General features: G+C 58.8%; 73 protein-coding genes and 4 pseudogenes. 41 read left to right on the forward strand and 36 right to left on the reverse strand.

The genetic code is table 11. From position 1 onward, the window contains the following. The gene (locus tag AC1Z24_RS31600) at positions 1 to 747 is read left to right on the forward strand and encodes a replication initiation protein (RefSeq protein ID WP_259110067.1); all 747 of its coding nucleotides are present in this window, start codon (positions 1 to 3) and stop codon (positions 745 to 747) included. Between the two features lie 635 nt (positions 748 to 1,382). On the opposite strand, the gene AC1Z24_RS31605 is transcribed toward AC1Z24_RS31600, so the two are convergent. Then, positions 1,383 to 2,507 carry a glycosyltransferase family 4 protein gene (locus AC1Z24_RS31605; RefSeq protein ID WP_483746823.1) on the reverse strand — a complete coding sequence of 375 codons (1,125 nt, stop codon included), beginning with the start codon at positions 2,505 to 2,507 and terminating at the stop codon, positions 1,383 to 1,385. Between the two features lie 286 nt (positions 2,508 to 2,793). Here AC1Z24_RS31605 and AC1Z24_RS31610 point away from each other — a divergent pair, with 286 nt between their 5' ends. From AC1Z24_RS31610 to AC1Z24_RS31660, 11 genes are all read left to right on the forward strand, one after another. Then, positions 2,794 to 4,527, forward strand: coding sequence for a type I secretion system permease/ATPase (locus AC1Z24_RS31610; RefSeq protein ID WP_483746797.1), 1,734 nt, complete (start codon positions 2,794 to 2,796; stop codon positions 4,525 to 4,527). 13 nt (positions 4,528 to 4,540) lie between these two features. Next, positions 4,541 to 5,866: an HlyD family type I secretion periplasmic adaptor subunit gene (locus tag AC1Z24_RS31615; protein WP_259110072.1), complete on the forward strand. Its 1,326-nt coding sequence runs from the start codon at positions 4,541 to 4,543 to the stop codon at positions 5,864 to 5,866. After that, on the forward strand, positions 5,863 to 7,284 hold the full coding sequence (locus AC1Z24_RS31620; protein ID WP_483746798.1) for a TolC family outer membrane protein: 1,422 nt from the start codon (positions 5,863 to 5,865) through the stop codon (positions 7,282 to 7,284). Before AC1Z24_RS31615 ends, AC1Z24_RS31620 begins: the two co-directional genes overlap by 4 nt. After that, the gene (gene gmd, locus AC1Z24_RS31625) at positions 7,281 to 8,327 is read left to right on the forward strand and encodes a GDP-mannose 4,6-dehydratase (protein ID WP_483746799.1); all 1,047 of its coding nucleotides are present in this window, start codon (positions 7,281 to 7,283) and stop codon (positions 8,325 to 8,327) included. The genes AC1Z24_RS31620 and gmd overlap by 4 nt, the downstream gene beginning before the upstream one ends. Positions 8,328 to 8,538: 211 nt before the next feature. Continuing rightward, positions 8,539 to 9,669, forward strand: coding sequence for a glycosyltransferase family 4 protein (locus tag AC1Z24_RS31630; RefSeq protein WP_483746800.1), 1,131 nt, complete (start codon positions 8,539 to 8,541; stop codon positions 9,667 to 9,669). Beyond that, positions 9,666 to 10,454: an ABC transporter permease gene (locus tag AC1Z24_RS31635; RefSeq protein ID WP_483746801.1), complete on the forward strand. Its 789-nt coding sequence runs from the start codon at positions 9,666 to 9,668 to the stop codon at positions 10,452 to 10,454. Before AC1Z24_RS31630 ends, AC1Z24_RS31635 begins: the two co-directional genes overlap by 4 nt. A gap of 1 nt (position 10,455) precedes the next feature. Further along, positions 10,456 to 11,664 (forward strand): ABC transporter ATP-binding protein, encoded by a 1,209-nt coding sequence (locus tag AC1Z24_RS31640; RefSeq protein ID WP_483746802.1) that lies wholly within the window; start codon positions 10,456 to 10,458, stop codon positions 11,662 to 11,664. A 305-nt stretch (positions 11,665 to 11,969) separates the two neighbouring features. Then, positions 11,970 to 13,343 (forward strand): class I SAM-dependent methyltransferase, encoded by a 1,374-nt coding sequence (locus AC1Z24_RS31645; RefSeq protein ID WP_483746803.1) that lies wholly within the window; start codon positions 11,970 to 11,972, stop codon positions 13,341 to 13,343. Positions 13,344 to 13,362: 19 nt separating this feature from the next. Further along, a complete protein-coding gene (locus AC1Z24_RS31650; protein WP_483746804.1) occupies positions 13,363 to 16,230 on the forward strand; it encodes a glycosyltransferase family 4 protein in 2,868 nt (955 codons plus the stop codon). 1,085 nt (positions 16,231 to 17,315) lie between these two features. Then, positions 17,316 to 18,956 carry a glycosyltransferase family 4 protein gene (locus AC1Z24_RS31655; RefSeq protein WP_483746805.1) on the forward strand — a complete coding sequence of 547 codons (1,641 nt, stop codon included), beginning with the start codon at positions 17,316 to 17,318 and terminating at the stop codon, positions 18,954 to 18,956. Between the two features lie 315 nt (positions 18,957 to 19,271). Continuing rightward, positions 19,272 to 21,584, forward strand: a complete 2,313-nt coding sequence (locus tag AC1Z24_RS31660) for a DUF4214 domain-containing protein (RefSeq protein WP_483746806.1) — start codon at positions 19,272 to 19,274, stop codon at positions 21,582 to 21,584. A 96-nt stretch (positions 21,585 to 21,680) separates the two neighbouring features. On the opposite strand, the gene AC1Z24_RS31665 is transcribed toward AC1Z24_RS31660, so the two are convergent. Beyond that, positions 21,681 to 22,442, reverse strand: a complete 762-nt coding sequence (locus AC1Z24_RS31665) for a SapC family protein (protein WP_483746807.1) — start codon at positions 22,440 to 22,442, stop codon at positions 21,681 to 21,683. 429 nt (positions 22,443 to 22,871) lie between these two features. Here AC1Z24_RS31665 and AC1Z24_RS31670 point away from each other — a divergent pair, with 429 nt between their 5' ends. Next, positions 22,872 to 23,156 carry a hypothetical protein gene (locus AC1Z24_RS31670; protein WP_483746808.1) on the forward strand — a complete coding sequence of 95 codons (285 nt, stop codon included), beginning with the start codon at positions 22,872 to 22,874 and terminating at the stop codon, positions 23,154 to 23,156. A 165-nt stretch (positions 23,157 to 23,321) separates the two neighbouring features. Next, the gene (locus tag AC1Z24_RS31675; RefSeq protein WP_483746809.1) at positions 23,322 to 24,368 is read left to right on the forward strand and encodes a replication initiator protein A; all 1,047 of its coding nucleotides are present in this window, start codon (positions 23,322 to 23,324) and stop codon (positions 24,366 to 24,368) included. A gap of 558 nt (positions 24,369 to 24,926) precedes the next feature. Here the strand turns inward: AC1Z24_RS31675 and AC1Z24_RS31680 are convergent. Continuing rightward, positions 24,927 to 26,909: an O-linked N-acetylglucosamine transferase, SPINDLY family protein gene (locus AC1Z24_RS31680; protein ID WP_483746810.1), complete on the reverse strand. Its 1,983-nt coding sequence runs from the start codon at positions 26,907 to 26,909 to the stop codon at positions 24,927 to 24,929. A 267-nt stretch (positions 26,910 to 27,176) separates the two neighbouring features. Then, a protein-coding gene (locus AC1Z24_RS31685) for an IS3 family transposase (RefSeq protein WP_483742864.1) occupies positions 27,177 to 28,729 on the reverse strand; the annotation gives its coding sequence in 2 pieces (ribosomal slippage) (positions 27,177 to 28,267 and positions 28,267 to 28,729; 1,554 coding nt in all). A 381-nt stretch (positions 28,730 to 29,110) separates the two neighbouring features. On the opposite strand from AC1Z24_RS31685, the gene AC1Z24_RS31690 reads away from it, so the two are divergent. Further along, positions 29,111 to 31,195 carry a SwmB domain-containing protein gene (locus tag AC1Z24_RS31690; protein WP_483746811.1) on the forward strand — a complete coding sequence of 695 codons (2,085 nt, stop codon included), beginning with the start codon at positions 29,111 to 29,113 and terminating at the stop codon, positions 31,193 to 31,195. A gap of 21 nt (positions 31,196 to 31,216) precedes the next feature. Here AC1Z24_RS31690 and AC1Z24_RS31695 read toward each other — a convergent pair whose 3' ends face one another. Genes AC1Z24_RS31695 through AC1Z24_RS31730 form a run of 8 tightly spaced genes read right to left on the reverse strand, consistent with a single transcriptional unit; the run spans position 31,217 to position 40,528 of the window. Further along, the gene (locus AC1Z24_RS31695) at positions 31,217 to 32,326 is read right to left on the reverse strand and encodes an acyltransferase family protein (protein ID WP_483746812.1); all 1,110 of its coding nucleotides are present in this window, start codon (positions 32,324 to 32,326) and stop codon (positions 31,217 to 31,219) included. A 59-nt stretch (positions 32,327 to 32,385) separates the two neighbouring features. Then, positions 32,386 to 32,787: a GtrA family protein gene (locus tag AC1Z24_RS31700; protein WP_483746813.1), complete on the reverse strand. Its 402-nt coding sequence runs from the start codon at positions 32,785 to 32,787 to the stop codon at positions 32,386 to 32,388. Beyond that, entirely contained in the window at positions 32,784 to 34,070 is a 1,287-nt protein-coding gene (locus AC1Z24_RS31705; protein WP_483746814.1) for an NAD(P)/FAD-dependent oxidoreductase, read from the reverse strand. The genes AC1Z24_RS31700 and AC1Z24_RS31705 overlap by 4 nt, the downstream gene beginning before the upstream one ends. A 2-nt stretch (positions 34,071 to 34,072) precedes the next feature. Next, the gene (locus AC1Z24_RS31710) at positions 34,073 to 35,011 is read right to left on the reverse strand and encodes an NAD-dependent epimerase/dehydratase family protein (protein ID WP_483746815.1); all 939 of its coding nucleotides are present in this window, start codon (positions 35,009 to 35,011) and stop codon (positions 34,073 to 34,075) included. Beyond that, positions 35,008 to 36,996, reverse strand: a complete 1,989-nt coding sequence (locus AC1Z24_RS31715) for a hypothetical protein (protein ID WP_483746816.1) — start codon at positions 36,994 to 36,996, stop codon at positions 35,008 to 35,010. The genes AC1Z24_RS31710 and AC1Z24_RS31715 overlap by 4 nt, the downstream gene beginning before the upstream one ends. A gap of 45 nt (positions 36,997 to 37,041) precedes the next feature. Then, positions 37,042 to 37,782 (reverse strand): SDR family oxidoreductase, encoded by a 741-nt coding sequence (locus AC1Z24_RS31720; RefSeq protein WP_483746817.1) that lies wholly within the window; start codon positions 37,780 to 37,782, stop codon positions 37,042 to 37,044. Beyond that, entirely contained in the window at positions 37,779 to 39,095 is a 1,317-nt protein-coding gene (locus AC1Z24_RS31725) for an FAD-binding oxidoreductase (RefSeq protein WP_483746818.1), read from the reverse strand. The genes AC1Z24_RS31720 and AC1Z24_RS31725 overlap by 4 nt, the downstream gene beginning before the upstream one ends. Next, positions 39,092 to 40,528: a UbiA family prenyltransferase gene (locus AC1Z24_RS31730; RefSeq protein ID WP_483746819.1), complete on the reverse strand. Its 1,437-nt coding sequence runs from the start codon at positions 40,526 to 40,528 to the stop codon at positions 39,092 to 39,094. The genes AC1Z24_RS31725 and AC1Z24_RS31730 overlap by 4 nt, the downstream gene beginning before the upstream one ends. A 332-nt stretch (positions 40,529 to 40,860) precedes the next feature. On the opposite strand from AC1Z24_RS31730, the gene AC1Z24_RS31735 reads away from it, so the two are divergent. Continuing rightward, positions 40,861 to 42,069: a Calx-beta domain-containing protein gene (locus AC1Z24_RS31735; protein WP_483746820.1), complete on the forward strand. Its 1,209-nt coding sequence runs from the start codon at positions 40,861 to 40,863 to the stop codon at positions 42,067 to 42,069. Positions 42,070 to 42,205: 136 nt separating this feature from the next. Here the strand turns inward: AC1Z24_RS31735 and AC1Z24_RS31740 are convergent, their stop codons facing one another. From AC1Z24_RS31740 to AC1Z24_RS31750, 3 genes are all read right to left on the reverse strand, one after another. Beyond that, complete coding sequence (locus AC1Z24_RS31740; protein ID WP_483746821.1) at positions 42,206 to 43,549, reverse strand: NHL repeat-containing protein; 1,344 nt, start codon at positions 43,547 to 43,549, stop codon at positions 42,206 to 42,208. A gap of 216 nt (positions 43,550 to 43,765) precedes the next feature. Then, positions 43,766 to 44,719 carry a GDP-mannose 4,6-dehydratase gene (locus AC1Z24_RS31745; protein WP_483746822.1) on the reverse strand — a complete coding sequence of 318 codons (954 nt, stop codon included), beginning with the start codon at positions 44,717 to 44,719 and terminating at the stop codon, positions 43,766 to 43,768. Between the two features lie 48 nt (positions 44,720 to 44,767). Continuing rightward, positions 44,768 to 45,955 carry a glycosyltransferase family 4 protein gene (locus AC1Z24_RS31750; protein ID WP_483746764.1) on the reverse strand — a complete coding sequence of 396 codons (1,188 nt, stop codon included), beginning with the start codon at positions 45,953 to 45,955 and terminating at the stop codon, positions 44,768 to 44,770. A 374-nt stretch (positions 45,956 to 46,329) separates the two neighbouring features. Here AC1Z24_RS31750 and AC1Z24_RS31755 point away from each other — a divergent pair, with 374 nt between their 5' ends. Continuing rightward, positions 46,330 to 46,668, forward strand: a complete 339-nt coding sequence (locus AC1Z24_RS31755) for a hypothetical protein (RefSeq protein ID WP_259110154.1) — start codon at positions 46,330 to 46,332, stop codon at positions 46,666 to 46,668. Between the two features lie 231 nt (positions 46,669 to 46,899). On the opposite strand, the gene AC1Z24_RS31760 is transcribed toward AC1Z24_RS31755, so the two are convergent. Continuing rightward, positions 46,900 to 47,802, reverse strand: coding sequence for a DUF4214 domain-containing protein (locus AC1Z24_RS31760; RefSeq protein WP_483746765.1), 903 nt, complete (start codon positions 47,800 to 47,802; stop codon positions 46,900 to 46,902). Between the two features lie 221 nt (positions 47,803 to 48,023). Between AC1Z24_RS31760 and AC1Z24_RS31765 the strand changes: the two genes are divergently transcribed. Both AC1Z24_RS31765 and mltA read left to right on the forward strand, forming a co-directional pair. After that, positions 48,024 to 49,442, forward strand: coding sequence for a mannose-1-phosphate guanylyltransferase/mannose-6-phosphate isomerase (locus AC1Z24_RS31765; RefSeq protein WP_483746766.1), 1,419 nt, complete (start codon positions 48,024 to 48,026; stop codon positions 49,440 to 49,442). Positions 49,443 to 49,519: 77 nt separating this feature from the next. Then, positions 49,520 to 50,683, forward strand: a complete 1,164-nt coding sequence (mltA, locus tag AC1Z24_RS31770) for a murein transglycosylase A (RefSeq protein WP_483746767.1) — start codon at positions 49,520 to 49,522, stop codon at positions 50,681 to 50,683. Between the two features lie 128 nt (positions 50,684 to 50,811). On the opposite strand, the gene AC1Z24_RS31775 is transcribed toward mltA, so the two are convergent. Next, positions 50,812 to 52,287: a sensor domain-containing diguanylate cyclase gene (locus AC1Z24_RS31775; RefSeq protein ID WP_483746824.1), complete on the reverse strand. Its 1,476-nt coding sequence runs from the start codon at positions 52,285 to 52,287 to the stop codon at positions 50,812 to 50,814. A gap of 390 nt (positions 52,288 to 52,677) precedes the next feature. Here AC1Z24_RS31775 and AC1Z24_RS31780 point away from each other — a divergent pair, with 390 nt between their 5' ends. From AC1Z24_RS31780 to AC1Z24_RS31790, 3 genes are all read left to right on the forward strand, one after another. Beyond that, positions 52,678 to 54,150, forward strand: a complete 1,473-nt coding sequence (locus tag AC1Z24_RS31780) for a sensor histidine kinase (protein WP_483746768.1) — start codon at positions 52,678 to 52,680, stop codon at positions 54,148 to 54,150. A gap of 237 nt (positions 54,151 to 54,387) precedes the next feature. Beyond that, positions 54,388 to 56,643 carry a bifunctional diguanylate cyclase/phosphodiesterase gene (locus AC1Z24_RS31785; protein WP_483746769.1) on the forward strand — a complete coding sequence of 752 codons (2,256 nt, stop codon included), beginning with the start codon at positions 54,388 to 54,390 and terminating at the stop codon, positions 56,641 to 56,643. A gap of 144 nt (positions 56,644 to 56,787) precedes the next feature. Continuing rightward, a complete protein-coding gene (locus AC1Z24_RS31790; protein ID WP_483746770.1) occupies positions 56,788 to 57,153 on the forward strand; it encodes a response regulator transcription factor in 366 nt (121 codons plus the stop codon). Between the two features lie 122 nt (positions 57,154 to 57,275). Here AC1Z24_RS31790 and AC1Z24_RS31795 read toward each other — a convergent pair whose 3' ends face one another. Then, on the reverse strand, positions 57,276 to 57,932 hold the full coding sequence (locus AC1Z24_RS31795; RefSeq protein WP_483746771.1) for a response regulator transcription factor: 657 nt from the start codon (positions 57,930 to 57,932) through the stop codon (positions 57,276 to 57,278). Between the two features lie 322 nt (positions 57,933 to 58,254). Here AC1Z24_RS31795 and AC1Z24_RS31800 point away from each other — a divergent pair, with 322 nt between their 5' ends. From AC1Z24_RS31800 to AC1Z24_RS31815, 4 genes are all read left to right on the forward strand, one after another. Then, complete coding sequence (locus AC1Z24_RS31800) at positions 58,255 to 59,253, forward strand: response regulator (RefSeq protein ID WP_483746772.1); 999 nt, start codon at positions 58,255 to 58,257, stop codon at positions 59,251 to 59,253. 2 nt (positions 59,254 to 59,255) lie between these two features. After that, entirely contained in the window at positions 59,256 to 60,209 is a 954-nt protein-coding gene (locus AC1Z24_RS31805; RefSeq protein ID WP_483746773.1) for a sensor domain-containing diguanylate cyclase, read from the forward strand. A 291-nt stretch (positions 60,210 to 60,500) separates the two neighbouring features. Beyond that, on the forward strand, positions 60,501 to 61,763 hold the full coding sequence (aroA, locus tag AC1Z24_RS31810; protein ID WP_483746774.1) for a 3-phosphoshikimate 1-carboxyvinyltransferase: 1,263 nt from the start codon (positions 60,501 to 60,503) through the stop codon (positions 61,761 to 61,763). 3 nt (positions 61,764 to 61,766) lie between these two features. Beyond that, entirely contained in the window at positions 61,767 to 62,393 is a 627-nt protein-coding gene (locus tag AC1Z24_RS31815) for a nucleoside/nucleotide kinase family protein (protein WP_483746775.1), read from the forward strand. A gap of 31 nt (positions 62,394 to 62,424) precedes the next feature. Here the strand turns inward: AC1Z24_RS31815 and AC1Z24_RS31820 are convergent, their stop codons facing one another. Together AC1Z24_RS31820 and AC1Z24_RS31825 are read right to left on the reverse strand one after the other, a co-directional pair. Beyond that, entirely contained in the window at positions 62,425 to 62,691 is a 267-nt protein-coding gene (locus tag AC1Z24_RS31820; RefSeq protein ID WP_483746776.1) for a type II toxin-antitoxin system RelE family toxin, read from the reverse strand. Next, positions 62,681 to 62,920, reverse strand: coding sequence for a type II toxin-antitoxin system RelB/DinJ family antitoxin (locus AC1Z24_RS31825; protein ID WP_259110189.1), 240 nt, complete (start codon positions 62,918 to 62,920; stop codon positions 62,681 to 62,683). The genes AC1Z24_RS31820 and AC1Z24_RS31825 overlap by 11 nt, the downstream gene beginning before the upstream one ends. A gap of 432 nt (positions 62,921 to 63,352) precedes the next feature. On the opposite strand from AC1Z24_RS31825, the gene AC1Z24_RS31830 reads away from it, so the two are divergent. Further along, the gene (locus tag AC1Z24_RS31830) at positions 63,353 to 64,057 is read left to right on the forward strand and encodes a metallophosphoesterase (RefSeq protein WP_483746777.1); all 705 of its coding nucleotides are present in this window, start codon (positions 63,353 to 63,355) and stop codon (positions 64,055 to 64,057) included. A 219-nt stretch (positions 64,058 to 64,276) separates the two neighbouring features. On the opposite strand, the gene AC1Z24_RS31835 is transcribed toward AC1Z24_RS31830, so the two are convergent. Then, on the reverse strand, positions 64,277 to 64,567 hold the full coding sequence (locus AC1Z24_RS31835; RefSeq protein ID WP_259109985.1) for a type II toxin-antitoxin system Phd/YefM family antitoxin: 291 nt from the start codon (positions 64,565 to 64,567) through the stop codon (positions 64,277 to 64,279). A 176-nt stretch (positions 64,568 to 64,743) separates the two neighbouring features. Next, positions 64,744 to 65,535 carry a substrate-binding domain-containing protein gene (locus AC1Z24_RS31840; protein ID WP_483746778.1) on the reverse strand — a complete coding sequence of 264 codons (792 nt, stop codon included), beginning with the start codon at positions 65,533 to 65,535 and terminating at the stop codon, positions 64,744 to 64,746. Positions 65,536 to 65,978: 443 nt separating this feature from the next. On the opposite strand from AC1Z24_RS31840, the gene AC1Z24_RS31845 reads away from it, so the two are divergent. Then, the gene (locus AC1Z24_RS31845; RefSeq protein ID WP_483746825.1) at positions 65,979 to 66,884 is read left to right on the forward strand and encodes a glycosyltransferase family 2 protein; all 906 of its coding nucleotides are present in this window, start codon (positions 65,979 to 65,981) and stop codon (positions 66,882 to 66,884) included. Between the two features lie 182 nt (positions 66,885 to 67,066). Here the strand turns inward: AC1Z24_RS31845 and AC1Z24_RS31850 are convergent, their stop codons facing one another. Continuing rightward, entirely contained in the window at positions 67,067 to 67,606 is a 540-nt protein-coding gene (locus AC1Z24_RS31850; protein ID WP_483746779.1) for a hypothetical protein, read from the reverse strand. A 158-nt stretch (positions 67,607 to 67,764) separates the two neighbouring features. On the opposite strand from AC1Z24_RS31850, the gene AC1Z24_RS31855 reads away from it, so the two are divergent. Continuing rightward, positions 67,765 to 68,403 carry a hypothetical protein gene (locus AC1Z24_RS31855; RefSeq protein ID WP_483746780.1) on the forward strand — a complete coding sequence of 213 codons (639 nt, stop codon included), beginning with the start codon at positions 67,765 to 67,767 and terminating at the stop codon, positions 68,401 to 68,403. Between the two features lie 119 nt (positions 68,404 to 68,522). On the opposite strand, the gene AC1Z24_RS31860 is transcribed toward AC1Z24_RS31855, so the two are convergent. Beyond that, on the reverse strand, positions 68,523 to 69,347 hold the full coding sequence (locus AC1Z24_RS31860) for an RNA-guided endonuclease InsQ/TnpB family protein (RefSeq protein WP_483746781.1): 825 nt from the start codon (positions 69,345 to 69,347) through the stop codon (positions 68,523 to 68,525). A gap of 23 nt (positions 69,348 to 69,370) precedes the next feature. On the opposite strand from AC1Z24_RS31860, the gene tnpA reads away from it, so the two are divergent. The 3 genes and pseudogenes from tnpA to AC1Z24_RS31875 all read left to right on the forward strand — a co-directional run. After that, positions 69,371 to 69,787: an IS200/IS605 family transposase gene (tnpA, locus tag AC1Z24_RS31865; RefSeq protein ID WP_259099102.1), complete on the forward strand. Its 417-nt coding sequence runs from the start codon at positions 69,371 to 69,373 to the stop codon at positions 69,785 to 69,787. A 27-nt stretch (positions 69,788 to 69,814) separates the two neighbouring features. Further along, positions 69,815 to 70,513, forward strand: a pseudogene (locus AC1Z24_RS31870) (PAS domain-containing protein); the annotation flags it as partial. A 105-nt stretch (positions 70,514 to 70,618) separates the two neighbouring features. Beyond that, a pseudogene (locus AC1Z24_RS31875) lies at positions 70,619 to 71,053 on the forward strand (methyl-accepting chemotaxis protein); the annotation flags it as partial. Positions 71,054 to 71,136: 83 nt separating this feature from the next. Here the strand turns inward: AC1Z24_RS31875 and AC1Z24_RS31880 are convergent. Both AC1Z24_RS31880 and AC1Z24_RS31885 read right to left on the reverse strand, forming a co-directional pair. Beyond that, positions 71,137 to 71,454, reverse strand: coding sequence for a hypothetical protein (locus AC1Z24_RS31880; protein WP_483746782.1), 318 nt, complete (start codon positions 71,452 to 71,454; stop codon positions 71,137 to 71,139). Positions 71,455 to 71,696: 242 nt separating this feature from the next. Further along, positions 71,697 to 73,249 (reverse strand): IS3 family transposase gene (locus AC1Z24_RS31885; protein WP_483746783.1). Its coding sequence is split into 2 segments (ribosomal slippage): positions 71,697 to 72,787 and positions 72,787 to 73,249, totalling 1,554 coding nucleotides; the frame shifts between segments, so codons are not numbered across the junction. Between the two features lie 346 nt (positions 73,250 to 73,595). Here AC1Z24_RS31885 and AC1Z24_RS31890 point away from each other — a divergent pair. The 4 genes from AC1Z24_RS31890 to AC1Z24_RS31905 all read left to right on the forward strand — a co-directional run bounded on the left by AC1Z24_RS31890 (position 73,596) and on the right by AC1Z24_RS31905 (position 76,462). Next, a complete protein-coding gene (locus AC1Z24_RS31890) occupies positions 73,596 to 74,087 on the forward strand; it encodes a hypothetical protein (RefSeq protein WP_483746784.1) in 492 nt (163 codons plus the stop codon). Further along, on the forward strand, positions 74,080 to 75,333 hold the full coding sequence (locus AC1Z24_RS31895; protein ID WP_483746785.1) for a PAAR domain-containing protein: 1,254 nt from the start codon (positions 74,080 to 74,082) through the stop codon (positions 75,331 to 75,333). Before AC1Z24_RS31890 ends, AC1Z24_RS31895 begins: the two co-directional genes overlap by 8 nt. A gap of 70 nt (positions 75,334 to 75,403) precedes the next feature. Further along, a complete protein-coding gene (locus AC1Z24_RS31900) occupies positions 75,404 to 75,892 on the forward strand; it encodes a hypothetical protein (protein WP_483746786.1) in 489 nt (162 codons plus the stop codon). A 288-nt stretch (positions 75,893 to 76,180) separates the two neighbouring features. After that, entirely contained in the window at positions 76,181 to 76,462 is a 282-nt protein-coding gene (locus tag AC1Z24_RS31905; RefSeq protein WP_483746787.1) for a hypothetical protein, read from the forward strand. Between the two features lie 138 nt (positions 76,463 to 76,600). Here the strand turns inward: AC1Z24_RS31905 and AC1Z24_RS31910 are convergent, their stop codons facing one another. Next, positions 76,601 to 77,026, reverse strand: coding sequence for a hypothetical protein (locus tag AC1Z24_RS31910; protein ID WP_483746788.1), 426 nt, complete (start codon positions 77,024 to 77,026; stop codon positions 76,601 to 76,603). Positions 77,027 to 77,386: 360 nt separating this feature from the next. Here AC1Z24_RS31910 and AC1Z24_RS31915 point away from each other — a divergent pair, with 360 nt between their 5' ends. Together AC1Z24_RS31915 and AC1Z24_RS31920 are read left to right on the forward strand one after the other, a co-directional pair. Continuing rightward, positions 77,387 to 77,683: a helix-turn-helix domain-containing protein gene (locus AC1Z24_RS31915; RefSeq protein ID WP_259110045.1), complete on the forward strand. Its 297-nt coding sequence runs from the start codon at positions 77,387 to 77,389 to the stop codon at positions 77,681 to 77,683. Beyond that, complete coding sequence (locus AC1Z24_RS31920) at positions 77,680 to 78,984, forward strand: type II toxin-antitoxin system HipA family toxin (protein WP_483746789.1); 1,305 nt, start codon at positions 77,680 to 77,682, stop codon at positions 78,982 to 78,984. Before AC1Z24_RS31915 ends, AC1Z24_RS31920 begins: the two co-directional genes overlap by 4 nt. A 102-nt stretch (positions 78,985 to 79,086) precedes the next feature. On the opposite strand, the gene AC1Z24_RS31925 is transcribed toward AC1Z24_RS31920, so the two are convergent. The 5 genes and pseudogenes from AC1Z24_RS31925 to AC1Z24_RS31945 form a co-directional block, all read right to left on the reverse strand. Then, positions 79,087 to 79,434, reverse strand: coding sequence for a hypothetical protein (locus tag AC1Z24_RS31925; RefSeq protein WP_483746790.1), 348 nt, complete (start codon positions 79,432 to 79,434; stop codon positions 79,087 to 79,089). Between the two features lie 281 nt (positions 79,435 to 79,715). Further along, positions 79,716 to 80,579 (reverse strand): methyl-accepting chemotaxis protein, encoded by an 864-nt coding sequence (locus AC1Z24_RS31930; RefSeq protein WP_483746826.1) that lies wholly within the window; start codon positions 80,577 to 80,579, stop codon positions 79,716 to 79,718. A gap of 39 nt (positions 80,580 to 80,618) precedes the next feature. Further along, positions 80,619 to 81,638, reverse strand: a pseudogene (locus AC1Z24_RS31935) (methyl-accepting chemotaxis protein); the annotation flags it as partial. A gap of 277 nt (positions 81,639 to 81,915) precedes the next feature. Continuing rightward, entirely contained in the window at positions 81,916 to 82,779 is an 864-nt protein-coding gene (locus tag AC1Z24_RS31940; RefSeq protein ID WP_483746827.1) for a methyl-accepting chemotaxis protein, read from the reverse strand. Beyond that, positions 82,771 to 83,838 (reverse strand): annotated as a pseudogene (locus AC1Z24_RS31945) (methyl-accepting chemotaxis protein); the annotation flags it as partial. The pseudogene AC1Z24_RS31945 and the gene AC1Z24_RS31940, both read right to left, overlap by 9 nt. Before the next feature lie 344 nt (positions 83,839 to 84,182). On the opposite strand from AC1Z24_RS31945, the gene AC1Z24_RS31950 reads away from it, so the two are divergent. Both AC1Z24_RS31950 and AC1Z24_RS31955 read left to right on the forward strand, forming a co-directional pair. Beyond that, positions 84,183 to 84,398, forward strand: coding sequence for a DNA-binding protein (locus tag AC1Z24_RS31950; RefSeq protein ID WP_483746791.1), 216 nt, complete (start codon positions 84,183 to 84,185; stop codon positions 84,396 to 84,398). A 211-nt stretch (positions 84,399 to 84,609) separates the two neighbouring features. Further along, on the forward strand, positions 84,610 to 85,800 hold the full coding sequence (locus AC1Z24_RS31955) for a tyrosine-type recombinase/integrase (protein WP_483746792.1): 1,191 nt from the start codon (positions 84,610 to 84,612) through the stop codon (positions 85,798 to 85,800). On the opposite strand, the gene AC1Z24_RS31960 is transcribed toward AC1Z24_RS31955, so the two are convergent. The 4 genes from AC1Z24_RS31960 to AC1Z24_RS31975 all read right to left on the reverse strand — a co-directional run bounded on the left by AC1Z24_RS31960 (position 85,775) and on the right by AC1Z24_RS31975 (position 88,355). Continuing rightward, complete coding sequence (locus AC1Z24_RS31960; protein WP_483746793.1) at positions 85,775 to 86,806, reverse strand: DNA replication terminus site-binding protein; 1,032 nt, start codon at positions 86,804 to 86,806, stop codon at positions 85,775 to 85,777. The genes AC1Z24_RS31955 and AC1Z24_RS31960 overlap by 26 nt on opposite strands. Before the next feature lie 330 nt (positions 86,807 to 87,136). After that, positions 87,137 to 87,448 (reverse strand): hypothetical protein, encoded by a 312-nt coding sequence (locus AC1Z24_RS31965; protein WP_483746794.1) that lies wholly within the window; start codon positions 87,446 to 87,448, stop codon positions 87,137 to 87,139. Continuing rightward, on the reverse strand, positions 87,445 to 88,077 hold the full coding sequence (locus AC1Z24_RS31970; RefSeq protein ID WP_259110064.1) for a ParA family protein: 633 nt from the start codon (positions 88,075 to 88,077) through the stop codon (positions 87,445 to 87,447). Before AC1Z24_RS31970 ends, AC1Z24_RS31965 begins: the two co-directional genes overlap by 4 nt. A 98-nt stretch (positions 88,078 to 88,175) precedes the next feature. After that, positions 88,176 to 88,355 (reverse strand): hypothetical protein, encoded by a 180-nt coding sequence (locus AC1Z24_RS31975; protein ID WP_483746795.1) that lies wholly within the window; start codon positions 88,353 to 88,355, stop codon positions 88,176 to 88,178. 54 nt (positions 88,356 to 88,409) lie between these two features. On the opposite strand from AC1Z24_RS31975, the gene AC1Z24_RS31980 reads away from it, so the two are divergent. Then, entirely contained in the window at positions 88,410 to 88,646 is a 237-nt protein-coding gene (locus AC1Z24_RS31980; RefSeq protein WP_483746796.1) for a hypothetical protein, read from the forward strand. Positions 88,647 to 89,213 lie beyond the last annotated feature (567 nt).

Consider the following 89,213-nt stretch of genomic DNA (forward strand, 5'->3'; position numbering starts at 1 on the left):
ATGACCTCCAAAGAACCCTCGCTGTTGCTGGTAACCAAAGCCAATGACCTGATCAGCGCATCCTATCGCCTGACCCTGCAGGAGCAGCGTCTGCTGTTGGCCGCCATTGCCCAGGTCGATCCGCGCAAACCCATGCCGTCGAAGATCACCGTGACCGCCGCCAGCTTCGCCGAGATCTACGGCGTGCCAATCCGCTTCGCCTACACCAACCTCAAGGAGGCGGCCGACTCGCTTTACGAGCGGGATATCCAGACCTTCGATGGCAAGAACCGCACGCGCATTCGCTGGGTCTACAAGGCGGCCTATGCCGAGGGCGAGGGCCGCGTCACGCTGAACTTCACCGTGGACGTTATCCCCTACCTTTCGATGCTCAACAGCAAGCTGACCTCCTACGATCTGCGCCGGGTAGCGAACCTCAACTCCATGCACAGCTTCCGCCTGTTCGAGCTGATGATGCAGTTCAAAAGCACTGGCGTGCTGATCATCGAGGTGGAAAAACTGCGCATCCTTCTCGACCTGGGTGACAGCTACAAGCGCTTCAACAACCTGCGCCAGCGTGTCATCGCACCGTCCATTGCCGAGATCACGGCCAAGTCCGGCATCACCATCACCTACCAGACCATCACCGAAGGCAAGACCGTCAAGAGCCTGATGTTCCGCTTTCAGGAGGCGGCGCAGATGCGGCTTTCCCTGGAGGACGGCATGGAGGCCATTCCCCATGAGCAACTGGTAATTCTTGAAAATTGATTATAAATCATATGCTTATATTGATAGCTATCTATATAGCTAGATAGCTTTAATGATAGCTGGCTAGATATCCATAGCCGGAATTTGTAGTCGATAGCTGTAGGAAAGGACGCAGCAAGACGTTTCCTTTTATATAGAAGGAAGGACAGTGATGCTTCTGGAAATGCCTGGATGGGGCAAAAAAAGGGGCATATGCCGGGTTTTTTCCGCGCTGAGTCGGTTTATCTATAAAGATAGCTATCTATATATCTAGCTTTTTTAGGCGGATTTCGATAGCCGGAATTTGTAGTCGATAGCAGGTGTTTCCGTTCCTGCCTCTACCATCCAGACAAATCCCAAGATGTGGAATGCCAATCTGTAGGAGCTGCCGAAGGCTGCGAAAGCGGTGTATCAGATAGACCCATTCGCAGCCTTCGGCGGTTATGTTGGCAGCGATTAACAGGCATGACCGTGAATTATCTGCTTCGCATCTAACGCCAAAAAATCGCATTAACAGCTACGGTTCAGCTGTAATGACATATAAAGAAAAGTTTTAATAAATAACGACTCATTACTTTATAGAGTAAGCGTTCAGAAGTGTTTCATGGCTGATACATAACCCTGCGTCGTTAAGTCACGACGCAGGGTTTAACTCATCAATCAGCAGCCTTCTCGGCCAACACTTGTCGATAGATCTGCGCAGTGGTCGCGCACATATGCTCGGCAGTGAAAAGCTGTTGGAAGCGCAGTTCTGCGTTAGCGCCAAAAGCTGCCGCTTCGACGGGGTTATCCCACAGCCGGGTCATGGCTGCGCGCAGGGCCGGCGGTTCGTTGGGCGGCACGGCCAGGCCGGTGTGTTCGTGCAGATTGACGAAGGTCGTACCGGTGCCCATTTCGCAGGAAATCATTGGCTTGCCGTACATCGACGCCTCCACCAGGGAGATGCCAAAGGCCTCCGAGCGCATGTGCGACGGGAACACCAACGCGTAGCACATCTGCAACAGGCACACCTTGTCCTCATCATCCAGCCGGCCGAGGAACTGCACATTGCGCAGCTTCAGGGTCTCTGCCATGGCCTTGAGCTCTTGCTCCTGGGGGCCGCCACCGAGAATCAGTACCGGATAATCCACGCCTTCCAGGGCCCGCAGCAGGCTGTCCAGCCCCTTGTAATAGCGCAGCACGCCGACGAACAGGAAAAACTTCGGCGGCACGCGCTGGCGCCACTTCTCCTGGGTGGCCGGGGTGACGACCGGGTAGGCCGCCTGATCCAGGCCATAAGGCACGACCACGGTTTTATCGACGAACGGCTTGAGCGTCGTGCTGGTGCGCTGATAGTTGGGCGAGGCCACCAGAATGCGGTCCATGCGCGACAGAAACGCGTGCATCAAGGGCCGGTAAAGTTTGAGCAGATGGCGCTGCTTGATCACATCCGAGTGGTAGCTGAGCACCGTCGGCTTGCCATGGCGCGTGGCGAAATGCACCAGGTCCATCAGCGGCCAGGGGAAGTGAAAGTGCACCAGGTCGGCCTCGGCGGCCATCTCCTTGAAGGTGCCGAACACCTGCGCCGAGAACCCGGTGGACGCCAGGTTGAAGTTCTCTTTGACCCGCGTGACCGGGTGATCGGCTAGCTGGATCTGCGCAGGGGAGGGGTTGGGGCTGAGCGTCAGGACCTGATTGTCGATGCCCAGGGCGCGACCGCCCTGGCACAGCTGGAAAATCACCTGCTCGATGCCGCCGGTGGTGTCCGGGTAATAGGTTTTGAAGAAATGCAGAATGCGCATGAAATGCTCGCAGGACAGCTGGGGCAGATCGACTTCCTGAGTGTCCACAACGGGAACAACATGGGTTACGCATTTGAAACGCAGGTTGTGTAGGAAGAAGAACAAGGAATGCCAAGATGCGCGGACTTTACCTTTCGCTTTGAAGACGTTGCAACATTAAATCTAGGAAAGATCCTACGTAGGAAAATACTGTCGTCTGATTCCACTGACAGCTTTTTCATTTATCACTCGTTAGTCGAGTGTTACACTCCCGCGCTTTTCCATACCCCGTGGCAGTTAGGAAATTATGCGTAACGTCGATGAAAACAGCTTGCAGGCTGCGTTAAAAGCTTGTAAAGGCAGTTTTATATCAGTCGGTATTTTCAGTTTGTTCGTGAATGCCCTGATGCTGGTTCCTACCTTTTATATGCTCCAGGTTTACGGGCGTGTGGTCACCAGTGGCAGCATGACCACGTTGGCCGTGCTGACCCTCATCATGGTCATTCTTACCATCACCACAGGTCTGTTGGAGTGGGTGCGTTCGCGCATCATGATTCGCGTCAGTACCAAGCTTGATGTCATCCTCGCTCGCGATGTGTACCGCGCCAGTTTCAAAATGGCCCTCGCGACCGGCGGTATGAACTCCTCGGCCCAGCCCCTGAGCGATCTGACCGCCTTGCGTCAGTTCCTGACCGGCAACGGCCTGTTCGCCTTCTTCGATGCCCCATGGCTGCCGATCTACCTGGCCGTGATGTTCATGTTCCACCCTTGGTATGGCTGGACCGCCGTGGCCAGTGCCATCGTGCTGCTGATCCTGGCCTATGCCAACGAGAAGGTCACCAGCAAGCCGATCGCCAACGCCAACCGCGAAAACATGGCCGCCAGCCTGCACACCACCAAAAACCTGCGCAATGCTGAAGTCATTGAGTCCATGGGGATGCTCAATAACTTGATCAATCGCTGGTCCCTGCGTCAGAAGAAGGTCCTGCTGCTGCAATCGGAAGCCAGTGACAAGGGCGGCAACATCACCTACGCCTCGAAAAGTTTCCGGGTCATGGTGCAGTCGTTGATCCTCGGCCTGGGTGCTTACCTGGCGGTCAACCACGAAATTTCCTCGGGCCTGATCATTGCAGGTTCCGTGTTGCTGGGCCGCGCCCTGGCGCCAATCGATCTGATCATCGGCAGTTGGAAAGGCTTCATCGCCGCCCGCGGTCAGTACAACCGTCTTAATGAAATACTTTCCAAGCTGCAGTCGGAGCCTGAGCGCATGCCGCTGCCGGCGCCGCTGGGCAACGTCAGCGTGGAAAACATGATTGTCGGCGCGCCGAACTCGCGCGTGGCCATCATCAAAGGCATCAGCTTCGCGGTACCGGCCGGCACCATCGTCGGTGTGATCGGCCCGAGTGCCTCGGGTAAATCGACCCTGGCCCGTGCGCTGCTGGGCATCTGGCCACCACAGCACGGTACCGTGCGTCTGGACGGTGCCGATATCAGCAACTGGGACAAGATCGAACTGGGCCCGCACATCGGCTACCTGCCCCAGGACATCGAACTGTTCGAAGGCACCGTCGGCGACAACATTGCCCGTTTCGGTGAAGTCGATCCGGAAATGGTCGTGCAGGCCGCCAAAGTGGCCGGCGTTCACGAAATGATTCTGTTGCTGCCCGAAGGTTACGACACCGTGATCGGCAGCGACGGCGTCAGCCTCTCCGGCGGTCAGCGTCAGCGCGTCGGCCTGGCCCGTGCCCTGTACGGCACACCGAAACTGATCATCCTCGACGAGCCGAACTCCAACCTCGACGAAATCGGCGAGCGCGCCCTGTCCTACGCCCTGACTTACCTCAAGGCCGAAGGCTCGACAGTGTTTGTGATTACCCACCGCACCAATATCCTCTCTCAGCTCGATCGTCTGCTGGTGATGAAGGATGGTCTGCTCAGCATGTTCGGGCCGACCGAGCAGGTGGTGGCCGAACTCAGTGCCAAAGCCAACAGCCAGAAAAACCAGGTTGCCACCGCAGGCGCTGCGCCTACCAGCGCCTGACAGGAATACGTCGATGAACCGAAATATGATTGCCACCGCCGCCGACAACTTCCATGACCTGCCCACGTCCGACGCCAAGTCGCGGCGCATTGGCTACACGATCATCTTTGTTGTCTTCGGTATCTTTGGCACTTGGGCGGCCGTTGCGCCGCTCGACAGCGCAGTCAACGCCCCGGGCGTGGTCACCGTGCAGACCTACCGCAAGACCGTGCAGCATCTGGAAGGCGGTATCGTCAAAGAGCTGCTGGTACACGACGGCGACACCGTCAAGGCCGGCGACCCGCTGATCGTCCTCGACGACTCCCAGGTGCGCGCCGAATACGAAATCAACCGCGGTCAACTGGTGGCGGCCAAGGCCACCGAAGCGCGTCTGCGTGCTGAACGCGATGGCAAGACCAGCATCGACTTCAGCGACATGATCGAGCACGACACCCCGCGCGGCAAAGAAGCCCAGGCCACCGAGACTCAGGTGTTCAACGCCCGCCGCAACGCCCGTCTGGGCGAGATTTCGGTGCTGCAAGAGCGCGTCGGCCAGCTTAACGAGCAGATCAAGGGCCTCGGCGCCATGATCTCCACCAAGAACAATCTGGGCAAATCCTACAACGGCGAAATCAAGGAGCTGAGCGACCTGCTGGCCCAAGGCTTCGTCGACAAGCAGCGCCTGCTGGATCAGCAGCGCAAGCTGGACATGCTCAAGTCCGAAATTGCCGACCACGACTCGACCATCACCAAGACCCGCCTGCAGATCAACGAAACCCAGTTGCAGATCCTGCAACGCAACAAGGATTTCAACTCGGACGTGGTCAAGCAATTGGCCGAAACCCAGACCAAGGTCTACGACCTGCAGGAACGCGTCGCGGCCTACCAGGATCGCCTGAGCCGTGTAGTCATTCGTGCTCCCGATGACGGCATGGTCATCGGCATGACCGTACACACCGTTGGCGGTATCGTCCGCGCGGCCACGCCGTTGCTCGACATCGTCCCTTCGGTCTCCGACCTGATCGTCGAAGTGCACGTGCAGCCAGTGGACATCGACCGCATTGCCATCGGCAAGCCGGCGAAGATCCGTTTCAGCGCCTTCAACGCCACGACCACCCCGGAAATCGAAGGCGAAGTGATCCAGATCTCCGCCGACCGCCTGACCGACGAACGTACCGGCGCGCCTTACTACCTGGCCCGCCTGCGCGTGACGGCTGAAGGAGAGAAGAAGCTGGGTGATCGCAAACTGGTGCCAGGTATGCCGGGTGATGCCATGATCGTCACCGGTTCACGCACTATGTTGCAGTACATCCTGCAACCGGCCCGTAATGCCATCACTGAATCGATGATCGAGGAATGATTGTGCGCCGTCTGTTCCCCTGTCTGATGTTGAGCTTGCTGTCTGTGCAGATCCAGGCAGCCGAGGTCAAGATTGCTGAACCTGCGACCGCCAAGCCACCGGCCACCAGCGTCAGTGCCAAGACCTACACAGCCGACCTGCTGTCGCTGTATCGCGAGTCGCGTCTTGAGGACCCGCGGGTCCTGGCGTCCTATGCCCGCAATCTGGCCAGCAAAGCCCATGCGGACGAGGCCTTCGGTTCGTTACTGCCGCAGATCACCGCCCAGGCGGGGGGGAACCGCATCAAGCAGACCAACGAACTGCAGGATCAGGTCTACAACAGCGAGAACTACAGCATCAGCCTGAGCCAGGCCCTGTACAACAAGGCGGCCTGGGAGAACTACCAGAAGTACAAGAAAACCATCAGCCAGACCGAGTCCGAAAGCACCGAGGCCCAGGCCGAAGCCGCCCTGGACCTGGCCCAGCGTTACTTTGCCGCCCTGGCCGCAGACGACGAACTGGAGCTGACCGAAGCTGAACTGCGCACCAACCAGGGCAGCCTGGATCGGGTCAATGCGCTGTACGCCAAGCAACTGGCGATGATCACCGACGTGCTCGACCTGCGTGCCCGGGTCGACACCCTGGCCGCTCAGGCCGTCGACGATCGCAACCAGGTGCGTGTCAGCCGCGCGGCCCTGTCGGAAATCGTCGGCCGTCCGGTCACGGAAAAACTCAGCCGTATCCGCACCGATGCCCAGTTCAAGGTCTCCGATCAGAGCCTGGACACCTGGGTGCAGAACGCCCTGCAGGAAAACCCGACCCTCAAGGCCAACATCGCCGCTGTTGATGTGGCTGAAGCCGGTGTTCGCGGCGGCAAGGCCGGGCATTACCCGACCCTGGCCCTGCAACTCAGCGCACAGAACACCAACGAAGGCTATAACAACGCCCTGGCGCCCAAGACCGACAGCTATGTAGCCGGTCTGGTCCTTCAAGTGCCGATCTACAGTGGTGGCTCGACCTCTGCCCGCGTGCGTGGCCTGGTCCAGGACCAGATCAGCGCCGAGCAGCAGCTGGAAGCGACCCGTCGCCAAGTGGTCAAAGAGACCACCAATGCGTATCTGACCGCCGATTCCAACGTCGAAAAAATGCGTGCTAACGTCAACGCACTGAATTCGGCAACGCAGGCGAGCATCGCTTCGCAGAAATCTTTCGCTTACGGCGTGGTCAACGCCGTGGACGTCTTGAACGCCACCCAGGCCGAATTCAAGGCCCGACGCGACCTGCTCAAGACCCAATACGATTTCATTACCAATCTGTTCGTTCTCAATCGCTGGGCCGGCAAGGTGTCCACCGAGAGTGTCGAGAGCGTCAACGCTTGGTTGAGCAATAACAGCACAACGGACCCAGTCCCTGTCCCCGACCGGAAGTCAAAACAATGAGCACACCCAGCAAATCCGTCATCATCACAGGCATCACCGGTCAGGATGGCGCCTACCTGACTCAGCTGTTGCTGGAGAAAGGCTACAAGGTCTACGGCACCTACCGCCGCACCAGTTCGGTCAACTTCTGGCGTCTTGAAGAAGTCGGCGTGTTGAACCACCCGAACCTGGAACTGGTCGAGCACGACCTGACTGACCTCAGCGCCAGCATCCGCCTGATGCAGAAAGCCGAGCCGAGCGAAGTGTATAACCTCGCTGCCCAGAGCTTCGTTGGCGTGTCCTTCGACCAACCGCTGACCACCGCCGAAATCACCGGCCTGGGCGCGGTCAACCTGCTCGAAGCCATCCGTATCGTTAACCCGAAGATCCGCTTCTACCAGGCGTCGACCTCGGAAATGTTCGGCAAGGTGCAGCAGGTTCCGCAGACCGAAGCCACTGATTTCTACCCGCGCAGCCCGTACGGCGTGGCCAAGCTTTACGCGCACTGGATGACCATCAACTACCGCGAGTCCTACGGGATCTTCGGTTCCAGCGGCATCCTGTTCAACCACGAGTCGCCACTGCGCGGCAAAGAGTTCGTGACCCGCAAGATCACCGACGCCGTGGCGCGCATCTCCCTGGGTCAGCAGGACGTGCTGGAACTGGGCAACATGGACGCCAAGCGCGACTGGGGTTTTGCCAAGGAATACGTCGAAGGGATGTGGCGCATGCTGCAGGCCGACGAGCCGGACACCTTCGTACTGGCCACCAACCGTACCGAAACCGTGCGTGACTTCGTGTCGATGGCCTTCAAGGCCGTGGACATCTCGCTGGAATGGAAAGGCAGTGCCGACAACGAACACGGCATCGACACCAAGACCGGCAAGACCGTCATCCAGGTCAACCCCAAGTTCTACCGCCCGGCCGAAGTCGAGCTGCTGATCGGCGACCCGGAAAAAGCCAAGCGCGTACTGGGCTGGGAAGCCAAGACCAGCCTGGAGCAACTGTGCCAGCTGATGGTTGACGCCGACCTTGAGCGCGTCAAAAGCGGTAAATCCTTCTAAATAGTACCCACGCCGCCCGCCGTTCGAGCCCCTGGTTCGGACGGCGGGCGTGCTTGCTTGTGGTGAGTCGTATTTTTATTCATTTGTTGCCTGCCTGTGGGACCGGCTTTAGCCGGGAAGAGGCCAGTACAGCCGATACATACTTTGTGTCTGCAATGCCGCCTTCCCGGCTAAAGCCGGTCCCACAGAGTGCTATGGCGTTGGTGCGCCCATGAACCGTCTGCTATTCGACGTCACGCGTCTGCTCGAGTCCGGTCTGCACACCGGTATTCAGCGGGTCGTGCGCTGTCTGCTGGCCGCCTGCGAGCGGCAGTTTGCCGGGCAGGGTTATCAGGTGTCGGCCGTGACCTTCGCCGGTGAGCACTGGCAAGCCTATGCCGAACTGGCGCCGCACCCGTGCCAGGGCCTGGGCGAGCAGGTGCAGCAGCCCGGCCAGCTGATCGAGCCGGGCGATGGCGATGTGCTGCTGATGTTCGATGCCTCCTGGTATGGCGAACCCTGGCAGGCGGTGGACGCCGCACTGGCCCGTGGCGCCCGGCTGATGGGCATGGTCCACGACCTGTTGCCGCTGGAACACGCCGACTGGTTCCGTGAAGGTCTGGAACAGCGCTTCGGCGATCACCTGCAACACATGGCCCGGCGTGCCGAGCGTTTGTTCGTGCCGACCAGTGCCGTGCAAGGCCGGTTGCAGGAGCTGCTCGAGCGCGATGGCCACACCGTGCCCGTCGCGGTTCTGGCCCATGGCGGCGACTTCTGCAACCAGCACGCCAGCGTCGAACAGATTGCCGAGTACCAAGGCTACCTGCCGGACCCGGCCAGCACGGACGATCCGCTGTACCTGGTACTGGGCACCCTGGAGCCGCGCAAAAACCACGCGCTGATTCTCGATGCCTTCGACACCCTGTGGGCCCAGGGCCGGACCCCGCGTCTGTTGTTCGTGGGCAAGGTCGGCTGGCAGGTTGATTCCCTGGTCGAGCGTCTGCAGAATCACCCGTTGCTTGGCCAACGCCTGTTTCACGCGGCCAACCTGAGCGACCCGGCGTTGCTCTGGCTGATCCGCAACAGCACCGCGCTGGTCTACGTGCCCCGTGACGAAGGCTTCGGCCTGCCGGTACTGGAAGCGGCGATGCAAGGCTGCCCGGTGATTGCCAGCGACATTCTGGTGCTGCGCGAAGCGGGCCGTCACTGGCCGCAGTTTGTCGCCCCGGACAACCTCCCCGAACTCATTCAGGCCCTCTACACCCATGCGCAGCATCAGCCGGCCCCGGCTTTTCACCGCACCTGGGACGATGTGGCCCAAAAACTAGGAACCTTCCTGAACATGGCGAGCCGAGCACAATGACGTTTATCAAGGACATCCTGCGTTTTCGCGGGCTGATCTACGCCATCACCCTGCGCGAGATCAAAAGCCGTTATGCAGGCTCCACCTTTGGCCCGCTGTGGCTGATCGTGCCGCCGGTATTCATGGTCACTATCTACACCGTGATCTTTGCCCGACTGATGCAGGCGCGCTTGCCCGGTATCGAACACCAGTACGCCTACAGTATCTACCTGTGCGCCGGCCTGATTACCTGGAACCTGCTGCTGGAGCTGGTACAGCGCGGCAAAGGGGTGTTCCTGGAACACGCCAACCTGATCAAGAAGTCCAACTTTCCCAAGTTCATTCTGTTTATTCCGGTTATCGCCGTGGCATTGCTCAACACCGTGATGCTGCTGGTGCTGGTGCTGGGCTTCATGCTGGTGTCGGGCTATCCGCTGTCGTTCAACACCCTGTTGATCTTCCCGCTGTTGGGCATCACCGTGGTGCTGGGTATTGCCGTGGGTGCGCTGTTGGCCACGTTGAACGTGTTCTTCCGCGACATTGGCCAGCTGACTGACGTGTTCTTCCAGGCGCTGTTCTGGGCCACGCCCATCGTCTACCCGCTGAGCATTCTCTCGGAGTCGGTGGCACGCCTGCTGTCGTGGAACCCGGTGTTCTCCCTGGTGCTCAACGCGCAGAAAATCCTTTTGGGCGAGCCGATCTCGCGCATGCAGCTGGTTTACCCGCTGGTGTTCGGCGTTATTGTCTTCTTCCTGGCCGTGCTGTTGTACAAGCGCAGCTACAACGACCTACTTGATCAGATCTGACATGACTATTCTCGTTGACCAGGTAGGGAAGGCCTATCCGAAACTCAAGGGTCGCTGGCACGCACTGGGCACCTGGCTGGGCCTGTGCGAGCGCGATCAGAACTGGATCATCCGCGACGTCAGCTTCAAGGTCGGGCAGGGCGAGTCCGTGGGCATCATCGGCGTCAACGGCGCCGGTAAAAGCACCCTGCTCAAGCTGATTACCGGCACTGCGATGCCGACTGAAGGCACCATCACCACCACCGGGCGCATCGCTGCGCTGCTGGAACTGGGCATGGGCTTTCACCCGGAGTTCACCGGGCGCCAGAACGTTGCCCTGGCCGGGCGCATGCAGGGCCTTGAGCGCGAAGAAATCGTTGCGCTGATGCCCGAGATCGAAGCCTTTGCCGAGATCGGCCATTACTTCGACATGCCGGTACGTACCTACTCCTCGGGCATGTTCGTGCGTCTGGCCTTCAGCGTGGCCACCGCCGTGCGCCCGGAAGTGCTGATCGTCGACGAAGCCCTGGCCGTGGGCGATGCCTACTTCCAGCACAAATCCTTCGCGCGGATTCGTGACTTCCGCGAGCAGGGCACCACCTTGCTGTTCGTCTCCCACGACCCGGGCGCAATCAAGAGCCTGTGCGACCGCGCCATTCTGCTGGGCGATCACAAGATGCTCATGGACGGCAAACCCGATGACGTCCTGGACTTCTACAACTCGCTGATCGCGCGCAAGGAAGAAGGCAACCTACAGGCCCAGGCCGTCAACGCACCGTATGCCGGGCGTTCCGGCAACGGTAAGGCACGCATCGAAGAACTGACCATCAGCAGCAACGGCAAGGCCGCAGTCATGCTGGAAGTCGGCGCGCCGCTGACCCTGACCCTGAAAATCAAGGCCAACCAGCCGATCTACGATCTGTCCCTGGGCTTCATGTTCAAGGACCGCACCGGCTACGACATCTTCGGCACCAACACCTGGCTGCGCGGTGAAATGCGCGACTTGGGCGTCAATGCCGGTGTCGAACAGACCGTGACCGTCGAGATCCCGGCCTTCAACGTCGGCCCCGGCAGCTACAGCCTGACCCTGGCCCTGCACGGCGGCGCCGACCATATCGAAGACAACTTCGACTGGTGGGACAAGGCTGCAGTTTTCAACGTCATGGGCCACAGCGGCTACAAACACTTCGCCGGTGTGTGTGCCCTGGAAGCTAAATTTAGCCAGGCTTGAAACGCAAAGCTTCCCGGCTAAAGCCAGTCTCACAGATGATGTGATCCTTTGTGGGCCCGGCTTTAGCCGGGAAGGCCCTGTTCAAAAATGCTGAATATGCAGCGGCTGTACCGACCCATTCCCGGCTGAAGCCGGTCCCACAGTGATTCTGTGTTTGCTGTTCAGCAGCTAAACACCCCCTCCCTCGACGCTGACAAGCCCACCTGCGTAGAATGGCCGCCTTCTGACTTTTGGCATGGCGCATTCCTACACGCGTCATGGACCTATCCGCTTGCATTGGCCCTACGGTCTCGAACGCCTAATAAATGACTATCGATATCAAAAAACTCCAAAAAGCCATCGCGGCTGAAGTCAATCGTCGTGAGTACGAGCGTGTTGCTGGTAACACCGATCACTCAGCGGCAACGGCGCACCTGCCTAATGACTTGGTTCGCTCGTTTGAGGTGATTGAACTCGAGGGCTTCCTGCCGCCGCCTCTGGAAAAAGTTGCGGAGGTCGAAGCTGACTACATTTCCGCTGCTGTCGAGCAGGCCCAGGCCAACCCGGACAGCGGGCCGCCGAGCCTGTATCGCCGGCTGCGCGGGTTGCCGCTGATCGGCAAGGTGATCGGCCATCGACGGGTCATGCATTTCCTGACCCGTGTCCAGGAACAACCGGGCGGCGCGTCGCTGAAAAACATCAGCATGATGATCGCGCGCGCTGTGCTGTATCGCATTCCCAAGGTCCAGGGCACCGTGAAACTGGTGCGTGAATTGCGTGTGATGAGCGGGCACATGGCCTGGTTGCAGCACCAGCTCCACGATACCAATGCGCGCCTGCGCAATGCTGGCCTGCAAATGCAGAGTCAGGTTAACCAGAGCCTCTACACCCAGGCGCTGTCGATCGAGCAGAACGAACAATTTTTAGTCATGCGCATGGAGCGCATAGAGCAGCGCCAGCGCGAACTGGCAATACGCGAAGCCCAAGTGGGTGCGCCCGCAGCGTTCACGCTGGCCAAACCGGCCGAAGAACCGGGCATGCCGCATGAGCTGTACCTGGAATTCGAAGCCAACTTCCGTGGCTCGAAAGAAATGATCCGCGAGCGCCTCAAGGCCAACCTGCCGTACTTCCAGCAGAACGTCGAACGCTTCAGCGAGCCGGTCCTGGACCTGGGCTGTGGCCGTGGCGAATGGCTGCAACTGCTCAAGGAAGCCGGTGTACCGGCCCTGGGCGTGGACTCCAACACCGCCATGGTCCAGTGCTGCACCGATGCCGGTCTTGAAGCCTACGTCGGCGACGCCCTGCAATACCTGGCGGCCCTGCCGGCCGGTAGCCTGGGCGGCCTGACGGCGTTCCACATCATCGAGCACTTGCCGCTGGACATCTTCATCAAGCTGATCGACGAAGCCAAGCGCGTCGTGCGCAGCGGCGGGGTGGTGCTGTTTGAAACGCCGAACCCGGAAAACCTCATCGTCGGCGCCTGCAACTTCTACATCGACCCGACGCACCGCAACCCGCTGCCGCCAGCGCTGGTGGGTTTTTTGCTCAAGGCGCGGGGCTTCGAGCGTGTCGAAATCGACCGCCGTCACCCCGGCGACCCGGCGCTGCTGCTGCAAGGCGGCGACGAGGGCGTGACCGGCCCGCTCAACCGACTGCTGTTTGGCGCGCAAGACTACGCCGCCATCGGTTATGCCCCCTGATCAAGACTGAGCCGAGCCCATGCATCTGATTATCTGCAATGAACGCCTGCTGTTCCGCTTTGGCGTGGACCGGGTCTTGCTCCTGTTGGCCCAGGGCCTCAAGGCGGCAGGCTGGCACATCACCTTTGTCGCCCATCGCGCCAACCATGACGTGCTCAGCCGCATCACCGACGATATCCATACTCCGCCGGAGCACAGTGGTCCCTATACCGAGCTCGACGAAGCCACCGCCGAGTGGCTGCGCAATCACCGTCAGCTGTTCGCCGGTGCTGGCCACGACCCGGCCGGTACCGTCGCGCTGATCGGCGGTTGGCCGTTTTATGCCTCCATTGCGGTGTTCCGCCAATGGGGCATTCCGACGGTGGCGCTGGACTGCGGCGGCGTACCGTACGACGACATGACCGGCCCGGCCCGCATCGTTCAGGAACGCCTGCGCGCCCAGCGCCGTGAATACCTGCCCGAAGCCCGCGTGGTTACGCCGATCAGCCATTTCGTCGCGCGCACCCAAAGCCTGCCGGACGCAGGTTACGGCGTAGACATCGAGATGATTCACCTCGGCGCCGATCACTTGGTGGGCGGTGTTGATCAAAGCCTGTGGCAAAACGGCCATCAAGCCGACGTCGCCCAAAACGGTGAAACCCACGAAGGCCCGAGCATCATCAACCTCGGCCGCTGGGAAGTGGGCAACTACAAAAACAGTGAAGGCCTGTACCCGATTGCCCGGCAGATCCTCGCCGTGCACCCGAAAGCGCGCTTCAGCGTGCTGGCCACCGCCGAAGAACTCGACGTACCGGACGACCTCAAGGCGCACATCCTGCCCCTGGGCCACCCGAGCGATGCCGACCTCAATGCCCTGATGGCCAACGCGGACCTCGGCATCAGCGTTTCGCGCTGGGAAGGCTTCAACCTGCCATTGGCGGAAATGCAGCAGCTGCGCAGGCCCGTACTGGTGCTGAACATCGGCGCGCACCCGGAAGTCGTCGCCACGCCGCTGCAACTGTGCAGCGACGAAAGCGATATCGCCGCCAAAGCCCTGCAAGTCCTGGCCGGTGAGCTGCTCAGCGGCGCCGAGTGGGACGCGCACCTGGACACCTTCCAGCAGACCTTCACCTGGCAGCGCACCATTAAGGCCTACGCCGACCTGCTCGGCGGCCTCGGTGCCGTGCGTGATCTGCCGGTACCGGCGCTGATCATCGACACCAGCGCCTGCCTGATCGACACCGCCAACACCGGCGTTGCCCGCGTGGTGCGCAGCCTGTCGCGCAAGTTGCAGAACTTCGGCCAGCCGCTGTTTGTGACCTGGGATGAAAGCGTGCAAGCCTACGTGCTGCCCACCGAAGCGGAATATCAGCGCCTGGGCTCTTACGGCGGCCCGCTCGGCAACCCGAGCCACTACGTTTTGCCGCGCTCCACCGATACCCAGCGCCTGACGCTTAAAGGCCTGGGCCGTCGCCTGCGTAACGGCTGGCTGCTGCAAAGCGAAATCGTCTTCGAACGCCAGGGCCCGGCCCGCCGTGCCGCCGCCCGTGAATTGGGCCTGCAAGTGGCGGCGATCTTCTACGACGCCATCCCCGTGACCCACTCCGAGTGGGTGGCCGACATCAGCATCCGCAACAACCACGCCGCCTACATGAACGGCCTGGCCGAGTGCGACCGCGTGCTGCCGATCTCGCCGGACGCCGGGACCCAGCTGCAAGCCCACTGGGTGCGCGAAGGCATCAGCCCGCATGCGGAAGTCACCACCTGCTGGATTCCCGGTGAACTGACCGGCTCGCCGCGCGCCACCACCCCGGCCGCTGCGCCGCAGGCCGGTGAGCCGCTGCGCATTTTGTGCGTCTCGACCCTGGAACCGCGCAAAAACCACAAAACCCTGCTCGCCGCCGTCGCCCGTCTGGCCGCCGACCATCCCGAGCTGGACTGGCAACTGGACATGATCGGCAACCGCTATGCCGGTGCTGACGACATCGTTGAAGCCGTACGCGCTGCCAGTGCCGCCGACCCGCGCATCACCTGGCACGGCGTAGTCAACGACGAGATCCTCAACGACTACTACGCCAAAGCCCATATCAGCGTGTACGCCTCGCTGGTTGAAGGCTACGGCATGCCGATCGTCGAAAGCCTGTGGCATGCCCGCCCGTGCATTTGCCACAACGGCGGCGTCATGGCGGAACTCGCAGCCGAAGGCGGCTGCCGCACCGTCGACATGACCGACCCGGCAGCCCTGGCCGAGATGATTCGCACCCTGGCCGGTGATCGCGCCCAGTACCAACAACTGGCCGAAGAAGCCGTGGTGCGGCCGATCCTCACCTGGCGCAGCTACGCCCGCGAACTGCTGCGCCAACTGGCCAGCCACCGCCCGCGTCCGCAGCTGGCGCCGCTGCCACGGCAATGGCAACACCTGCTGATCGACGCGCAACTGGAAGTCGCCCCCGATATCGGCCAACTGGCCCTGGCCGCGCTGTTCGAGCGCCGCCCCGTGGACTGCGCGCTGATTATCGGCAAACAACCGGAATGGCGCACCGCCCTGATCGGCCACCACCTGCCCCAAGCCTGGCAACTGGTGGCGGGGGAGAGCTGCGACGTCAGCAGCATCGGCCAACTCAGCCGCATCGAAGCCCCGCTGCATGACAGCCTGCCATTGCTGCTCGATGAACTGCGCGACAACGCCATTCGTATCGACTTGATCGTACTGGCCGCCGCCCAGACCACCGACAGCGACCTGCTGCACAGCCTCAAAACACGCCTCGACGACCAAAGCGGCGACGGCCTTCTATTAATAGAAGGAAACGACAGCGCCAAGGTCGCCGAACAACTGGGCCTCGTCACCCAAATCGCCATCGAACTACCCGGCCTGACCGGCTACCGCTACCCGAATGTGACCGAGTAAAGCCGCAACACCTGTGGGAGCGAGGCTTGCCCGCGAAGGCGATGGACCCGCCACAAAAGATCCACCGGCCACACCGGCCCCTTCGCGGGCAAGCCCGGCTCCCACAAAGCTTCAGGCAACACCCAACCCTGTGGGACCGGCTTTAGCCGGGAAGGGGCAGCCCAGGCAACACCGAAACAAAGGCCACAGCACAAACCCTGTAGGAGCGAGGCTTGCCCGCGAAGGCGATGGATCAGCCGCAAAAGATCCACCAGCCAAACCGGCCCCTTCGCGGGCAAGCCCGGCTCCCACAAAGCTTCAGGCAACACCCAACCCTGTGGGACCGGCTTTAGCCGGGAAGGGGACAGCCCAGGCAACACCGAAACAAAGGCCACAGCACAAACCCTGTGGGAGCGAGGCTTGCCCGCGAAGGCGATGGACCTGCCACAAAAGATCCACCAGCCAAACCGGCCCCTTCGCGGGCAAGCCCGGCTCCCACAAAGCTTCAGGCAACACCCAACCCTGTGGGACCGGCTTTAGCCGGGAAGGGGACAGCCCAGGCAACACCGAAACAAAGGCCACAGCACAAACCCTGTGGGAGCGAGGCTTGCCCGCGAAGGCGATGGATCAGCCGCAAAAGATCCACCGGCCAAACCGGCCCCTTCGCGGGCAAGCCCGGCTCCCACAAAGCTTCAGGCAACACCCAACCCTGTGGGACCGGCTTTAGCCGGGAAGGGGACACCCAGGCAACACCGAAACAAAGGCCACACCGCCAAACCCTGTAGGAGCAAGGCTTGCCCGCGAAGTCGATGGACCCGCCACAAAAGATCCACCGGCCACACCGGCCCCTTCGCGGGCAAGCCCGGCTCCCACAAAGCTTCAGGCAACACCCAACCCTGTGGGACCGGCTTTAGCCGGGAAGGGGACAGCCCAGGCAACACCGAAACAAAGGCCACAGCACAAACCCTGTGGGAGCGAGGCTTGCCCGCGAAGGCGATGGACCCGCCACAAAAGCTCCACCGGCAACCCCGTCTCCAATAGGAAAGGGCAGTGCTGGCCAGATACCTACTCATGCAACCCAAAATTTTTCACAGGTGCGCTGTTCGATGAAAGTCCTGGTTATCTCCAACTTCTTCCCGCCCCATGTCATCGGCGGCGCGGAAATCATCGCCCATCACCAGGCCCTGGCCCTGGCCGCCCGTGGTCATGACGTCCGTGTGCTGGCCGGCGACAACCGCCATGGCCTGCCTGACTACCCCGTCACCCACGACACCCTCGACGGCCTGCCCATCACCCGCATCGCCCTCACACCCCTGGACTTCGCCGCCACCGGCAACAACGTCGCCCATAAAGAAGTCGAAGACATCTTCCTTAACCTCATCGAAGACTGGCACCCCGACGTCATCCACGCCCACCACATGACCGGCATGTCCCTGGGCATCCTGCAACTGGCGCGCAGCCGCGGGATTCGCGTGGCCCTGACCCTGCACGACCACTGGGGCTTCTGCATCAACAGCACCCGCATCACCACGGCAGGCCGCCTGTGCCATGACAGCACCCAATGCCACACCTGCCACAGCCACATCCACGTCAACGAACGCAAAGTCCCGCAGCGCCTGCGCCAGGACTACCTGCGCTGGCAGCTCGACGCCGTTGACCACTTCATCTCCCCCAGCCACTACCTGGCCGACGCCTACATCGCCAACGGCATCCCCGCCGAACGCATGAACGTCATCGCCAACGGCATTGAACTGGAACGCTTCATTAATACCGCGCCGCCCGAGCCCGGCCCGCGCCTGAACATCCTCTTCACCGGCTACATGGGCGACCACAAAGGCGTGCCGACCCTGCTCGAAGCCGTGGCCCTGCTGCCCCATGACAAGGTCCACCTGGACATGGTCGGCGACGGCCATATGCTAGCTAGCTATATAGCTAAGCTAGCTAGCATAGCCCCCAGCGTCTCCGCCAAATTCTGGGGCCGCCTGCCCAACGCCCGCATTGCAGAGCGCTTCGCCCAGGCCCACGTGTTCGTGCTGCCCTCCGTCTGCCCCGAGAACCAACCCGTCACCATCACCGAAGCCATGGCCTGCGGCCTGCCCGTGGTGGCCTCGCGCATTGGTGGCATTGCCGAACTGGTCGATGAAGGCCACACCGGCTGGCTGGCCGAACCCGGCAACGCCCAGGACCTGGCCGACCGTCTGCGCTTCTATATAGATGCCCCCGAACAGATCGCCGCCCACGGCCAGGCCAGCCGCGAACGCATTCAGGCGTACGCCTTCGGTTTGCAGATCGAACGCATTGAAAAGCTGCTCAGCACCCCCGGCACCGAGCGTACCGGCCCCGAAAACAGTCGACCGCTGCTGATCGCCTGCCACGGCAGCCCGCTGGACGCGACATTCACCAGCGTGCTCAAGGAACTGGCGCCCATTCCGGCCAACCGCCCGCAACCGGCCAGCCAACCGTGCTGGATCCCGGTGGAATGGATCACCCCTGAAACAGCCGACCTGTTGTGGCTGTCCGGCCAGACAACAGCCGACCCCGACACAGGCCTGCAACACATCGAGGCGTATCGTGCCTTGGGTAAGCCGGTGTTGTTAGATGAGCGCAACATCGCCGTGGCGCGTCGTACCGACGCCGTGCTGCGAGTTAGAGGGGCAGAGCAGGTGGCACTTGGCCTTAAGCTGCTAACCGATCATGCTAAAGCTATGCCATCGGCTTCTAAAGACGCTGCGAAAAACCCCGCGTAACCTCCTATTTTCAATAAAATTTCTCTTTACATTCTGTTGCATTTGCTGCCTATTAGACGCCGATCAATGCCAATCTGACATTATCGGTGTCGGTAGGTGGAATTTATGCTGTAGGAATTTTCCATAGCTTTTGGCTATTAGGGAAAATTTCCTACGAATTCATGCATTTTTTCCTACCGTAACGGCTGAGATACACCGCGACCTATGCTAGAGTGCCGCACAAGGCTGCACGGACGTGTTGGGCAGCTGGTGAACGAGACAAAGATTGTCCGTTTCTGTGTCAGCTTCTTTTTATAATGAAACCTGGAGTAAACAATGGCTGCTTCCACCTACCTCGCTCAAGTACAACAACTGTACATCGCATATTTCGGCCGTCCGGCTGACACCACTGGCCTGAATTTCTGGGCTGGCGTGATCGATGCTGCAAACGGCAACATCGCCGCTGTACAACAAGGCTTCTCGACTTCCGCTGAATCGGTTGCTCTGTACGGCAACAAGTCGAACATCGACAAAGTCACCGCGATCTACCAGAACACTTTCGGTCGTCAACCAGACGCCGCTGGCCTGACTTTCTGGGTCAACCAACTGGACACCGGCAAGCTGACCCAAGCTCAAGCTGCCTGGACCATCCAACAGTCCGCTGGCTCGGTCGACGCTGCAGTCGTTCAAGCTAAACTGGTTGCCGCTCAAGCGTTCACCGCTCAGATCGACACCGCTGCTGAAATCCAGGGCTACCAAGGTACTGGCGCTGCTGATTCGGGCCGTGCTTTCCTGTCGACCGTTACTTCGACCGCTACTGGCCTGACTGCAGTTGCTAACGCTGCTTCCGCTCTGGCTACTGCTGTAGCTGCTGGCGGCACTGGTTCTTCGTTCGTTCTGACCGCTGGTGTTGACAACCTGGTCGGTACTGCGAGCAACGACACCTTCACCGCTGATAACACTGGCGCTACCAAGACTATCGGCGCTGCTGACACCATCAATGGTGGTGCTGGCGTTGACACCTTGAAAGTGTTCCTGGCTGCAGCTGATACTGGCTTCACCAACCCAACTCTGAGCAACGTTGAAAACGTTCTGATCAACGGTGGTGTTGTTACTGCTTACACAGCAGTAGCCGGTACTACTGGTCTGACCATCGAAACTCCAGCTCTGACTGCTGGTGCTCTGGCAGCTGCTACTTACACTGTTGCTGGCCAAGCCGTAACTCTGAAAGGCGTAAACGTTACTGCTAACAGCACAACTATCATTGCTTCGGCAACTGACACTGTTGAAAACGTTACTCTGAACGGCTGGACTTCGACTGGCGCTGGTATCACCAACACCGTCAGCCTGACCGGCGCTAACGTTGCTACTGCAAACCTGACTGCTACTGGCGTTAACAGCTCCATTACGCTGCAAGGTACTGCTGCACTGAAAACGCTGAACATTACTGGCGACAAGAACCTGACTGTAGCAACTTCTGCTACTACCACCGTTCTGAACTCTGTTAATGCTTCGACCGCTACCGGTAACGTAAGCGTTGACGTGTCTGCATCCACCGCACCAGTCGGCTTCACTTTCACTGGCGGCGCTGGTAACGACACTCTGACTATCGCTGCTGGCAACTTGGGTACTCTGACCGCTGGCTCCCAGCTGGATGGCGGCGCTGGTACTGACACCCTGGTTATCAAAGACGCCACTCTGGCAGCTTCTGACTACGCCAAACTGAACACCGTTAAAGGCTTCGAAACTCTGGGCCTGGGCGTTGCTTCTGTAGTTGACGCTTCCCAGCTGACTTCGATCAAAGGCTTCTCGTTCGGTGGTGTTGCAACTGAAAACATCAGCAACCTGGGTACTGGTAACACCATCGCCATCACTGGCGCTGTGACTACCGCAACTCTGGGTGCAGCTACCGGCAACACCACTAGCGATATCACTCTGGGCGCAACCACTACTGCTGGCTTCACTGTTGGCACTTTGGCTGTTACCGGTCTGACCACTCTGAGCCTGACTTCTAACGGCACAAGTGGTAACACCATCAGCACCCTGAGCAACAGCGATAACACCACTATCACTGTTAAAGGTGCTGCTGACCTGACCATCAGCGCTGCTCTGGCTGGCACCACTACTGGTAGCAAGGTTGATGCTTCTGCATTCACCGGTAAGCTGACCGTAACTGGTTCGGGCCTGAACGACGTAATCATCGGTGGTTCGGGTAACGACACCATCACCGGCGGTAAAGGTGCTGACATTCTGACTGGTGGCGCTGGTAACGATACTTTCGTATTCGGCACTGCTGCTGCAGCGAACACTTCGGGTCTGGTATTCGGCCAAGCTGACGTCATCACTGACTTCTCGGTTGGCGCTGACAAAATCAACCTGGTGGGCGGTGTTGTTTCCGGTCAACAAGCCGCAGTACAGACTGCTGTTACCGCTCTGGCTGCAGGTTCTACTGCAACTCAGGTCGCAGCAGCAATGGCTACTGCTAGCACCACTAACCTGGGCGTTTCGGTTGCAACGTTCGGTGGTAACACCTACGTTCTGTACGAAACTTCGGGTGCTGGCACTGGCGTAGCAGCTGATGACGTGTTCATCCAGCTGACTGGTGTTGCTTCTGGCGTAACCTTCGCCAACTCCGTAACAACTGTGTAAATAAGAATAAGGGCATCGATTCTCGATGCCCTTTTCCGATTGAAAAAACCGCGCCTATTGCAGGCGCGGTTTTTTATTGTGCGTTATTTTAGAAAATTAAAGACCAGCGAAATTAAATGTACCGCCAGAAGAGTCTTGTTTTTTGTTGGATTCGATTAGCTGAGCCCTGTGTCTGAGTAGATTAAATAAGGCTGAAATATTATTCATAGAGAATAACTGCCCGTACACAATTGATAAGGCACCATTTTCACGCAACGTCAGAAAGTCCTTGTCGGACAATTCATTAAATGCTGTTTCATTAATCCGATACAATCCATTTACTGGGACTTCGGTATCGCCATTATTTATGGATATCTCCCAAGGCGAGATAATTCCACATTTTTCAATTACATTACATATTTCACGTGTAAGAGCGTGGGTAGAGTTATAGTGGGCGAGTAGCTTTAATATTTCACCTACAACTGTAGTAATGTTTCCGCTTTCATCAAATAGCGCTTCACCCAGCGCCCCTTCGCTTATACGCGACTCTTCAAGGCACAAAATCTGCTGGTCTGCATTATCAGGCGCGTTTAGCATTATAAATGGACGAGTTCGATAGTGGGCTGGAGTATAATGCGCCAACCATTGACCTGCTTCAGAGACTAATAAATTTTCGCCGGGCTTGAGACCCATCACGGCTACCAGTTCGAATCGATCTTGAACTTTTATAAAAGCAATTGGCAAAGCATGAATGACTTCAGGCATTTCATTGGCAAATATTTGTACCACGTTATCATGCTTAGCAAACTCTGCTGATGAATAACGCAGCCAACGTTTATCTTTATGGGCTTCGCTGCTGAGCGGTACATACGATGACATCTAAAAATACTCCTGTTGAAAACATCGCACCAAAGCGACTTGAAAAACCTGTGCCTAGTCCCACCACGCAGAACCAGTTGGCGTCTTTTCCTACACCATGCAAGCCCCTAGTCTGACGAACTCCACGCCCAAGGTCGATGTGTAAACGCTATAAAACTTGCCTGAGCCTTGCGTCCTACTCCCCATCACTCCTATAGTGCGCCGTCGCTGAAAACCCAGCGATTTGGGCTTGGCCGCTCAAGAAATTTGGAAGCTGTAAAGACCCCGGCAGGCACTCGCGTGCCTGCCGGTCGGCTTTATGGCAGCTGTGCGCGGGACACCTTCGGGTGTGCCGGGTCTCCAAATCTCCGGTCGGCCAACCCGCGTACAGTTGCCACCCATTTGCTTGGCCGCAGATGGGGGCGAAGCTTTGATTTGGAGTAATAATTCATGACGCAACACCATTCCCCCCGCTACATCCCCCTATGCCCCAACGGCAACCCCACCCCGATCCTCTACATCGACGCCAACGCGCCTCTGAACGAATTACAGGCCTTTGCCGAGCAGCGGGTACGCTCCGTCGCTCAGGTGCTGGACAGCCTGTCACTGGTCAGTGGCGAATCCCTGGAAGGCCGCGACCTGGCCTATATCGCGCATCTGGCGGCGCAGGTGTTGGAGGAAGGGTGTGAGGTGATGGCAGTGATGCAACAGCGCCTGGCGCAGCAAGACCTCTAACCCACTCGTTATTGCGTCTTCTATCGGGCAAGGATCGGGCGTGAGTTTGCCCTCGCGTTGCCGTTCCCTTGTCCGATAGGTCTTTCAGAAAAATCCTATTTTTTCTCGATGCTTTTGCACCGAGCCTTGGATTTTTGTGCCTGACGCTGCCCATAAGGGATTCATATGGAAGTAAAACACGTTAGTAGCCTGACTGACCGCATTGCCCGCATGGGGGCCGAAGCGGCAAAGCGAAAGAATGAAAGTGTCAGCCCGCCCGAAGATACATCCTCTCCCAAAGCCGAAAAGCCCGCATCCGTTACGCCATTGCGCAGAAAGCCCAAAGTCGATCAACGGGCGGATTTCTTTCTGCCAGTCCTCTACGACATAGGTGCGCGCGACAGCCGCAGGGTCATGGATGTGGCACCGTTTCGCCTGTCGAAGAAAGACCTCAGGCCAAACACCAAGATTGTGTATGACTTGCCCGATGGGCATATCACGGTGACTTCTGGCCCCCACGGCATGGCGTCGGTCTGGGACTATGACATTGTGCTGATGGCCATCTCGCACCTCACCGAAGCCATGAATCGGTACCGCGACGGTAAAGGCGAAAAGCCTGGCCCGAATTTTCGGCCGCATATCAGCGCGGTGCTGAAGTTTTGCCGACGCGAAAACGGCGGCAAGCAAAAGGATTCGATTGTGGGCGCACTGGAGCGTCTGGCCAGTACCTTGATCACCATCGAGCGCAAGAAAAAGGTCGATAACAAATTGCTCACCATCACTGAGGGTGAGAACCACATTGCGAAGTTTGCGGTGATCACCAACGAATTTACGGGGAAGGTCGAATTCATTGAAATCAAGATTGCCGACTGGATATACCGGCAAGTCACGGAAGGGAAGGGGCCGGATGTGCTTACGGTTCACCCCGACTATTTTCTGATTGAATCAGGTGTTGGCCGCTTCCTGTATCGGCTGGCTCGCCGCGCTGCGGGTCAGACAACCGCAACCTGGGGCTTTCGCACGCTGCATGAACGCAGTGGCAGCACCGCACAATTCTTTGAGTTCACAAGGATGCTCAGAGCTCTTATCAGGGCTAACGAGCTGCCGGACTACAAGCTTCTCGAAACCAAGGGGAAGGTGGGGCCGTTGCTGACCATGACCCATCGGGCAATGGCTGATGAACAGCACCAGGAGAGCGAAGAGGATAAGCAGGAAAGCGGCGACTCTGCCTAAGTGGCCAGAGGCCGTTATGTGTAATGTACGGTTTTTCAGCTATCCGGATGGGTTAGCCGAACGGGTAGCCAGATTCCGTACATTACACAGCTTGCAACACCGTCGAGGCCGTACATTACACATAGGAATCCGTACATTACACAGGCATTTGCGTACATTACACAGCTGATTCCGTACATTACACATATGGCCGATCGCTACAGCCCTTGTACTTCGAGGGCTGTAGGCGGTTAACGAGGTCTAAATCTTTTGAATCTCATTAAAACTAATAAAAACCGGTTTTTCCGCGCCTGCTCGCCCATGCGCGGGTACTGAGATCGGCAACGTCAAAGTCGCCTGGCCGGCGGCGGACTTGGGTGTGAGAGCCGGGGCGGTGTTTGTTGCATGGCAAGCGGCGATTTTCGTTGGAGCCGAGCTTGCTCGCGAATGCGGTATTTCGGCGCAGACGATGTGTTGGATGTGCCCGCCTCTTCGCGGGCAAGCCACGCTCCCACGCCAATGCGCCACTGTGTGGGCGAATTCATTCACGAAAGGGGCAGGGCGCCCCAAGTCATTTCCCTACTGCTCGTTAATGGTCCCGTCAGCACATACCGCAAAAGCTCGCGGAGGCTGGCCTGCAGCCGCGTGCATGTGAAGAAATGCCGCCTCGATGCCTCGTGCAAAGCGCGCTGTATCAAACAAGGGCCCGCTGCGTACGCCTTCTGCAATCCGCTCGTGGAGCGTGGCCAAGCTTGCCGGATCGTTGGCCAACTGACAGGCCGCTGTCTCGTAGGCCTGCAGGTCATCGGCAACCAACTCGGGAACGCCAACGGCGTGCAGCAGACTTGACGCGACCCGACCGGCAAACGTCGACCCGCGCACGGTAAGCAGAGGCAAATGGGCACGCAGCGCGTCACTGGCCGTTGTATGGGCGTTGTACGGGCTGGTGTCTAGAAACAGGTCGGCATGGCGGTAACGGGCCAAATGCTTGCTGTGTACCATCTTGGGTGCGAAAACCAATCGATTCGGGTCAATGCCATGCTGGCTCGCTGCATTTTTCAGGTTACGCACAGCCGTATCGTTGTCATGGAATAGCCAAAGTACTCCGTGAGGCACAGCCGTCAGCACACGCATCCATACGGAAAAAATCACCTGGGTAATTTTTTGGCTGCCGTTGAGGCTGCAGAAAACAAAAGCCTCTGCTGGCAAGCCGTGCTGCGCCCGTGTATCCGCCGTTGGGTCCACGTCCACCGTCGAGTCATTGACCTGGTAGCAGTCGGGAAGGTGGACGATCTTCTCGTCAAAGTGGGCTTGATCGGTGAACGGCAGGACTACAGGATCGGCAATGATGTAATCGATCATGGGGGTTCCCATCGTGCCGGGATAACCTAAGTAGTTCACCAGAATGGGAGCGGGCCGTCGTCGCAAAATACCGACACGCGCATTCTGGGTATAGCCTTTGAGGTCTACCAGTATGTCGATGTCGGCGGCTTCTATGCGCTGTGCGGCTGTTTCATCGTCGTCATCACGGATATCGAGGAACTGGTCGAGGCTCTCGATCATGCGGCGTCTTACTGGCGAGTTGTCGTCAGGGCCGAAGGAAATACCGATGATCTCGAATTTTGTTCGATTGTGGATCTGGATCAGCTCGGCGATCAGGTAAGCGGTGGCGTGTTGGTGGAAGTCGGCTGATAAATAGCCGATCCGAAGTTTTTGACCATTTTCTATTGGGCGAGGCGGTTGGACTGCTGCCGTTGGCCCCCAGAGGTCAACACTCTTCGCGTATTTGCGCGCGAAGTGCAGTTGCTCCGCGCCGGATTGAGAAAGCAATAGGGTTAAAAACGGAGGTAGTGGCTTGTCGCGCAGTTCATTCAACGCACCAGCGCGCAACACTTCATGCTCCCAGCTGCAAGTTGTTGTCATGCACGCCAGTATGGCGCCTGTCACCTGTGGGTCAGTGGTGGGCGACGCTGCTGCCAGTTGGTAATGGTGCAGCGCTTGATCGAAAGCGCCATCTTCGAAAAAGGCATTGGCGAGGTTGTAGTGGGCGTCGTTTGATCCCGGCGCAAGATCAAGCGCCTGCTGGTAGGCGGCGACTGACTCAGGTAATCGCCGCAGAGACCGCAGGACGCTTCCGAGGCGCACATACAGGTGGTAATTGTCGGGATCGAGGATGAGTGCGCGCCGATAGCTCTCCTCTGCAGCTGCCCACTTCTGCAACATACGGTAGGCGTCGCCCTTATTGAGCCAGGCGTTTTTATGCTGCGGGTCCAACCGAGTCGCCTCATCGTAGGCGGCTATTGCTTCGGCTCGCTGCTCGATCTTCGCGAGTGCATTTCCCAGGTTGTAGTGCGCTTCAGCCATTTGCGGCACCAGCTCGATAGCGCGCCGGATGTAAGGAATTCCGGTCTCGTATTGCATCTGGGCGTTGTGGAGCACGCCGAGTAGATGCAATGCATTGGGGTCATTGGGGGTGGCCTGCAGGATAGCCTCGTATATGCGCTGCGCTTGCGTGTATTGCCCAGCTTGGTGATGAGATAAGGCTAACTGCAAATCTGTCATTCGAATTGTTCTGTCTTGAGAATCGGTTTTCCGTGATCAATCAGGATGGAGTACGGACCGGTATCGATCCTGAGTGAGTCAGTGGGAGGGTATTTGCGAAGCCTATCATCACTTCATTTACCTGGCCCGGCGTATTGCGCCTCTGGCGGTGCAGAGCATGGCGGCAGGCTGCCCTGGGTGTGAGAGCCGGGGCGGTGTTTGTTGCGTGGCAAGCAGCGATTTTCGTTGGCGGCGTTTTTCAAGGTAGTTGTCGCGTCGGCGGTGTTGCTATGCCACTTTCACGATCACGCTGAGCTCCCTTTCAGGATTTAGATAGACCGTTCCGATCGGACTCCAATTGCGTGTTTCAGCGGACCATCGTTCAGGCTTTTTCTCTCGGGCGAGTCGGTAAACATCATGACGGCGGGCAAGTATTTCCTTGTCCTTGCCGTCATGCCGCTGGGTCGGTGTGACGAAGCGGATTCGGCTATGGCGATGCACTGTGTTGTACCAAGTCATGAAGTCTCTGACCCAGGTACGCGCCTCGTCCAGGCCTCCAAACCCATTCACGGGCCATTGCGGACAATATTTCAACGTCCTGAACAGCGACTCCGAATAGGGGTTGTCGTTGCTGACGCGTGGCCGTCCCCGCGAAGGTGTTATTCCCAAATCGTGCATTTTGGACAGAAGCGTCACCGACTTCATGGGCGCTCCATTATCCGAGTGCAGCACCAACGGTTGGCGCCAGCACTGCTCCTGGGTCACGCTTCGTTGCAGTAACGCTGCTGCCTTTTCCCCGCTTTCTGCTTCGTAGACCTCCCAGCCCACGGCTTTGCGGCTGTAAATATCCTCAATCAGGTAGAGGTAGTAAAACTGCCCGCGAACCGGCGAGGGTAAGTAGGTGATGTCCCATGACCACACCTGATTGGCCGATGTTGCTGCATACGTCGTGGGGGTTGCACGGTGCTGTGGACGTTTGGCGCGCGAGCGATGCTGTTGCTGACCTGCTGTGTGCAACACCCGGTAAAAAGTAGCTTCCGAGGCCAGATAGCGTCCCTCATCAGCCAGCTGCGGCACGATCTGGCTCGGTGGCAGATGCGCATAAGCCTTGCTGCTGCACAGCGTCACGATACCTTGGCGCTCCAGCTCGCTGAGTGCATTACGGGGTGTTGGCCTGAGCGTCGTGGTGCGCCCATCGGCAAGGACTTCCAGCGGCAAGCTCCAGCGCTGCAAAGTTCTCAGGGAAATGCCGACTTCCTGACAAGCAGGCGCCCTTCGGGCGCCCGCGGTAATGGCTTCATTGAGCCAACTCACGAGTAAATACCGTTCTGGCAACAAGGTCAGCTGTCCTCGTCGTCGTTCCCCCAGTAGGCATTGAGCTTTTTTCGCAGTACCAACAAGGCTGCTGTTTCAGCCAGCGCCGCGTCTTTACGTCGCAACTCACGCTCCAGAACACGGATACGATTTTTATCCTCGCGCGCTTGTCCGACCTCTGCTCTTTTAGCGGTCGGCTGATTAGAGCTGTTGGTGATAAACGCGTTACGCCAGGCCGCAATTTGCTCGGGAAAAATTCCCTTGCGACGGCAGTACTCGCCCAGCTCCAGCTCAGACAGGGGCGATGTTTCGATGATCACCGTCAGTTTGGATTCGGCTGACCAATTCTCCGACGGTTGCTTGGTTTCGGACAATTGAGTTCCTTGCGCCGCAGCTTGTTTGCGCCATTGATAGAGAGAAACATCGCTGCACCCCTCACGCCGTGAGACCTCTTTTACAGAGAGACTCAGGGGCGGGAGCATCATTCTCAGCAGTGATGCTTTTCGTTCGGGTGAGTAGAAAGACATGACCATACTCTTGCCGCCCCCGGAATGCGTTTAAGAATTCGCAGAGGCGACAACTATCCTGACACCGGGGGAAGGCTGTATTTCGGCACAGAAGGTGTGTCGGCTGTACTGGCCTTTTCGCGGACAAATCCGCTCCCCCAGAATGCTCTCCCCCCAGAATTTGCACTCGTCCCCAGGCCACGTGTTTGTTGTGCGACGCCTCTATATCGGGGCATCGGGCAAGTGTGCGCGTTGCCGATATTCATTTTGCCCCTGCAATAATGGCGATATAGCATGTCGTTTCAGTCAGCCTGCAGCGCGCTATCGGGCTGTCCCTATCGGTTGTGTTTTATCAGCGGTCCTTTGGGTGGCCGGAACGTCATTTCTACGGAAGGTTTTTTCATGACAATTGCAGTTGGGCCAAGCGTTACATCCATCGTCCTGGTAAACGATGCAACCACGAACGCCAGTAGCCTGGATTACACGGTTACTTTCGATAGCGCGGTAACGGGCGTCGATATAACCGATTTCACGTTGGCTAGTAGTGGATCAGCGAACGGCAACATTGCTTCGGTCACCGGTAGTGGCAATGTCTATACCGTCGGGCTTAACACTGTTGCCGGTGACGGTACTCTGCGGTTGGAATTGAACGGCTCAGGCACAGGGATTATCGATGGCTCCAGTAACGCGATAACCAGCGGCTATGCATCCGGTCAGACTTACACCATTGATCACACCGTCCCGGCTGTTGGCAGTGTCGGCGTCCCCGCCAATGCCACCTATGCAGCAGGCGATAATCTCGATTTCACGGTCAATTTCAACGAAGCCACGACGGTCAATACGAGCGGCGGCACGCCGCGTCTGGCCGTTACGCTGGGTACCGGCACGGTATATGCCAATTACGTGAGTGGCTCGGGCGGCACTGCCTTGGTCTTTCGTTACACCGTCGTGGCAGGCAACGCCGATGCCGATGGTGTCGCCTTGGGCGGCTCAATTGACCTCAATGGCGGGACTATCAGAGACACCGCAGGCAACAATGCGACGCTGACGCTCAATTCGGTCGCCACCACTTCTGGCGTGTTGGTGTCGGCACCTGTATCTGCGGTGGCGCCGGTGTTCAGTTCGGCGGCGGTCACGGGCAGCAGTCTGGTGGTCAGCTATAACGAGGCTACGACCCTTGATGCGGTCAATAAACCCGCTACCAGTGCGTACCAGGTCAAGGTGAACGGTGTGGTCGATACGGTCACGGCGGTGACGATCGATGCTGCGGCCAAGACCGCGACCCTGACCCTGAACACCGCCGTTGCGGCGGGCCAGACGGTGACGGTCGCGTACACCGACCCGACCGTCGGCGACGACGCCAATGCTCTGCAGAACGCGGCCGGTACCGATGCTGTCAGCCTGGCTGCGACAGCAGTGACCAACAACACGCCTGCAGTGCCACCGGTGTTCAGTTCGGCGGCGGTCACGGGCAGCAGTCTGGTGGTCAGCTATAACGAGGCTACGACCCTTGATGCGGTCAATAAACCCGCTACCAGTGCGTACCAGGTCAAGGTGAACGGTGTGGTCGATACGGTCACGGCGGTGACGATCGATGCTGCGGCCAAGACCGCGACCCTGACGCTGAACACCGCCGTTGCGGCGGGCCAGACGGTGACGGTTGCGTACACCGACCCGACCGCAGGCGACGACGCCAATGCTCTGCAGAATGCCGCCGGTACCGATGCCGTCAGCCTGGCCGCGACGGCGGTGACCAATAACACCGTCGCGCCGGTTGTGGTGCCTTCGGCGCCTGCTGCGCCGAGCGTCGGTGTGACGCTGACTGCGCCTGCCGGTGGTGGCACGCTGCAAGGCACGGCTCAGGCAGATGTTCTTATCGGCTCCGGTTCAAAAGACGTTTTTTACACAGCTGGCGGCAAAGACAGCGTCGATGGCGGCAGCGGTATCGACACCTTGATGCTGACCGGTACGCGTGCGCAATACGGCATTACTCATCAGGCGGACGGTACATTTACTGTGACGTCGCTGACCGATGCCAATACCGTGGTGACCCTCAAGAACGTCGAGCGCGTGACCTTCGACAACCAGACCATCGCCCTGGACAGCACCACCACCAGTGGCCGCGTCGCCGAGTTCTATCACCTGGCCCTGGGGCGCAATCCGGAGGAGGGCGGGCTGGATCTTTATTCGAACGCCAGCAACCAAAGCTTGAGCACCGCGCAACTGGCGCTGAACTTCGTCAACAGCCTGGAGTTCGCCAGGACCCATAACACGACCGATAACACGGCGTTTGTCACCCAGCTCTATCAAAGCGCCTTTAACCGCGCACCCGATGCAACAGGCCTGGCCTTCTTCCTCAACCTGCTGGCTGCCAATCCAGGGGCTGCGGGGCAGGCGGCGGTGATTGCCAACTTCATCGACTCGCCGGAAATGGCGGTGAAACTGGCCGGTGTGGTGGATCAGGGGGTGGCGATACTGGCTGTTTAGCTGGAGGGGCTGAGCGGCCGCTTATGAGGCAGCTGCCGACCTGGACATTCTGTATTTCCTGAAACCTTGGCGCAGCACCCGTTGCATGGGTACTTCGAACAGGCGATGGCAGCCATAGCTGAGGGGGATCAATACGGCCATGAACAGGGCCAGCATCCAGGGGCTGTAGAAGAGGCTGCGCGCGACGCCCAGGTGGTCGACGACCATGGCGAAGATGATCTGCAACGGGAAGTGCAGCAGGTAGGACGAATAGCTGATGTCGCCTACTGCCGAAAACGGGCGCAGGAAAGTGGGCAGGGCGCAGCTGATGGACGCCAGCAGCATCACCAGCGTGGGAAAGGCCACGCCCATCAGAAAGTACAGGTTCAGGGTGCTTGAGCGCAGCACGAAGGACCAGGCCGCCAGCGCGAGCAGGATGGCAACGGCCAAAAACGCTTTGCTGCCGATGCGTTTGAGCAGGCTGTCCATGAGGATGAACGCCGCGCCGCCGCAGAAGAAGGTGAAGATGCCGCTGCCCAGTTTGTAGTTGTTCGGGTAGAGGTAATAGCCCAGGGCGATCAGGCACGGGATAATCAGGTAGCGTGCCTGGCGGGTCATGCAGGTGACGAACATGATCGCGTAGAGCATGACTTCTACTGACACCGACCAGATCGGCGCATTAAACGACCAGCCCGTCTCGAACCCCCATGCCGGGATGAGCAGGGCATTAAGGAAGGCGTGGTAAAGGTCATTCTGCTGATAAACGAAATAGCTGCCATGGCTATGGGCATAGAACAGTTGCAACGCTGCCACGCCGACGAAGGTAACCAGGTGCAGGGGATAGAGCCGGCTGAATCGGTCGATGAAGAACTGCGATGCGCTCAGGGTTTGCTCGGCGATACGCTGTGAGAACAGCCAGAAAAACACAAAGCCGGAAATACAGAAAAACAGCTCGACCGCCCGTATCCCGTGCTGATAGGCCAGGGTGAACAGCTCGAACAGCGGCTGCCCGACACCATTGAAGTCCTTGGGGCTGTCGCCGACGTAAAAGAAGTGCTGCCAATGCCAGAAGACCACACAAAGCGCGGCGATCCCCCGAAGAACGTCCAGTGAGTAGATTCTTTCGGGAAAAGGATTATGCGAGACGTTCATTCAGATTCCACGGTTTCGAATATCGGTGCAGCCGCCCGGACAATGCCAGAGCGGCCGATTCAGCGAAACGACCAGCGTTTGTGACCGATATAGCTGGTCACTACAGGCACGGCAACACCCACGGCGTGAGCGATTTCCAGGGCGAACAGTTTGATCCCCAGGGCGGGCAGCACGTAGTGGGCCAGACCCAAACTGATGCCCCAGGTTTGCAGCGCGGCAACGACATTGACCAGGATGAAAAACAGCGCCGAATGGTGCACCGCCTGTTGGCTGTCCTTGAACACAAAGGTCCTGGCCAGGATAAAGGCGGTGACCATGCCGGTGAGGTAGGCCAGGATCACGGCGGGGGAGAAGTCCAGCCACAGGCTGTAGATGATCCGCGAACCAAAGTTGACGCCGGCCGCAAGACTGCCCGTGATCAGAAACACCAGAAACTGCCGCGACATGAACTGCTGGATCATTGGACCGCGTCTCGTGCCATCTGCCGGCCAAAGTCGATACTTTCGGAAATACCCCGGTCTTCCGGGTAGTAATGCGAGGTATCGGCGATCCACAGGCCTTTGGTCGATTGTTTCGCCGGTGGCAGGCGATCCAGGAAACCGGGCTCGCAGATCGGTTGGGCATAGCGATAACGGCTGGCGCGCAGTTCGATGAAGTCGTCGTCGGTCAGTGCCGGATTGATTTTCTTCAGGTAGCGCCGGACCTTGTCCAGGAAGTTCTGGTCGGGCTCGGCAAACAGCGGGTGTTCACCCGGCACGTAGAACGGCACATAGACAATATGCTGGTCCAGCGGACGCAGGTTGGTGTATTCCACCAGGCCCGGGATGTCCATTTCCGGGTCGTTGGTGTTGACCCAGAAGTTTTCCGTGAGCGGCTTGCGCAGTTTGACGATGACGCACACCACGGCCACGTTTTTCAGCGACTTGAAGTGTGCGATGACGTCGCTCGGCAGGTCGGGCATGATCTGTGGCACGTAGGGCAGCGGGATGGTGCTGATGACGGTGTCGAAGTACTCGACGGCGCCGTCCACTTCCACGCCTTTGACCTGGCCATCGGCAATGATGACGCGGGAAACCGGCGACTTGAGGCGAAACTCGCCGGATTTGGCCTCGATTTCCTGTTTCATGCCCTGCAGCAGGGTTTCCGAACCGCCCTCCAGGTAGCCGAGTTTTTCCCGGAACAGGCTGTAGCGCGAGCGGCCGATACGGCGGATGCGGCTCCAGATCCAGGCCGCAGACAGGTTGTCGCTGTAGTTATAGAACTTGTATTCGAACAGTCGGCGCCACAGGACTTCCCAGGCCTCTGCACCCACCGCGCGGCGTATCCAGGTCTTGGCGTTGAGGGTGTCCAGGGGCTTCCAGTCGTTGCGCTTGGTGCTCAGGAATGCATGCAGGCCATAGCGGAACTTGGCGACCAGGCTCAGGCCGCGAAACTTGAGCAGCGCGACAGGGTTGCCCCACGCCTGCAGGCGGTTCTGGTACCAGTAGCCCATCTTGGTTTCGACCCAATGCATTTTGCTGGCCAGGCCAAGCTCGTCCAGGACCTTGAGGAAGGCATGGTCGGAAATGCAGTGGAAGTGGTAGTAGCGCTCGATGCTCAGGCCCGAGAAATCGAATGCTGCGGTCATGCCGCCAATACGGTCGTCGGCTTCGAAAATCACCGGGTGATGGCCATCACGGACCAGCTGGTAGGCCACCGCCAGGCCCATCGGGCCAGCACCCAGTACTGCAATACGTTGCCCCATGCTTAAAACTCCAACACGATTTTGCTGTACTCGGGATCATTGAATGTTTCATTGATCGCCGTGGCAAAAGGCGTGGAGGGCACGCCAAAAATGCCGGGCCAGTCGATGACTTCGAACTCGTCCTTGGCACTCAGCGAGGCCAGTTGTTGCGTGGTGAAGGGTGGGTTCTTGTCGAACAGGCTCCAGGTCCAGATCAGCGCATAGAACAGCCCGTAAGGGATGTTCACGATGAGGGTGCTGGCGCGGGTGACGCGTTTGATTTCGCGGATAATGTCGATGTAGTCGACGTTTTCGTGCCCGGAAATGTTGAAGATGCCGTTGATGCCGGGGTTCTCGATGCAACTGATGATGACATTGGAGAAGTCACCGACGTAGAGCGGCTGGCGCAGGTAGCGGCCATTGCCCGGGATCGGGAATACCGGGACTTTTTTCATGAAGCGCGAGAGCCAGCCCAGGTGCTTGCGATCGAACCAGCCAAACATCAGGGTCGGGCGCAGGATCGGGCAGGGGATGCCGCTGTCCAGGACCATGCGCTCCTGGTCTTTCTTGGTATTGGTGTAGAAGTCATCGGCCACCGATACCACCACCGAGGAACTGATGGGAATCAGCCGGGGGATGTTGTGCAGCTTGACCTGTTCCAGGATCAGCGCCGTGGCATCAACATTGTTGCGCACGAACTCCTGGTAATCATTGCCACCGATCTGCGCCTGCAGCATGACGACCACGTCGGCCCCGGCAAAATGCCGTTGCCAGTCACCGGGCTCGGCCAGGTCGGCGTACTCGACGGTAATGTCTGGTTGGGTCTGCTTGAGGATGGCCAGGTTTTCCCGGTGCTTGTCGAGCACCACGATGTTGCTGTAGCCCTTGGCCTTGAGCCGTGCGACCAGGTTCTGCCCCACCAGGCCGGCACCGCCGGGCAGAAGGATCTTGGAAGAATTCATTGTTTTACTCCGTCGAACTCAAGGCTGAACAACGCCACGCCGAGTTGTCTTTCATCACTGGAAAATCCGGCGCTTTTAGGCGAAATGGGGTTTTCGATCAGCAGTTGCAGGGTCTGCACCTGATCACTGGCCGCTACAGGAATACTGACGGTCTGGCGTGGGTTCTTGGCGGAAAACTGCACCTGCAACACAGGTTTGCCGTCCAACACAAACGAGACTGACTGCGAAGAATCAGGCTTGGGTAAAAACGCCTCCAGGTCCAGCTTCAAGGTGCCAGCATCTGGGGATGTGGTCTTGAACAGGATGCGGGCCTGCTTTTCCTCGCTCCATACCCGGTCCGCTTCCAGGCCGGCCCAGCCGGACGCCAGGAGCTGGCGATTGAACGCTTGTCGGGTGTTGGCGACCGTCAGCAGGCTGCGGCTGGCAATGGCTGAGGTTTCATCTTCGTATAGCGAAAGCCCCAGCGCCGAGAACGCCGGAATCCGGTCCGGATAAGCGTTCTCAAAGGTCACCGCCAGACGCTTGCCTACCCGTATATCGTCGTCACTGCAGCGATAGGCCTTGGTAAACAGGATGTGCCAGTTCTGGTTCACACAGAAGAGCTTGACGTCATTGCGGGCCGAGTAGGCCTCCAGTGCCGCCGCCATGGACCAGACATGAGGCCAATTGTTGGACGTGTCCATATCCAGGACCAGATGACCCTTCGGATACTTGGCCTCAAGTGCATCGAACGCAGCGGCAACGCCAGGTATGTCGTAATGCTGCAGGTAAGGTACGGGCTTGTTGATCAGGGAGAACGTCGCCCCCAGCAGGGCTATCGAGCCGACCAGGACTAGCGGTTTGAACGTACCCAGGCGCGTCTTGGAAACCAGCACCAGTACGCTATAGGCAACGGCCAGGGCGGGTACGGCGTAATAGAACAGGCCTACGTAGTTCTCGCTGAGCATATCGATGCCGTAGCGTGCGTAGAACAGTAATGCAAAGGTCCCGGCGAAGAGCGATGCCACCAGGGCACGCAAGCGGGTGCGCAACTCTTGCGGGGCGCGGGCACAGGCCCACCACGCAAGCACCGCCAGCACTAGCGCCAGCGTGCCCCATGCGTCGCCGCCCCAGTAAGACGCGACGAAGGACGCCGAATCAGCAAGGGAGTTGGCCTGGTGCCTGCCGCTGAAGCTTGCATATTCGCGAATAGGGCCTGGAAATTCGGTGATTGTGCGAACAATGATCGGAATAAAAAAGACAAAGAGGGTCAGGCACGACAGAGCCAGGGGGATTTTGTTACGCAGCAGGAACGAGGGGCTGGCAATGATCCGGTCTGCCTGGGCCCGGCTGCGGAAAATCAGGTAGTTGCCCGCCAGTGCCGAGATCAGCATCACGCCCAGCACGCCAATAAAGGAAACATGGCCATTGATCAGGAAACCCGAACTGAGTGCCAGTGCCTGCAGGTTATCGACTTTTCCGTCGATCAGCCGTCCGATCGCCATCACGGCAATCACGAACGGGAACAGGTACATGTGCGGCATCCAGATGCCATTGAAGAACGCAAAGTCCATCAGCGCGATCATCAACGACAGCGCAGCGATGGCTGCAAAAGCGCCGCGGACCGATTGTGTCAGTCGATGAAAGCCCACAAATGCCAGGGTGATCCAGAAGGCGTTGTAAAAGGACACGGCCATGACCTGGCCAGCAAAGGGGTACTTGACCAGGTGCAACACGTCATGGAACAGCACTTCACCAGCGGCCAGTACGTACAGGATCGCCGGGCCTGGATGATTGAACCCGACCCTGGAGTAGTTACCCATCCACAGCGAAAAATGCTTGGCGCTCTGGATCAATACCGAGTTGGCGGCAAAGTCGCCCGCTTCATAGGTCACCGCGTTGATGGTGTGGAAACTGGCCAGCAGCAGGAATGCCACCGTGGCGACATAAAACGCGAAAATGCTGATCCGGCTTAACGAGCCGGACCGATTGGTAAGGTTACTCATGAATCCCTCTGATGGCTGAATACGTCCTGACCCCGCAGCGCATGATTACAGGCTCAGGCGCTTGAAGATCAGGGTAGGGATGCACTTGATGATCAGCATGATCAATGCCCAGAAGCCGGGCGTGTACAGGGTGTCGGCCTTTTTTTCGATGCCTTTGACGATGCGCTGCGCGACCTGTTCTGGCGTGGCCACCAGGGGGCCTGGCAATGGCAGGCCTTTGGTCATGGGCGTGTCGACAAAGCCGGGCTTGATGGTGGTCACCTGTACGCCGACTTTGAACAGGCGTGCGCGCAGGCCTTCGCAGAAGGTCGACACGGCGGCTTTTGCCGTACCGTACAGGTAGTTGGAAGGACGACCGCGATCGCCCGCCACCGACGAAATCACGGCCAGGCTACCGCAACGCTGGGTTTCGAACTGGTTGGCCAGCACGGTCAACAGCGCGATCACCGAGGTGCCGTTATTGGCGAACTCTTGCAGGGCAACGCCGAGGTCCTGCTCGCACGCTTGCTGATCCGGCAAGGTGCCATGGGCAATCAGCGCGATATCGATCTGGCCCAGGACGCTCATGCATTGGGCAAGCATGGGCGAGTGTGCGGCGGTATCGGTGGCATCCATTTGATGTAGGTTCACGGCCTTGGCACCGCGGCCTTGCAGGTCGGCGGCGGTCTGGGCCAGTTTGTCGCTGTTGCGTGCAACCAGGAAAAACTCGGCGCCCTGGGCGGCCCACAGTCGGGCGCAGGCGGTGGCTATGGCGGATGTGGCGCCAATGATCAGAATTCGTTTCATGAGGTGACTCGTTTCCAGAATCGGGACATCAGGGAAGGATCGCGCAATGCTTCGAGCTGTTCCCAGGCCGGGTAGGCCTGACGGAAGTCGCTGCCGCTCATGTGCGCGTCCTTGGCTGGATAGAGCCGGCCGCCGGCCGCCCGGACGATGGTGTCCAGGCGCGGGAACAGTGTGTGTGTCAGTGCGCTGCTCTGCGGGAAGTCCAGTGCCAGGGAGGTCCCCGGCATCGGGAATGACAGCAGGCCAGGTGAAGCGATATCGCCGCAGCGCTTGAGCACAGCCAGGAACGAGCCCTGGCCTGAGTCGGCAATGGCGCCCAGCAGTTCACGCATCGCAACGTCGGCGCTGGCATCGGGTATCACGCATTGATACTGCTGGAACCCTTTGCGGCCATAGATGCGGTTCCAGTGCAGGATGCGATCGAGCGGGTAGAAAAACGGCGCATAGGCACTGCGGGTCGGTCTGCGCTGGCCGGGATGAACCCGCCAGTAGGCCGAGTTGAACGCTCGCAATGACAGATTGTTGATGAGGGAAATCGGCGGCGTCAGCGGTACTGACAGGCGCGAGCGCTGATCCACCTCCAGCGATCCATAGCGGGCATGATCGCCGACCATGAACACCCCTCGGCCGGTATCTGCGCCTTTGGCCAGGCAATCGATCCAGGCCACGCTGTATTCATGCTGATGATCCAGTTCGGCAGACAAGGCGAAGAATTCGGCCAGGTTGGCGAAGCGCACCACGGTGCCGTCGATCTGGCTGGTGTTGATGGGCATCAGGCGTATCTCGGCCCAGGGAATGATCCCGGTCAGCCCCAGCCCGCCGATGGTGGCGGCGAACAACTCAGGGTTTTCGCTCGCCGAGCAGGTCATCGGCTCCTGGCCTTGGCGCAACAGGCCAAAGCAGGCCACGTGGTTGCCGAAAGTGCCGCGCAGGTGATGGTTCTTGCCGTGGACATCATTGGCAATCGCGCCGCCCACCGTCGCGAATTGCGTGCCGGGCGTCACCGGCAAGAACCAGCCCTGGGGAATCGCGGCGGCGAGGATTTCTGCCAGGGTGATGCCGGCCTCGACCCGGATGACCCCGGCCTGCCAGTCGGCATGGATGAAGCGGTCCAGGGAGCGCATGTGCACGACCTGGTCACTGGCGGCCAGACAGCTGTCGCCATAACTGCGGCCGTTGCCATACGCCAGGCAGTTTCCATGGCTGTCGCTCATCTGTTTGAACAGCGGCGACACTTCACTCTGCCAGCCAGGCTCATGGCCTGTTTGCGGGGTGTGCGGATAGCGCCCCCAGGAATACAGGCCCTGGTTCATGCGGCCACCCAGAACACCAGGCAAAACAGCACACCGACAATCAGGCTGACCCGGTCACGAATGGCGAACACCACCGGGTCGTCATGCATCAGGCCACGGTGGGTCAGCATCCACACCCGGGTGATCCAGAACAGCAGCAACGGGCAGGCTATCCAGATGACTTGCGGGTTGGCGTACAGTGTCGAGGTGGTTTTGTCATTGATGTACAGCGCCATGACCATGACGGCCAGATAGCCGGATGAAGCGCCCAGTGACGAGATCATTTCCAGATCACCGGGATAATAACCACGGCCCCGGGTTTTTGTGGTGTGGCCCTTGGTACGTGCCTCGCGCAACTCGGCGTAGCGTTTGACCAACGCCAGGCTGAGGAAGATGAACATGGAAAACGCCAGGATCCAGAAGGTCAGCGGCTGTTGAAATACAGCGGCGCCCGCAATGATGCGCACGGTGTAAAGCATGGCCAGGGCAATCACATCGACGGCCATTTGCCGTTTCAGGGACAGTGAGTAGGCCAGAGTCAGGATGTAGTAGATCAACAGTACGTATACAAAATTGAGCGGCAACAGCCAGGCGCCGCCGGCAAACGCAACCACCAATAGAATGGGGAAGATCAATAAACCAAACTTTATGGATAAGCGCCCTGATGCAAAGGGCCGGTTGCGCTTGGTTTTGTGATGACGATCATCGGCCAGGTCGAGCAGGTCGTTAAGCACATAAACGCTTGACGCACAGAGCCCGAAGAATAAAAAGCCGAGAAGGCCTTGCCATAGCAACATAGGGTTGGTGATCTGGTGTGACGCCAGAAGCGGCACGAAGATCAATATGTTTTTCATCCACTGGTGCAAGCGCAATGCTTTGAACCAGACTTTGATACCCGACCGATTGCCGTCGATAACTTGCTCTACATTACCCAGACGGCTGGCTTTTGCCTGTACGCCGGACTCCGGATTGACGACATAGGCTTTACGCGCCGCCGCCCAGACCAGCATGTCGTCATGGGAATTACCCATGTAGTCGAAACCTTTCTCACCGTAATGCTCTATCAATAAATCGCGCTTGCGATGAGCAGACAAATTACGCGTGTTATCGCTGGCCATGACTTCATCGAACAATTGCAGATGCTCTGCAATACGTTCGGCCAGGGTGTAGTGGCTCGCGGTCGCCAGGACGATACGTCGACCCTTGCTCCGTTCGATTTCGATCAGTTCGATGACCTGGGGGTCATAAGGTAGAATACGAACATCAATGTCCGTTGCCAGGGCTAACTTTTCTTTCAAGATAGCCTTGCCTTTGGTCAGCCACGACAACGGCTGAAAGAGGCGATGGGGCTGGTGCCGCAAATAGGCAATACCGGTTTCTAACAAAAGATCTGAGCGTAGCAATGTCCCGTCGAGATCGACAACGAGCGGGGGAAACGGGGCTGTCACGTACACTCTTCCCTAGTTCTGATCAGGCGTGCCTGTTCACGTGAAGTGATTTGGATTCAAATTGAAACCGCAGCCAGCCTCATGGCCATCATACGGCCTCGTTTGGCTCCGAGTCTGTGCGATAAATCAATCCCCATTCTCTCATAGCTTGTTACGATTAAACCAATCTAAATCAGTCAGCCAAACCATCGCTTGTGTGCTTGTCGTCTTTAGTTGCGGGGTTATTTACCTGGTCTGGCGCGGGTAGAGCGTGATGTTCCGACGAACAACCTCATTTGTGCTCTTGGCTGGCCGACACCCTGACAAGTCGCCCACTAGAATTTCGCAGGACTCCCTCCATGGTCTCAACCGTCACGTCTTACACCGACACCCGCAACCGCGCTTTAACCGGGCAGGGCTACGATGGCGTGGTGATGGTGTCGGTGGGGGGTTATTACGGCACCGGGGTGTTGTTGTATGACGGCCAGGCGGTGCTGACGGCGGCGCATTTGTTTTCCCATGGCAGTTCGCTGACGACGGTGCTGTTCCAGACCACGGCGGGGTCGCAGTCGATGACGACCAGCGATGTCGGGGTGTTGAGCAGTTATGACGCGGCCAATACCAATAACGATCTGGCGATTGTCTGGCTCAACGGGCATGCGCCGCTGGCTGCCAATCGCTACGACCTGTATCGCAGCAGTGACGAGATCGGCCAGGCCATGACTATCGTCGGCTACGGCGAGCCCGGCACGGGGACGTCGGGGGTGTTGACCAGTTATGCGGCGGCGCCGATCCGGCAGAAGGCGGTCAATACCTTCGATGCCGATGCCTCGGACCTCAAGGCCAAGCTCGGCTCGATCATGAGCTGGACGCCGAAGACCGGCACGCAACTGGTTGCCGACTTTGATAACGGCGCTACCGCCCAGGACGCGCTGGGGCGGCTGATCGGCAAGTCCGGTCTGGGCCTGGGCAGCAGCGAGGGGATGATCACGCCCGGCGACAGCGGCGGGCCGGCGTTTATCAATGGCAAGGTCGCGGGCATCGCCAGTTACATCACCAGCCTGAGCCAGAACGGCGTGCATCCGGATATCGATAACACCTCGACCAACAGCAGCTACGGCGAGATTGGCGCGTGGCAGCGGGTCAGTGCCTATCAGCAGACCCTGGATCAGGCGATCCGCGCGCATTACACCGACGCACCGACCACGGCCGCCCAGGTCAAGACCTCGGTGACTGAGGGCAACACGGGGATGACCAATGCGTATTTCCTGTTGCAGTTCACCGGCATGCGCACCGACCCCAACACGGTGCTGAGCGTCGATTACACCACCCGCGACGGCACGGCCACGGCCGGTCAGGACTACGTGGCGGTCAAGGGCACGCTGAAGATCTACCCCAACGAGAGCCAGGCGGTGGTGGCGGTGGAGATCATCGCTGACCGGGTGGTAGAGCCGAATGAGACCTTCTTCCTGGACCTGAGCAACCCGGTGGGTGGCAGCTTCGGTGCGGGCGTGGTGACACTGACGGGCATGCGCACCATCGTCAATGATGATGGGGTGGTGGCTTAGGGCTCAGTTGTAAGAGGCATGTGGGACCGGCTTTAGCCGGGAAGGCTTGGGTACAGACGATAATGATGCATCGGCTGTGCTGAAGCCTTCCCGGCTAAAGCCGGTCCCACAAGAGTATGTCCCCTCAAAAAGTGAGTTACGGCAGATACCGCAACAACGTCCCCTTTCTCATGCCGCCGGCATTGAGGCCAATCACCATTTTGCCATCGCGTTGCAGGGCCATTTCGAAGGGCGGTTCGTTGTTGCCGCCGGTATGGGTTTCGACGCGGCCGGTGCCGTCGGTGCCGAAGCTGTGGTCAGGGCGGCCGTCGACCAGGTAGCGCGACAGGTACAGATAGGTGTCAAAGCTGGAACTGCGCGGACGCGAGCGTCCTGCCACCAATAGCCTGCCGTCTCTCAGGGAATGGATATCGCGCCATTCCACGTTGTAGTGGTCGTTGATCGGCGTGAACAGCGGCTTGCCGCCGTTGAAGTACATGTCCATCAGGCCCTTGTCGGTCAGGCCGTAGATCACGCCCTGGCCTTCGACATTGTCGGGGTTGTCGAGGGCTTCCCGGGCGCGACCGACGACGATCAGAGAGCCATCCGGGCGCAAGTCAATGCCGTGCAGATGCAGGTGCTGGCTGAACAACGACAGTTCCTGAAAGCCCGTGCCCTGCGTGCCGAAACCGCGGTCCAACTGGCCTTGGGCGTTGAGACGGGCCACCACACCTTTGTGCCAGGGTTCACCGGGATAGCTGATGTGGCCGACGAGGAGGGTGGCGTGGTCGATGTCGATCACGAAGTCGGTGATGTGCAGCGAAGCACCGGTCACGCCCAGGTCGAGCAGGCCATTGCCGTTGAAGCTGCTGTCGAGTTGGCCGTTGGCTTTGAGGCGATACAGTGCGCCGCTGTATTTTGGCGAGGGGAAGGTGAGGTCGTTGATGCCGCTATGGCAGCCCTGAATGCGCCCGTCAGGCAGCACGCGTAACTGGCCGAGCCCGGCAGCCAGGTGGTTGTAGCGGCCCACGGGCATGTCCAGGCGCAGCAGGCCCTGGTCGCCGAAGCCCAGGTCCGGCTGGCCGTTATCGAGCAGACGCAGGACGAAGCTCAGCGGGTCCGGCTGGCCCTGCATGTTCGAGTAGCCCAGGGCCTGCATCAGCAGTTTGCCGTCGGCCTGCAGAGTCAGGCGGGTGGGCATGATGGCTTTGAAGTTGACGGGGAAGGTGCCTCGCACAATGCCCTGATCGCCGAAACTGGTGTCCAGGCGGGCGTCGCCGTGCAGGCGGGTGATGAAGTATTCCACGGTGGCGTCGGTGGTCTGGGCGAAGTAGCCGCAGGCATACAGCTTGCCGTCTTCGGTCGGGGCCACGGATGAGAAAAACAGATCCATGACCGGCGCCCAATTCAGGGCGCGCAGCAGATCCACCCAGCCGGGGGCTTCGGGCCACTGGCTGAAGTCGGGGTCGAGTTGGCCGGGGTAAAGCGTTGGACGATCCATGATCCTGATCCTTTCCTTGAACGAATGCACAATGCACTCGGTAGGAAAGGGTTAATCCGATGTATGCCGGTTTTGGCAATAAACATTGGGTTTCAGGAGCCATGTTGAAAATTGGTGTGGGACCGGCTTTAGCCGGGAAGGCTTAGGTACAGACGACGAAGATGTATCGGCTGTACTGACGCTTTCCCGGCTAAAGCCGGTCCCACCAAGGTGCTTTTACCCGCGAACCTGCTCACGCCAGTACGCCAGCAACTGCTGCAGGGTTTCGCGCAGGTCGGTCGCTGGTTGCCAGCCGGTGGTGTCGCGCATGGCCTGGGTGTTGCCGGTGGCGGTGGGGATGTCGGAGGGGCGCATGCGTTCCGGGTCCTGGGTGACCTGAATGTCGGCGCTGCTCATGGCCAGCATCTCGTCGAGGATGCTGCGGATCTGCCGTGGCTGGCCGGAGCAGATGTTGAAGCAGCGCGGGTAGTCTGCGCTGCGCTCGGACAATTGCAGCAGCTTCACGTAGGCGTCGCAGACGTCGCTGACATCAAGGAAATCGCGGCTGGCGTCGAGGTTGCCGACCTTGAGCACCGGCTCCTGCTGGCCGGCTTCAATCAGGGCGATCTGGCGGGCAAAGGAGGCGGTGACGAAGTCTGCCGACTGCTGCGCGCCGATATGGTTGAACGGCCGCACGATCACGCCCGGCTGGCCCTGGCGGAAGTACTCGTTGAACGCCGCTTCTGCCGCCAGTTTGCTCGCCGCGTAAGGGTTGAGCGGCTGGCACAGGCTGTTCTCGCCCAGGGCAATGCCTTGCTTGAAGCTGGCGCCATAGACTTCCGAGGAGCTGACGAACAGCACGAAGGCCTCCGGCGCCTGGTTGCGCAGGGCCTGCAGCAGGTTGACGCTGCCGATGACGTTGGTCTGCCAGGTCAGCACCGGCTCCTTGAAACTCAAGGGCACGTTGGTGATGGCGGCCAGGTGGACGACGTGGGTCGGCTTCACTTCGGCGATGGCCTGCTCAAGGGCGGCGGCGTCGCGGATGTCGCAGGTCACGGTCTGTTGTGCGTATTGCGGCGCCGCCGAGGTGGCGCCGGTGAGGGCGATAACGTGCTGTCCGGCCTGGTGCAGGATCTTGCACAGGATCTGCCCGACGAAGCCGTTGGCGCCTGTAATGAGGATGCGTTGCATGGTCGGTTTCCTTGTTGCCGTACGCTGGCTTGCGAGTCTATCAGTGTGTCAGCGCGGGCTGACCGTGCGGTAGATATCCAGGGTTTCCTGGGCACAACGTTTCCAGGAAAAAGCCTTGGACCGCAAAAGTCCGGCATCTGCGACGCCCAGGCGTAATTGTTCATCGCTGAGCAGGGCGTCCAGGTGCATCGTCAGCTGTTCGGCGTTGCCGCGCTCGACCAGCAGCGCGCTGCCTTCGGTGAATTCCGACATCGAGGTGTCAGCGGTGCAGACCACCGGCACGGCGCATTGCATGGCTTCCAGCACCGGCAGACCGAAACCTTCATACAGCGACGGGTAGGCAAAGACGGCGGCCCCGGCATAGAGGGTTGGCAGGTCGCTGCCGGCGACGAAGGACAGCTGACGCACGCCATGGCTGGCTTCCAGGGCCTTGATGCGCTCGCTCAGGCCGTGGTTCTGCCAGCCCGGCGCACCGGCCAGGACCAACGGATAGGCCTGGCGCAGTTCTGCCGACAGGTTGCACCAGGCATCGAGCAGGGTGTCGACGCCCTTGCGTGGCTCCAGGGTGCCAACAAACAGCACGTAGCGGCCATGCTGCAGGCCGTAGCGATCAAGGATCGGCCGGGTCTGCTCGGCGGTCTGCGGGCCGTAGGCCTCGGAGGCACCGAGGTAGACGGTGCGCACCTTGTCGGCGCTGACCTTGAAGTCGCTGATCAGCTCGTCGCGGATCAGGTCCGAGTCGGTGATCAGGAAATCGGCCCGGGCCAGGGTTTTAGGCAACTGATCACTGAGCCAGTCCACACGCTTTTGCGGGTGGAACTGCGGGTAATGAATAAACGACAGGTCATGAATCGTCGCCACGCTGGGGCCGGAGTGGGCCTTGAGCATGAAATTGGGCTCGTGATAAACGAAGTCCCGACGCTGGCTGGCGCGCAGGCGCAACTGGGCGTTGCGCAGCTTTTCGCGCATGCGGTAGGCGAAGGTCCAACTGCGCAGCAGGGCGCGCAGGCGCGATTGCGCAGGCGGCGCAGTGCCGTCGTCGCGGGTGCGGACATAGTGGCTGCTGGCAGCGGCGCAATTGGCCAGGGCCTGCTCGGCGGTGAAGTATTTGGCGCCGATGAAGCACTCGATGGTCTCGATGTCTTCATCCTGCAGCTGTTCGATCAGGTTGTAGGTGTAGTTGCCGATGCCGGTGAGCGGGGGGATGAGCGATTCGATATTGAGCAGAAGCTTCATGAAGTCGGTCTTACCTGGCTGCGCCAGTCGGCGAGCAAATCGAGAAATGAGGGGATGAACGGCGCCCTGCCGCGAGGCGGCGAGTTTACCAGTCTGTAGGCTTTACGCCTCAGCTTTGTAAGAAGCTTCGACATATGCTCGTTGCTAAATCCCGTCCCCTGTGTGAGCATCTGCGCAACTATTGGCATTTACCTGAAAAAAACCTTGTCTTCAGGGGCCATCAGGCAGCTAATAGCCTTTTTTGACGTCAAGGATTTGTGTAGGGCGATTCTGACGGTAACAACCGTAAATATATTTTCATTTGACGGTTGACGAGGGTCTGTGCGGGAATCATTGTGGCGTTTCAATATCATCTGTTGCATTGAGACGCCTAAATGAAAAAAATCTTCGCTGCTGTGGGCCTTTCGCTGTTTGCTGTGCACGCTGTAGCTGCGACCATCAAGATTGAGAATCAGTCTTCTTGGGAGATTCATGAGGTCTACTTCGCACCGTCGAGCCAGGACGACTGGGGCGATGACCATTTGGGCAAGCAGATTCTCAAACCAGGTACTACCCTGACGCTGACGGGCGTAACGCCGGGCAAATGGGATGTGCGTCTGGTCGATGAAGATGAAGACGAGTGCATCGTTACGGGTCAGAAGATCGCCGAATCGGAAAAATTCGTGATCGATGACAAAGATTTGATCAGTTGCCAGAAGGCGACTGAAGAGTAAGTTCTGATCGTTGCCATTCTCCAGGGTGGTTATGATGGAAGCTGGGCACCGTGGGGCAGCCCCCCACGGTGCTTTTTTTTGCCTGGAGAAAAGTGAACGGCCCTGAAATCCTGCTCTCAGTGGGACCGGCTTTAGCTGGGAAAGGGCTGTTACATCCGCCGCATCTGTTTGATCAGCAAAGGACGCCTTCCCGGCTAAAGCCGGTCCCACAAAAGCCGAACCCCGAGCAGCTCAGCTCAACCAGATCCCGCCATTGAGCGCCGGGGCGGTGGCGGCGATGTTTTCGTTGCTTTCGGCGAAGGCGGCCAGTACTTCATAGGCCGGTGTCCCGCTGTTCATGGCAGCAAACCAGTAGGCCTGGCCTACGGCGTCAGGCGCACGGTGCAGGACGTGCTGGTAGTAGCTGTTGAGGATGGCGGTCGTGTCGTTGCTCGGGTTCAGGGTCTTGAACTCGGTGCTGTTGACGAAGCCATTGGCCACGTCCTTGAGCGACATGCCGTTGTCCATCTGCTTGACCCAATAGTTGAGCCCGGTCAGATCCGCCTTGCGGTCGAATGCTGCCTGGTAGATACGGTAGGCCGAACCGGTGTTCTCGCCGGCCTTGACGTCCAGGGCCAGGATCGAACCATTGCCCGCTTCGATGCGCTCGATGCCATTGAGGGTGTCGGTCTTGCCCAGGGTCGTGACCTTGTAGCCGCTGCCGCTGGGCGTGACGGTAATGCCGTATTTGCCTGCGTCATACAACACTGTGTCGACGCCTGCGCCGCCGAAGAAGGTGTCATTGCCGGTATAGCCGTAAAGGGTGTCGTTGCCTGATGAGCCGTTGATGGTGTCGCTACCGCGCATGAATAGAGCCAGCATTGCGGCATCGGAGGGCGCCAGCAGGAATTGTCCGACGGTTACGGACATAGCGGAAAAGGTGAGATAGGGCGCACCGTTCAAGGAGAACGTAAGGCCCGTTATGGTCCCGCCGGTAATACCTGAAGCGTCGTATGTGAAGATACCGTACAGGTCGGTGTTGTGAGCCCCATCGCTGAGCTGCCCATGAGTCGAGGTGATCAGGGTTACTCTGCCGTTCAACCAGTCGTACAGGCTGTAGCTGCCAACGGGGCGGTTAAAGGTAATGTTGCTCATGAGCGTCCTTATCCATGGAGGGGCGAACAGGCCGTCAAGACCCGTGCTAAAGCGATAGCGGCGAAATAATGTCATGCGTGATACACAACGGTACATACCGACTATAAAAACGCCTTCTTGTTCCACCGCCGACGCCCTTCAGCGCGCTAGTTGCAACACGTGTGCCCCCCTCGGATAATGCGCGACCCGCTACGCACCCGTAGCACCAGAATGGAGTATCTATGTTCACCCCCGTAATCCTGGCCGGCGGTAACGGTTCGCGCCTGTGGCCTCTGTCGCGGCAGAGTTTTCCCAAGCAGTTCCTCGCCCTCGACGGGCAGGATCAGGGCACGATGTTCCAGCGCACGCTGGCCCGTCTGCAGGGCCTGGAGCACTCTCCAGCCATGGTGGTGAGCAACGAAAATCATCGGTTTATCGTCGCCGAGCAACTGCGCGTGGCGAAGATGACCAGCCGCCGGATCATTCTCGAGCCGCTGGCGCGCAATACCGCCCCGGCCATTGCCTTGGCCGCGCTGGAAGCTACCGCCGACGGCAGCGACCCGATCCTGCTGGTGCTGGCCGCCGACCACCATATCGATAACGAAGACAGCTTCCGTCAGGCCGTCAGCGTTGCCCAGGTGCACGCAGCGGCCGGGCGTCTGGTGACCTTCGGCATCACGCCGACCCACGCCGAGACCGGTTTCGGTTACATCCAGTGCGGTGCCGCAGTGGAGCAGGGCGGTTTCGACATTGCCGCGTTCAAGGAAAAGCCATCGCAGGTGCTGGCCGAGGAGTACCTGTCTTCGGGCGTGTACCTGTGGAACAGCGGCATGTTCATGTTCCGCGCCTCGGTGTTCCTGGCCGAGATGCAGCAGCATCGCCCGGACATCCTCGCCGCCTGCCGCGTGGCGCTGGAACACGCTCAGGCCGATAGCCACTTCCTGCATGTACAGGCCGAGCAGTTCGCCTTGTGCGCCGATGAGTCGGTGGACTATGCGGTGATGGAGCACACCAACGCTGGCCTGGTCGTGCCGCTGGATGCCGGCTGGAACGACCTGGGCAGCTGGTCGGCGATCTGGGACGTGGGCCCGCACGACGCCAACGCCAACCGTCTGGAAGGCGACGTAATCGCCATCGACACGCGCAATTGCCTGGTGCAGTCCCATCATCGCCTGGTCGCTACCGTGGGCCTGGAAGACCTGATCGTCATCGAGACCAAGGACGCCGTACTGGTTGCCAACAAGCACGACAGTCAGCAGGTCAAGGATGTGGTCAAGCGTTTGCAGGCCGAAGAGCGCGAAGAGTTCGTCAGCCATCCGCTGGTCAACCGTCCGTGGGGCCATTACGACACCGTCGACAAGGGCGAGCGTTATCAGGTCAAGCGCATCAGTGTGTTGCCGGGTGAGTGCCTGTCGCTGCAACTGCACTACCACCGCGCCGAGCACTGGATCGTGGTGTCGGGTACGGCCAAGGTCATCTGCGGCGACAAGGAACTGATCCTCTCCGAGAACCAGTCCACCTACATCCCGCTGGGGGTCAAGCACTCCCTGGCCAACCCGGGCAAGGTGCCGTTGGAGTTGATCGAAGTGCAGTCCGGGGTCTACCTGGGCGAAGACGACATTGTGCGTTTCGAAGACCGTTACGGCCGCCTGGCCAAGTAACGGCTGCCGGCGCCTGCTCTTGCGGGCGCCGTCATCGCTCGCCTTATAGCTTCAGGTAACTCCCCATGCTTTCCTCTATGCCCCCCTCTTTCAAAGCCCTGGTCTGGGCGCTGCCCATGGCCTTGCTGCTCACCGCCTGCGACAAGCCGGAGAAAACCCCGGCGCCTGCCCAGGCCCCTGCGGTCGAACCGCACACCACTTACGTGAAAGCGGGCTGGGATGCCTTGCCACCTGTGGCCGATGCCGACCTGCAGGCCGGTTTTGCGTCCTGGCGCAGCGCCTGTGCGACCCGGCTCAAGACCGACGCGGTGTGGGCCGAGACCTGCGCCGCGGCGCTGAACCTGCCGGTGGTGCCGACGGCGGCGGACATTCGCAGTTTCTTGCAGGCGCGCTTGCAGGTCTACAGCCTGCGCGCGGCGGGGGGCAGTGCCGAGGGGCTGATCACCGGGTATTACGAGCCGGTCTACCCCGGCAGCCTGACCCGCAGCGACGTAGCAACAGTGCCTGTCTACGGCGTGCCGGATGACCTGATCATCGTCAATCTGGAAAGCATCTACCCGGAACTCAAGGGCAAGCGCCTGCGCGGACGTCTCGAAGGCCGGGTGCTCAAACCGTATGACGACGCGGCGGTGATCAACGCCCAGGGCGTCAAGGCGCCGGTGATTGCCTGGCTGACCAGTCAGATGGATCTGCAATTTCTGCAGATCCAGGGCTCGGGACGGATTCGTCTGAACGACGGCAAGCAACTGCGCATCGGTTACGCCGACCAGAACGGCCACCCGTATAAAGCCATCGGCCGCTGGCTGGTGGAGCAGGGCGAGTTGAAGAAAGAAGACGTGACCATGGGCGCTATCTCCAGCTGGGCCAAGGCCCACCCGCAGCGCATCGGCGAGTTGCTGGCGAGCAACCCCAGTTATGTGTTCTTCGCCCGCAACCCGGACAGCAACGAAGGCCCGCGCGGTTCGCTCAATGTACCGCTGACCGCCGGTTACAGCGTGGCGATTGATCGCAAGGTGATTCCGTTGGGCAGCCTGCTGTGGCTGTCGACCACCCGCCCGGACGGCAACCCGCTGGTGCGCCCGGTAGCCGCTCAGGACACGGGCGGAGCCATTGCCGGTGAAGTGCGCGCCGACTTGTTCTGGGGCACCGGCGATGCCGCCGGGGATCTGGCCGGAAACATGAAACAGAAAGGCGCAATCTGGCTGCTGTGGCCGCAGAAGGCGGCGTTGCCGCAGCCGTAGGTTGTACATGTGAAATGCTTTTTCTGTGGGACCGGCTTTAGCCGGGAAGAGGCCGGTACATCCGCCGCATTTGTGTGATCGGCAAGGACGCCTTCCCGGCTAAAGCCGGTCCCACATGTGTAGGCCAACTATAGGGCCATACTCCGATTGCGCCCCGTACGCTTGGCCAGGTACAGCGCCGAGTCGGCGTTTTCGACGAAGCCTTTGACGCTGACGTCCATGCCCGGCACTTCGGTATGGCAACCCATGCTCACGGTGACCACCTGTTCCGGGTTATCGGCGTGGGGCAGGTGTTCGTTGTAGATGGCCAGGCGGATGACTTCGGCCATGTTCAACGCGCCGTCGCTGTCGGTATCCGGCAGCAGGATGGCGATTTCCTCGCCGCCATAGCGCACGCCCAGGTCGCCCGGGCGCCGCAGGCTTTGCTTGACCACGTTGGCCACCGCGACGATGCAGGCGTCGCCGGCGACATGGCCGTAGCGGTCGTTGTAGCTCTTGAAGAAATCGATATCGAGCATGAGCAGGCTCAAGGGCGCCGCGCCACGCTGACCACGCAGAAACTCCAACTCCAGGTTCTTCTCGAACAGGCGTCGGTTGGCCAGGCCCGTCAGGCTGTCCTTGAGGGCCAGCTCCTCGAGCACGCTCTGGGTGTCGCGCAGATCGGCCTCGATGCGTACGCCGTAGCGCAGCTGTATCACCAGCATGAAGCCGAACAGGGTGTTGACCACCAACAGGGCGAAGATGATGCCGTAGGTGTTGCGCGCCGAGTCCTGCCATTCGGCGAGGATGGTGCGTCGGGAAATCCCTGCAGCGACGACCACGTTGTAATTCTCTACGGTGCGATAGCCATACAGACGCATGATCCCATCCAGAATCGACGGCACCATGGCCACCCCGGAGCTGGCGTAAGGCAGGTAGTTGGAGAAGAGCTGCCCCTTGGCCAGGCTGGCGCCGATGTTTTCTTCGGCGAACGGGCGCCGCGCCAGGATCGTCCCGTCGGCCCTGGCCAGAAAGATCACGCCGTCGTCGCCAATGCCGAAACTGGCGAAGTACTTGTCGAAGTACGACATCTTGATAGTCGCCAGGGCCACGCCGAGGAACTGGCCGTTGTCATCGTTGATGCGCCGTGAAAGCGGGATGATCCATTCGCCCGTGGTGCGGCTGTGGATCGCCGTGCCGATACGCGGGACCAGCGATGTGTGAGTGGCGTGAAACTGAAAATACTCGCGGTCGGCGTTATTGGCCCCCGGCGCAATCTGGCCGAAGGAAGACAGCAACCATTCGCCGTCCTTGCCGTAGATGAACACCCCGTGCAACTGATTGACTGCGCGTACCTGCTGCTCGGTGAAGGCCTGGACGTTGGAGTTGTTGTGCTCGCTGCGGCGGTTGGCGTGGAACAGCTCGATGGTGCCGCTGAGCACGATATTGGCCTCATCGAACGCATCGGCGGCCTGTTGGGCCATGGCCTTGGCCAGGTTGGTGCTGTCCATGCGCGCATGATCGAGTTCGTGATCGCGGGCCTGGAGCAGTTGATAGATCGACAGACCGATGATCGACGCACAAACCACAATGATAAATGCGATCGAGACCTTCACCACGGGCATGCGCTTGAGCCTTCCGGTGACGCTCTTCTGGGTCGCGGCTAAAAACTCAGGCAAAGGCAAGGCATCCTGTGGAGGGGTAAAAGTCTCTTTGCGCTGCAAGGAATCATCTGGGGTTATCGACAGTGGTCAGGGAATCTGAATGCGTGGCCTGGGCAACTCGGCATAACTATAGTGGACGCCACGAAATACATTTCGTGCGAAGCGCCCTGAGTCACTTTTCGGTCACTGACGATGCCCAGGACGGTGCGCAGCTTGAATGAGCTGGGTGGATTGGTAAAACAATTCAGAATTTGAAATGCTTTAGCGCTGCCAGCTCGCTCCTACGGGAGTCGCGCAACTAGATAGATATATAGCTATCTATCTAGATATAAATCAAGGACGGTCCGCTCTATGATCTCTTCCACCACCTCCCGACTCTGCCCCCTCCTGGCCCCCTGGCTCATGCGGCTTGGCGCGTTCTTGATCACCCTGATCATCTTCCTGATCGACAGCCTCAGCTCCCTCGACGTGGCCATCGCGGTGTTGTACATCGTGGTGATTTTGATTGCCGTGGACCTGTTCTCGCGTCGGGGCGTGCTGATCGTGGCCTATGCCAGTGTGGCCCTGACCCTGAGCGCCTATGTGATCGCCCATGGCGACGAGTTCTGGGGCCCGGCGTTCGGTCGTTGCCTGGTGAGTCTGGCGGCCATTGCCATTGCCGGGTACCTGGCGCTGAAGAACAAGGCCGGCAAGGACCAGTTGCAGGAACAAGTGCGTCTGCTGCATCGCAGTGAGGCGTTTCTGGCCGGGGCCCAGCGCCTGAGCCAGACCGGCAGTCTGGGCCTCGAATTGCCCGGCACAGCCATGTATTGGTCGGATGAGGCGCGGCGGATTTTCGAGTTCGACGCCGGACAGCAACCTTCGGTGCACGCCATGCTTGAGCGGACCCACCCGCAGGATCGCACGCTGTTGCGCTCGATCATCGACCAGGCCGATGCCGGCACCGTGAACCTGGCCGCCGAGTTTCGTCTGCGGATGCCCGATGGCCGTACCAAGCATGTGCGCATGCTGGCCCGGGAGGTCGAGGACGGTGCCGGTCATCGCGAGTATGTCGGAGCGCTGATGGACGTCACCACGGCCAAGAACGCTGAAGAGGCCCTGCATCGGTCCCAGAGCGACCTGGCCCATATCACCCGGGTCACGACGCTGGGTGAGCTGGCGGCGTCCATTGCCCATGAGGTCAATCAACCCCTGGCCGCGGTCATCACCAATGCCGAGGCCGGGCTGCGCTGGCTCAACCGTGAGGTGCCGGACATCGGCGAAGTGCGCGCGGCCATCGAGCGGGCCAAGAGCCAGGCGCACCGTGCCAGCGAGGTGATCCGGCGTATCCGCGCGCTGTCACGCAAGACCGACCCGCAGAACGTCAGCCTCGATCTGCCGGAAGTGATCGAGGAGTCCATCGCTTTGGTCCAGCGCGAGATCCAGCGCCAGCGCGTGACCCTGAGCGTGCAGATTGACGAGCCGCTGCCTGCGGTGCGCGGCGATCGCATCCAGCTGCAACAGGTGATCATCAACCTGATCATGAACGCCGTGCAGGCCATGGCGGCTTCCCCGGACGGTCGCCGTGATGTGTTCGTGCATCTGCGTCATACCGAGGGCGAAGGCGTCGTGCTGCAGATTCGCGACAGCGGCCCCGGTATTGATGCGCAGAACATGGGCAGCCTGTTTGATCCATTCTTCACCACCAAGGCCAACGGCATGGGCATGGGCCTGTCGATCTGCCGCTCGATCATCGAATCCCACGGCGGCCGGATCTGGGCTGACAGCGAGCCGGGGCAGGGCGCGGTGTTGAGTTTTGCGTTGCCAGGGGAAACGAACGGCTAACTAATGTGGGACCGGCTTTAGCCGGGAAGGGGCCGGTACATCCGCCGCATTTGTTTGATCGGCAAGGTGCCTTCCCGGCTAAAGCCGGTCCCACAAAAAAGCCGGGTCACAAGAAACAGACTGCTCATATACCCAGGTATAGGTCCGCCAACCCCATAGCTGATCGGCACGTCCATGGTTGAATGCTAAGGTCGCATCCTTTGCCAGAACCGTCATTTATTCAGGGAGATACCCCGCATGCTCAGCGCAAGTCGACGCAGGATCGGCCTCTGGCTGTTGTTGGCAGCCGCTATGGCCGGTGCGCTGGGCGGTCTGTTGTACCTGGATTATCGCCAGGTGCAGCGTCAGGCCGAAGCGGATATCGGCAATCTCAACCTGATCTTCGAAGCGCGCCTGAATGCCACGCTGCAAGGCTTCCAGGCCAGCCTGCAAGGTATTGCTCTGCGTATCGATGACGGCCTGTTCAGTTTGCCGGCCGGCAGTGCGACGGGGCAGCGCAAGCTCAAGGCGCTGGGCAGCCGCTTTGGCGAGATGGGCGACTTCGACGTGTTGGCCAGCGATGGCCGCCTGTTGCTGCGCACCGATGAAAAAAGCGCCGAGCCGTCGACCGACGAGCTGCATTTCTGGGCCACGTTGACGCCGCAGCCAGATGATCAGGGCAGCCTGACGCCGATGGTCATGGGCAACGACAAGGGTCGCGACGTGCTGCACATGGCGGTCCCGGTGTTCGACAATCAACGTCGGCATATCGGTTGGGTGGCGTTCAGCCGTCCGCTCAAGACCATGCTGGAGCTGTTCGACCAGATCGATGTCGGGCGTCATGGCGTGATTACCGTGCGCCGCGCTGACCGGCCTGATCTGGTACTGCGCGTGCCCAAGGCCGACAACCCTTATCGTCAGTACACCGCCGACAAGATCGATCAGATGATTATCAAGGGCGAGCAGCAGGGCAAAGTCGTCATGCCGTCGCGCATCGATGGCATCAAGCGCCTGTATGGCTTCAAGCGCGTCGGTCAGTTTCCCCTGGTGATCGTCACGGGTCTGGCGTCCGAGGATTATCTGGCGAGCTGGAAATACACGGTGATCGCCGCTGTATTGATGTTCAGCGTGCTGTCGCTGGCGATTTTCGGTTTGAGCCAGCGTTTGCAGCGTATTCGCCTGCGTCGTCAGCAGGTGGTCGATGAGCTGCGTGACAGCGCCTTTCACGACGCCCTGACCGGGCTGCCCAACCGGCGTTTCCTGCGCGAGCGGGTCAACCATTGCATCAGCGCGTGCAGCGCCGGGCAGCAACGTCTGGCGCTGTTGTATTTCGACGTCGATAACTTCAAGACCATCAATGACTCCCTCGGCCATGTCTCCGGTGACCTGATCCTCGAAGGCCTGGCTGGGCGCCTGCTGGCCCTGCAGCCCCGGATAGACACGGTGGCCCGGCTGGGCGGCGATGAGTTTCTGATTCTGATCAATGACGACAACCGCGAGTACCTGGTCGAGGTGATCGACCATGTTCTGCAGGCGGTGCGCGAGCCGTTCCAGATCCAGGACTATCGCCTGGCCGTCAGCGCCTCCATCGGCGTGGCGTTGTATCCCGAGCACGGCAATGACTTCGGCTCCTTGCTCAAGGCCGCCGACACGGCGCTGTATCAGGCCAAGAGCAACGGTCGCAACACCTGGGCCTTCTACGAGACCGCCATGGGCGAGCGCGGGCTGTGGTTGCTGCAGATCCAGACCCAACTGCGCAACGCCCACGAGCAGGCCGAGCTGAGCATTCACTATCAGCCCCAGATCGATTTGCTGACCGGCCGGGTCATCGGCGCCGAGGCATTGATGCGCTGGTGGCACCCGGAAAAGGGCGCGATCCCACCGTCGGAGTTCATTCCGGTGGCCGAGTCCAGTGGTCTGATCCTGCCCATGAGCCACTGGCTGCTGCATGAAGTCTGCAAACAGGCGGTGGCCTGGCAGCGCGCCGGTTTCGGTGAGCTGACGGTGGCGATGAACTGCTCGGCCGTGCAGTTTCGTCAGGACGGTCTGGTCGAGCAGGTCCGCCAGGCCTTGCAGGACACCGGGCTCAAGCCGTCGCTACTGGAACTGGAGTTGACCGAGTCGATCCTGATCGAGAATTCCGAGCGGGTCATGACCATGATTCGCGATCTCAAGGCGCTGGGCGTGAAGATGTCCATCGATGACTTCGGTACCGGTTATTCGAGCATGGCCTACCTCAAGCGCTTTGAGGTCGACAAGCTCAAGATCGACCAGTCCTTCGTGCGCGGCATGCTCGACGATCCCAAGGATGCCGCCATTGTTCGTGCGGTGATCGGGCTGGGCCACAGCCTGGACATGACGGTGATCGCCGAGGGCATCGAACACGCGGGCATAGTCGCCGCCCTGATCGACCATGGCTGTGACGAGGCTCAGGGCTATCACTACGCCAAGCCTTTGGCCGTGGCGGACTTCCACCGCTACATGCTGGCGCACCAGGAAGCGCTGCCGGCCTGATCAAGTGGTCAGAAAATACGCCTCCGGTCAGTCTGGCCCGCGCGTTATACGTGGGTATGATTCCGCCGTGGGCGTGCACTGGTTAACGTGCACCTCTGCGCCGTGTCGGTGCAGGGTGGTTCATTCGAATTGAAGGTAAAGGGTTTGTCCAAGCTTGCGGTGATAGCGGTTGTCGACGATGACACGGCAGTGCGCACGGGCATTGACAGCCTGATTCGTTCACTGGGGTGGCGGGCGTGTCTGTTTGCCTCGGCCATGGCATTCCTCGACTCCGATTGCCTGCATCAGGTTGATTGTCTGATCACCGACGTGCAGATGCCCGGCATGAGCGGCCTGCAGTTGCACGAGCAACTGACGGCCCGAGGCCTGGCGATCCCGACGCTGTTTATCACCGCCTTCCCCGAAGACAGTATCCGCCGCCGGGCCATGACCGGCAGCGCGGTAGGCTTCCTGGCCAAGCCCTTTAGCGCTCAGGCGTTGATTGATTGCCTTGAGTCGGCGCTGGCCTGAGTCTGTGCTTTCCCGGTGGGACCGGCTTTAGCCGGGAAGGCGCTATTTCTGATCAAGGAAATATATCGGATGTGCCGGCCTATTCCCGGCTAAAGCCGGTCCCACATCAGCATGAGCATCGCCTATGACGTCTTGATCTCCAGTGTCTGGGCCATGCGCACCAGTTCGGCGAAGGAGCGGGCGTTCATTTTCTTCATGGCGTGGCCGCGGTGGATCTTCACCGTGATCTCGCTCAGGCCGATTTTCCCGGCAATCTGCTTGTTCATCAGACCCGAGGCCGCCAGGGCCATGATTTCCTGTTCACGCGGGGTCAGGCTGGCGTAGCGCTCGCGCATCTGGCGGTTGGCCTTGTGCGCTTGGCGACCCTGACGGTCCTTGTCCAGGGCGCTGGTCACGGCATCGAGCAGGTCCTGTTCGCGAAACGGCTTGGCCAGAAAGTCCACGGCGCCAGCCTTCATCGCCCGCACGGTCATGGCGATATCGCCGTGGCCGGTCATGAACACGATGGGCAGTTCGATCCGGGCCCTGGCCAGTTCATTCTGGAAATCCAGACCGCTGGTGCCCTGCAGGCGCACGTCCAGGACCAGGCAACTGGGCACGTCGGGGCGCGGGTATTGGGTGAACTGGGCGACCGAGGCGAAGGTGGCCACGCGCAACCCGATGGAGCGCAACAGGCTGCCCAAAGCCTCAAGCAGGGCAGTGTCGTCATCAATGATGAAGACCAAAGGATCATTGCTGGCGGCCACGGCTCTCTGGTTCAGTGGATGGTCGTCGTTCATTCGGGTTTCCACGGGGCGCTGGCGAGGGCATGAGTCTAGTCTCAAGGTGCCCTGGAACAAATGTCGGGGGATGAATTTTTGGTACGGTTGTGCCCTTGGTTATCATCGTTTTGCGCGCAATGGCAATCGGCCATTTCGTTACCGGGCGTTGAGCATAGATATTGCATAGAGATCAAGGGGTAAGCGCGAAGAGTGCATATTCGACTCAACCTGTTCTTTTACGCCATCTACATCTTTATTCCTCAAGGGCGCCCGGACAGGTATTACTGTGCAGGCTTTCCGAGACTCTGGCTGAAACTTTTTCGCAGTGAGAAACAAAGTAATGCCGATGATTCCCCTGCTGATTTGCGACGACTCCAACATGGCGCGCAAGCAGTTGCTCCGGGCTTTACCCAGCGACTGGGATGTTTCGGTCACGATGGCCACCAACGGCCAGGAAGGCGTTGATGCGATCCGTCAGGGCCTGGGGAAAGTGGTGCTGCTGGACTTGACCATGCCGGTCATGGATGGCTATCAGGCATTGGCGGCCGTGCGCGCCGAAAACCTTGAGGCACAGATCATCGTCGTCTCCGGCGACATCCAGGAAGAAGCCGTACGCCGCTGCATGGAGCTGGGCGCGCTGGCGTTCCTGAAAAAACCGGCTGATCCGGAAGAACTCAAGCAAACCTTGAGTAACCTGGGCCTGCTCGGCGTACCGGGCACTACGCCTGCGGTGATCCCCACTGCTGCGGTATCGAATATCAGCCTGCACGATGCCCTGCGCGAGATCGTCAACGTTGCCATGGGTCGCGCCGCCGCGCTGCTGGCCCGGGTGCTGGGGGTGTTCGTGCAGTTGCCGGTGCCCAACGTCAACATGCTCGAGGTGGGCGAGCTGCACATGGCCCTGGTCGACGCCCAGAGCCGTGATCGCCTGACTGCCGTGTGCCAGGGCTATATCGGCGACTGCATCGCCGGTGAAGCGCTGCTGCTGTTCCATGACTCGGAAATCTCCGACATGGCCAAGCTGATGCAGCGCGACTCGGCCGACTACACCGATATGGAAATGCTTCTGGACCTCTCAGCCGTGCTGATCGGCGCCTGCCTGAGCGGAATTGCCGAGCAGATCGACGTCGAATTCTCCCAGGGCCACCCCCAGGTGCTGGGTAAGCTCAACGGTATCGGTGAGCTGATTCGTATCAACCAACAGCGCTGGAAAAAAACCCTTGCCGTGGAGATCAGCTACAGCCTGGAGGGCCATAACGTTCATTTCGACCTGCTGATGTTGTTCACCGAAGACTCGGTCGAGCTGCTCTCGCATAAACTTGCTTATCTGATGAGCTGACCATGAACAACAACATCGATCTCAAAGAACTGCACTGGATGCTGACCATTACCCAGAACATCGACGTGGGGCTGGTGGTGCTCGATCGCGATTACCGGGTGCAGCTGTGGAACACCTTCATGGAGAACCGCACCGGCGTGTTGCCTGACAAAGCGGCCAACCAGTCGTTTTTCAAACTGTTCCCGGAGGTCAACGAGCGCTGGTTCAGCAAGAAAATCGAAAGCGTCGTCACCCTGGGTACGCCGGCCTTCACTATCTGGGAGCAACGCCCTTACCTGGTACGGTTCAAGAACTACCAGCCGATCACCGGCCAGGAAGATTTCATGTACCAGAACACCACGCTGTTCCCGCTGCGCTCGACCACCAGCGAAATCAGCCATATCTGTCTGGTGATCTACGACGTCACTGACGTGGCCACCAACCGCCATCAGTTGCAGGCGGCCAACAACGCCCTGCTGGAGCTGTCCAGCACCGACCGCCTGACCGGCCTGTTCAACCGCGGCCACTGGGAAGAGGTGCTGAAGAACGAATACGCCCGGCATTGCCGCTATGACTCCCAGGCCACCCTGGTGATGTTCGACATCGACCACTTCAAGCGGGTCAACGATACCTACGGCCACCAGATGGGCGACAAAGTCATCCAGCGCGTGGCTGAGGTGACTCGCCAACTTGCGCGCACCGCCGATATCGCCGGCCGCTACGGCGGTGAAGAATTCGTCGTGCTGTTGCCCGATACCGACAAGGCCGGCGGGAAGATTTTTGCCGAGCGTTTGCGCCAGGCCATCGAGGCTCAGGAGATGAGTCACGAGGGCCAAGTGATCCGTTGCACCATCAGTCTGGGGGTGGCGGATCTGTCGCAACCGACCGCCGAGTACAAAACCTTGATCGAATGGGCGGATCAGGCCCTGTATAGCTCGAAGAAAAACGGCCGCAATCAGGTCACAGTCCACGAATAATGGCGGGGAACGCCCGATCTTGAGCACGATTCAGCTTTTTTTCATGATGCAGTGCTCAATCGGCGATGTCCTAAATCCACAATGGCGGCAAGCAGCTAGTATGTGGTCGTTCACCCAGTGTCAGGAGCCAGGTCCTAGCATGGAGTGCGAAGAGGCACTGGGAGAACACTTGATTGGATACCTGCGAGGTCGCCCGACTTCGCAAGCCGGGCATTTCGCCTTCTGCGATGTGTCGGCACGTTGAGTCATGTCTGCTAGGATCGCGATTTTGCGCTGACCTTCAGGGACATCATGCGACCCACTTCTACCCTTACCGTTACCCCTGTCGACCAGCCTCTGGTCGGACGTGTCAGCCCGCCTGGCTCGAAATCCATCACCAACCGCGCCTTGTTGCTGGCCGGTCTGGCCAAGGGCACCAGCCGCCTGAGCGGCGCGCTCAAGAGCGATGACACCCGGGTCATGTCCGAAGCCCTGCGTCTGATGGGCGTGCAGGTCGACGAGCCGGACGACAGCACTTTCGTGGTCACCAGCAGCGGCCACTGGCAGGCCCCGCAACAGGCGCTGTTCCTTGGTAACGCCGGTACCGCCACACGTTTCCTCACCGCCGCCCTGGCCAACTTCGAAGGCGAGTTCGTCGTCGATGGCGACGAATACATGCGCAAGCGCCCGATCGGCCCGCTGGTCGATGCCCTGCAACGCATGGGCGTGGACGTCAGCGCGCCGAGCGGCTGCCCACCGGTGACCGTCAAGGGCCTGGGTGGCCTGGCTGGCGGGCGTATCGAGATCGATGGCGGCCTGTCCAGCCAGTACGTCTCGGCCCTGCTGATGGCCGCTGCCTGCGCCAAGGGCCCGATCGACGTGGCCCTGACCGGCAGCGAAATCGGCGCCCGTGGCTATGTCGACCTGACGCTGGCCGCCATGCAGGCCTTCGGTGCGCAAGTCCAGGCTCTGGACAACGGCACCTGGCGCGTTGCCCCGACCGGGTATCAGGCCACGGACTTTCATATCGAACCGGACGCTTCGGCCGCCACCTACCTGTGGGCGGCCCAGGCCCTGACCGGTGGCGCCATCGACCTTGGCGTCGCCGCCGAAGACTTCACCCAGCCCGACGCCGAAGCGCGCCTGCTGATCGAGCGTTTCCCGAACATGCCGGCCGTGATCGACGGCTCGCAGATGCAGGACGCCGTGCCGACCCTGGCCGTGCTCGCCGCCTTCAATAACCAGCCGGTACGCTTCATCGGCCTGGCCAACCTGCGGGTTAAAGAGTGTGATCGCGTCTCGGCGCTGTCCCACGGCCTGTGTGCCATCGCTGCGGGCCTGGCCGAAGAGCAGGGCGACGACCTGTTGGTCCACGCCAATCCGGCCCTGGCCGGGCAGACCGTCGATGCCCTGATCGACACCCACGCCGACCATCGCATCGCCATGTGCTTCGCCCTGGCCGGCCTGAAGATCGCCGGGATCCGCATTCAGGATCCGGACTGCGTCGGCAAGACCTACCCCGGCTACTGGGACGCCCTGGGCTCCCTGGGCGTACAGACTCAGCGTAAGGACTAAACCATGAGCCCGGCACTGCCTCCCGAACTGCTCGCTCGCGCCCAGGCCCTGATTGATCGCGGCGGGCGGCGCCTGCTGGGTATCGTCGGCACGCCCGGGTCGGGCAAATCCACCCTGGCCCAGCTGCTCGCCGATGCTCTTGGCGAGCAGGCGGTGGTGGTGCCCATGGACGGCTTCCACCTGGCCAACCGCGAACTGGCCCGCCTGGGCCGGGCTGCGCGCAAGGGCGCCCCGGACACCTTCGATGTCGGCGGCTACCGCGCGTTGTTGGCACGTCTGAAGCAACAGCAACAGGACGAAACGATCTATGCGCCGCTGTTTCAGCGCGAAATCGAAGAGTCCATTGCCGGCGCCATCACCATCCTGCCCCAGACCCGGCTGGTCATCAGCGAAGGCAATTACCTGCTGCTCTCACACGGGCCGTGGGCCTCGATCGCGCCGATTTTTGATGAGTGCTGGTTTGTGTCAGTAAGTGTCGAAGAGCGTCACTCACGCTTGATGGAGCGGCATCAGCAGTTCGGGCGCAGTGAAGAGGCGGCGAGGGCGTGGATTGACTCGACCGATGAGCCGAATGCGCGGTTGATCGAAGGGGATCGGGACAGGGCGGATTGGGTGGTTGAGTGGCGTTAGAAGATTCCGTTCTGTTTACGATGCCGGCGGATTACTTCAACCTTTCAGTCGCTTTGCGATAAGCCTCTTCGCCTTCGCGCTTGCCGACTTCATGGTCGATGACCTGATATACAAGGCGATAGCCGCTGCTGCGCAGCTTCAGCTTGTAGCAGTCTGGCAATGAATGCAGGCGATTGGCCTCAATACGCGGGTTAAGCAAAATCTCGGACAGTTTCTTCTTGAGTTGCTGCCGGACTGTATCCCCTAGTTTGTGCCACTCCTTTAGCGCTCTGGCATCGAATTCAAGGCTATAGGTCATCCAACGAAACCTTTACCCGTTGCGGATGAGCCAGGCGTTCGCGAACTGTCGCCACCAGCGCTTCGTCTTCTGGCGTCATCAGTACGGGCCGAAAGGGCAACTGACCACTATCAGCCACGTATTGCAGGGCCTGGCGCATCAGTTCGGAAGGGGTTACGCCGAGTCGATCCAGTTCGCGATAAGCGCGAGCTTTCAGGTCGTCGTCGATGCGGATGTTGATCGAGGCCATGGAAAAATACCTGTAATGACAAACGTCGTTACGATGGCAAGATTTTTGGGATTTCGCAATAGAACAGGCCATAGGAATGCGATCTTGTTGTGCCTTCAGTGCAGGTGTTTTTGGACTGGCCAGGGTGAGCCAGGAAGAAGGGCAGGATATCTCTTTAAAAAAGCGCTGAGAGGTAACTATATGTGTACAGATTCAGGGGCAGGGTCGACATAGGTACATGTCCACGGTGAGTATCCAAATTGGCTAAAGGGTAGTTGCCTATTTGATGACTATCCGACGATGCTACGTACCGGCTACTGCACCCCTTCGCGAATGAATTCCCACAATACCCAGCCAGCGCTGCCCAGCCCGACCAAGGGCCATCCCCCTGCGCAACCTATCCCCCATTCCACAGTCCATTGCGCATCCATTCAAACCGATGAACCCCCAACCATGAGCCGTTTCCAACAGATTTGCGCCAACCCGCAGGGCCGGGACTTTGCCGTGGGGGACATTCACGGGCATTTCAGCCGCTTGCAGACAGCGCTGACGGCGGTGGGGTTTGATGCGGCAGTGGACCGGCTGTTCAGCGTCGGTGATCTGGTGGATCGCGGGCCGCAGAGTGCGCAGTGCCTGGAGTGGTTGGCGCAGCCGTGGTTCTTTGCCGTACAGGGTAATCACGAGGCGCTGGCCATTCAGCATGTGCAGGGGCGGATCGCCGATTACCGCCTGTATATGGCCAGTGGCGGCGCCTGGTTTCTCGACCTGACGCCTCAGGCCCAGCGCCTGTATGCCGAGCGCTTTGCGCAGATGCCGATTGCCCTGCAGGTCGAGACCGCTGAAGGCCCTGTAGGCCTGGTTCATGCCAATTGCCCGCTGCCCAGTTGGGCGCTGTTGCGCGACACCTTGTTGGGCCATCTGCCGGGGCTGGAGCGGGCTGAAGAGGTGTGCCAGTGGTCCCGCGAGCGTCAGCGCAGTCAGGATGCCAGCGGTATTCCCGATCTGCGCGCCATGGTGGTCGGTCACACTCATCTACCCAATCCGGATGTGCTGGGCAATGTCTTTCATATCGATACGGGTGGCTGGCGTTCTGATGGGCGTGGGCGGTTCACGCTGCTGGATCTGGCGACCCTGACCTTTGCGTTGGACGCCGTCTGAAAATCATAAGATTGATCGACCCTGTAGACGATCCGGGTGCTCCAACCCTGATACGCCTGCATCCCGCCACGCTGCCCCGAAGAGGGGTTCCCAGTTTGTCCGGCTCTCCATTTTCAATCCGTTCGGCAATAACCTTCAGGATTCGTGAAGCGGTCGCGTTGCCGAGGTAGTCAAAATCGTCTTGAACGTCTGGATGGAACGTAACAACCCAAGCCATCCTTATTCCTTAGACGCGTATCGCGCTTGCATGTCACTCAGGGAGATGGCTTTGGTTTTATCAAAAGTACTGAGCCGTTCACGAGCGACAGCGTCTACGCGCAAATCATCAAGCTCATCCAATAGCTCTTGATAGGCGTCCACATTGATGATGACAGCCGCTGGCTCGTTGTCTTTGAAGATAACCAGGCGCTCTGTTGCTCGACTGGAAACTTCCTTCAGGCGAGCGCTAAAGGTTCTTACCATCGTAGTGACTGATACGGCTTGATCAGCTCGGTCCAGAAGCGCTGACATGTTTTTTCTCCAGCTCGGGATGCTATAGCACACAAATTCTACGTATTTAGATGCGCGTTAAAACACGCATTATGATGCGTGCTATAGACCGATTCCGATATATCGAAAAGTCAGCGTTCTGGCCAGCCTGTTTCTACAAGGTGGCCATCGGCTAATCAGCTAAAGCCCCTTGCGCCTTATTTTGCAATCGGATCCAACCCACTGGCCTTGATCGCCTTCGCCGCTTCTTGCGACGCCAGGAAATCCAGCAGTTGGCGGGCCTGTTCGGGGTGGGTGGTGCGGCTGACGATGCCGCCGGTGTAAAGGGTCATCTGTTGGGCTTGATCGGGGATCAGGCCGACGATGTCGATGCCTTCCACCGGCTTGAGTTCGCTTAGCTGCTGGAAGCCGATCTGTGCTTCGCCACGGGCGACGACTTCACCCACGGGCGTGGCCGGAATCATCTTGCTCTTGTCCTTGAGGCGGTCGCCGATGTGCATCTGGTTGAACAGCACTCGGGACAGGTAAACGCCGCTGGCACTGTCGGAATAGGCGATGCTCTTGGCGTCGAGCAGGGTCTGCTTGAAGGCTTCCATGGTGCTGATATCGGGTTTCGGATCACCGTGGCGGATGGCCATGGCGATATAGGACTTGCCCAGTTCGACGCGGCTTTTCGGGTCGACCAGGCCGTCCTTGATCAGCCGGTCCAGAGCGCTGCTGACCATCAGCACCACATCGGCCGGCTCCTTGCGCGCCAGGCGGTTGGGGATGGCCTGGGGCGTGGCGCCCATGGACGGCGCGGCCTGGGCCACCAGACGCACGCCGGTGCGTTGTTCGTAATCGGCACTCAGGGTCTGGAAGGCGGACATGATGCCGCCAGAGCTCAAGATGACCAGTTCGACGGGTTTCGGGGCTGTAGCGGCATTGACGAAAGCCGCAGGTACCAAGGTGATTGCAGCGCCGAGCAAAAAGGGAAGCAGTTTTTTCATGTGAACAAGAGCCTGACTGTGAAAGGAACGCGGGGGCGATTATGTGGCAAAGTCGCCTCGGGTGTACGGATATCGAAAATGCAGACAATAGCCGCGTTACAGAGCAAGGCAGCAGAGTCATTTCACTGAGCTAAGTTTCATGAAACCTGCGCCGCCCGTTCAGCGGTACGGGGTTTCACCGCTCGTCGCTTGTGGCCTCAGCCCACGGGCAGCGATGCCACACTGCCTGTAAAGGGGAATCGGACTCCCCGGCCCAGGACCTGCCAATGATCGATGATCATTTCCCAGGGGCCTCGTGCAGTATTCATGGTCGTTCGCGTGTAGATGAAAGTTCAGAGCGCCCGGTTTCACCCAGCCCGGCCAGACCCGATCCGGCGGCGGCAGCCATCCCCGCAATACCTCTTCCCGCCGACCGGACTGCCTGGCCAGGGCCGCGCATTGCCATTTTGTTATGCACCTACAATGGTGGGTCCTTCCTTGAGCAGCAGTTGCAGTCGATCCAGCGCCAGAGCTGGCCGAACTGGCAAGTGGTGGTGTCCGACGACGGCTCGAGCGACAGCACTCTGGATATTGTCAGGCGCTACCAACAGGCCTGGGGGCAGGAGCGATTGCGGCTATATGCCGGGCCTCGTCGTGGGTTTGCGCATAATTTCATGTCGGTCACCTGCCGCGCCGATATCGACGCCGATGCTTATGCCTGGTGCGATCAGGACGATATCTGGCGCGAAAACAAACTGCAGGTCGCCGTGGCCTGGCTGCGGGGTATTGCTGCCGGAACGCCGGCGCTGTATCTGGGGCGCACCGAACTGTTCAGCGAGGCCGAGCAATCATTGGGTTATTCGCCGCTGTTCCGCCGCCCGCCCTCGTTCGCCAACGCCCTGGTGCAGAGCATTGGCGGTGGCAACACCATGGTCTTCAACCGCACGGCCTGCCAGCTGCTGCGCTTGAGCGGCAGCTGCCAGGCGATCGTGTCCCATGACTGGTGGGCCTATCTGCTGGTCTCCGGCGTCGGTGGTCAGGTGCGTTACGACGCTACGCCCTACGTACTGTATCGCCAGCATGGCGGCAATCTGGTCGGCGCCAACGCCAGCTGGACGGCCCGCTGGGTGCGCCTGCGCATGCTGTTTCAGGGCCGCTTCAAGAACTGGAACAGCATCAACATCGAAGGCCTCGAGCGCCTCGAACAACAACTGACCCCCAGCAACCGCCAACGCCTGGAGACCTTCAAGCGCCTGCGTCACCAAGGGCTGGTGCTGCGGCTGTTCAACCTGCTGCGTTGCGGGGTGTATCGGCAGACGGTTCTGGGCAATATCGGCCTGGTGGTGGCGGTGGTTTTGAAGCGGCTGTGAAGGAGGCCAGATTGCTTCGTTGTTAAAATCTGAGTACGATTGGATTTCGAAGCGACTGACCGGATGAGATTGAGCGCTTCCCAGCGGCCTGGCCGTACTCGCGCAAGGCGGGTCGAAAGTGGTGTCCGGATCTGCTTTACCCAATACGAAAAAAGGTGCCCTGACCGGCACCTTTTTTCGTTTCAGCGCCGCGTTGCCGTGGGTTGATTTAAATAGATTTTGCCGCACAGTAAAACGAAGGCTATTGAGCCTTTCAGGTTTGGGCTGCGGCAGTCATCTTCGTGATACGCACTTTCGACCACCAAGTTCAAATCCTGCCATTGACGCCGTTCCTTGGACGCTCGACGTACTTCAAAAAAAACGTGGTAAGGGCCAGCCGGGTCATTGATGCTGATCGAGTAACACCAGTTGCGTTGAGCCGCTGTCTCCCAGACCCTGGCTTTGGGGTGTTCAAGGCTTTTTATCAGTTTCGGCAGACCATGAGACAGCTGGTATCGAATAGAACAGAACGAGCGTGGGCGAGGTGTATGTATATCTATGATCGGTGTCCCTGAAATATGTCCTACAGGATCATAAGCCTTGCTGAAACAATGAGTTGAAAATGTGACATGCACACGTAGCTCGCGCTTGGCCAGCGTGCTGTTTACGAGGAAAGTGAAGGGTTCTAGGTGCGTGAGGTCGTAGGTTTCTGCGCCGATGGACAGCGACGAAAAATAGGGCATGGACGCTCGCAGGTTTTCTAAGAGGCGCCATCTTATTCTGAAAAGAATATTTCGCAGATAATGCCCACTTGCCACCCCTACCGTCCGGCGTAACCATTTGTGTATCAAGAGGTTGCAGGCCTAATCTGCAAGCTGGTCAAAACCCCGTCACTGGCACAATGAACACAACCACTGAAACCGATATTTCCGGTCTCAGGTGTTACGACAAGGTTGTCGATGCTGTCACCTACACCGTTCCGCGCGGCATCACCCGGGAAGCCAGGGGCCGTGTGTGGATTGTGCGAGTCCTGAAAAACAAAGAGCCGCTGGTACACGCCCGCTTTACCGATGCGCGCTTTGGCGGTACGCGTCGGGCGCTGGACGCGGCCATCATTCACTTGCTGCACAGCGGCCTGGCCTGGCGCAGTGAGGACGTCCTGTCGCTGAACGAACGCGCCGTGGTGCACTGGCGCAAGCGCAGCGGGGTGGGTTTGTGTGCGGTGGCGTATGTCAGTCGCACGGCCGAGGATCGGGCCCATGCCGGAAGGGGAGAAACTCTGTTTCTGGCGACGTTCCGGCGCATCGCCAGCGGGCGCGGAATGGACAAGTTTCGCGGCAAGTTGATCGAGGTCCTGGAGCTGGCCTATGCGCTCAATCATGACGGCGAAAAAGCGCCTTATGCCGAGCAGAAAAAGCTGCGTCGCGAGGCGGATAAAGTGCTTGAAAGTGAAGCCTTTGAGCGCTTTCTGGAGGCCGGTCAGCGCAAGGTCGATCAAATCGTCGTGACCGAGTATCTGGATGCTGTCGAACCGCCATAAACGCCTCAAGTAACGGGCTGCGCAGCCGATGTTTCAAGCTTGACATCCTCCCCTCCCTCTCGGCCTGCTACGCAGGGCCTCGCCAGACAAGCTGGAAAGGAAGCGGATTCCTACCGTGTTTAGCCCGTTAGGGCTAACTCACCTCGCTGGGTTCCTGCTGCTGACGGCCTTACAGCACCATTCACTTCACAGGCGAACCGGGCATGTCCTGCCCTTAAAACATTGATCGCACCAACAACGTCGGCGTTATCCTCGAAACCACATTCGACACACCGGAACTGGGCCTGTGTCTGCCGGTTATCCTTGCAGACATGCCCACAGCATGGGCAGGTCTGGCTCGTATAGTGCGGTGCAACTGCAACGAGGTATCCGCCCTTCCACGCCAATTTGTAGTCCAGTTGCCGACGAAACTCGAACCAACCCTGATCGAGAATCGCTTTGTTCAGACCTGACTTGGCCCGAACATTCCTGCCTGGTTGCTCACTGCCCCCTGCCGATGACTTGGACATATTGCGAACCTGCAAGTCCTCGACACAGACCATCGCGTGGTTTTTGCTGATGCTGGACGTGGTTTTGTGCAGGTAGTCGCGGCGAGCGTTACCGATATGGCTGTGAATGCGCTGAACACGGGCTTTTGCTCGTTTCCAATTACGGCTGAATTTGGTTTTTCGGCTCATCGCCAGCTCCATATCTTTGAGCGCATGTTGCAGCGGGTGTACAGGGGCCTCTTTCAACCAGGGTGTTTCTGAGCCGTTGCGCCAAGCGGTGAGTCTTTTTGCCATCGCTACATAGCCGATGAATGTGTTCCCCGCTTCATGATTTTCCTTCTGCAATGCCAATGCCTTATTGAACACAAAGCGGCATGCCCCGCAGAAGCGGCGCATATCACGCTGCTGGTCGCCGGTTGGCATGAGTTCGAATTTAAAGGCTTGGAGTCGTTGCATAACCTCCATGATAGTCTTGGCCTATGACGAAAAAAAATGATATTCGGCACGGCAGACACTGCGTATTCCTGATGCATGTGCATTTGGTCTTCGTAACCAAATACAGGCGCGAGGTATTCACCAAGGTGATACTGGATGACCTGCGACACATCTTCACGGGTGTCTGCATAGACTTTGGGGCTGAACTGGTGGAGTTCGATGGAGAGGACGACCACGTTCACCTGTTGGTTAACTACCCACCAAAGGTTGCGGTATCGACACTGGTTAACAGCTTGAAAGGCGTTTCCAGCAGAATGATCCGTAAGGAGCATTACCCAAGCATCCGTCAGAAGCTATGGGGCGGCGCACTCTGGTCGCCCAGCTATTTTGCGGGTAGCTGCGGTGGAGCCCCCATCGAAATTATTCGCCAGTATATTGAGCAGCAGAAGACACCGCATTAACCCACCAAGGCAAGGGACGGCTATGCCGTGCGCGCTATCCTTCCCCGCCCTGAAGGGCGAGGTTTGCCGCGCACTGGATCAGTAAATGCCAATTTCGAAAAAGAAATGAGCTATCGGGCAGCCGATCTTGTGGGGCGCTCCCTGGAAGATCTGGTGCCGGCCCACGTCAAGCAACTGGATTTTTTCCAGCGCCTGAAAATGGCCCTCAGCCGCGGCGAACACCTCAATGGTGCCGTACGTCTGCTGCGCGGCAACGGCGACGAAGCCTGGCTGCGTTCGATCCTGCAACCGGTGCGCGACAGCAATGGGCGGGTGAAGTCCTTCACCCTGCACTCCAGCGATCTGACCCGCACCATCGAAAGCTCCCGCGAACACGAAAACCTGATCGCTGCACTGCAACGCTCCACCGCCGTCATCGAATTCAACTTGGACGGCATCGTGCTGGACGCCAACTCGCGCTTCCTCGGCGCCGTGGGTTACTCGCTGGAACAGGTCAAGGGCAAGCATCACCAGATGTTCTGCGAAGCGCAGGAATACAACTCGGCGGCCTACCAGACTTTCTGGGAAAAACTGCGCCGTGGCGAGTTCGTCACCGGCCGCTTCAAACGCGTCGACAGCCGTGGCCATACCGTCTGGCTGGAGGCGTCCTACAACCCGATTTCCGATGCCCATGACCGCCTGTACAAAGTGGTCAAGTTCGCCACCGTCATCACCGACCAGGTCAACCGCGAAAACGCTGTGGCCGATGCCGCGAATATTGCCTTCAGCACCTCGCAGCAGACTGATGGCACCGCGCAGAAGGGCGCCGGTGTGATTCAGGAAACCGTCGACGTCATGCGCGAACTGACCCAGCACATGGAACAGGCCGCCGAGAGTATCGCCGCCCTCGACAAGCAGTCGCAGATCATTGGCTCGATCATCAGCAGCATCAGTAGCATCGCCGACCAGACCAATCTGCTGGCTCTCAACGCCGCCATCGAAGCAGCCCGTGCCGGTGAGCAGGGCCGCGGTTTTGCCGTGGTTGCCGACGAAGTCCGGCAACTGGCCTCGCGTACCAGCAAGGCCACCGAAGAAATCGTCGGTGTCGTGGCACAGAACCAGAAACTGGCCGAACAGGCAGTAGCGATCATCGTCAATGGCAAGCAACAGGCGCAGCAAGGCCTGGACCTGGCCAGCCAGGCGGGCTCGGTGATCGTCGATATTCAGGACGGCGCGCAGCGTGTGGTCAGTGCCGTAGGGCAGTTCGCCAATCAGCTGTCGAGTTAAGGGCGGGATTTTGAAGCGAGGGGTTTTGCGCAGGCAAAATTAAGCCCGGCAAAAGCCGGGCTGGAGGGACAAGCGCCTGGGGATCAGCTCAGGCGGTTAGCACCAACGCGATCAGCACCATCAGCAGCGACGCGGTTTGCACCGACACGGTCAGCACCATCAGCACCATCAGCAGCAACACGGTTAGCGCCAACACGGTCAGCACCGTCAGCGGCTACGCGGTTAGCACCAACGCGATCAGCACCATCAGCGGCGACGCGGTTTGCACCTACATGGTCAGCGCCGTTTTCGGCAACGACCTGGGCGTTCAGTTGATCGTGGCCAGTGATGGCTGGAAGAGCGAAGGCGCTGGAAGCCAGAACAGAGAAGGCCAGGCCGAAGATCAGTTTGGAAGTTTTCATGGTGGTTGCTCCAGATCGGTTAGAAGTTGTTGTTAACTCGGTATGGAGGTAATGCTACGCCGCTGGGATTTATTAAGAAGTCAATGCGATTGGTACCGATCATTGCTGAAATTGATAGTTGTTTAGGGAACGAATTGTGGGGTGAATTCTGTGAGCGAATTCATTCGCGAAGGCATTCCAGGCGATGAATATCTCTCGAATGTACGGCGTTTTTCAAGGTAGTTGTCGCGTCGGCGGTGTTGCTATGCCACTTTCACGATCACGCTGAGCTCCCTTTCAGGATTTAGATAGACCGTTCCGATCGGACTCCAATTGCGTGTTTCAGCGGACCATCGTTCAGGCTTTTTCTCTCGGGCGAGTCGGTAAACATCATGACGGCGGGCAAGTATTTCCTTGTCCTTGCCGTCATGCCGCTGGGTCGGTGTGACGAAGCGGATTCGGCTATGGCGATGCACTGTGTTGTACCAAGTCATGAAGTCTCTGACCCAGGTACGCGCCTCGTCCAGGCCTCCAAACCCATTCACGGGCCATTGCGGACAATATTTCAACGTCCTGAACAGCGACTCCGAATAGGGGTTGTCGTTGCTGACGCGTGGCCGTCCCCGCGAAGGTGTTATTCCCAAATCGTGCATTTTGGACAGAAGCGTCACCGACTTCATGGGCGCTCCATTATCCGAGTGCAGCACCAACGGTTGGCGCCAGCACTGCTCCTGGGTCACGCTTCGTTGCAGTAACGCTGCTGCCTTTTCCCCGCTTTCTGCTTCGTAGACCTCCCAGCCCACGGCTTTGCGGCTGTAAATATCCTCAATCAGGTAGAGGTAGTAAAACTGCCCGCGAACCGGCGAGGGTAAGTAGGTGATGTCCCATGACCACACCTGATTGGCCGATGTTGCTGCATACGTCGTGGGGGTTGCACGGTGCTGTGGACGTTTGGCGCGCGAGCGATGCTGTTGCTGACCTGCCGTGTGCAACACCCGGTAAAAAGTAGCTTCCGAGGCCAGATAGCGTCCCTCATCAGCCAGCTGCGGCACGATCTGGCTCGGTGGCAGATGCGCATAAGCCTTGCTGCTGCACAGCGTCACGATACCTTGGCGCTCCAGCTCGCTGAGTGCATTACGGGGTGTTGGCCTGAGCGTCGTGGTGCGCCCATCGGCAAGGACTTCCAGCGGCAAGCTCCAGCGCTGCAAAGTTCTCAGGGAAATGCCGACTTCCTGACAAGCAGGCGCCCTTCGGGCGCCCGCGGTAATGGCTTCATTGAGCCAACTCACGAGTAAATACCGTTCTGGCAACAAGGTCAGCTGTCCTCGTCGTCGTTCCCCCAGTAGGCATTGAGCTTTTTTCGCAGTACCAACAAGGCTGCTGTTTCAGCCAGCGCCGCGTCTTTACGTCGCAACTCACGCTCCAGAACACGGATACGATTTTTATCCTCGCGCGCTTGTCCAACCTCTGCTTTTTTAGCGGTCGGCTGATTAGAGCTGTTGATGATAAACGCGTTACGCCAGGCCGCAATTTGCTCGGGAAAAATTCCCTTGCGACGGCAGTACTCGCCCAGCTCCAGCTCAGACAGGGGCGATGTTTCGATGATCACCGTCAGTTTGGATTCGGCTGACCAATTCTCCGACGGTTGCTTAGTTTCGGACAATTGAGTTCCTTGCGCCGCAGCTTGTTTGCGCCATTGATAGAGAGAAACATCGCTGCACCCCTCACGCCGTGAGACCTCTTTTACAGAGAGACTCAGGGGCGGGAGCATCATTCTCAGCAGTGATGCTTTTCGTTCGGGTGAGTAGAAAGACATGACCATACTCTTGCCGCCCCCGGAATGCGTTTAAGAATTCGCAGAGGCGACAACTATCCTGACACCGGGGGTGTACCCGCCCCTTCGCGGATAAATCCGCTCCACAGGCCTGTACGCGCCGGTTCTCTGCGCTTGCCGATATCAAAATGGGTGCTGGAAGCTTGTCCAGATCCAGGTAGCCCGGCAGCACCCCGTCATCGAGACATTTCCCAAGCTCTTTTGAGAATCCCCCTACAGAGCCATCCGTTGCTTTCGTTTAGCGTCCTTCACCTTGCCGTGGCCGGTGCCGTTTTTCGGTCTCCAGGTTACGGAGACGCCGCTAAACCAAAGAATCAGGATGATGGAAATGACTGCACCTTTGCACCCCGTGTACACCAACGAAGTCACCCCGGACTACCTGCGCACGCTGGACCAATTGCCGTTCACAGAGCAAGAACTGGCAGGGTTCAGCGAAGAAGCCCTGATCCGGGTTCGTCAACGGCAGGCTTACTGTAAGGCCCACCCTCCTACAGGTATTTGTCGATTTGCGACCGCAGGCAGCCAGACGCGTGACGGCGGTGTGATCCAGCAGGCAACAACGCGACTGACGATCACCTTGAATGACAAGCAGAAAGCAGGCGTCGCGCAGGTAGGTGATTGTGTGGTGTATAGCGATGGCCGCACCGCACAGATCGTGACCGGGTCGGGCAAAGACAACAGCCACTTCGCGCTGGTTGGCAGCCTGCTATGTAATGGCGACCGGATCATCAATACGCCACAAAGCGTTGCGTATTGCGTACTGCGTGATGGCATAGCGAAGGCCGAGGACTTTCTGCCCGAGGGCATAAGCCATGCCTGAAGGTTTTTTTATTCGCCTGGGAGACAAGACAGAATGCGGCGGGGAGGTCCTGCAGGGCGATGAACGCGTCATGATGTATGGCATTGAGCATGCCCGCGAAGGTGATCGGGTGAGCTGTGGCAAGGACGGCAAGATTTATGAAATTACCGGTGGTGTTCCCTTTTACATCAGTCACGGCAAACAAGTGGCGGGCACGCTGGACAGCTACAGCACCTGCCCCTGTCGGGCGAAATTGATTGGATCTTCGCATCTGGGGTCATACATCAAGGAAGACGATTACGCGCCGCCGCGAGCCAGTCGGGCTGCCGCCTCACCGGCGCGCCAAGCGGATACCCGCCACGAATCAGCCTATCGGGCACCTGAGTCGCAAACTGCGCCTTCTGCCGGCCCCTCGCCTGGCTCACTCACTCCGGCCACCCCGGCATCGCTGACCCCCGAGCTGATCGCGGTCGCTGGCAGCCAGCATGACAGCGGCTCCGGCAACAAGATGATGTTCATCGCCCAGGCCGTGCGCGAACTGGCCGAATTCCGGTACGACAACCCCGGCATGGCGCGCACGCTGGTGGTGTTCACCCCGGCCTACAACGACGCCATGCTTAGCGCAGCACGGGCGTCTGCCGACCACTACGACGCAGGCTTCATCACCGTCAGCAACGCCCAGGAACTGATCGACTACCTGAACCAGGGCAAAAACCGCGAACAATCGCCCATCAAGCACCTGTCCTTATTCAGCCATGGCATACCGCATCAGATTGCCTTTGGTTATGAACTGGCCGGAGGCTATCGGCTGGCTCTTAATGTACTGAATTACAGAGAAATCTCGCCCTCGGCTTTCTCCAGTACGGCACGGCTGGACAGCTATGCCTGTCGCACCGGCATGGGCAACCGCTCCGAGTTTCCTGTCGAAGATGGCATTCAGTTTTTCCCGCAGACCAATGAAAGTCTGGCGCAGTTGCTGGCTGATCATTTGCGGATCAAGGTGAGGGCGTTTGTTCGGCGTTCGGATTACAAAAATACCTGGGGGTCGTTTAGAGATCGGCAGCGGAGTAAGTCGTGTCAGGCTAATGGTAGTGCAGTGCCACACGAGAAGTGGTGTGAGGAATGGAAAAAGTTGGAAGTCGAGCGCGATAAATACGATAACAACTTAGACTTTACCTACCAGGCCGCAGGTGCCACCAAACCCGTGATTTCGGGCGATACACCCGTTGGTGCACCGGGAGGTCACCTTGAGTTTCTGCCGAAGTAAGAGTTTATGGCCTGCAATAATCATATTCTCGCCGCTACTGCTGATCGCGGCCAACTACGGATTGAAGACAATGACAAGTGTATACAATCGTGACTTTGGCAATGGTGTAATTGTTTACGCAGACGATTTTGTAAAAACGGGTAAATGGGTCTTCGACTGCAGCAACTCCCGCTTGATCAGTAGGCAACCACTCGCGGCGCCCATAGAAGAGCTTAAAAAATCCGACAGGCTTACTGTTGGTAAAATGTATTCTCTGAGCGATGCTGACGAGGAGCAGGCAAAGGTAGCGATCAAGGCAGTAATGGGGGGCGAAGGCTGGTACAAAAAACTATATTACCGCTACTCCCGTCTGGGTGAAAGTAACGATCTAAATTTACATGTTTTTGATTTGCTCGCCTGGCATGATGGTCGATCATGGGCGTTGAGCGTCGAGCAGTGGTTTGATAGAAAAAATAGATTCAACTTCGAGATAGTTGCTGAGCCCTACGACCCCGAAACCTATATGGATTATGCCAGGTCATTGCAGGCTGCCGCCAAGAGCTGTCCTATTCCACAGTGAAAGCATCCATCAGTTGAGCTGTAAGTGCGCGTGGGAGGCTGCTTGCCAAGTGTGGGAGCCTCCTTGGAGGCGATCAAGTGCGTAGCGCCCGCAATGGTATCGGTGCCTGACCTGGCGCCATCGTCAGCAAGCCGGCTCCCACGAGATCTCACTCCAGTTTTCTATAACAGAGGAACGAAAGTCATCCGTCCATCGACCTCACGAATGACGGAGATCACTCGTAGCGCCGGGTTGTATTCGCTGCATTATGGGGATAGATATTCAACAGATATCTTAGGAGGCCCTGCCATGCCACTCATTGATAAAAGCGAGTCGTTTCTTCTGAACTTTCGCAGTCAAGATACGCCCACCGGTATCAGCAGTGCGACCTTCAGGATGTTGATGAAACGAACTGGCTTGAACCGCACAGAAATTGCCCACCTTGCCCTGCGCCAGATGGCCAACCAGTATCTGCCACATTATGAGATGGACAACGGGCCGCTGACTGCCAAGCAAAGCGCCGTCATTCGTGCTCATAGCACTGCCTCGAATACGCCTGACGAAAGCTTTTCTGAAGGGCTGTTTGATTGAGGCGCGCAGAGCATGGTCAGTCGCCGTAGGGCAATTTGCCAACCACTATCGAGTTGAGGGCAGGGCTCTGAGACGCGGTTTTTCGCAGGCAAAATTAAGCCCGGCAAAAGCCGGGCTGGAGGGACAAGCGCCTGGGGATCAGCTCAGGCGGTTTGCACCGATGTGGTCAGCACCATCAGCGGCGACGCGGTTTGCACCAACGCGGTCAGCACCATCAGCGGCTACGCGGTTTGCACCGACGTGATCCGAACCGTTTTCAGCAACGCGGTTTGCGCCAACACGATCAGCACCATCAGCGGCTACGCGGTATGCGCCAACGCGGTCAGCACCATCAGCAGCGACACGGTTAGCACCAACGCGGTCAGCACCGTCAGCGGCTACGCGGTTTGCACCAACGCGATCAGCACCATCAGCAGCGACACGGTTTGCACCTACATGGTCAGCGCCATTTTCGGCAACGACCTGGGCGTTCAGTTGTTCATGACCAGTGATGGCTGGCAGAGCGAAGGCGCTGGAAGCCAGAACAGAGAAGGCCAGGCCGAAGATCAGTTTGGAAGTTTTCATGGTGGTTGCTCCAGATCGGTTAGTTATTAACTCGGTATGGAGCCAATGCTACGCCGCCGGGATTTATTAAGAAGTCAATGCGATTGGTACCTGTCATCGCTGAAATTGATAGTTAACTAACAGCATGATCTGCAATGAAATATCTCCCTGTGAGAGCAGGCTTGCCTGCGAAGGGGCCCGTTCAGCCGACGCCTTTTCAGCGTCTGGCAGGCTGCCTTCGCAAGCAAGCTTGCTCCACAAAATCGATTTGGGCGGTCAGAGAAATTCAAAGAATTATTTAGTCAGAAATGACTAATTATTGAGCTTTTTTCTATATAATAAGTCAAATGTGACTAATTTAGCTTTTGGACAATTACCGCTATGTCTCTCATCCACTTGCTCTACTCGCCAGCAGAGATCGCTCGAGATGTAGGAAAAAACGCCAGGGCAGTGCGTCTCTCGAAAAACCTTTCGCGCAAGACGCTGGCGGAGCTTTCTGGAGTTTCGGAGTCCTCGATCCAACGGTTTGAGGTCGGCGGCTCAATCACTTTGGAGGCCATGATACTCCTGGCTACTGCGCTCGATGAGTTGAAGCCGATCACGGCCCTGTTCAACCCCCACCAGCCCAATTCATATGCAGAGTTGAAGAGCGCTGGACGCAAGCGAGGTACGAAATGATATCGCGCGGCGGTTATCCGAAACTGAAGCGCTTTGACACCCTTGAAGTGACTAAAAACGGTGTGAAAGTAGGGGAGCTTTACAAGGAAGAAGGTAAAGGCATCTATTTCATCTACGACCAGGGCTGGCTGGCGACAGGGTTTAATTTGTCGCCTTTCTCAATGCGTTTTGATGATAAACCCCAGCTTGCCGGGGACGTTGAGCTGTTCGAAGGTCTGCATGGCCCGTTCGCTGACTCCCTTCCTGACGGCTGGGGGATGCTGTTGATGGATCGATTTCTCAACAGCACCTTTGGAGATGGCAAGGCCTACACGGTCACTGCGCTGGATCGTTTGGCGTATATGGGTGATCGAGCCATGGGAGCATTTGAATATCATCCTAAAGCCGATATGGAGAAACTGAGTGGCTCGGTTGATTTAGCCGATCTTTTTGAAGCATCAATCAAGGTATTGGAAGGTGAGACGGCGGCTGTGCTTACCAAACTGCGCCTTGCTGGTGGGTCACCAGGCGGTGCAAGGCCCAAAGCGATTGTTGCGATGTCGCCTGACGGAAAGCATGCCACTTCTGCATTTGAGCGTATTCCCGAGGGCTATGAGCACCGTCTCGTAAAGTTCAGGGCTGACGATGAGCCTGTGCAAACGGGCGCGATTGAATATGCCTACTACCTGATGGCGCGGGAGGCAGGCGTTCAAATGGCAGATTCGAGCCTTTTGAGCCTGATGGCGAACGGCAAACCTGAGCGTTTTTTTTCGACCAGACGCTTTGATCGGCAAGGCGAGAAAAAACTGCACGTCATGACTGTCTCAGCCCTCATGTATGCCAGTTTCAAGGCTCCAACAATGGATTACAGCGAGCTGTTGAAGCTGACCAACGTGCTGACTCGCAGTGCTACGGAAGTTGAAAAAATGGCTCGATTGATGATCTTCAACGCCCTGTCGCATAACCATGATGATCACACCAAGAACTTTGCATTTCTGTGCAATGAGTCCTCACAACCGGGTGAGCAGCCAGCATGGACGCTTGCGCCAGCCTATGACCTGACATTTTCACACGCTCGAGGCGAACACACGACGGCATTCTCCGGCCATGGCAAGGCCACTCGAAAGATCATTCATGAACTGTGCAAAGACTATAAATACCTGCGCCCTGATGAATATATTGCTCAGACGCTGGAAGCTCTTTCGGGATGGCGAGCGGTGTTTGAACGTGTGGATATTCCTCTGCAAGCTGGTGCTGGGATGTTCCGTGTCCTGGAACAGGATCACGAAGCTTTCGAGGACATAAAGAAGCGCCGACGATGACTACTCAGTAGCTGAAAGATGCGATGAAGTAGAGGCCATTACAGTCATCCAGGCAAAATTAAGCCCGGCAAAAGCCGGGCTGGAGGGACAAGCGCCTGGGGATCAGCTCAGGCGGTTTGCACCAATGTGGTCAGCACCATCAGCAGCGACGCGGTTAGCACCAACGCGATCAGCACCATCAGCGGCTACGCGGTTAGCACCAACACGATCAGCACCGTCGGCGGCTACGCGGTTTGCACCAACGCGGTCAGCACCATCAGCGGCGACGCGGTTAGCACCAACGCGGTCAGCACCATCAGCAGCGACGCGGTTTGCACCTACATGGTCAGCGCCGTTTTCGGCAACGACCTGGGCGTTCAGTGGGTCATGACCAGTGATGGCTGGAAGAGCGAAAGCGCTGGAAGCCAGAACAGAGAAGGCCAGGCCGAAGATCAGTTTGGAAGTTTTCATGGTGGTTGCTCCAGATCGGTTAGAAGTTGTTGTTAACTCGGTATGGAGGTAATGCTACGCCGCCGGGATTTATTAAGAAGTCAATGCGATTGGTACCGACCATTGCCGAAATTGATAGTTAACTAACATCCTGATCTGCAATGAAATATCTCCCTGTAGGAGCAGGCTTGCCTGCGAAGGGGCCCGTTCAGCCGACACCCATTCAGAGCCTGACAGGCTGCCTTCGCAAGCAAGCTTGCCCCCACAAAATCGATCTGATCAGCTCGTGAAATAGCCGGTACTCACACCTTGAAATGGCTGACCAACTGCTGCAGCTGATTGCCCAGTCGCGCCAGTTCGATGCTGGAAGCTGCGGTTTCTTCGCTGGCCGAGGCGGTCTGTTCGGAGACGTCGCGCACGTTAAGGATGCTGCGGCTGATCTCCTCGGCCACTGAGCTTTGCTGTTCGGCGGCGGCGGCGATCTGCTGGTTCATGGCCTGGATGCTCGAGACTGTCTGGGTGATGCTGCCCAGAGACGTGCCGGCCTTGCGCGCCAGTTCCACGCTGCTGTCGGTCAGCTCGCGGCTGCTGAGCATGATGCTCGACACCTGGCGGGTACCGTTCTGCAAACCGGCGACCAGGCTTTCGATTTCTTCGGTGGACTGCTGGGTGCGCTGGGCCAGGCCGCGGACTTCGTCGGCGACCACGGCAAAGCCACGTCCGGCTTCCCCGGCGCGGGCGGCTTCGATGGCGGCGTTGAGGGCCAGCAGGTTGGTTTGCTCGGCCACGGCCTTGATCACGTCCATGACCTTGCCGATACGCCCGCTTTCCTGTTCCAGCTCATTCATGGCCACGGCCGAGCGCCCGACCTCATTGGCCAGGCGCTCGATCTGGGCCACCGCCTGGGCGACCACCTGGTCACCGGCGCGCGCCTGCTTATCGGCTTCTGAGGCCGCCTGGGAGGCTTGTTCGGCGTTGCGTGCGACTTCCTGGACGGTGGCCGACATCTCGTGCATGGCGGTGGCCACCTGATCGGTCTCGGTCTTCTGGCTGTTAACGCCGGCGCTGGTCTGCTCGGTCACGGCAGAGAGTTCTTCGGCGGCACTGGCGATCTGGGTGACGCCATCGCGGATGCCGCCGATCAGGTCGCGCAGGGTCGTGCCCATGCGCTGAATGCCTTGTTGCAGCACGCCGATCTCATCCCGGCGAGTCACCTCCAGGGTGTGGCTCAGATCCCCCGAGGCGATGCGCTCGACCACGACCAGAGTGTCCTGCAGCGGCCGGGTGATCTGACGGGTGATCAGTACGGCGGCGAGGATGCCCAGCAACAAGGCCAGTGCGGTGCAGCTCAGTTGCAGGGTGCGGGCCTGGGCAGCGTCCGCATCGCGGGAGGTCAACTGGTTGGTGTACATGTCGCTGCTCAGGCGCGTGATGGTTTCGCCCAGATCGACGGTGACTTGCACCGCCTGAATGATGGCCTGGTTAGTGGCGGTGAAATCCAGCACCGAGCGTCGATAGCTCAGCAACGCAGTTTCCAGTTGCTTGACGGTGTCGGCATGGACATCGCCAAACGTGCTGTTGAGGGGGTCGATGCCCTTGATGGCATTGTCCATCTGGCGAGCGGCGGCCTGTTCGGTGGTGCTGTTGGGGTTGCCGGTGTAGCCGCGCACTTCGTAGCGCACCAGGGCCAGGTCTTCCTTGGCCTTGAGAATGACCTTGAGCATGCCGTAGCGGCGTTCATCGTCGGCGGGCAGGGCCTCGACGTCATCGATGATCTTGCCGATCAGGGCCGCGCCCTTGACCGCATTGACGCCCATTTCCTTACGCGTGGCGGCGTCATTGCGATAAGCCTCGCGCATGGCATTAAGGGCGGTCTGGTAGCGGGTGCTTGCCTCGCCGATCTGCGCCAGTTTCTGAAGGTTTTCCGGGCTGCGCAGTTGTTGTGCGAGGAATTTCTGTTGCGCGACAAACTGCTCCAGAGAGGCCTGAATCAGCGTGCCTTTTTGCTCGTCGCCCTTTTCCACCAGGTATTGCAGGCGGGCACGGCGCAGATGATCCAGGCGGGCGTTGAGTTCGGTGAGGCTGGCCATGCGATCGGTGCGATCGATCATTTTGCTCAGGCTGCTCCAGCCGGTCACGGCCAGGAGAGTGGTCAGTACCAGCACCACGGCAAAGCCGAGGGCCAGTTTGAGCATGACGCTGAGATTCGCGAACCAAGAGTTCATTGCAGTCCTTTGGTAGTCAGCCGCAGAAGATGAATGAGCGTCCTGTTAGTGGGGAGGTTAAAGAGCGCTTATTCCACAAACGGGCAGCTAATGCGGTCATTTAAGAGGGGCGCTAGTCTAGCGCAAATTCGTATAGATGATTATATGAACTAAGCAAAAACATGGCTAAGTGCCACTAAATATCTCTGATAAATGACCTTTTGTCTTGAATGTTTGTGCAATAGGAAGGAAAAACCCGGCGCAAGGCCGGGTTTGGTAGAGCAGGAAGGGAGCGGGCTCAGATACGGAAATGACTGACCATTTGCTGCAGTTGGCCGCCCAATCGGGCCAATTCAACGCTGGATGCTGCGGTTTCTTCACTGGCCGAGGCGCTTTGCTCGGCAACGTCACGCACATGCAGGATGCTGCGGCTGATCTCTTCGGCCACCGAGCTTTGTTGCTCGGCTGCCGTGGCGATCTGCTGGTTCATGGCCTGGATGTTCGACACGGTTTGCGTGATGTTTTCCAGGGATGTACCGGCCTTGCGCGCCAGTTCCACGCTGCTGTGGGTCAGTTCGCGGCTGCTGAGCATGATGCTCGACACCTGGCGGGTGCCGTTCTGCAGGCCGGCGACCAGGCTTTCGATTTCTTCGGTGGACTGCTGGGTGCGCTGGGCCAGGCCGCGGACTTCGTCGGCAACCACGGCAAAGCCACGCCCGGCTTCCCCGGCGCGAGCGGCTTCGATGGCGGCGTTGAGGGCCAGCAGGTTGGTCTGCTCGGCCACGGCCTTGATCACGTCCATGACCTTGCTGATCTTGGCGCTTTCCTGTTCCAGCTCGTTCATGGCGTCGCTGGAGCGACCGACTTCACTGGCCAGACGTTCGATCTGGGTAATCGCCTGAATCACCACCTGGTCGCCGGCGCGGGCCTGTTCATCAGCCTGGGAGGCGGCCATAGAGGCCTGTTCGGCATTGCGCGCGACTTCGTGGACGGTGGCCGACATCTCGTGCATGGCGGTGGCCACCTGGTCGGTTTCGTTCTTCTGGCTGTTAACGCCGGCGCTGGTCTGCTCGGTCACGGCAGAGAGCTCTTCGGCGGCGCTGGCGATCTGGGTGACCCCGTCACGGATGCCGCCAATCAGGTCGCGCAGGGTTGCGCCCATGCGCTGGATGCCTTGCTGCAGCACGCCGATTTCATCCTGGCGCGTGACGACCATGTTGTGGGTCAGGTCGCCGGAGGCAATGCGCTCGACCACCACCAAGGTATCGCGCAACGGCCGGGTGATCTGACGGGTAATCAGCACGGCGGCAAGGATGCCCAACAACAGCGCCAGAATTGTGCAGCTCAGTTGCAGGGTACGGGCCTTGGCGCTTTCTTCATCGCGGCGAGTGATTTGCAGGTTGGACAGGTCATCGCAGATCTTCACGATCAGTTGCCCCTGATCGGTCATCTCCTTACGTGCCTGGACAATATTGGCGTAGGCCGCCTTGAAGTTTTGCACCGCGGTGCGGTAGTTGGTCAGGGCACTTTCCAGCTGTTTGAGGCGTTCACCCTGGCTATCGCCAAAAGCGCTGTTCAGTGGCTGCAAACCCGCAATGGCACTGTCCAACTGTTTGGTCACCAATTGCTCGGTATCGGCGTTGACGTTGGCGGTATAGCCGCGCACTTCATAGCGCACCATCATCAGGTCTTCACGGGCCTTGGTGATGGCCTGGTTCAGTTCGAAGCGACGTGCGTCATCAGGCGGCATCTTGGCGACATCGTCGTTGATCTGGGCGATCAACGCGGCACCCTTGACGGCTTGCACACCCATTTCGGCGCGCATGGCGTTGCCTTCTATATAGCCTTTGCGCATGGCACTCAGGGACTTGTCGTAGTCGGTGATCACGCCGCCGAGCTGTTGCAGCAACTTGACGTTTTCCGGGCTTTTGAAGATCGACAGCACTTTCTCTTGCTGTTTACGCAGGTCAGCGCTGGCGCTTTGCACCGATTGCGCGATGGTTTCGTCGCCGTTGGCCAGCATGTATTGCAGGCGTACGACGCGTAGTTTGGTCAGCTGGCTGTTGAGTTCGGCGATATCACCCATCCAGTTGCTGCGGTTGATCATGCTGTCCAGGCTGGTCCAGCCGGCCAGTGCAAGCAGGGCAGTAAAAACCAGCACAAGGCCAAAGCCCAGGGCCAGTTTCAAGTTGACGCTGATATTGGCAAACCAGCTATTCATATGTCTCTCCAGTGTCTATTTCTTGGGCATCAGGCAGCTGGAAAATTGTTGTTATTCGGCCAGCGTAAAAGGTCGGTCAAACACTATCGGCCGAGTTTTGCGGAGCTGAAACGAATTTCCTCCTGCGTGTTAGAGCCTATCCGATGATGGCACTAAGGCCAGTTTTCCAAAGAATAAAGTCAATGTGGCAATCGGCCGCAGCTCTATTACCCCTTGTTTGGATGCTATGGATTCGCCTGTTCACGGGTGTTAAGCATCTGATTGGACGCAATATTTTGGTTTTGGGTGATTAGTTGGCTCTGCAATTCCCCTACACTGGGGGTAAAAGTCAAAGAGCCATGAATATGCCACTGCGTACGTTGCCCCAGGCCAAAGCCTGGCTGGATGAGCAAGGAAAGTCTGTACAGGAATTTGCCCGTGAGCATGGTCTGTGTCCGTCCACGACCTACCAAGTGCTATCCGGCCATAAAAAAGGCAAACGCGGTAAATCCCATGCGGCGGCGGTTTGCCTGGGTATCAAGGTCGGCAGCCGCGATGATGGCGAAACCGGCGGTCACTGATCGCGGGCTGATGACGACGACCTGATCTCTTTTCCTCTACGGCCACACGGCGGTGCAAGCTGTGGGGTAAAGTGTGGGCCATATCTGATGGCCTTCCGATTTAACCCATAAAATAAGGGGTAAAACCGCATATGTACGCGGAGGGATCCACCTCGTACATTACGCTGTAAAATATGTGCCTTGTGGGTACCTTGGCCCTATCGAGCCTTTTATGAGCAAATTGACCCAGACCTTTGTCAGAACCGTGCAAACCCCGGGCAGCTACCACGATGAACGTGGTTTGTTGCTGCGTGTCGGGGCCAGTGGTAGCAAGCGCTGGGTTTTTCGCTATCAGCGTGCCGGCCGGCGCCATGACCTGGGGTTGGGCAGCTTTCCGGCAGTGTCGTTGAAGGCTGCGCGCCTGGCCCTCGACACGTTGCGTCTGCAACTGGCCCAGGGGCATGACCCCTTGGCTGGGCCGAAACCCGAAGCTGCGCAGGTGCAGGTGACCTTTCGCGAGGAGGCTGAGCGTTATATCAACACCCACCGGCCAAGCTGGAAGAATGCTCGCCACGCCCAGCAATGGCAGCATTCGCTGCGCGATTATGTCTATCCGTTGCTGGGTGAGCAGTCGGTAGCGCTGATCGACACTGATCAGGTCCTGCAGGTGTTGGTGCCGATCTGGCAGCAGATCCCGGAAACGGCGTCTCGACTACGCAACCGCATCGAGCTGGTGCTCGATGCCGCCAAGGCGCGCAAGCTACGCGACGGGGAAAATCCGGCACGCTGGCGTGGCCATCTGGACAAACTGCTGCCCCGGCAAAAGCGTGTTCAGATGCACTTTGCGGCGATGCCGGCAGATGAGGTTGGCAATTTTATGCGCCAGCTCGATAGTCTGGACAGTACGGCGGCGCGAGCCTGCGAATTACTCGTTCTTACCGCCTGCCGCAGTGCCGAGATCTGCGGCGCGCTTTGGGATGAGTTCGACCTGGTCAGCGGCATCTGGACCATCGGCGCGCAACGCATGAAGGCGGCCAGGCTACATCGCGTGCCCTTGTGCACCAGTGCGCTGCAGGTCCTGGCCCAGCAGGCAGGCAAGCATCCGCGCTATGTGTTCCCCAATGCCCGGCAGTCGGCCGCTCTGCCCGGCAATGCGCTGCGCCGGACCATGGACGAACTCGGCGCCAGCGAATACGTACCCCACGGTTTTCGCTCGACTTTCCGTACCTGGGCCGCAGAACATACGCAATTCCCTCGGGAAGTCTGTGAAATGGCCTTGGCGCACAGCCTCGATGACAAGGTCCAGGCCGCCTATAACCGCAGTGATCTGCTGGATAAGCGCCGTCTGCTGATGCAGGAATGGGCGGCGTTTATCCAGCAAGGCGCCGACGTCCCCGTCAGTCTTCAGGCCCGGGCAGGTTAAGCCCGAGTTGGGCGCTGTTGGTCTTCTTCTTATTTATGACCGGTATGCGCGGCGATGACTGCGAGTAGGTGGACTCGACGTTGCTGGGCTTGCTCACCGGCTCGATCGCCGGTTGCTGGCCAACCAGGTCATCGGGGTTGAGATACAGGTTCATCCGGGGAATGACCTCGATCCGCGCCTTCTTGTCAGGCCGCTCGGCTTGCCGGGCATGGCGGTCGAAATCGCGTAGATCATGCACGACGGTGGGCTCGTCGCCGGCCAGCACGAACATCGGCAGATTGCTGTGGATCATCGCGTCGTAGCGTGAGCTGCCGGAGAAATACACCATGGCCCGTGGGTGCGGAGCGACCTTCTTGTACTTGATCAGCGTGGCCTGATCCGACAGATTGACGATGCGCCGCAGCTCGGCACCGGCCTGGGTTTGCTCCAATGCGACGCCCTCCTTCGTGGACTGCAGCTCGGCGGCCTTGCCCAGGTACTCGCGCACCTTGCCCACGGCAATCCGTTCGCCGCCGGTGGTATGCCCGGCCCAGGTGAATACCAGCAGGCGCGGACAGACATCGAACGCCTGACTGTGACGCGCCAGCTGCTTCATGCTGAACTGATAGCCCAGGGCCTGGCGCAGGATTTTCGAGCGGGCGGTAGGTGCCAGATTCAGTTCGATGCGGGTCTGCTCGATGGCCATCAGCAGTTGATCCTTGAGCAGATTGATCTCGCGGATGGGCTCAAGGAGACTTTCACGCATCACGAAATAGCCCGGCAAACGCATCACCGTGCCGGGCGCCTGCCCTGGTTCGCGCTCGAAGGTGCTCATGGCGCGCAGTGTTGCCTGGATGGCGGCCTCGCCTTCCAGCGCACGCACCTCAATAAAATCGGGAGCCTTTTGCTCGGACAATACCGGCAATTGCCAGACCTTGCCGCTGACGACCAGCCGTGGCCAAACGAGCTGAAAAGCCTCAAGGCGCTCCACCAGTAAAGCATGGGCAGCAGTAATATCCGTCAGCATGGGATCTATCTCAAATTAATACCACCCCTATTATAGCTTTATCCATATGCGCGCGCCTTCCCTTCCGCAACGCTGCGTGGGCGCTTCCCGGGGAGGAAGAAGAGCGCAATTAGAAAAGCTGTTTGTGAGGGGTGGTATTGGCATTCTTATTATCCTTGATTAAATGTTAGCTATATATCTAGCTATCTTAATGGGCGTTTGGGCTTGTGCATTTGTTGGCGTTTAAGCTGACCCGCCCAGGCCATCGCGGCGGGTCATTCTGGGGAGCAAGGATACCTGCCCGGCAGATAGCTAACGACATAGATATCTACCGCATAGCTATCTATATAGCTATTTGAGCTGGTAGTGCTTCATCAGCAGCTGCTGAACGATATCCGTCTCGGTGACGCGTTTGCCTGTACGCGCTGATTCCTGCGCTGCGCCGATTTTCAAAGCATTGGCGATGTCCCAGCGCAGGCGAAACAGCTTCTGCACGGTAGGCTCAGGTTTGAACGCTTCGATGGCTTGGGGCTTGGACGCCTCGACCGGTGCGCTTTCAACCTCGCTCGGCTTTTTTGCCAGGGCTTTGTCAGCCTCCCCTCCTTCGAGAAACTCCGTCGGGTCCTTTTTGAAGCTTTTGATGTCTGGCTTGGCCTTGATCATCCCAGCACCTCGGCAACGAAAGCGTTCATTTCCTGAATAGCTGCATGATCACGCTTGAGCTCATGAACGATGGCGCCTTCACTGATGCAGCGACGGAACGCTACGCGCTCGCAGATCTTGGTTTTGAATACGCTGAAAGATTGCTCTTCCAGGAAGGTCAGCATTTCACCGGTGTCCTTGGTACGGGTATCAACCCGCGACAGCAGCATGCGCACATCCAGGTCCGGGTTGTAGTCACGGGCCAGGTCGACCACGGTCAACAGATCGGTCATGGCCGCTGCGTCGAAAGAACTGGCGCCCACAGGCACGATGACGACTTCTGCCAGCAACAGGGCTGAACGCAGGCCGACCGAATCACGGCCGCCGGCATCAACAACGACGTGTTCATAAGAGCTGGCCAACTGGCGGCCCTCGGAGTTGATCGCTTTGCCCTGCAGGCAGACCGTGGTCGGGCTCGGGCTGTATTCAGGATTATCGCGACGCCAGGCTGCCCAGCTTGCTGCGCTGGCCTGGGGGTCGCCATCGATCAGCAATGTTTTACCGCGTATGGCCAACAAGGTGGCCAAGTGCACGGCGGTGGTGGTTTTGCCGACACCGCCTTTAGTGTTCACACAAGCGAAAATGGTCAAGTGGACGTCCTGTTCAGATAGATAGCCAGATAGATAGCTGTAACTCAGGCGCCAGTATAGCTATCTATCTATATAGCTATCTATAGTCTTTGGCCCTTTTAGCCTGCGGGTTTCGTCGGGTTTCTTTGCCGATCCGTCTCTGCTGTCGTGTAGGCTAGGTCTGATTTTTCAGCAGGATTTTTCCGGGCGATCATTGCTTCGCGGATTGACCTGGTTGGCGACAGATCGTGGTAACCGCCAAAGCTTTTGTCGCCGAGGTCCGGGCTCAGGTTTTCCACGCTCGGATCTGTTTTCTACGGCGGAAATGACGATTTAATGGTTTTTTCAGTCAGATGCCAGGCTGCAAACGCGTCGCCAAGGCCTCCACGGAGCGCCCAGAGGAGCGAGAAGCAATTATCGCTGGCACCTGCTGGTTGAAAGGCGCCTTTTTCGCCTGTGCGCGCTCTCAGGAGGTTTTAGCGCTATGGCTTTTTGGCTTTTCGCTTTTGATTTTCAAACCAGAAAAAAAATTGGCTTTTGCGCTCGCGTTTTTAAAATCTTTTTTTCTTGTTTTTAAAGCTTGTTTTTAAAGCTTGTTTTTAGGATCGCTACAGCCCTTGATTTACGTGGCCTCCAGCGATGCAACGACTACAGATTCCGGCTATGCGACTACAAATTCCGGCTATGACGACTACAGATTCCAGCTCTCACGACTACAAATTTCAGCTATTACGACTACAGATTCCGGCTGTTATCCACAGGCATTTGAACGAGTTACGATTTCCTACTGCCTTCTGAGCTGCATCTGACGACTACAAATTCCGGCTATTGGCTGTTTTCCCCCGCAACGACTACAGATTCCGGCTATCCGGGACCTTTCTATCGACTACAAATTCCGGCTATGGCCGTTTGCCGGGGTTTTCCTGGGCTTACATCCTGAAACCAAATCCAGCTGGACTGATTTTTCCGGCTATCGACTACAAATTCCGGCTATCGAGGGGTTTTGCATCGACTACAGATTCCGGCTATGGCTAGGTGCCATCTTTTTATCTGTCTCTCCCGTGAGACACATCCTGTCTAACGACTACAAATTCCGGCTAGATGCATTGTCGATCAGGCTTGGTACTATCGACTCATTCCAGAGTCGGTATGAGTCG

This window comes from Pseudomonas sp. JL23, from assembly GCF_056933585.1.

Excerpts from the sequence above, each read along its gene's own strand:
- AC1Z24_RS31600 (WP_259110067.1), top strand. The coding sequence starts at position 1 with ATGACCTCCAAAGAACCCTCGCTGTTGCTGGTAACCAAAGCCAATGAC.
- AC1Z24_RS31605 (WP_483746823.1), bottom strand. The coding sequence starts at position 2,507 with ATGCGCATTCTGCATTTCTTCAAAACCTATTACCCGGACACCACCGGC.
- AC1Z24_RS31610 (WP_483746797.1), top strand. The coding sequence starts at position 2,794 with ATGCGTAACGTCGATGAAAACAGCTTGCAGGCTGCGTTAAAAGCTTGT.
- AC1Z24_RS31615 (WP_259110072.1), top strand. The coding sequence starts at position 4,541 with ATGAACCGAAATATGATTGCCACCGCCGCCGACAACTTCCATGACCTG.
- AC1Z24_RS31620 (WP_483746798.1), top strand. The coding sequence starts at position 5,863 with ATGATTGTGCGCCGTCTGTTCCCCTGTCTGATGTTGAGCTTGCTGTCT.
- gmd (WP_483746799.1), top strand. The coding sequence starts at position 7,281 with ATGAGCACACCCAGCAAATCCGTCATCATCACAGGCATCACCGGTCAG.
- AC1Z24_RS31630 (WP_483746800.1), top strand. The coding sequence starts at position 8,539 with ATGAACCGTCTGCTATTCGACGTCACGCGTCTGCTCGAGTCCGGTCTG.
- AC1Z24_RS31635 (WP_483746801.1), top strand. The coding sequence starts at position 9,666 with ATGACGTTTATCAAGGACATCCTGCGTTTTCGCGGGCTGATCTACGCC.
- AC1Z24_RS31640 (WP_483746802.1), top strand. The coding sequence starts at position 10,456 with ATGACTATTCTCGTTGACCAGGTAGGGAAGGCCTATCCGAAACTCAAG.
- AC1Z24_RS31645 (WP_483746803.1), top strand. The coding sequence starts at position 11,970 with ATGACTATCGATATCAAAAAACTCCAAAAAGCCATCGCGGCTGAAGTC.
- AC1Z24_RS31650 (WP_483746804.1), top strand. The coding sequence starts at position 13,363 with ATGCATCTGATTATCTGCAATGAACGCCTGCTGTTCCGCTTTGGCGTG.
- AC1Z24_RS31655 (WP_483746805.1), top strand. The coding sequence starts at position 17,316 with ATGAAAGTCCTGGTTATCTCCAACTTCTTCCCGCCCCATGTCATCGGC.
- AC1Z24_RS31660 (WP_483746806.1), top strand. The coding sequence starts at position 19,272 with ATGGCTGCTTCCACCTACCTCGCTCAAGTACAACAACTGTACATCGCA.
- AC1Z24_RS31665 (WP_483746807.1), bottom strand. The coding sequence starts at position 22,442 with ATGTCATCGTATGTACCGCTCAGCAGCGAAGCCCATAAAGATAAACGT.
- AC1Z24_RS31670 (WP_483746808.1), top strand. The coding sequence starts at position 22,872 with ATGACGCAACACCATTCCCCCCGCTACATCCCCCTATGCCCCAACGGC.
- AC1Z24_RS31675 (WP_483746809.1), top strand. The coding sequence starts at position 23,322 with ATGGAAGTAAAACACGTTAGTAGCCTGACTGACCGCATTGCCCGCATG.
- AC1Z24_RS31680 (WP_483746810.1), bottom strand. The coding sequence starts at position 26,909 with ATGACAGATTTGCAGTTAGCCTTATCTCATCACCAAGCTGGGCAATAC.
- AC1Z24_RS31690 (WP_483746811.1), top strand. The coding sequence starts at position 29,111 with ATGACAATTGCAGTTGGGCCAAGCGTTACATCCATCGTCCTGGTAAAC.
- AC1Z24_RS31695 (WP_483746812.1), bottom strand. The coding sequence starts at position 32,326 with ATGAACGTCTCGCATAATCCTTTTCCCGAAAGAATCTACTCACTGGAC.
- AC1Z24_RS31700 (WP_483746813.1), bottom strand. The coding sequence starts at position 32,787 with ATGATCCAGCAGTTCATGTCGCGGCAGTTTCTGGTGTTTCTGATCACG.
- AC1Z24_RS31705 (WP_483746814.1), bottom strand. The coding sequence starts at position 34,070 with ATGGGGCAACGTATTGCAGTACTGGGTGCTGGCCCGATGGGCCTGGCG.
- AC1Z24_RS31710 (WP_483746815.1), bottom strand. The coding sequence starts at position 35,011 with ATGAATTCTTCCAAGATCCTTCTGCCCGGCGGTGCCGGCCTGGTGGGG.
- AC1Z24_RS31715 (WP_483746816.1), bottom strand. The coding sequence starts at position 36,996 with ATGAGTAACCTTACCAATCGGTCCGGCTCGTTAAGCCGGATCAGCATT.
- AC1Z24_RS31720 (WP_483746817.1), bottom strand. The coding sequence starts at position 37,782 with ATGAAACGAATTCTGATCATTGGCGCCACATCCGCCATAGCCACCGCC.
- AC1Z24_RS31725 (WP_483746818.1), bottom strand. The coding sequence starts at position 39,095 with ATGAACCAGGGCCTGTATTCCTGGGGGCGCTATCCGCACACCCCGCAA.
- AC1Z24_RS31735 (WP_483746820.1), top strand. The coding sequence starts at position 40,861 with ATGGTCTCAACCGTCACGTCTTACACCGACACCCGCAACCGCGCTTTA.
- AC1Z24_RS31740 (WP_483746821.1), bottom strand. The coding sequence starts at position 43,549 with ATGGATCGTCCAACGCTTTACCCCGGCCAACTCGACCCCGACTTCAGC.
- AC1Z24_RS31745 (WP_483746822.1), bottom strand. The coding sequence starts at position 44,719 with ATGCAACGCATCCTCATTACAGGCGCCAACGGCTTCGTCGGGCAGATC.
- AC1Z24_RS31750 (WP_483746764.1), bottom strand. The coding sequence starts at position 45,955 with ATGAAGCTTCTGCTCAATATCGAATCGCTCATCCCCCCGCTCACCGGC.
- AC1Z24_RS31755 (WP_259110154.1), top strand. The coding sequence starts at position 46,330 with ATGAAAAAAATCTTCGCTGCTGTGGGCCTTTCGCTGTTTGCTGTGCAC.
- AC1Z24_RS31760 (WP_483746765.1), bottom strand. The coding sequence starts at position 47,802 with ATGAGCAACATTACCTTTAACCGCCCCGTTGGCAGCTACAGCCTGTAC.
- AC1Z24_RS31765 (WP_483746766.1), top strand. The coding sequence starts at position 48,024 with ATGTTCACCCCCGTAATCCTGGCCGGCGGTAACGGTTCGCGCCTGTGG.
- mltA (WP_483746767.1), top strand. The coding sequence starts at position 49,520 with ATGCCCCCCTCTTTCAAAGCCCTGGTCTGGGCGCTGCCCATGGCCTTG.
- AC1Z24_RS31775 (WP_483746824.1), bottom strand. The coding sequence starts at position 52,287 with ATGCCCGTGGTGAAGGTCTCGATCGCATTTATCATTGTGGTTTGTGCG.
- AC1Z24_RS31780 (WP_483746768.1), top strand. The coding sequence starts at position 52,678 with ATGATCTCTTCCACCACCTCCCGACTCTGCCCCCTCCTGGCCCCCTGG.
- AC1Z24_RS31785 (WP_483746769.1), top strand. The coding sequence starts at position 54,388 with ATGCTCAGCGCAAGTCGACGCAGGATCGGCCTCTGGCTGTTGTTGGCA.
- AC1Z24_RS31795 (WP_483746771.1), bottom strand. The coding sequence starts at position 57,932 with ATGAACGACGACCATCCACTGAACCAGAGAGCCGTGGCCGCCAGCAAT.
- AC1Z24_RS31800 (WP_483746772.1), top strand. The coding sequence starts at position 58,255 with ATGCCGATGATTCCCCTGCTGATTTGCGACGACTCCAACATGGCGCGC.
- AC1Z24_RS31805 (WP_483746773.1), top strand. The coding sequence starts at position 59,256 with ATGAACAACAACATCGATCTCAAAGAACTGCACTGGATGCTGACCATT.
- aroA (WP_483746774.1), top strand. The coding sequence starts at position 60,501 with ATGCGACCCACTTCTACCCTTACCGTTACCCCTGTCGACCAGCCTCTG.
- AC1Z24_RS31815 (WP_483746775.1), top strand. The coding sequence starts at position 61,767 with ATGAGCCCGGCACTGCCTCCCGAACTGCTCGCTCGCGCCCAGGCCCTG.
- AC1Z24_RS31820 (WP_483746776.1), bottom strand. The coding sequence starts at position 62,691 with ATGACCTATAGCCTTGAATTCGATGCCAGAGCGCTAAAGGAGTGGCAC.
- AC1Z24_RS31825 (WP_259110189.1), bottom strand. The coding sequence starts at position 62,920 with ATGGCCTCGATCAACATCCGCATCGACGACGACCTGAAAGCTCGCGCT.
- AC1Z24_RS31830 (WP_483746777.1), top strand. The coding sequence starts at position 63,353 with ATGAGCCGTTTCCAACAGATTTGCGCCAACCCGCAGGGCCGGGACTTT.
- AC1Z24_RS31835 (WP_259109985.1), bottom strand. The coding sequence starts at position 64,567 with ATGTCAGCGCTTCTGGACCGAGCTGATCAAGCCGTATCAGTCACTACG.
- AC1Z24_RS31840 (WP_483746778.1), bottom strand. The coding sequence starts at position 65,535 with ATGAAAAAACTGCTTCCCTTTTTGCTCGGCGCTGCAATCACCTTGGTA.
- AC1Z24_RS31850 (WP_483746779.1), bottom strand. The coding sequence starts at position 67,606 with ATGCCCTATTTTTCGTCGCTGTCCATCGGCGCAGAAACCTACGACCTC.
- AC1Z24_RS31855 (WP_483746780.1), top strand. The coding sequence starts at position 67,765 with ATGAACACAACCACTGAAACCGATATTTCCGGTCTCAGGTGTTACGAC.
- AC1Z24_RS31860 (WP_483746781.1), bottom strand. The coding sequence starts at position 69,347 with ATGCAACGACTCCAAGCCTTTAAATTCGAACTCATGCCAACCGGCGAC.
- tnpA (WP_259099102.1), top strand. The coding sequence starts at position 69,371 with ATGACGAAAAAAAATGATATTCGGCACGGCAGACACTGCGTATTCCTG.
- AC1Z24_RS31880 (WP_483746782.1), bottom strand. The coding sequence starts at position 71,454 with ATGAAAACTTCCAAACTGATCTTCGGCCTGGCCTTCTCTGTTCTGGCT.
- AC1Z24_RS31890 (WP_483746784.1), top strand. The coding sequence starts at position 73,596 with ATGACTGCACCTTTGCACCCCGTGTACACCAACGAAGTCACCCCGGAC.
- AC1Z24_RS31895 (WP_483746785.1), top strand. The coding sequence starts at position 74,080 with ATGCCTGAAGGTTTTTTTATTCGCCTGGGAGACAAGACAGAATGCGGC.
- AC1Z24_RS31900 (WP_483746786.1), top strand. The coding sequence starts at position 75,404 with ATGACAAGTGTATACAATCGTGACTTTGGCAATGGTGTAATTGTTTAC.
- AC1Z24_RS31905 (WP_483746787.1), top strand. The coding sequence starts at position 76,181 with ATGCCACTCATTGATAAAAGCGAGTCGTTTCTTCTGAACTTTCGCAGT.
- AC1Z24_RS31910 (WP_483746788.1), bottom strand. The coding sequence starts at position 77,026 with ATGAAAACTTCCAAACTGATCTTCGGCCTGGCCTTCTCTGTTCTGGCT.
- AC1Z24_RS31915 (WP_259110045.1), top strand. The coding sequence starts at position 77,387 with ATGTCTCTCATCCACTTGCTCTACTCGCCAGCAGAGATCGCTCGAGAT.
- AC1Z24_RS31920 (WP_483746789.1), top strand. The coding sequence starts at position 77,680 with ATGATATCGCGCGGCGGTTATCCGAAACTGAAGCGCTTTGACACCCTT.
- AC1Z24_RS31925 (WP_483746790.1), bottom strand. The coding sequence starts at position 79,434 with ATGAAAACTTCCAAACTGATCTTCGGCCTGGCCTTCTCTGTTCTGGCT.
- AC1Z24_RS31930 (WP_483746826.1), bottom strand. The coding sequence starts at position 80,579 with ATGGGCACGACCCTGCGCGACCTGATCGGCGGCATCCGCGATGGCGTC.
- AC1Z24_RS31940 (WP_483746827.1), bottom strand. The coding sequence starts at position 82,779 with ATGGGCGCAACCCTGCGCGACCTGATTGGCGGCATCCGTGACGGGGTC.
- AC1Z24_RS31950 (WP_483746791.1), top strand. The coding sequence starts at position 84,183 with ATGCCACTGCGTACGTTGCCCCAGGCCAAAGCCTGGCTGGATGAGCAA.
- AC1Z24_RS31955 (WP_483746792.1), top strand. The coding sequence starts at position 84,610 with ATGAGCAAATTGACCCAGACCTTTGTCAGAACCGTGCAAACCCCGGGC.
- AC1Z24_RS31960 (WP_483746793.1), bottom strand. The coding sequence starts at position 86,806 with ATGCTGACGGATATTACTGCTGCCCATGCTTTACTGGTGGAGCGCCTT.
- AC1Z24_RS31965 (WP_483746794.1), bottom strand. The coding sequence starts at position 87,448 with ATGATCAAGGCCAAGCCAGACATCAAAAGCTTCAAAAAGGACCCGACG.
- AC1Z24_RS31980 (WP_483746796.1), top strand. The coding sequence starts at position 88,410 with ATGCCAGGCTGCAAACGCGTCGCCAAGGCCTCCACGGAGCGCCCAGAG.